The organism is Desulfobulbaceae bacterium DB1 (assembly GCA_001914235.1).
Classification (GTDB): domain Bacteria; phylum Desulfobacterota; class Desulfobulbia; order Desulfobulbales; family SURF-16; genus DB1.
Genome location: MQUF01000005.1, coordinates 1 through 115343 on the forward strand (window position 1 = coordinate 1; position 115343 = coordinate 115343).

Annotated in this window: 100 protein-coding genes, 3 tRNA genes and 1 other RNA gene (1 of these 104 running past the window's edge); 60 read left to right on the plus strand and 44 right to left on the minus strand. The window is 55.8% G+C overall.

The window, feature by feature from the left end:
• Nucleotides 1–600: 600 nt before the first annotated feature.
• Nucleotides 601–813 carry a hypothetical protein gene (locus BM485_05510; protein ID OKY75800.1) on the minus strand — a complete coding sequence of 71 codons (213 nt, stop codon included), beginning with the start codon at nt 811–813 and terminating at the stop codon, nt 601–603.
• A gap of 1 nt (nt 814) precedes the next feature.
• On the opposite strand from BM485_05510, the gene BM485_05515 reads away from it, so the two are divergent.
• The 5 genes from BM485_05515 to BM485_05535 all read left to right on the plus strand — a co-directional run bounded on the left by BM485_05515 (nt 815) and on the right by BM485_05535 (nt 5086).
• Nucleotides 815–1441, plus strand: a complete 627-nt coding sequence (locus tag BM485_05515) for a thiamine biosynthesis protein ThiF (protein OKY75801.1) — start codon at nt 815–817, stop codon at nt 1439–1441.
• Between the two features lie 53 nt (nt 1442–1494).
• Nucleotides 1495–1695, plus strand: a complete 201-nt coding sequence (locus BM485_05520; GenBank protein OKY75993.1) for a thiamine biosynthesis protein ThiS — start codon at nt 1495–1497, stop codon at nt 1693–1695.
• A 1-nt stretch (nt 1696) separates the two neighbouring features.
• The gene (locus BM485_05525; protein ID OKY75802.1) at nt 1697–2470 is read left to right on the plus strand and encodes a thiazole synthase; all 774 of its coding nucleotides are present in this window, start codon (nt 1697–1699) and stop codon (nt 2468–2470) included.
• Nucleotides 2471–2612: 142 nt separating this feature from the next.
• A complete protein-coding gene (locus tag BM485_05530; protein OKY75994.1) occupies nt 2613–3752 on the plus strand; it encodes a thiamine biosynthesis protein ThiH in 1140 nt (379 codons plus the stop codon).
• A 38-nt stretch (nt 3753–3790) separates the two neighbouring features.
• On the plus strand, nt 3791–5086 hold the full coding sequence (locus BM485_05535) for an IMP cyclohydrolase (protein ID OKY75803.1): 1296 nt from the start codon (nt 3791–3793) through the stop codon (nt 5084–5086).
• A gap of 96 nt (nt 5087–5182) precedes the next feature.
• Here BM485_05535 and BM485_05540 read toward each other — a convergent pair whose 3' ends face one another.
• The 6 genes from BM485_05540 to BM485_05565 form a co-directional block, all read right to left on the minus strand.
• A complete protein-coding gene (locus BM485_05540) occupies nt 5183–5686 on the minus strand; it encodes a hypothetical protein (protein OKY75804.1) in 504 nt (167 codons plus the stop codon).
• A gap of 38 nt (nt 5687–5724) precedes the next feature.
• Nucleotides 5725–8499 (minus strand): hypothetical protein, encoded by a 2775-nt coding sequence (locus tag BM485_05545; GenBank protein OKY75805.1) that lies wholly within the window; start codon nt 8497–8499, stop codon nt 5725–5727.
• The gene (locus BM485_05550) at nt 8496–9491 is read right to left on the minus strand and encodes a hypothetical protein (GenBank protein OKY75806.1); all 996 of its coding nucleotides are present in this window, start codon (nt 9489–9491) and stop codon (nt 8496–8498) included. The genes BM485_05545 and BM485_05550 overlap by 4 nt, the downstream gene beginning before the upstream one ends.
• 18 nt (nt 9492–9509) lie before the next feature.
• Complete coding sequence (locus BM485_05555) at nt 9510–10763, minus strand: hypothetical protein (protein ID OKY75807.1); 1254 nt, start codon at nt 10761–10763, stop codon at nt 9510–9512.
• Nucleotides 10764–10884: 121 nt separating this feature from the next.
• The gene (locus BM485_05560) at nt 10885–11652 is read right to left on the minus strand and encodes a hypothetical protein (protein OKY75808.1); all 768 of its coding nucleotides are present in this window, start codon (nt 11650–11652) and stop codon (nt 10885–10887) included.
• Entirely contained in the window at nt 11649–13139 is a 1491-nt protein-coding gene (locus tag BM485_05565) for a hypothetical protein (GenBank protein ID OKY75809.1), read from the minus strand. The genes BM485_05560 and BM485_05565 overlap by 4 nt, the downstream gene beginning before the upstream one ends.
• Nucleotides 13140–13274: 135 nt before the next feature.
• Between BM485_05565 and BM485_05570 the strand changes: the two genes are divergently transcribed.
• The 5 genes from BM485_05570 (at nt 13275) to BM485_05590 (ending at nt 18134) form a co-directional block, all read left to right on the plus strand.
• Nucleotides 13275–14930 (plus strand): CTP synthase, encoded by a 1656-nt coding sequence (locus BM485_05570; GenBank protein ID OKY75810.1) that lies wholly within the window; start codon nt 13275–13277, stop codon nt 14928–14930.
• 53 nt (nt 14931–14983) lie between these two features.
• On the plus strand, nt 14984–16042 hold the full coding sequence (locus BM485_05575; GenBank protein ID OKY75811.1) for a hypothetical protein: 1059 nt from the start codon (nt 14984–14986) through the stop codon (nt 16040–16042).
• On the plus strand, nt 16042–16866 hold the full coding sequence (locus tag BM485_05580; protein ID OKY75812.1) for a 3-deoxy-8-phosphooctulonate synthase: 825 nt from the start codon (nt 16042–16044) through the stop codon (nt 16864–16866). The genes BM485_05575 and BM485_05580 overlap by 1 nt, the downstream gene beginning before the upstream one ends.
• Nucleotides 16867–17019: 153 nt before the next feature.
• Complete coding sequence (locus tag BM485_05585) at nt 17020–17571, plus strand: hypothetical protein (protein ID OKY75995.1); 552 nt, start codon at nt 17020–17022, stop codon at nt 17569–17571.
• Nucleotides 17568–18134, plus strand: coding sequence for an LPS export ABC transporter periplasmic protein LptC (locus tag BM485_05590; GenBank protein ID OKY75813.1), 567 nt, complete (start codon nt 17568–17570; stop codon nt 18132–18134). Before BM485_05585 ends, BM485_05590 begins: the two co-directional genes overlap by 4 nt.
• Before the next feature lie 80 nt (nt 18135–18214).
• Here the strand turns inward: BM485_05590 and BM485_05595 are convergent, their stop codons facing one another.
• On the minus strand, nt 18215–19021 hold the full coding sequence (locus tag BM485_05595; GenBank protein ID OKY75814.1) for an amidohydrolase: 807 nt from the start codon (nt 19019–19021) through the stop codon (nt 18215–18217).
• 8 nt (nt 19022–19029) lie between these two features.
• Nucleotides 19030–19803: a hypothetical protein gene (locus BM485_05600; protein ID OKY75815.1), complete on the minus strand. Its 774-nt coding sequence runs from the start codon at nt 19801–19803 to the stop codon at nt 19030–19032.
• Between the two features lie 130 nt (nt 19804–19933).
• On the opposite strand from BM485_05600, the gene BM485_05605 reads away from it, so the two are divergent.
• The gene (locus BM485_05605; protein ID OKY75816.1) at nt 19934–20662 is read left to right on the plus strand and encodes an orotidine 5'-phosphate decarboxylase; all 729 of its coding nucleotides are present in this window, start codon (nt 19934–19936) and stop codon (nt 20660–20662) included.
• Nucleotides 20663–20774: 112 nt separating this feature from the next.
• Here BM485_05605 and BM485_05610 read toward each other — a convergent pair whose 3' ends face one another.
• From BM485_05610 to BM485_05620, 3 genes are all read right to left on the minus strand, one after another.
• The gene (locus tag BM485_05610) at nt 20775–22043 is read right to left on the minus strand and encodes a 3-phosphoshikimate 1-carboxyvinyltransferase (GenBank protein ID OKY75817.1); all 1269 of its coding nucleotides are present in this window, start codon (nt 22041–22043) and stop codon (nt 20775–20777) included.
• A gap of 183 nt (nt 22044–22226) precedes the next feature.
• A complete protein-coding gene (locus tag BM485_05615; protein OKY75818.1) occupies nt 22227–23045 on the minus strand; it encodes a shikimate dehydrogenase in 819 nt (272 codons plus the stop codon).
• On the minus strand, nt 23035–23751 hold the full coding sequence (locus tag BM485_05620) for a type I 3-dehydroquinate dehydratase (protein OKY75819.1): 717 nt from the start codon (nt 23749–23751) through the stop codon (nt 23035–23037). Before BM485_05620 ends, BM485_05615 begins: the two co-directional genes overlap by 11 nt.
• Before the next feature lie 656 nt (nt 23752–24407).
• Here BM485_05620 and BM485_05625 point away from each other — a divergent pair.
• The 3 genes from BM485_05625 (at nt 24408) to BM485_05635 (ending at nt 27984) form a co-directional block, all read left to right on the plus strand.
• Entirely contained in the window at nt 24408–24941 is a 534-nt protein-coding gene (locus tag BM485_05625; GenBank protein ID OKY75996.1) for a 2'-5' RNA ligase, read from the plus strand.
• 278 nt (nt 24942–25219) lie between these two features.
• A complete protein-coding gene (locus tag BM485_05630; protein OKY75997.1) occupies nt 25220–27004 on the plus strand; it encodes a citrate transporter in 1785 nt (594 codons plus the stop codon).
• A 32-nt stretch (nt 27005–27036) separates the two neighbouring features.
• Nucleotides 27037–27984, plus strand: coding sequence for a hypothetical protein (locus BM485_05635; GenBank protein OKY75820.1), 948 nt, complete (start codon nt 27037–27039; stop codon nt 27982–27984).
• 5 nt (nt 27985–27989) lie between these two features.
• On the opposite strand, the gene BM485_05640 is transcribed toward BM485_05635, so the two are convergent.
• The 6 genes from BM485_05640 to BM485_05665 all read right to left on the minus strand — a co-directional run bounded on the left by BM485_05640 (nt 27990) and on the right by BM485_05665 (nt 32225).
• Nucleotides 27990–29183 (minus strand): hypothetical protein, encoded by a 1194-nt coding sequence (locus BM485_05640; protein OKY75821.1) that lies wholly within the window; start codon nt 29181–29183, stop codon nt 27990–27992.
• A gap of 38 nt (nt 29184–29221) precedes the next feature.
• Nucleotides 29222–29585, minus strand: an RNA gene (gene rnpB, locus BM485_05645) — RNase P RNA component class A.
• A 6-nt stretch (nt 29586–29591) separates the two neighbouring features.
• Nucleotides 29592–30329 (minus strand): hypothetical protein, encoded by a 738-nt coding sequence (locus BM485_05650; protein ID OKY75822.1) that lies wholly within the window; start codon nt 30327–30329, stop codon nt 29592–29594.
• 23 nt (nt 30330–30352) lie between these two features.
• A complete protein-coding gene (locus tag BM485_05655; GenBank protein ID OKY75823.1) occupies nt 30353–31183 on the minus strand; it encodes a Nif3-like dinuclear metal center hexameric protein in 831 nt (276 codons plus the stop codon).
• A 183-nt stretch (nt 31184–31366) separates the two neighbouring features.
• Nucleotides 31367–31443 (minus strand) — tRNA-Met (locus tag BM485_05660).
• Between the two features lie 125 nt (nt 31444–31568).
• Entirely contained in the window at nt 31569–32225 is a 657-nt protein-coding gene (locus tag BM485_05665; protein ID OKY75824.1) for a sulfite reductase, read from the minus strand.
• 172 nt (nt 32226–32397) lie between these two features.
• Here BM485_05665 and BM485_05670 point away from each other — a divergent pair, with 172 nt between their 5' ends.
• The 8 genes from BM485_05670 to BM485_05705 all read left to right on the plus strand — a co-directional run bounded on the left by BM485_05670 (nt 32398) and on the right by BM485_05705 (nt 39249).
• Entirely contained in the window at nt 32398–33792 is a 1395-nt protein-coding gene (locus tag BM485_05670; GenBank protein ID OKY75825.1) for a hypothetical protein, read from the plus strand.
• Nucleotides 33776–34687, plus strand: coding sequence for a cysteine synthase A (locus BM485_05675; GenBank protein ID OKY75826.1), 912 nt, complete (start codon nt 33776–33778; stop codon nt 34685–34687). The genes BM485_05670 and BM485_05675 overlap by 17 nt, the downstream gene beginning before the upstream one ends.
• Nucleotides 34688–34878: 191 nt before the next feature.
• The gene (locus tag BM485_05680; protein OKY75827.1) at nt 34879–36087 is read left to right on the plus strand and encodes a glyceraldehyde-3-phosphate dehydrogenase; all 1209 of its coding nucleotides are present in this window, start codon (nt 34879–34881) and stop codon (nt 36085–36087) included.
• 24 nt (nt 36088–36111) lie between these two features.
• Complete coding sequence (locus tag BM485_05685; GenBank protein ID OKY75828.1) at nt 36112–36534, plus strand: ribosomal-protein-alanine N-acetyltransferase; 423 nt, start codon at nt 36112–36114, stop codon at nt 36532–36534.
• 124 nt (nt 36535–36658) lie between these two features.
• A complete protein-coding gene (locus BM485_05690) occupies nt 36659–37843 on the plus strand; it encodes a phosphoglycerate kinase (GenBank protein ID OKY75829.1) in 1185 nt (394 codons plus the stop codon).
• 11 nt (nt 37844–37854) lie between these two features.
• Nucleotides 37855–38616: a triose-phosphate isomerase gene (locus tag BM485_05695; protein OKY75830.1), complete on the plus strand. Its 762-nt coding sequence runs from the start codon at nt 37855–37857 to the stop codon at nt 38614–38616.
• Between the two features lie 61 nt (nt 38617–38677).
• A complete protein-coding gene (locus BM485_05700; GenBank protein OKY75831.1) occupies nt 38678–39157 on the plus strand; it encodes a preprotein translocase subunit SecG in 480 nt (159 codons plus the stop codon).
• Between the two features lie 6 nt (nt 39158–39163).
• Nucleotides 39164–39249, plus strand: a tRNA-Leu gene (locus BM485_05705).
• A gap of 198 nt (nt 39250–39447) precedes the next feature.
• Here BM485_05705 and BM485_05710 read toward each other — a convergent pair.
• The 4 genes from BM485_05710 to BM485_05725 form a co-directional block, all read right to left on the minus strand.
• On the minus strand, nt 39448–39969 hold the full coding sequence (locus BM485_05710; GenBank protein ID OKY75832.1) for a hypothetical protein: 522 nt from the start codon (nt 39967–39969) through the stop codon (nt 39448–39450).
• Between the two features lie 247 nt (nt 39970–40216).
• Entirely contained in the window at nt 40217–43228 is a 3012-nt protein-coding gene (locus BM485_05715) for a hypothetical protein (GenBank protein ID OKY75833.1), read from the minus strand.
• Nucleotides 43229–43246: 18 nt separating this feature from the next.
• Complete coding sequence (locus BM485_05720) at nt 43247–43624, minus strand: hypothetical protein (GenBank protein OKY75834.1); 378 nt, start codon at nt 43622–43624, stop codon at nt 43247–43249.
• Between the two features lie 531 nt (nt 43625–44155).
• Nucleotides 44156–45307, minus strand: a complete 1152-nt coding sequence (locus tag BM485_05725; GenBank protein OKY75835.1) for a hypothetical protein — start codon at nt 45305–45307, stop codon at nt 44156–44158.
• 704 nt (nt 45308–46011) lie between these two features.
• Here BM485_05725 and BM485_05730 point away from each other — a divergent pair.
• The 6 genes from BM485_05730 (at nt 46012) to BM485_05755 (ending at nt 57273) form a co-directional block, all read left to right on the plus strand.
• Complete coding sequence (locus BM485_05730; GenBank protein ID OKY75836.1) at nt 46012–47022, plus strand: hypothetical protein; 1011 nt, start codon at nt 46012–46014, stop codon at nt 47020–47022.
• Nucleotides 47023–47162: 140 nt separating this feature from the next.
• A complete protein-coding gene (locus tag BM485_05735; GenBank protein ID OKY75837.1) occupies nt 47163–47840 on the plus strand; it encodes a hypothetical protein in 678 nt (225 codons plus the stop codon).
• Nucleotides 47841–47953: 113 nt separating this feature from the next.
• Nucleotides 47954–49471 (plus strand): hypothetical protein, encoded by a 1518-nt coding sequence (locus tag BM485_05740; protein ID OKY75838.1) that lies wholly within the window; start codon nt 47954–47956, stop codon nt 49469–49471.
• Nucleotides 49441–50910, plus strand: a complete 1470-nt coding sequence (locus BM485_05745) for a hypothetical protein (GenBank protein ID OKY75839.1) — start codon at nt 49441–49443, stop codon at nt 50908–50910. The genes BM485_05740 and BM485_05745 overlap by 31 nt, the downstream gene beginning before the upstream one ends.
• Nucleotides 50911–51058: 148 nt before the next feature.
• The gene (locus BM485_05750) at nt 51059–55138 is read left to right on the plus strand and encodes a hypothetical protein (protein ID OKY75840.1); all 4080 of its coding nucleotides are present in this window, start codon (nt 51059–51061) and stop codon (nt 55136–55138) included.
• On the plus strand, nt 55138–57273 hold the full coding sequence (locus tag BM485_05755) for an outer membrane protein assembly factor BamA (GenBank protein ID OKY75841.1): 2136 nt from the start codon (nt 55138–55140) through the stop codon (nt 57271–57273). The genes BM485_05750 and BM485_05755 overlap by 1 nt, the downstream gene beginning before the upstream one ends.
• A 30-nt stretch (nt 57274–57303) precedes the next feature.
• Here BM485_05755 and BM485_05760 read toward each other — a convergent pair whose 3' ends face one another.
• From BM485_05760 to BM485_05790, 7 genes are all read right to left on the minus strand, one after another.
• Nucleotides 57304–58518 carry an anion transporter gene (locus BM485_05760; GenBank protein OKY75842.1) on the minus strand — a complete coding sequence of 405 codons (1215 nt, stop codon included), beginning with the start codon at nt 58516–58518 and terminating at the stop codon, nt 57304–57306.
• A 152-nt stretch (nt 58519–58670) separates the two neighbouring features.
• Nucleotides 58671–59192: a hypothetical protein gene (locus BM485_05765; GenBank protein OKY75843.1), complete on the minus strand. Its 522-nt coding sequence runs from the start codon at nt 59190–59192 to the stop codon at nt 58671–58673.
• 9 nt (nt 59193–59201) lie between these two features.
• Nucleotides 59202–62498 carry a cation transporter gene (locus BM485_05770; protein ID OKY75844.1) on the minus strand — a complete coding sequence of 1099 codons (3297 nt, stop codon included), beginning with the start codon at nt 62496–62498 and terminating at the stop codon, nt 59202–59204.
• Nucleotides 62495–63910 carry a hypothetical protein gene (locus tag BM485_05775; GenBank protein ID OKY75845.1) on the minus strand — a complete coding sequence of 472 codons (1416 nt, stop codon included), beginning with the start codon at nt 63908–63910 and terminating at the stop codon, nt 62495–62497. The genes BM485_05770 and BM485_05775 overlap by 4 nt, the downstream gene beginning before the upstream one ends.
• Nucleotides 63911–64041: 131 nt before the next feature.
• A complete protein-coding gene (locus BM485_05780; GenBank protein ID OKY75846.1) occupies nt 64042–65595 on the minus strand; it encodes a hypothetical protein in 1554 nt (517 codons plus the stop codon).
• Entirely contained in the window at nt 65592–66995 is a 1404-nt protein-coding gene (locus tag BM485_05785; GenBank protein OKY75847.1) for a hypothetical protein, read from the minus strand. The genes BM485_05780 and BM485_05785 overlap by 4 nt, the downstream gene beginning before the upstream one ends.
• Nucleotides 66996–67232: 237 nt before the next feature.
• The gene (locus tag BM485_05790; GenBank protein OKY75998.1) at nt 67233–68285 is read right to left on the minus strand and encodes a hypothetical protein; all 1053 of its coding nucleotides are present in this window, start codon (nt 68283–68285) and stop codon (nt 67233–67235) included.
• A 263-nt stretch (nt 68286–68548) separates the two neighbouring features.
• Here BM485_05790 and BM485_05795 point away from each other — a divergent pair, with 263 nt between their 5' ends.
• Nucleotides 68549–68992 carry a peptide-binding protein gene (locus tag BM485_05795; GenBank protein OKY75848.1) on the plus strand — a complete coding sequence of 148 codons (444 nt, stop codon included), beginning with the start codon at nt 68549–68551 and terminating at the stop codon, nt 68990–68992.
• An 82-nt stretch (nt 68993–69074) separates the two neighbouring features.
• Here the strand turns inward: BM485_05795 and BM485_05800 are convergent, their stop codons facing one another.
• Nucleotides 69075–69743: a hypothetical protein gene (locus BM485_05800; protein OKY75849.1), complete on the minus strand. Its 669-nt coding sequence runs from the start codon at nt 69741–69743 to the stop codon at nt 69075–69077.
• 314 nt (nt 69744–70057) lie between these two features.
• On the opposite strand from BM485_05800, the gene BM485_05805 reads away from it, so the two are divergent.
• From BM485_05805 to BM485_05825, 5 genes are all read left to right on the plus strand, one after another.
• A complete protein-coding gene (locus BM485_05805) occupies nt 70058–71440 on the plus strand; it encodes a hypothetical protein (protein ID OKY75850.1) in 1383 nt (460 codons plus the stop codon).
• Nucleotides 71441–71472: 32 nt separating this feature from the next.
• Complete coding sequence (locus tag BM485_05810; protein ID OKY75851.1) at nt 71473–72591, plus strand: hypothetical protein; 1119 nt, start codon at nt 71473–71475, stop codon at nt 72589–72591.
• Nucleotides 72591–75815, plus strand: coding sequence for a multidrug transporter AcrB (locus BM485_05815; protein ID OKY75852.1), 3225 nt, complete (start codon nt 72591–72593; stop codon nt 75813–75815). Before BM485_05810 ends, BM485_05815 begins: the two co-directional genes overlap by 1 nt.
• Nucleotides 75816–75989: 174 nt before the next feature.
• Complete coding sequence (locus BM485_05820; protein ID OKY75853.1) at nt 75990–76463, plus strand: hypothetical protein; 474 nt, start codon at nt 75990–75992, stop codon at nt 76461–76463.
• 50 nt (nt 76464–76513) lie between these two features.
• Nucleotides 76514–76894, plus strand: a complete 381-nt coding sequence (locus BM485_05825) for a hypothetical protein (GenBank protein OKY75854.1) — start codon at nt 76514–76516, stop codon at nt 76892–76894.
• 7 nt (nt 76895–76901) lie between these two features.
• Here the strand turns inward: BM485_05825 and BM485_05830 are convergent, their stop codons facing one another.
• Nucleotides 76902–77186, minus strand: a complete 285-nt coding sequence (locus BM485_05830; GenBank protein OKY75855.1) for a hypothetical protein — start codon at nt 77184–77186, stop codon at nt 76902–76904.
• Between BM485_05830 and BM485_05835 the strand changes: the two genes are divergently transcribed.
• Genes BM485_05835 through BM485_05850 form a run of 4 tightly spaced genes read left to right on the plus strand, consistent with a single transcriptional unit; the run spans nt 77185 to nt 80759 of the window.
• Complete coding sequence (locus BM485_05835; protein OKY75856.1) at nt 77185–77580, plus strand: hypothetical protein; 396 nt, start codon at nt 77185–77187, stop codon at nt 77578–77580. The two genes, BM485_05830 and BM485_05835, sit on opposite strands and share 2 nt — an antisense overlap.
• A 14-nt stretch (nt 77581–77594) precedes the next feature.
• Entirely contained in the window at nt 77595–78587 is a 993-nt protein-coding gene (locus BM485_05840; protein OKY75857.1) for a hypothetical protein, read from the plus strand.
• Nucleotides 78490–79788, plus strand: a complete 1299-nt coding sequence (locus tag BM485_05845) for a hypothetical protein (GenBank protein OKY75858.1) — start codon at nt 78490–78492, stop codon at nt 79786–79788. The genes BM485_05840 and BM485_05845 overlap by 98 nt, the downstream gene beginning before the upstream one ends.
• A complete protein-coding gene (locus BM485_05850; protein OKY75859.1) occupies nt 79458–80759 on the plus strand; it encodes a hypothetical protein in 1302 nt (433 codons plus the stop codon). The genes BM485_05845 and BM485_05850 overlap by 331 nt, the downstream gene beginning before the upstream one ends.
• Here the strand turns inward: BM485_05850 and BM485_05855 are convergent.
• Nucleotides 80648–82207 (minus strand): transposase, encoded by a 1560-nt coding sequence (locus BM485_05855; GenBank protein ID OKY75860.1) that lies wholly within the window; start codon nt 82205–82207, stop codon nt 80648–80650. The genes BM485_05850 and BM485_05855 overlap by 112 nt on opposite strands.
• A 57-nt stretch (nt 82208–82264) precedes the next feature.
• Nucleotides 82265–82609 carry a hypothetical protein gene (locus BM485_05860; protein ID OKY75861.1) on the minus strand — a complete coding sequence of 115 codons (345 nt, stop codon included), beginning with the start codon at nt 82607–82609 and terminating at the stop codon, nt 82265–82267.
• A 290-nt stretch (nt 82610–82899) separates the two neighbouring features.
• Between BM485_05860 and BM485_05865 the strand changes: the two genes are divergently transcribed.
• Nucleotides 82900–83760: a hypothetical protein gene (locus BM485_05865; GenBank protein ID OKY75862.1), complete on the plus strand. Its 861-nt coding sequence runs from the start codon at nt 82900–82902 to the stop codon at nt 83758–83760.
• Nucleotides 83747–84892 (plus strand): hypothetical protein, encoded by a 1146-nt coding sequence (locus tag BM485_05870; GenBank protein ID OKY75863.1) that lies wholly within the window; start codon nt 83747–83749, stop codon nt 84890–84892. Before BM485_05865 ends, BM485_05870 begins: the two co-directional genes overlap by 14 nt.
• A gap of 73 nt (nt 84893–84965) precedes the next feature.
• Here BM485_05870 and BM485_05875 read toward each other — a convergent pair whose 3' ends face one another.
• Nucleotides 84966–85535, minus strand: coding sequence for a hypothetical protein (locus BM485_05875; protein ID OKY75864.1), 570 nt, complete (start codon nt 85533–85535; stop codon nt 84966–84968).
• A 156-nt stretch (nt 85536–85691) separates the two neighbouring features.
• Here BM485_05875 and BM485_05880 point away from each other — a divergent pair, with 156 nt between their 5' ends.
• Nucleotides 85692–86444: a hypothetical protein gene (locus BM485_05880; GenBank protein ID OKY75865.1), complete on the plus strand. Its 753-nt coding sequence runs from the start codon at nt 85692–85694 to the stop codon at nt 86442–86444.
• 83 nt (nt 86445–86527) lie between these two features.
• Here BM485_05880 and BM485_05885 read toward each other — a convergent pair whose 3' ends face one another.
• Nucleotides 86528–86689 carry a proteolipid membrane potential modulator gene (locus tag BM485_05885; protein ID OKY75999.1) on the minus strand — a complete coding sequence of 54 codons (162 nt, stop codon included), beginning with the start codon at nt 86687–86689 and terminating at the stop codon, nt 86528–86530.
• A gap of 287 nt (nt 86690–86976) precedes the next feature.
• Between BM485_05885 and BM485_05890 the strand changes: the two genes are divergently transcribed.
• From BM485_05890 to BM485_05900, 3 genes are all read left to right on the plus strand, one after another.
• Complete coding sequence (locus BM485_05890) at nt 86977–87204, plus strand: hypothetical protein (protein ID OKY75866.1); 228 nt, start codon at nt 86977–86979, stop codon at nt 87202–87204.
• Between the two features lie 224 nt (nt 87205–87428).
• On the plus strand, nt 87429–88847 hold the full coding sequence (locus tag BM485_05895; protein OKY75867.1) for a hypothetical protein: 1419 nt from the start codon (nt 87429–87431) through the stop codon (nt 88845–88847).
• Nucleotides 88848–89012: 165 nt separating this feature from the next.
• Nucleotides 89013–89849, plus strand: a complete 837-nt coding sequence (locus BM485_05900) for an inositol monophosphatase (GenBank protein ID OKY75868.1) — start codon at nt 89013–89015, stop codon at nt 89847–89849.
• Here BM485_05900 and BM485_05905 read toward each other — a convergent pair.
• Together BM485_05905 and BM485_05910 are read right to left on the minus strand one after the other, a co-directional pair.
• Nucleotides 89839–90528 (minus strand): hypothetical protein, encoded by a 690-nt coding sequence (locus BM485_05905; GenBank protein OKY75869.1) that lies wholly within the window; start codon nt 90526–90528, stop codon nt 89839–89841. The two genes, BM485_05900 and BM485_05905, sit on opposite strands and share 11 nt — an antisense overlap.
• Before the next feature lie 399 nt (nt 90529–90927).
• The gene (locus BM485_05910; GenBank protein ID OKY75870.1) at nt 90928–91566 is read right to left on the minus strand and encodes a hypothetical protein; all 639 of its coding nucleotides are present in this window, start codon (nt 91564–91566) and stop codon (nt 90928–90930) included.
• 270 nt (nt 91567–91836) lie between these two features.
• On the opposite strand from BM485_05910, the gene BM485_05915 reads away from it, so the two are divergent.
• Nucleotides 91837–92580 carry a permease gene (locus BM485_05915; protein OKY75871.1) on the plus strand — a complete coding sequence of 248 codons (744 nt, stop codon included), beginning with the start codon at nt 91837–91839 and terminating at the stop codon, nt 92578–92580.
• A gap of 127 nt (nt 92581–92707) precedes the next feature.
• On the opposite strand, the gene BM485_05920 is transcribed toward BM485_05915, so the two are convergent.
• From BM485_05920 to BM485_05935, 4 genes are all read right to left on the minus strand, one after another.
• Complete coding sequence (locus BM485_05920; protein OKY75872.1) at nt 92708–93589, minus strand: hypothetical protein; 882 nt, start codon at nt 93587–93589, stop codon at nt 92708–92710.
• Nucleotides 93586–94554 carry a hypothetical protein gene (locus BM485_05925; protein OKY75873.1) on the minus strand — a complete coding sequence of 323 codons (969 nt, stop codon included), beginning with the start codon at nt 94552–94554 and terminating at the stop codon, nt 93586–93588. Before BM485_05925 ends, BM485_05920 begins: the two co-directional genes overlap by 4 nt.
• Nucleotides 94551–95150, minus strand: coding sequence for a hypothetical protein (locus tag BM485_05930; protein OKY75874.1), 600 nt, complete (start codon nt 95148–95150; stop codon nt 94551–94553). Before BM485_05930 ends, BM485_05925 begins: the two co-directional genes overlap by 4 nt.
• A gap of 233 nt (nt 95151–95383) precedes the next feature.
• Nucleotides 95384–96775, minus strand: a complete 1392-nt coding sequence (locus BM485_05935; GenBank protein ID OKY75875.1) for an asparagine--tRNA ligase — start codon at nt 96773–96775, stop codon at nt 95384–95386.
• Nucleotides 96776–96968: 193 nt separating this feature from the next.
• On the opposite strand from BM485_05935, the gene BM485_05940 reads away from it, so the two are divergent.
• From BM485_05940 to BM485_05960, 5 genes are all read left to right on the plus strand, one after another.
• Nucleotides 96969–97526: an isochorismatase gene (locus BM485_05940; protein ID OKY75876.1), complete on the plus strand. Its 558-nt coding sequence runs from the start codon at nt 96969–96971 to the stop codon at nt 97524–97526.
• 175 nt (nt 97527–97701) lie between these two features.
• Nucleotides 97702–98628 carry a hypothetical protein gene (locus BM485_05945; GenBank protein OKY75877.1) on the plus strand — a complete coding sequence of 309 codons (927 nt, stop codon included), beginning with the start codon at nt 97702–97704 and terminating at the stop codon, nt 98626–98628.
• Nucleotides 98618–99421, plus strand: coding sequence for a flagellar motor protein MotA (locus BM485_05950; protein OKY75878.1), 804 nt, complete (start codon nt 98618–98620; stop codon nt 99419–99421). The genes BM485_05945 and BM485_05950 overlap by 11 nt, the downstream gene beginning before the upstream one ends.
• 139 nt (nt 99422–99560) lie before the next feature.
• On the plus strand, nt 99561–99968 hold the full coding sequence (locus BM485_05955; protein ID OKY75879.1) for a hypothetical protein: 408 nt from the start codon (nt 99561–99563) through the stop codon (nt 99966–99968).
• A 48-nt stretch (nt 99969–100016) separates the two neighbouring features.
• Nucleotides 100017–101582, plus strand: a complete 1566-nt coding sequence (locus BM485_05960) for a hypothetical protein (GenBank protein ID OKY75880.1) — start codon at nt 100017–100019, stop codon at nt 101580–101582.
• A 113-nt stretch (nt 101583–101695) separates the two neighbouring features.
• Here BM485_05960 and BM485_05965 read toward each other — a convergent pair.
• A tRNA-Cys gene (locus tag BM485_05965) sits at nt 101696–101771 on the minus strand.
• Nucleotides 101772–101938: 167 nt separating this feature from the next.
• Between BM485_05965 and BM485_05970 the strand changes: the two genes are divergently transcribed.
• Genes BM485_05970 through BM485_05980 form a run of 3 tightly spaced genes read left to right on the plus strand, consistent with a single transcriptional unit; the run spans nt 101939 to nt 104247 of the window.
• A complete protein-coding gene (locus tag BM485_05970; protein OKY76000.1) occupies nt 101939–102670 on the plus strand; it encodes a ribonuclease III in 732 nt (243 codons plus the stop codon).
• A complete protein-coding gene (locus BM485_05975; GenBank protein ID OKY75881.1) occupies nt 102660–103775 on the plus strand; it encodes a hypothetical protein in 1116 nt (371 codons plus the stop codon). Before BM485_05970 ends, BM485_05975 begins: the two co-directional genes overlap by 11 nt.
• Nucleotides 103776–103806: 31 nt before the next feature.
• Nucleotides 103807–104247 (plus strand): hypothetical protein, encoded by a 441-nt coding sequence (locus BM485_05980; GenBank protein ID OKY75882.1) that lies wholly within the window; start codon nt 103807–103809, stop codon nt 104245–104247.
• Here BM485_05980 and BM485_05985 read toward each other — a convergent pair.
• Both BM485_05985 and BM485_05990 read right to left on the minus strand, forming a co-directional pair.
• A complete protein-coding gene (locus BM485_05985) occupies nt 104205–105170 on the minus strand; it encodes a tRNA 5-methoxyuridine(34)/uridine 5-oxyacetic acid(34) synthase CmoB (protein ID OKY75883.1) in 966 nt (321 codons plus the stop codon). The two genes, BM485_05980 and BM485_05985, sit on opposite strands and share 43 nt — an antisense overlap.
• A 3-nt stretch (nt 105171–105173) precedes the next feature.
• A complete protein-coding gene (locus BM485_05990; GenBank protein ID OKY75884.1) occupies nt 105174–105899 on the minus strand; it encodes a carboxy-S-adenosyl-L-methionine synthase CmoA in 726 nt (241 codons plus the stop codon).
• Between the two features lie 362 nt (nt 105900–106261).
• Here BM485_05990 and BM485_05995 point away from each other — a divergent pair, with 362 nt between their 5' ends.
• The 7 genes in view from BM485_05995 to BM485_06025 are tightly spaced (at most 34 nt apart) and all read left to right on the plus strand, a layout consistent with a single transcriptional unit that may run on beyond the window.
• The gene (locus BM485_05995; GenBank protein OKY76001.1) at nt 106262–109384 is read left to right on the plus strand and encodes a restriction endonuclease subunit R; all 3123 of its coding nucleotides are present in this window, start codon (nt 106262–106264) and stop codon (nt 109382–109384) included.
• On the plus strand, nt 109378–111024 hold the full coding sequence (locus tag BM485_06000; protein OKY75885.1) for an SAM-dependent methyltransferase: 1647 nt from the start codon (nt 109378–109380) through the stop codon (nt 111022–111024). The genes BM485_05995 and BM485_06000 overlap by 7 nt, the downstream gene beginning before the upstream one ends.
• Before the next feature lie 19 nt (nt 111025–111043).
• Complete coding sequence (locus tag BM485_06005; protein OKY75886.1) at nt 111044–111232, plus strand: hypothetical protein; 189 nt, start codon at nt 111044–111046, stop codon at nt 111230–111232.
• Nucleotides 111229–112260: a cell filamentation protein Fic gene (locus BM485_06010; GenBank protein ID OKY75887.1), complete on the plus strand. Its 1032-nt coding sequence runs from the start codon at nt 111229–111231 to the stop codon at nt 112258–112260. Before BM485_06005 ends, BM485_06010 begins: the two co-directional genes overlap by 4 nt.
• Nucleotides 112257–112688 carry a hypothetical protein gene (locus tag BM485_06015; protein OKY75888.1) on the plus strand — a complete coding sequence of 144 codons (432 nt, stop codon included), beginning with the start codon at nt 112257–112259 and terminating at the stop codon, nt 112686–112688. The genes BM485_06010 and BM485_06015 overlap by 4 nt, the downstream gene beginning before the upstream one ends.
• Nucleotides 112681–113958: a restriction endonuclease gene (locus BM485_06020; GenBank protein OKY75889.1), complete on the plus strand. Its 1278-nt coding sequence runs from the start codon at nt 112681–112683 to the stop codon at nt 113956–113958. Before BM485_06015 ends, BM485_06020 begins: the two co-directional genes overlap by 8 nt.
• Nucleotides 113959–113992: 34 nt before the next feature.
• A protein-coding gene (locus BM485_06025; GenBank protein ID OKY75890.1) for a hypothetical protein crosses the window boundary here: on the plus strand, nt 113993–115343 show its 5' portion. The gene runs 221 nt beyond the window's last position; only the first 1351 of its 1572 coding nucleotides appear in the window; it begins with the start codon at nt 113993–113995; its stop codon lies beyond the right edge, outside the window.

Genomic DNA, 115343 nt, shown 5'->3' on the forward strand with positions numbered 1-115343 from the left:
AGGCCAGGTAATCCATTGACCCATTCACCAACTGACATCCTGTCAGCACCAATCATTCCCTGTCCGACGATACGGCCATCTAACGTCTTGATGCAATAAGCAATCAGTTTCTTGTGAACATCCAACCCAATGTAGTAAAGTGTTCTCATGGAAACCTCCTTGTGGTCTCTTTCTGGACGAGCCCATCTCGATCCAGCCGTTTGTCTCATTACAAACATTTTGAACCACTTGGAGGTTTCTTGCAATGTGGACTGCTTATACATTCAAACAGATTTATTTTACATTGCCACATCAGGCATCTGAAAAAGTCAAACAATCCATTGGTTGAACTTGCTACTGTCTGTCACCGCCGGTGTAAAGTGAACCCAACCGCCATCGGAAAATGGGCCCACCTGGCCGTTTTTTTTGGAGTTGCACGGGCAACATTTTTTCTTTCAAATACCCTCAAGCCTTGTGTGAATGGCTTTTAAAAGAAAAAATGTTTCTTATCCTGGTGGAGTTGGGGGCTTTTTCATAGGCGAGAGGTGGGTCCACAAAAAACGGCCAAGTGGGTCCATTTTAAACCGGTAGTGCCACTACAGTCCTGGCCCAGTTCTCCTTTTACATAAAATAAGCAAAATTCCGATGGCTACTCTTTTCTTTTCCTTTAGCCAGGTCGTAGAAGAATAAAAAAATAAGAGAGTTTTTCAACCAAAGGAACATCATAATTTTTCGACCAAAAAAAGGGATTTTTAACCCTATTTTGCAAATAGCCAATTTTTTGATCTGGACAACGCTGAAATCAATTTTTGCCGGATAAGGATGGAGGGACATTATGCTGCTGCAGGAAGAGATCGAGTCGGTGCTGGCCGCGCGCCATGGCGCTGCAATCCAGGAAAAAATCAAAAAAGCGGTAGTCGGCATCATGGGACTCGGCGGCTTGGGCTCGGCGGTTGCGGTGGCGCTGGTCAGAATAGGGGTTGGCAAGTTGCTGCTTGCCGATTATGATGTGGTCGAACTCAGCAACCTCAATCGCCAGTATTATTTTGTCGATCAAATCGGTTTCCCCAAAACCAGGGCCTTGCGGGACACACTGCTGCGGATTAACCCGTATGCCTGTCTGGAGATCGTCGAAAGGCGTCTCACCGAGGAAGTCATTCCCGTTTTGTTTCGTGGTGTTGATGTGCTGGTTGAATGTTTTGATGATCCGGCGATGAAACCGGCGGCCCTGCGTGCCGCCCTGACCGGTCTGGCGGGCGTGGGCTACGTCGGCGCGTCCGGCATGGCCGGGTTCGGCGAGGGGAACCGGATTGTCACCAGAAAGCTTTCTCCCCGGGTTTATCTTGTCGGCGATGAAGAGTCCGAGGTGGGGCCGGATCAGGGACTGATGGCCCCCAGGGTCGGAATTGCCGCCCATCATCAGGCAAATCAGGCCCTGCGTCTGCTTCTTGGGGTTGATTAAGGACGGCTTCGTGCCGTTTTCGTTCCGTTGAAATCAGGTTGTGTGAGTTGGAAATGGAAATCGTTTGTAACGGTGAAAAAAAAGATATACAGCCGGGCACCACGGTCGAATCGTTTCTGCACGGGCTTGGGATCAAGCCTGATACCGTTTTTGTCGAATGCGACAGCGTTATCATCAAAAGAAGCGAGTATGAAACTTTTGTTCTTCGTGAAGGTGCCAGGTTGGAATTGATACGTTTTGTGGGAGGCGGGTGATATGTTGACCATTGCCGGGCGGGTTTTCAGGTCCCGTCTGTTTGGAGGAACGGGTAAGTTTTCTTCGCCCCGGGTGATGCGGGAGGCCCTCGACGCCTCGGGCTGCGAGATGGTCACCGTGGCCCTGCGCCGTATTGATCTGGCCAATCCCGAAGATGACATCATGAGCGTGCTTGACCGGGGCAGATATCTCTTTCTGCCCAACACATCGGGAGCGCGCGACGCCGAAGAGGCGATACGCCTTGCCCGCCTGTCCCGGGCGGCGGGGGGCGGCGACTGGCTGAAGCTTGAGGTGACGCCCGATCCGCGCACTTTGCTGCCGGACCCGGTGGAAACGCTGAAGGCCACCGAAATTCTGGTCAAGGAAGGATTTATCGTCCTACCCTACATGAATGCCGACCCGGTGCTTGCCTTGCGTCTGCAGGATGCAGGGGCGGCGGCGGTCATGCCGCTCGGCGCGCCCATCGGCACCAATCGCGGCATTCTCACCGCTTTTCAGATTGAGATCATTATCGCGCAGGCCCATGTGCCGGTGGTTGTCGACGCGGGTCTCGGTGCACCCTCTCACGCGGCCCAGGCCATGGAAATGGGGGCGGACGCAGTGCTGGTCAACACGGCCATTGCCGTGGCCGGCGATCCGGTAAAAATGGCCGGGGCCTTTGCCAAGGCGGTTGAGGCCGGGCGCGACGCTTATGAGGCGGGACTTGGTGAGCAGAGTGCCGATGCCGCCGCCTCCTCGCCGCAAACCGGGCTTGATTTTCTGAGAGAGACATGACGACGGCGGCTGTAATTATGATTATCCCGTAAAAAACGAGAAATTTACCTCAGGGGGCACAGAAGTCACGGCGCCGCCTCGCGGTAATGAAAAATATTTCTTTGTGGTCTCCGGGTACTCCGCGGTTAAAAAGAAACTTTTTATGAATTCATTCAATATGCCGGAAGAAAAATTCAGTATACCTGATTTTGACGAATTGGGATGGTTGATGGCCTCCTGTGACCGCAGCGACGTCTTTCGCGCCCTGCAGAGCGACAGAGTTGATGTCAAAGGCCTGGCCGCCCTTCTCAGCCCTCATGCCGATGAGTTTCTGCCCCAGCTCGCCGCCCGGTCCGCCCGGATCACCTCCCAGCGTTTCGGTCGGACCATCCAGCTTTATGCCCCGCTTTATCTCTCCAGTTTCTGTACCAATAACTGTCTGTATTGCGGTTTTTCCGCCCGGAATAAAATTGTCAGAAAGGTTCTTACCTTTGATGAGGCGGAGCGGGAAGCGATGATTCTCCATGACCGGGGCTTTCATCATATCCTGCTGGTTGCCGGCGAGGCCCCGGCCCGCATGGGAGTCGAGTATCTGGAGGAAATCGCTTTCCGCCTGCGGGAGCGATTTGCCGCAATCTCAATCGAGGTGCAGCCGCTGGAAACCGAGGAGTACGGGCGGCTTTTTCAGGCGGGCATCACCGGCGTCGCCGTTTACCAGGAAACCTATGACCGCAGGGTCTATGAGTACGTGCATCCCGTCGGTAAAAAACGTGATTTTGAGTATCGGCTGGCAACGCCTGCCCGGGTTGCAGCAGCCGGCATGCGCGAGGTCGGAATCGGCGCGCTGCTGGGGCTTGCCGACTGGCGGCTGGAGGGCCTGGCGCTCGGGCTGCATCTTGCCTGGCTGCGCAAGCATTACTGGCGAACGGCGCTGACCGTTTCCTTTCCGCGGCTTCGTCCGGCGGAAGGTGGTTTTCAGCCGTTGGTGCCGGTTTCCGAGAAGATGCTCACTCAGCTGATGTTTGCCCTGCGGATATTTGACCATGATGTCGGGCTGCTGCTGTCGACCCGGGAGGAGTCCCGTTTTCGGGACGGCATGGTGGGACTCGGACCCACTCGTTATTCAGCCGGATCATGCACCGCGCCGGGAGGCTATGGGGAACCGGCGCAAAGCGACGAACAGTTTGCCGTGGGCGATCACCGCTCCATGGACGAGGTGTGCGATTCCATTTTTCAAAAAGGATTTGACCCGGTTCGCAAGGATTGGGATGCAACATTTCAGAGACAGGAAAGCGTGGCCTGATCGGCTGCCGCCTGCTGGAGACCTATGAGAGGAGAGCTATGGCTGCACAAGACTTGAAAAAAATGTACACAACGATTTTAGGCGATCATTTCCCCATGGAGATGAAAATTTCCTTTGGCGATCAAACCCTGGTTTACCGGAAACGCACCTGGAAAATTCCCATGGAGGACGGCACCATAGACGAACGTGGGGTGCGCTATGGGGAAAACCCCGATCAGGAGGCGGCGCTTTACGAACTGGTGAACGGCAATCTGGTGCTGGGCGACTGCGGATTCGTCGAACCGGGCAACGGCCTGGTCAGTGGTATTACGGTGGAAGACATGCTGCAGGTGGGAAAACACCCGGGCAAGATCAATCTGACCGACATCGACAACGGCTTGAATATCCTGAAATATCTGATGGATCGCCCGGCGGCGGTCATCCTCAAACACAACAACCCTTGCGGCGCGGCCTACGGCACATCCCTGGCCGATGCCTACAACCGGGCCAACCGGGCCGACCGCATCGCCGCTTTCGGCGGGGCGGTGGTGATGAGCCGCGCCATTGACAAAGAGACGGCGGAACTGCTCAGCGGCAATTATCTGGAGGTGGTCTGCGCCCCTGAATTCGAGGAAGGCTCCCTGGAAATCCTCAAGGCGCGCAAAAATCTGCGGGTGATCAAAATGGCCCGCATCGACCGGCTGGCCGATTTTGAAAAATACCGTTTCGTTGATTTCAAAAGCCTGATCGACGGCGGCATCATTGCCCAGCAGTCGGCGGTCAACTCCATCCGCCGCAAGGAAGATCTGAAGGATGCGGTGACGACCTATAAAGGCACGGAATACCGCTGCCGGCGACAGCCGGATGCGCGGGAAATCGACGACATGCTGTTCGGCTGGGCGGTGGAGCACGGGGTGACCTCGAACTCGGTGATTTATGTCAAGGACGGATGCACCGTGGGCATCGGCACCGGCGAACAGGACCGGGTCGGCGTTGCCGAAATCGCCGTGCACAAGGCCTATGTCAAGTACGCCGATATTCTTTGTTTCGATAAATTCGGCATTCCCTATGCCGACATGGCCCTGGAGATCGAGCGCGGCAAACGCGACAAAGCGGACCAGGAAGCCATTGACCGGCAGACCAAAAAAGACCGGGCCGGTTTGCCCGGCTCAGTAATGATTTCCGACGCCTTCTTCCCTTACCGGGACGGTGCCGATGTCGGTATCCGCCAGGGAGTCAGCGCTATTTTACAGGCGGGCGGCTCCATGCGTGATTTTGAAACAATCGAGGCGTGCAACGAGGCGAAGCCTCAAGTCGCAATGAAGTACACCGGTCAGCGGTCGTTCAAGCATTAAAAGACGGGAGTCAGAATACAGGAGACAGGAGAAAGAATATCCGTTATTTTTCTCCTGACTCCTGACTCCTGACTCCTGACTCCCGGCTTTGCCGGATCAACTCATTTCATCGATGCGCAGCAGGACGGCATCCCCCACCTTTTCGGTTGAGATCAGGAATCGTATTTGGTTTTCCTTGGTGATATGGTGCAGATCGGCATAGGCTGGCACCCTGACATGGCTTTTGCCTGTTTTGTAGGTGTCCGCCACGGTGTTGCGGATGGTGCAGTACTTACAGTGCACGGTCTTGCCGCATCCCCCCGGCTGCCGTGCGTAGGTGCAGGCAATGACCTCGCCCCCCATCCGACCGCCGACCTCCTCGGCTTTCTTGTTGAGGGCGATCAGTGCCGCCCGGTTGATTGCCAGAATCCTGACGTCATTATCTACCACCATCACCGGGTGGGAAAACCGGTTGAGAAAGTCCGTCATGTCAATTGCCTCGTGGCGGAAATTTTTCCGCACACAGTCCGGGCAGATGCCGTGGGTAATCGGCTCATTGTCTTTTCCCTCGCGGCTTTCATCGTCAAGCCCTTTGCCGCACCAGGCACATATCCTTTTCATTGTTTCACCATCATGATTTTTTCTCTCCAAGAAGCGGTTCAGCCGGAATCCTTTCTCCGGTTCAACACCTGGTGGACGGTTGCGGCGAAATTTTTCAAGCTGATCGGTTTGCTGATGTATTCCTTGATGCCTATTTCCTGGGCCTTCTCAGCGGTGATCAGTTCGCTGTAGCCGGTGCAGATGATAATGGGAAAATCCGGCTTGGCGGCCAGGACGGATTTTGCCAGTTCCGTGCCGTTCATGCCGGGCATGGTCATGTCGGTGATGATGAGGTCGAATTTGTCCGGGGCGTCCAGGAAGAGTTGCAGGGCTTTGCTGCTTTCCGTGCTGGCGCTTACCTGGTAGCCGAGTCCGCGCAGTATTTTTTTCTCCAGGTTGAGCACCGTGATCTCATCATCAACCAGCAGGATGTGTTCCCGGCCGGAGAAAGTCTGGATGTTTTCAGTCGTTTTCGTGTCCGTATCCGTCGCCTTCCCGGCAACCTGCGGCAGATAGACCTGAAATGTCGTGCCCTGGCCGGGTTCGCTGGAAACCGTGATGTCGCCGCCATGGCCCTTGACGATGCCAAGAACCACGGAAAGTCCGAGTCCTGTGCCTTTTCCTTCGGCCTTGGTGGAAAAATAGGGTTCAAATATGCGGTTCAGGACATCCTGGCTCATGCCGGATCCGCTATCGCTGACCTCCAGCCGGACGTACTCGCCGGGTTGCAATGTGAATTTGCCCGGGATATCGTTTTGTTGCAGTGTAACCGGCTGCAGGGAGACGGCCAGGGTGCCGCCTTTTTCCTGCATCGCATGGTAGGCGTTGGTGCAGAGATTCATGATGATCTGGTGTATCTGGGTCGGATCGGCCAGCACGGCGCCGCAATCCGGGGCAATCCGCTGCCGGATTTCAATACTGGTGGGGATGGTCGCCCGCAGCAGTTTCAGCGTTTCCTTGAGGATTGGCTGGATGGTAACATGCTGCAGTTTATGCTCCTTGCGCCGGCTGAATGTCAGTATCTGCCCTACCAGATCGATTGCCCGTTTCGTTGCCTTGATAATCTCCTTGATATCTTTTCCCGCCACGCTGTCATCCGTGGTGGTCGCATGAATCAATTCCGCATAGCCGAGGATAGGGGTGAGGATATTGTTGAAGTCATGGGCAATTCCCCCTGCAAGGGTACCGATGGCCTCCATTTTCTGGGCCTGCCGTAACGCGCTTTCCAGTTTTTCTTTTTCCCCCATGGTTTTGTAACGGCTGACGGCAAGGGCAAAGAGCCAGGCGAGCCGTTCAATCACCGCGACATCCGCTTCCGTGTAATCCCTGTCTGCTCCGGCCAGGGTAATTTGTCCGACAGCTGCATCGGCGACAAAAACCGGCACATTGAGCACGCGGGTGAGAGGAACATGGCCTGACGGTAAATTTTTGGCGATGTGCCCCGGCTCCGGCATGTTGCGGAAAAAGACCTTTTGCCGGTTGAGGGGATGGGCGCTGAAGTTCTCCCTGTTTTGCACGGAACAGGTTCCATCCGTTATTTCGATGATGACAGGCGGTGCCTTTTGTTCACCTGGATCTTCCAGGGAAACGAATCCATGCCGACTGTCGGTGAGTTCCTTGGCTTTATCAAGAATAAGATAGGTGATTTCGCGGATGCCGGAAAGGGTCAGCAGGCGATGGGACAGAGCGGAGAGCGCGGCATTGATCCGCAGTTCTTTTTGCAGGGCGCTTTGGACATGATCCTTTTGCTTGATTTCCTGATGCAGTTCGTTGAGTGAGTTTCGTAATTGGACCGTCATGTTGTTGAAGGTTGCAGCCAGCTCACCCAGCTCGTCATCGCGCAGGACTTTCGCCTGGCTGTCGAGCTTGCCGTTCATGATATCGCGCGCAACCGCGGCAAGATGCTGCACCGGCCTGACAATGGTGCCGGTTACGACAACAATGATCAGGACGGCGGCAAGCAGGGTGAAGAAAGTGACAATGAGAAAAATTTTCATCTGGGTGTAGGCCAGCTGAAAAGCTTCATCAATCGATTGTTCGGCAATGACATCCAGATTTCTTTCCCCGAGAGGGATGCGGAAGGAAGAATAAATAACCGGTTTGCCGTTCAGGCCCAGCGGGGTGGAATTCACGGACGCGGTCTGATAAACAAGACCGGGAATGGCGGCGATGGTCTCGCGCAGGACGACTGAGGGATTGCGATGGGCAATCACCCGGCCGAGGGAATCGATGATGTATACATCCTCTCCTGGTTTGAGATCAAGAGCGGCGATAATGTCCCACGTTTTTTTCAGGCGCACCCTGGCAACCAGCACGCCGGACAGGGTGTTGCTCCTCGGATCGACGATCGGCTCGGCCAAGTCCATGAAGGGTTCGCCTGTCTGATCGGAAAAGGCGACAGGGCCATAATAGGTTTTTCTGGTGGAAGCGGGCAGCAGAAATTCGTCGCTGTTGGCGCGATCAACATGCTCTTCCGTCGTCAGCTCCGTTCTGCTTGCGGTGAAAATTTCCAGGCCTTTTTCGTCCAGATAGCTCAGGCACTCAAATTCCTGATGAAAGGCCAGCAGTTCTTCCAGGATGTCTTTCCTTTCCTGGGATGAGATGTCGGCCAGACCGCGGACATGGACAATCACCTGGATATGGGTGGCGATGACCTTGATGGAGGAGCCGACTTCCGTGCCGACCCAGCGGGCGGTTTCCTTTACCTTGTCCGTCGCATGATTGCGCTCGGTGTCAAAGGACTGCCAGCCCATGAAAAAACTGAGTCCGACAAGGGGCAGCACCGCAAGGCTGATGAAAATAATGGTTAATCTGCTTCTGATGCCGCGAATCATCGTATCACGATCGCCCGTCGGAGTATTTTGTCCGGCACATGAATGCCTATTGCCTCGGCGGTACGCAGGTTGATGGCGGTTTCGAATTCGGCGATTTCCACCGGCAGTTGCCCGGGGGAAGCACCGCGGAAAATCTGATCGGCAAGCCGGGCGGCCTGTTTGCCCAGGGTGGTCAGGCTCATGCCGTAGGAAACAAGCGCCCCTTTGCCGACCCCTTCCCTGGTGGGCGTTGTCAGCGGCAGTTTTCGCTCCAGGGCTGTGCTGATGAAATTTTTTGCTTTGGATGCCATGAGCGAGTCGGTGGGCATATAGATGGCATCAATCTCTGCCGGGAGAGCGGCGAGGAATCCGTCTATTTCCATGTCGTTTTTCAGGGGGAAAGAAATGATCGTCAGGTCGAGTTTTGCCGCAACCGCGGAAATTCGCTGCAGATTGAGCTGCGGGCTCATGTCATCCGGGTTATAGGGAAAGGCGAGACGTCTGATGGCCGGAGCGACTTCCTTGAAGATCTCCAGTCGTTTCGGCTCCTGGTAACGGAACGTGACCCCGGTGATATTGCTTTCCGGCGATTTCAGATCCGTGACAATACCGGCTTCAACAGGATTGCTCACCGGCCCGAAAACCACCGGCACCGAAGTGCCGGCGGTTATTTCCTTGGCAATGAGGGTTGCCGGAGTGGACATGGAAAAAATCAGATCCACCTTGTGATCCACAAGGCGCTGCGCCTCCTGTCGCAATTTTTCCTTGTCGACGATATAGCCCGAATAGAGATAGGTGATGTTTTTTCCTTCCCTGTAGCCCAGCTCGGCCATGCCCTGCTTGAATCCGGCAAATGCCGGTTCCGCCGCCCGGCTGTAATTCAGCACCCCGATCGTGTATTTCTTTTCTTTTTCCGTTTCGTTTCCGCAGCCGCAAAAGGCAAGAAGGAAAAAGAGCGCCAGCAGAAGAAATGGACGGCCGGGGCATTGCCTGTGTCTGCGAAAATATGTCATTTTGTCGATCCGGCCTTTTTAGAAATGATACATCAGTTCAACATGGGCGTAGTGGGCATAGTGATTGACGGCTCCGTAATAACCGTTCGGGTCCATGACCTCGAGATGGAGATTGCCGTCCCAGTTCCGGTTCAGTTTGCAGGTGAAGCGGGTGATAAGCAGCGTGCCTTTTTCTTTGCTGTTGCCGAGGCCTTTTTCCGGGGCATACACCTTGGCGAGACGCAGCCGGCAGGACACCTCGCTGCTGATTGCGGCGGAAAGCCCGATGCTCGGCATGGACAGGTTGGACCAGGAGGCGAAATCGGGCATCAAGGCACGGGGAATGATGTAGCTCATATACTGGGGACAACGGGCCCAGACCGGATGCCAGCCTTCCTCTCGGCTCGTCTCCGGATCATCGCCGGACAGATAATAATAGCTCAGGTCAGCCACCGGTTTGTGGGATTGCAGCAGCGGCAGCTTGTAGTAAAAAGATATGTCAAGCAGGCGGCCGTCGACGGCATAGCCGCTGTCGCGTTTGCCGTCCTGCAGGGCAAGCTCCAGGTTGGCGGAAAATGTTTCGCTCACTTGCGGTGAAAAGCGCGCTCCCCAGGTGTGCAGATCAAGATTGTCGGCGCGGACTTCGTGCTTGAAGATGTAATAGTATTCCTGGGGGAGCCCGGCGATTCGATTGTTGATGATGTAGATGCCGCCGCCGTTTTCCTCGCCCTCAACGAGCAGCCGGTTTTCCCGGTGGATGGCGAATTCGTCTTCATTGTCGTTGGCAATGCCGAAAACATCGACGGTCAGTTGCGGCAGTTTGCAACGGCCCTTGACGGCATTGAAATAAAAGGTGCGGGAGCTGTCAAGCGGAGTCCCCAGTTGGATGATTTTGCCCGTGCCGTAGGTCATATCCTGCCGGCCGATGCGCAGGTCCAGTCCGTCGTTGAAAAGATTGTTTATATCCAGGAAAAAATTGTCAATGATGAATTCATCCATGGCCGCGTAATCGTTGCTGCCCTTGCCGCCGTCATACTCCCGCCATTCGTTGGTGAGACGGGCCTGCAGGCTGATGTCAGGGGTAAAGGCATAGGCGGCCCGGATGCGGCTGCGAAAACGAAAAAATCGATTTTCCGGCATCAGCATTCCCTTTTCGATGGGAATGCGGTTGAAATCAACAAGCCGGGCGCGAAGATCCCCTCCCCAGGTAAAGGGCTGCCGATCGGCCAAGGCTGTGCACGGCAGCAGTGTAATACCCAGAAAAATGAAAAAAAGGATCTGTCGTCTTCTCACTGTTTCTCGTGTCGATGGATGGGAAAAACTTTACTGGCAGGCAGGTATTTCTGACAGTGCTGCTGCTGATGAAAAGTATATCATCAGCAGGGGACAAAAGTAAAAAAATAATCACCGGAACTTACCTGGCAAAGACAAAGGCATCGGGAAAGCCGCCGGCGTTCAGGGTCTGTTCCCGCCGGCGTGCGGCGGAAAGCGTAGTGCCGGCATGAATCTGTACCCGGTAGAACTGTTTGCCGCCGTGGCGGAAGGGGAGGATTCTGGCCTGTTCCCCCTGTTCCGCCATCCGGCTCCGTAACCTGTCGGCGTTCTTTTTGTCGGCAAAGGAGCCCAGCTGGACAAAGAAATCTCCTTTGCTGAGATCCTCATGGGGAAGAAAACGCTCCACCGTCCGGGTGCCTTCGGTGAATTTCTTGGCCTCGCCGAGTGCGGTGACTCGCACCCGGGCCGTTCCCTTGTCGGCCATGCGCAGTTGCTTGGCGGCATTGAAGCTCAGATCAATGATGCGTCCTTTGACAAAGGGTCCGCGGTCATTGATGCGCAGGACGATTTCGCTGCCGTTGTCCAGGTTCTCCACCAGCACCATGGTGTTCATGGGCAGCGTTTTGTGGGCGGCGCTGACCTCGTGCATGTCATAGGTTTCACCGTTGGATGTTTTGCGGCCGTGAAATTTGCCGCCGTACCAGGAGGCAGTGCCGGTTTCCTCGTAACCCTGGGAGCTCGGCAGGGGATAGTACGTTTTGCCCATGACCCGGTAGGGGCGCTGGGTCGGAGGGACGGCGGTTGTTGCGCCGGGAACGGGAACGGCTGGCGGTTCCGGCGGTCTTTTTTCGGCGCAGCCGGCGAAGAAAAAAATGAGCGGGATGAGAAAGAGAAGGGCGCGTTTCATGGGCTTTGTTGACTTGTTTCGTTTGTCGGCATGTTGAGCGGCGGGCGGAGAAGAAAGGTGTTTTCCCGCAGCCGGTTTTTGTAGAATGGCCCGGCTTTCCCGATGGTGTGCGGGGCATAGGGCAGAAGCCCCTGGGAGGGGGCATTGCCGGGCGTCATTGCGTCAAAGATCACCTCTTCCTCCTCGTTGACATAGCTCAGGTGCAGGTCAAGCAGCGGGCGGCAGATGTGCAGCACCTCGTTTTCATCGGCGCAGACAATGGGGAATTCCCAGCGCCGCAGTTCATAGCCTTTCAGCCACAGGCCGGAAAAAAGTTCGCCGGTGATGGTGTCGGTCATGAAGATGTAAGGAAGTGATTCGTCGCCGTAGAGCGAGGTGACGATCTGGCTTTCCACCTCCTTGCTGCCCTGAACGTACAATGCACCCCACGGGTCGAACTCTTCGGCGTCAAGCCGGAGGAGATGCGTTCCTTTGTCGGTGAAGGCCCATCCGGCGTGGCAGACGGCGCAAGCGGCCTTCTTTGTCCAGACGGCATGGGCAGGATGGCGGGCGGCAGGCACCGGCAGTTTCCTGCCGTCCAGGCGGGTGGTGAGAACAAGGGCCTTGTCTGTTGCCTCGAGATTGACGCCCGGCAGGGGCTGACCGGGTTGCCAGAAATGACAGGACTCGCAGCGTAATCCGCTGCCGCTTGCCATCAGTTCCGCGCCCCCGTGGCAGTCGATGCAGGACATGCCGGCCCGCTGGTGCACATCAGGGGCAAGCTGATGGTATTCAACCCCGTAAGGTCGCGGGCTCTCGCCGTCTTCCGGATAGGGGGTGCGGTAGTCCCAGTGCAAATCATGTTCAAAGCGGCCGTGATAGTCGGCGCCGACAAAATTGCCGTAATGGCAGTGCAGGCACTGGTTGTCATCAGGGGTGGCGGTAAAGGCATGGGATACAGCCCGGCCCCCGGCAAATTGCAGGTGGCAGGCGGCGCAGCCGGTACCACGGGTGGTTTCCGCATAGCGGTCGCCGGGGGAGTAAAGATGGCAGCGCAGGCAGCGGCGGCGCAGCATGTCATCGGCCAGATCCTGGATGGTAACGATTTCCTCCTGCTGGGGGACAACGACCAGGGATTCAAGCTCCTCACTTGCTCCGAAGGCGCGACGGACGATGTTGATTTCGTTTTTCAGGGTGAAATGGAGCGAATGCCTCGCCGTGTTCACCTGCCGCGGATGACAGGGGCCGCAGCTTTGCGCCATGTGGGCGGGGTGGGCCGGATAGCGGATCAGGCCTGCATGCGCCCTGTCGGCGGACAGGGCCGGTGCCTTGCCGTTGTGGCAATTCGTGCAGGCGATATCCCGATGTGCATCATCCAGGGCTGTTTCATGGCAGTCGATGCAGCCCATTTCCCTGGCCGGCGGCGGGTGATCCGGTTTATTTTCCGTTTCCTCCGGACCGCAGCCGGCGAGAAAAAAAAGTATGGAAAAAAGAAAGGGGAAAATCATGCATGACAGATAACCCGAAATCCTCGGAGAGTGCAAAATAATTTACTTTCCGCTGTGGTGAATTTGTTCCGGGCGCCTTCTTTTTCTCAACTTTTTTACTTGGAAAATCAACGGTAATTGCTATATAGTGCCTACATGAAAACGAAAAAACAAAACCACCAGACGAAGTTTATTTTCATTACCGGCGGCGTCCTTTCCTCATTGGGGAAAGGCCTTGCCGCCGCTGCCATCGGCGCCCTGCTTGAAAGCCGCGGACTCTCCATCACCATGCAGAAGCTCGATCCGTATATCAACGTTGATCCGGGCACGATGAATCCCTTCCAGCATGGCGAGGTGTATGTCACCGACGACGGGGCGGAAACCGATCTCGATCTCGGCCATTATGAGCGCTACACCTCGGCCAAGCTCGGACAGCGGAACAATTACACCTCCGGCCGCATTTACCATTCGGTGATCACCAAGGAGCGCCAGGGGAAATATCTGGGCGGCACGGTGCAGGTCATTCCGCATATCACCGACGAGATAAAGACTGCGATACGGCAGCTTGAAGGTGACGCGGATGTGGCCATTGTCGAAATCGGCGGCACCATCGGTGATATCGAGAGTTTGCCTTTTCTTGAGGCCATTCGCCAGTTCCGGCTTGATGCGGGCAAGGAAAATACCGTTTATATTCACGTCACCTGGGTGCCCTATCTGAAAACAGCGGGCGAGGTGAAAACCAAGCCTACCCAGCACAGCGTCAAGGAATTGCGGGCCATCGGTATCCAGCCGGATATTCTTCTGTGCCGCACCGAAACCCAGCTGTCCCGGGAGCTGAAGGCAAAAATTTCACTTTTCTGCAACGTGCCCACCGATGCGGTCATCACCGCCCAGGACGTGGAAAGCATCTACGAGGTGCCGCTTTGCTTTCATGGCGAGGGGCTGGACAACAAGATCCTTGAGCTGTTGAATATCTGGACCGGCGCGCCGCGCATCGAGCCCTGGCAGGAGCTGGTGCGCAAGATTAAAAATCCGTCCCATCGGGTGCTGATCGGCATTATCGGCAAATATGTCGACTTGAAGGAGTCCTATAAAAGTCTGCATGAGGCCCTGGTTCATGGCGGGGTTGCCAATGACTGTCAGGTGGAGCTGCGCTATGTCAATGCCGAAGAGCTGGAAAGCAAACAGGCAAAGGATCTGCTCGCCGGCTGTCACGGCATTCTGGTGCCGGGAGGATTCGGCAGCAGGGGCGTGGACGGTAAGATCCGGGCCATTACCTATGCCCGTGAAAACAAGATTCCCTATTTCGGCATCTGTCTCGGCATGCAGCTGGCGGTTATCGAATTCGCCCGCATGGCGGGCATGAAAGACGCCAACAGCAACGAATTTACCGCCGACACCAAACATCCGGTCATTTACCTGATGAAGGAGTGGTATGATCACCGCACCCAGCAAACCCAGGTGCGGGATGAGTCTTCCGACATGGGCGGCACCCTGCGGCTCGGCAGTTATCCGTGCACGCTGGTGAAGGGCAGTCTTGCCCATGCCGCGTATCAGGCTGAATCAATAGAGGAAAGGCATCGCCACCGGTATGAGTTCAACAATGCCTTTCGCGGACGTCTGGAGGAAAAAGGCCTGGTCATCAGCGGCGCATCTCCTGATGATACATTGGTGGAAATTGTCGAGCTGTCCGATCATCCCTGGTTTCTCGGCTGTCAGTTTCACCCCGAGTTTCAGTCCAAGCCGATGGCCCCCCACCCCCTGTTCCGGGATTTCATTAAGGCATCCCTGGATTTCTCCCGAAAAAAATAGGATTTTTCCTGATTTCAAGACAAAAGGGCGGCGTTGCCATGAAGGATCGAGGCATGGATATGGTTGAAAAATTTTTTCAAGTGGCGATCAGTCATAATGCCAATGATATCCATCTGTCCGTGGGGGCTCCGCCGACCCTCAGGGTGGGTGGGCGGCTGCTCCGTCTGGAGCTTGATCCGCTCACCGCCAAAGATATCGATCAGGTGATGCGGGCATTGACCCCGCCGCGCTGCATGGTGGAGCTTTCCAAAGCCGGCAACACCGATTTTGCCTTCAGCTGCAACGGCCATCGTTTCCGTATCGCCCTCTTTCGCCAGTGCGGCACCATTTCCATGGTCATGCGTCATTTCCGCAACGTCTTGTTCTCCCTTGATGAACTCAATGTCCCGGAACAGGTACGGAAGATGATGCTCACCAGCCGGGGGATCTTTCTTATTACCGGTCCCACCGGCAGCGGCAAAACCACCACCCTGGCAAGCCTTGTCGATTACATCAACAGCAACAGCGACAAGCACATCATCACCATTGAGGATCCGGTGGAGATCCTGCACCAGCATAAAAAATCTCTGGTTTCCCATCGGGAGATCGGCACGGATGTCAATTCCTTCACGGAGGGGGTGCGCTGCTCCATGCGCCATGATCCCGATGTTATCGTAATCGGCGAAATGCGCGATCTGGAGACGGTAAGAATTGCCTTGAATGCCGCGGAAACAGGCCATCTGGTGCTTGCCACCCTGCATGCCCGCTCGGCCTCTTTTGTTATCACCCGGATCATTGCCGAGTTTCCTTCGCTGGAGCAGGAGTTTATCCGCATGCAGCTTTCTTCCGCCCTGCGGGGGGTCATCAATCAGGTGCTGGTGCCAAATCTCGGCGGAGACGACATGACTTCGGTGATGGAGGTTCTGGTCAACACCCACACGGTGTCGAGTCTCATCCGCCAGAACAAGGAGACCCTGATCAACGACGAGATCCGCAAGGGCCGAGCCCTTGGCATGATCCATTTTGATGATGCCCTGCGGGATCGCTGCGTGCAGAAGAAGATCGACTGGCGCGATGCCGCCGCCTATTCCCGTGAACCTGATGCCTTTAAAACCAGGATGGAGAAAAAATAATGGAGAGCGTTCCTGTTCAGGATTTTTTTTCCGTCGGCCCGGGACATCCTTTGCTGCTTGTTGCCGGCCCCTGTGTGCTCGAGTCGGAGGAGACCGCCCGGCAGATAGCCGGCCGGGTCAGGGAGATCGCGGCGCGGGTCGGCGTCTCGTTTGTTTTCAAGGCCTCTTTTGATAAGGCAAACCGCACCTCGCTTTCTTCCTACCGCGGTCCCGGGCTTGAAGAGGGCCTGGCGATTCTTTCCCGTATCCGGGAGGAGTTTCAGGTGCCGGTGGTTTCCGATATTCATGAGGTTGCCCAGGTGGCGGCGGCGGCCTCGGTGCTTGATATCCTGCAGATTCCCGCCTTTCTCTGCCGCCAGACCGATCTGCTGGTCGCCGCCGGCCGCAGCGGCAAGGTGGTCAATGTTAAGAAGGGACAGTTTCTCGCGCCCTGGGACATGGAGCATGCGGTGGCCAAGCTGCGGGGCAGCGGCTGCCGCCATATCCTGCTGACTGAACGGGGGGTCACCCATGGTTATAATAACCTGGTGGTCGATATGCGTTCCTTTCCCATCATGCGCGGCCTGGGGTGTCCGGTGATCTATGACGCCACCCACAGTGTGCAGCTGCCGGGCGGCGCGGGCGGCAGTTCGGGCGGTCAGCGCCAGTTCATTGCGCCGCTGGTCAGAGCCGCGGCGGCGGTCGGGGTGGACGGAATCTTTATGGAAGTGCATCCCGATCCGGACCGGGCCCTGTGTGACGGCCCGAACTCCCTGCCTTTGGACCAGCTTGAACCCCTGTTGAAAAAGGTGCTGGCCATTCATGAACTTGCCGGGGTTGCATAACCTCGTTTGTTTCTGCTGGTTTCAGCAAATCTGCTTTCATATCACGACGGACATTGTATGCATGACAAGGATTCCTGTGTTCCAGGCCAGGAAGGGGTGTATCCCGGAGATTGCGAATTTACCAGGAGCCTGTTGCAAAAGGCGGCATCGCGCATGGAAAATCAAGAAAAAGGCTACGTGTGGCGCAGTTGTTTTCCCAAGGCCCGGGAGGTCAAGCTGCTGCTGCTTGACGTGGACGGGGTGCTGACCGATGGGTCCATCTCCTATAACGATCAGGGGGTCGAAATAAAGACCTTCCATGTCCGCGACGGCTTCGGTATGAATCTGCTGCGCAAAACCGGGGTGGAGATCGGCCTGATCACGGCCCGCAGTTCCGAGGCCTTGACCCGCAGGGTGAAAGACCTCAACCTGACCCATGTCTTTCAGGGCAAACGGAAAAAGGTCGAGGTGTATGAATATCTGCTCGAGCACCTGCAGCTTGCCCCGAGGGAAGTGGCGTACATGGGCGATGACTGGCTGGATCTGGCCCTGCTCAGCCGGGTTGGCTTTTCCGCCACCGTTGCCGATGGGGCAAGCGAGGTGAAGGAGGTTGTTGATTATGTCACGCGGCGACCCGGCGGCAAAGGCGCCGTGCGGGAGGTCTGTGATCTGATCATCGATGCCAAGGGGCTTCATGAAGAATTACTGGATGAGTATCTGCTGTGATTTCCGGAACCCGCAACCTGCTTTGGATCATTCCTCTTTTCCTGTTGCTGACAAGTCCCTTCTGGAAGGGGCCGTTTGCCCGTTTTCTCATACCGGGAGCGGACCGGCAGATAGAGGCGTCGTCGACCGCGGTGCGGGACAGAAGCATTTCCCTGAACTCGGTCACGCTCAGCCGTTTTGACAACGGCCTGCTGGAAATGCTGCTCACCGCCGAGCGGGTGCAAAGCGAACGGAGCGGCATGAATCTCTTGTACCTGGAGGGAGTCGATTTGCTGCTGTTCGGGCAGGGGGAAAAAAAGGCGCACATCACCGGCGGCGAGGGCTCATACGATACGACGCACAATATTATCACCATGGTGGAAGATGTGGCGGTGAAAACCAGCGATAATCTTGAATTGAGCACCGATGCACTCCGCTATCTGATTACCTATAAGACCATGAAAACGGCGAGCGAGATCTTTTTTACGAGCAGACGGGCCACGGTGCGCGGCACCGGCATGATGTATGATTTTGAAAGCGGGGAATATCGGGTCGGCGGCCGGGTGATAGGGGACATGAAATAAAAGCTGTCGAAATTCATCCAGGTTGCACACTGTTTTGTGCGCGTTTTTGTTGCAACTCGGATGAGTTTGCCGTTGACGGGTTACCGTTTCCGGCTGCCTGTTCCCAATAACCTTTTCCCGTTGGCGCCGAGAATCTTTTGTTCATGCTCGCTGTCCAGTTCAAGGCTTTTGAGCAGGTTGATTGTCTCCTGCTGGGATGCCCAGGGTGAGTCGGAGCCGAAAAGGACCCGGTCCGGCGAGTGGGACAGAATGATGGTGCGCGCCATTTCCCGGGGGAGAAATTCCAGCGAAAAGGCGATGTCGAAATAAACATCCTTGCCCGCCAGTTCCTCATGCACCTCCTGCCATTGCTGCCAGGCGCCGAGATGGGTGGCAATGAACCGGAGATCGGGAAACCGGTTGATCAGGGCGGCTATTTTCGCCGGGTCGGCCCGGCGTTCCCTGGGAAAGCCGATGTCGTAGCCGGTATGCATGACCACGATCAGCCCGAGGTCGGACAGTTTCGCAAAGAAAGGCCGCAGCCGTTCTTCATCCAAAAAAAAATCCTGATAAAAGGGGTGCAGCTTCACGCCGACAAAGCCCTGTCGGTGTATTTCCGCTATTTCCGCAAGCGCCTGCGGTGATTCCGGGTGAAAGGAAGGGAATGGGATGATCCGTTCACTGCGGATGGCGTTGCACCAGTCGAGTATGGGGCGAAACTGGGCGGGACGGGTGGCGATGGAGCACAGCACGGAGGTGTCGATCCCGGATTCATCCATTGAATTCAGGAGGTTGTTGACGGTGCCGTCGCCGGCCGCCCTGACATTGCCTTTTTTTTCCAGGGCGGGTATGGTGGTACGGGCCAGGGAGTCGGGAAAGGCGTGGGCGTGAAAATCGATACAGGTCATGGCGTGTCTCAGCGGATCGGGTAATTTTGTTTTTTTACTTCCTTGATGATCTTGATGCCGATGTCGAGATGCTGCGCCGTGTACATTTCAAACACCTCCGAGGCGCTGTCCTTGCTTTTAATGCCGCCCTTGCGCAACGGCAGGTCGGAAACCAGCATCAGGGCGGACGTGGGGACATTCAGGGCATAGCCGACTGAAAAAATTGTGGCGATTTCCATGTCGATTGCGATAATCCGGTGCTTGAGGATGTAATCGATGAATTCATGGTCGAATTCCCACATGCGATAATCCGTGGTATGCATGATGCCGGACCTGGGAACCTTGTTGAGCTCCTTGATGATGACCTCCTCGGCGACCCGGTTCATGCCGAAAGTCGGCAGGGCGGGCACATCCTTGGGCAGATAGTGGGCGCTGGTTCCTTCGTCGCGGATGCTGGCCGTGGGCAGCAGCAGGTCGCCGACTTTCAACGAATCGTCAATGCCGCCGCACATGCCGAGCATCAGCACGCACTTCAGCTCGTCGAGAAAAGAAAGGCAATGCATGACGATACCGGCGGAAGGCGATCCCACTCCATAATTTATCATGCTGATATCGGTATCGTGGTCATGCACCACGCTCCAGTTGTTGGATAGAATTTCTTTGCCGGTGATCTCGGCAAAGGCCTTGATGTAGCGGTGGAAATTGCAGATGATGATGTGGGAACAGAAGTCCGTTACCGATGATCCGGTGTATCGTTCAAGGGTGTGGCGAGCATAGTTGTCAGGTCGCAGAAGCGAGCTCATGGCATTGTGTCCTTCTTGTCTCGGGGAAAGCGGTTCCCTTTATTGATTGTCGATTTCCGGGTTACGGGGTTGGGCTATTATAACCGTCAATTATCAATTATCAATTATCAATTGTTTATATGGGTGAGAAATGAAAGGCAAGAATATCCCGATTGAAGAGCGTATTATTCTGGCCCTTGATGTTCCGGAGCCGGCGACGGCCAGGGAATGGGTCAAGAAAACCGAGCAAAAGATTCGCTTTTACAAGGTGGGGCTGCAGCTTTTCATGGCAGGCTGGTTCGATATCATCGACTGGATCGTTGACCGCGGCCACAAGGTGATGGTGGACCTCAAGTTTTTTGACATTCCGGAAACGGTCAAGCTGGCCATGATGCAATTGCGGGACAGGGGAGTGACCTTTGCCACGGTGCACGGCAATGATCCCATTATCCGCGCCTCGCTTGAGGCGACCGGTCAGGGAGATGACGGGCTGAAGATTCTCGCGGTGACGGTGCTGACCAGTTTCGGCGAAGAGGATATGCGGGCCATGGGCATGACCGGCACCATCGAGGATCTCGTCTACTTCCGGGCAAAAAGGGCGCTGGAGCTCGGCTGTCACGGTGTTGTTTCCTCGGGCCTTGAGGCGGCCCGCCTGCGTCGGGGGCTGGGCGATAAACTGCTCATCGTCACCCCCGGTATCCGGCCGGGTGCCAATATCAGCGACGGCAGCGATGACCAAACCCGCATCATGACCGCCGGCCGTGCCATCGGCAATGGCGCCGATTACGTGGTGGTGGGACGGCCCATCACCAGGGCAGGGGACCCGCTCGGGGTCATCGGCGGGCTGCAGGAAGAGATTGGCCGGGCAATTGATTATTGAAAAAGAAGGCCTGCGGGATTAACTCTCCGCTTTTTTTTACATCCGGTTGCGAGCCCTGCAAGAAAACCGAGAAAGGGTGATCCGTTTCAGTTTCGATTCTTCGTTTTGTCCCTTAGTACAGCAGGGCGAAACGTTGCCAGAAGTCGGGGAATGATTTGGCCACGCAGTGTTCATTGGTGATTTTTACTCCGGGCACCACCAGACCGGCCACGGCGAAACACATGGCAATGCGGTGATCATTGTAGGTTTCGATTTCCGCGCCGTGCATCGGCGTGTCGTCCCTCAGGCCTTCGATGATGAGCGCGTCTTCCTTTTCCTCTACCCTTGCCCCCATTTTTGCGAGTTCCGTGGCCACGGCGTTGATGCGGTCGCATTCCTTGATGCGCAGGTGGGCGATGTTTTTGATCACTGTGCGGCCCGTGGCCCGCGCCGCCACCACTGCCAGGGTGGGGGCCACATCCGGACAATCGCCCATGTCCACCTCGATGCCGCGCAATTTTTTGGGACCGGTCAGGGTGATGCCCTGTTTGTAAGCCACGCTGCAGCCCATCTGTTCCAGCATCGCGACCAGGGCGGTGTCGCCCTGCAGGGAAACCTCTGGCACATTGGCCACGGTAACGGTGCCGCCGGTCACTGCCGCGGCCGCGAAAAAATAGGAGGCACTGGAGGCATCGCCCTCCACCTGATAGGTTTGCGGCTGGTAGCTGCCCTGGGTGATCGCAAAATGGTTGAGGCTGCTCGTTGCCGCAACGTCAATGCCGAAGGAGCGCATGACGGCAAGCGTCATGGTAACGTAAGGTTTGGATGGGACTTCACCCTCCACATCAAGAACTGCCTGTTTGCGCGCATAGGGAGCAACCAGCAGCAGCGATGAAAGGTACTGGCTGCTTTTGCCTTCCGGCAGCACCGTTTGGCCGCCCATGATACCCTTTGCCTTGATTTCCAGGGGCGGGCAGCCGGTTCCTTTTATGCTTCTGATGTCAACACCCCAGCCGGAGAGGGCGGTCATCAGGGGGCCGATGGGCCGTTCTTCCATTCTTTTTTCACCGACGATGGTGAAAATGCCGTTCCCCAGGGCGGCGACCGAGGTGAGAAAGCGGGTGGCCGTGCCGTTGTTGCCGAGGAAGATCGGTTCCGGCGGGGCGGCGATTCTGCCGCCGGTTCCTTTCACTGTCCAGGTTTCGGTGTTCACCGTAACCTCGATGCCCATGGATTTCAGGGCCGCGGAGGTGTAGGCGGTATCTTCGCTGGCCAGAGGGGTCAGCAGGGTGGTGGTGCCGTCGGCCAGGGCCGCGGCGATGAGCGCCCGCTGGGTGATGCTTTTTGAGCCGGGAACCGTGACAATGGCATTGATATCTGAAAGGGGTTTGATTTCTATCATGTTGTTTGGCTTTTGTTATGATTTGTATTGTTGATGAAATCGAAAAAAGTCTTTTTTTTACCACTGAGAGCGCAGAGGGCACAGAGAAAATATTTTGAATTACAGTCAGTTATCTCCGTGTGCTCCGTGGTCTCTGTGGTTGTTTTTTAGTTTTTACGAGACCATCATTGTTAGGATAAGAAATTATCTTTTGTCCAGGGCATCCAGCAGACTTTGACGCATGACGTTCACCGGCGCCTGCTTTCCGGTCCACAGTTCAAACTGGGCGACGCCCTGATAAAGCAGCATTGCCGTGCCGTTCACCACCCGGCAGCCCGCTTCCTTGGCTTCCCGCAGGAGTCTCGTTTCAAGCGGGGCATAAACGATGTCCATCACCACCGGAAAGCGCGGGAGAAGTTCCTTGGGAACAAGGGTTGCCTCCGCATTGGGATTCATGCCCACCGAGGTGGCATTGATCAGGATGTCTGCCGCGAGATTGTCCAGCTCGGTAAAAGGATGCCACGGGCAACCAAGAGTTGCGGCCAGTGCTTTGCCGCTTGACGGAGTCCGGCTGGCAAGCTGAATTTCGGCGCCTGCCTCAAGAAGGCCGAAACCGATGGCCCGGGCCGATCCGCCTGCGCCAAGCACCAGCACCTTGCGGCCCGCCAGGGAGATTTTTTCTTCAAGTGCGCGGTTGGCGCCGATCCAGTCGGTATTGGAGCCGGTAATGGCATTGTCGCGGATGAGCAGGGTGTTGACCGCGCCGATTTTTTTTGCCACCGGGTCAATGTGGTCGAGCAACGGGATCACCGCTTGTTTGTGGGGAATGGTAACGCTGACCCCTCTGACGCCCAGCGCCTTGAAACCGATCAGGGCACCGGCAACGTCGGTTACCGGAAAGGGGACGTAGGCGCTGTTCAGCCCGAGGGCGGCAAAGGCGCTGTTGTGCATGGCTGGGCTCAGGCTGTGGCTTACCGGGTTGCCCATGATGCCGTGCAGGATGGTGTTGCCGTTAATCTCCATGGGTGAAATTCCGTAAACATGTGACGAGTTCCGCCACGGCGAGCTGGCCCGGCGCGGTCGCCTCGGCCGCGATCGGCGCGGCATAGGTCATGAAGCCTCCCAGTTCCAGGGTAGCCAGCCTGCTGATCATGCCGGCCCGGCCCATGCAAAAGGCGATCAGGGGAAATCCCATTTTGTGTGCGGTTTCCTGCAGTTGCAGCACCCGCAGCACATCGGTGAAGCCATGGGCCATGGTGACCATTTTGCCGATGTGAGCCCCTGATGCCTGCTGCCTGGCCAGGATATCGCCAAGTTCCGGGGATGAAGGAGTGCCGGAAAAATCATGCCAGGAGACGATTATCTCGGTTTTTCCTTTTCGTGCTGCCCGGCACAGGGAACTGACGGCCGCGGCACCGCCGGCAAGTTCAATGTCCACATAGGAGACATTGAGCTGAACCGCCTGGTGGAGCAGGGCGAGTCGGGCTTCTTCCGGTCCCTCAAAGAGTCCGCCTTCCCAAAGCGGCCGGTTGGTGATAAGCAGCGGGGTGGTGATCCCTTGCAAAAAAGGCTCGATGGCCGGATCGGCCAGGCTGTCGAGGCGGACCTCAATCACGTCGGCATTGCCGTCGGCGTCTGCTTGTCGAACCGCGTTCAACGCCTTTTCCATATCGGGCCGGGCAATGGAAACGCAAATCCCGCCCTTGGTCTGTTTCTCTTTTTGGCGCATGTGTGTCGTTCTCCGTGGGTAAAAAAGCGAGGAAGCTGCAAAACTATTCTATCCCCTGTTTCTTGTCAACCTGCTTCATGTGGCTATTCTTTTCCGCGCATGCCGCCCCGATGAAAAAATCCCTGTTTTGCCGAAAGGGCAACAGTCCGCAGCGGCAAACTTTCACCGTGCGGATCGGTTGAGTGTTTTGCCTCTGCATTGGGTTGATTGACGCAATTTTTGCGCCATGTGGGGCATATGGCCCGATCGGGCGGCGGAAGAATTGCTGCCGAGGAACGGGTTTCGACAAAGAGGAGGGGGGAGGGGATTGTCCTGTCTGGATTTTGAAAAAAAATATAAAAATATTTCAGTGTGGAACGCTTATTGTATATTAGAATATTAAAAGCCGTGATTGGCTTGGCACCTCTCCTTTGGTGTAGGACTCTCCTCCTAAGAGTCAGTGATTCCTCCAAAAAGTCCTAGTGCTGGGGTCTACCGCAAGGTATCAGGACTAGGCAATGTTGAACCTCAACCCTTCAGGCCCCGGGAGCAATCCCGGGGCCGCCTCCTTTTTCGCCCCTTGCGTTTCGCCTCTTTCTTCTTTGCATTCCCGCCCCTGCTTGTTACAATTGAAGCAACTTTCATGTTTGAATTTCCCGGAGCGCGGATTGCCTATGATACGACTCTTTATTGCGGTTGATTTGCCTGAACCCGTCAAGAAGGAGCTTGGCCGTATCTGTTTCGGGTTGCCCGGGGCCAGATGGGTGGATCAGGAGCAGATTCATCTGACCCTGCGTTTTATCGGCGAAGTTGACGGCGGGCTATTTCGTGAAATCCGTGCCGGACTCGAAAATGTCGTAGCCTCCCCCTTTCCTCTTCTGCTCAAGGGATTGGGCTGTTTCCCGCCCAGAAAGGAACCGCATGTGCTCTGGGTCGGTGTGGAAAAATCAGAGCCTCTTTTCCAGTTGCGGAAAAAGGTGGATGCCCTTCTTGCCGATTTGGAAATCCCTCCTGAAAAACGGAAGTTTTCCCCCCACATCACCTTGGCCCGTCTCAAGGAGACCCCGCTGATCCGACTGACCAATTTTCTTTCCGGCAACGCCCTTTTTTCCTTGCCGGAGTTTCAGGTAACGGACTTTCATCTCTATTCCAGCATATTGACGGCCAAGGGGGCGTTTCACCAGCTTGAAGCCTCCTACCCCCTGGAGTAATCCCGTTTTTGTGCCCGGCAACCATGTTTATCCGGTCAAAAAGGTGAAATGTGCCCCAGAAGCACGGGGGCCGTCGGTCTCTCCCTGTTGCTTTGTTGTTTTTCCTTTGCTGGGTGACGGCACCCGGAAATTTTTCAATTCCGCAAAAATATCCTCTTTACAGGAGAAATAAGCAGTGAGATACTGGCCTTATCTCAATGGACGTTTTTTCCGCCGGACCCAAACTGCCTGGCGGCCGGTGGATCACAAGATGTTTTCTGCGGGGAGCGGAAATTATAATGAAAAGGTTCAGGGTGCGGGGTTGGTTGACTTTTGTTTTCGTTTGTTTTGTCGCCGGGTATCTCGGGGTTTTTCCCGGCGGGCATCTGCCGATTGTCGCGGCAGCGGAGGAGGCGCCGGCTGCTGAGTACGATCTTCTTGATATTTACGGGAAAATCGTCAATTCACATGGGGTTGGGGTGGCCGATGCCCGGATCGAGGCATTGGTCAACGGCAAAGCGGTGGAGCCGGTGCAACACGGCAATGGACACGGCGGTGCCCTCAAAACCGGGCCGGACGGCACCTTCCAGGCCCGGTTCAAGGTTGTCCCCGGCGCCATGGAAGACGCGTCGGCCGCTATAGCGGTCAAGGCCCGCAAAACAAGTTATTCCGCCGAAAGCCTGACCATATCGCACGATGCCGTTACCCGAACGAACAACGGCTATGCGGTCAAGGCCGACCTCACCATCAAAAGGGCGACAAGTCCCGCCTTCTGGATCGCGACCGCTGTTTTTGTTCTGGCCTATATCCTCATCTCCTTTGAGCTGCTGCATCGGACCCTGGCGGCCATGCTGGGCGCGTCGATCATGCTGGTGGTGAGTTATACCCTGGGCACCATCAATCCGGACTATCATATCCTTTCCTATGAAAGCGCCATTGACGCCATTGACATGAATGTCATTTTTCTCCTCATGGGGATGATGATCATCATCGGCATTCTCAAACATACCGGGATCTTTCAATGGTGTGCCTATAAAAGTTATCAGCTGGCCCGCGGCAATGTCATTGTCCTGGCCATGGTGCTCATGCTTTTCACCGCCGTGACCTCCGCCTTTCTCGACAATGTCACCACCATGCTTTTGTTGACGCCGGTTTCCATTGAAATTGCCCTGTCCCTGGGGATTTCTCCCCTGGCTTTGCTCATTCCGGAGATTCTGGCTTCCAACATCGGCGGCACGGCGACCTTGATCGGCGACCCACCGAATATCATGATCGGCTCCTATGCCGGACTTACCTTTATGGATTTTGTCGTCAATCTCGCGCCGGTCTGCGTCGTGAGCATGGTCTTTCTTTTTGTCTATACCCGGTTTGTCTACGGCCGGGAGTACGGCAAGGCAAAGATCGATGATGTGCCGCGTTTTCTCGCCCGGCTGCGGGAAGAGTACAGGATCACCGACGCCACCCTGCTGGTGGTCGGTCTTCTGGTTATGGCCATTGTCGTTGCCCTCTTTCTGTCCCACGGCTACTGGCACATGGAGGTGAGCATCGCCGCCCTGTTCGGCGCGTCCCTGCTTTTTACCTACGGGCTGGTAACGAAAAAGATCGATCTGCTGGAGTTGATTGAAAAGGACATCGAGTGGACGACGCTTCTTTTTTTCATGTTTCTTTTCATGCTGGTCGGCGGGGTGGAGGAAACCGGGTTGCTTGATATCATCGCCGACGCCGTTCTCCGCCTGTCCGGCGGGGATCTGACCAAATCGATATGTCTCATCCTCTGGGTGGCGGCCATCATGAGCGCCTTTGTTGATAATATTCCTTTTACGGCAACCATGCTGCCCATCGTCGCCTATCTGACCGAGGTCATTCCGGGGGCCCAGTCCAATGTTCTCTGGTGGGCCCTGGCCTTTGGCGCCTGTTTCGGCGGCAACGGCACGATGATCGGCGCCAGCGCCAACGTGGTCACCCTGGGTATCGCCGAGTCGGCCGGCTATCCCATCAGGTTTGTCGCCTACATGAAGGTGTGCTTTCTTTATATGCTGATCAGCGTTGCCCTGGCTAACGTGTGGCTGCTGCTGTTTTATTGATATCCTTACCGCTCTTGGAGCAGGAGTTAGTTATGACAACTTTTCCACAACCACTGACCCGTTTCCTGCTGCCCATGGATATCCCTTCTTCCTTTGCACGCACGTCCTGGCTGATGGGAACCATGACCGCCGCCCTGGGGGAGCGAATTGAAAAAATTTCCATTCTGCATGTGCTGGCCGGCCGTTATCTCAGCAGCCACATGGCAAATGTCGATGTGCGCACCCGCCATGTCGTCAATTCGGAGCTGTTCCGGAAATTGAAAGAACAGCATATCAGCAACGATATTGCGCCGAAGCTGGAGGAGGTGAGAGCTCTTCTGGGAGAGGCGGGAGTCACGGCGCCGGTTGATATCCTCATCGAGGATGGCGAACCGGTGCAACGCATCAGCGAGGTGGCCGGACAGGGATATTCAACCATCATCATGGAGCGGCGGGGGCTTTCCCCCATCAAGGGAATCATGGTGGGCAGCGTGGCTGCGGGACTGCTGTACCGGGGGATTCGGACAACGGTTTATCTGGTCGGCCAGACCAAAAAAGGCAAGGCGTGTCCGGCGTCGTGCTGTCTGATTCCGGTCGACGGCTCGGTTCATGCGGATGAGGCGGTACGGGAGGCGGCAATTCTGGCAAGTCACTGCAGGGAAGTGGTGAAAGAAGTCGTGTTGGTCCATGTGCTGAATCTTGCCCGCTATGGGCAAGAGGAACAGGCGGCGGTCGGAGTCGCCGCCGGGGAGGAAATCGTGGAGAACGCCTGCCGAATACTCAGGGAAGGAGGAGTTGCCGCGGATATAATTTCCCGGGTAGTTCGTTATGGTGATCCGGGAGACGTCATCTCCGAGGAGATTGATAAAAGAGCCGCCTGCATGGTTTTCATGGGAAGGCGGGGCCGCAATATGCTGGGCGAGCTGTTCATGGGCAGCGTCAGCCGCAAGGTCATCCACCGCTATCCGGATAACTTCGTCGCCCTGGTCTCGGCGAAATAGTTTTTTTACAGGGATTGCAGGAGCACAACGGCGTGTGCCGCGATTCCTTCCTTTCTGCCGGTAAATCCCATCTTTTCCGTGGTCGTGCCTTTCAGGTTGATCCGGTTTTCCTCCACCCGGCAGACGGCAGCCAGCTTCTGTCGCATGGCGGGGAAATGAGGGGCCAGTTTCGGTTCCTGGGCAATGACGGTGACATCGGCGTTGGCCAGGGTGAATCCCTGTTGCCGGGCTGTTTCAATGACCTTTGCCAGAAGTTTCAGGCTTTCGATATTTTCATAGGCCGGGTCGTGGTCCGGAAAGTGTCTGCCCAGGTCGCCTGCCCCCAGGGCCCCGAGGACGGCGTCGCAAAGGGCATGGGTGAGAACGTCCGCGTCGGAATGGCCGAGGAGGCCGACGGGGTGGGCAATTTTGATGCCGCCGAGGATCAGGGGCCTTTCTTTCACGAGACAATGGGCGTCATAGCCGTGGCCGATACGCATGACGGGGAGGCAAACCGGGATGCTTTGTTCTTTTTTCATGAGAAGGGCCTCGGCTATCAGCAGGTCATCCGGTCGGGTAATCTTGATATTCTTTTCCGATCCCGGCACAACCGTCATTTTTTGATGAATCAGTTCCAGAAAGGAGGCTTCGTCGGTGCCGATGAACCCCTGTTTTCGTCCTTCGGCAAAGGCCCTCCTGAGAACGTCGGTGGCCACCACCTGCGGGGTCTGCGCCTGCCAGAGGTTTTCCCGGTCCACCGTGCGGAGGATCGTGCCGTCTCCGTCAACCTCTTTCATGGTGTCCTTGACCGGAAGGGCTGCCATGGCGGCCCCGTTTTTACGCGCGGCTTCCAGGCAACGACGGATGAGATCCGCGTCGATCAGGGGGCGGGCGCCGTCGTGAACCGCGACAAAATCACAGTCAGCCGGCACATGGGCAAGCCCGGCCTGGACGGAATCCTGGCGAAGTTTGCCGCCGGCCACCACCGTGATTTTGGTGAGCCGGTGCTTTTTCGCCATCAAGCGGACCTGGTTGACGGCGTCAATCGGCGCGGCAACGATGGTCGCCGTTATCTCGTCAATATCTTCAAAGGCGCGAAGGGTGTGAACGAGCAGCGGAACACCGGCAAGATCCTGGAACTGCTTGGGTCTGCCAAGACCCATGCGTTTGCCGATGCCGCCGGCCGGTATGATGGCAGCTGTTTTGTGGGAAGACACGATTTCCGGTTTCAGATTTTGAATCTGGATACGTCGTTAAAAAAAAGGAGCGGGCTATAAGCCGGATTCTGTACCCCCTGAAGGAGGCCATGATCATTTCTCTGGGATGCCGATCACCCGGCACCTCTTGCAACCTACCCGAAAGCGTCGGACGGGCAGTCCTCGAATGCTTTCCTATTTGGTCTTGCTCCGGATGGGGTTTACCCTGCCCTTCATGTCGCCAGGAAGGCGGTGAGCTCTTACCTCGCCTTTTCACCCTTACCCCGGCGGGAAAGCCGAGGCGGTATGTTTTCTGTGGCACTTTCCCGGGGTTGCCCCCGGTTCGTGTTACGAACCATCCTGCCCTGTGGAGTCCGGACTTTCCTCACAGGCCGTTTCTGCCTGCGCGATCATGCGCCCGCTCCTTAAAAATCATGCTTTTTCGGTTTCGGTTTCGGTTTCCGATTCCGGAAGGTGAAACATGAGGCGCTGGCAGGTGGGGCAGGAGAGAAGCTGCTCGCCTTTCAGCACTTCATTGAACTGCTGGGGTGGAATGTTCATGAAGCAGCCTTGGCAGACACCGGCTGTAACACCGGTTATGGCCAGGCCGTTTCTCTTTTCCAGCAGCTGGTTATAGCGGCGACGGAGGTTGTCGGGGATCTTGACGGCCTGCTGTTCGCGCGCTTTTTCAAATTTTGCCCGTTTCGTCTGGATTTGGTCGGCGAGTTTGGCTGCTTTTTCTTCAGCCTCGACCAGCAGTTCCTCTTCACTTTTGGTGACGTTGACGAGGTCGCTGATTTTTTTCTGCAAGGTTTCCATCTGTTCCATCAGCAGGACGATTTCATCTTCCCGGCGTTTGTTGTTTTTTTTGTTTTCTTCAATTTCCTTCAACAGGGACTGGTATTCCCGGTTGGTCTGGACGCCCATCAATTTGGTCTGACGGTCTTTGATGTGGGCCAGGCTGTCTTCGATTTCCCCTTCGAGTTCCCGGCGGCGCTGCGCTGCGTTTTCCGTGGTGGAGTTGTGCTTGGCAAGCTTGAGCTTTTTTTCTTCAATGGACGCCTGGCGTTTTGCGATGTCAGCCTGGTTGGCGACCATTTCGTCATCAAGCTTTTTGATCTGGAGATCGATTTCCTGTAATGCGATAAGTCGTGAGAGATCCTCTTTCAATTTCTGCTCCTCGCGTGTTGATGTTAACGGGTTACATTTTCATAAAAATAATGATGCAGCGGGTTGCCTTGGCGCTGTGAGGCCATGACGGGCACTGCACTGTTGGTCTGTTGGAAAAAGGTTGTCAACTTGGCAACCAGCATGGGGATGACGATGTTTTCCGTGGCAAAGTGACTGCCGTCGATGATGCAGAAGGCGTTTTCTTCCGCCCAGCGGGCGACGGAATGTTTCAGCTCTGCTGTAATATAGATATCCGCGCCGGCTGCGCGGGCCGTTTCGGCAAATTCGGCGCCGCTGCCGCCGCAGACCGCCACCCTGCCGATGACCGGCGGCACAGGGCCTGCCAGGGTAATTGACCGGAGATTGAGCTGCTCGGCGACAAGGCGCAGGAAATGATCCCGATCCATGGGGGAAGGGAGATCCCCGATCTTGCCGAATCCCTGACCGGGTTTGTTACCGGCGGGAGCGAGGGGCAGAGTTTGCCGGAGGTCAATGGTCTTTGCCAGGCCGTCGCTTACCCCGTTTTCAATGAGGTCGAGGTTGGTATGGCAGCTGATGATGGCGATGTCGTGATTCAGGGCTTTTTTGAGGAGTTTGCCGGACGATGTGGCGGTGTTGATTGATTTGATCGGGTGGAAGATGAGGGGGTGGTGCGTGAGGATAATGTCGGCTTGCTGTTCGAGAGCTTCGTCGATGACCGGCATGGTTGGGTCAAGTGCGACAAGGACTCCTCGTGCCTCCTGCTCCGGATTGCCGATCATGAGTCCCACATTGTCCCATGATTCCGCCAGATCCCAGGGCGCCAAGCGCCCTAAAAAATCGAGAATGTCTTTCAGTTTTGGTGGTGATGCCATGTTACGGGATTATTGTCGCCGGTTGTTTCCGGCTCCTCATTAAAAAAGGTGCAGCCTGGTGAGGCTGCACCTTTTCGACGTATCCGGTGGTATGCTATCCTGCCGGAATATTTCCAAAATAGAGAATGTGTCAGAAAGGGACGGTGAAACAAAGTACGCCGCTTTTCCTTGTCTCGAGTTATTTGGTGGGCCTACCTGGACTCGAACCAGGGACCGACCGGTTATGAGCCGGTGGCTCTAGCCAACTGAGCTATAGGCCCGAAAGCTAGTCAGATAAATCTCGTTATAATAGCAGCTGTTTTGATATTGTCAATATCTGTTTGATGGGCATTTCTTCTTTTCCCGGCCGATTTGCCGTCATGACGTCAATTTGCCGGTTGTAAAACTATAAAACAGCTTCCTTGAAAGAATCAAAACCGATGCGGTCGATGAATCTGCCGACTCGTTCCCCTTTTTTTCCCTCTTTTTCAAAAAGTTTGATGATTCGGTCGCAGACAGCCAATGCCTGTTCGTCGGTCAATCCCTCCGCCAGTTCAACGGCCAGCTGCGGCCGTGATGCAGCGTTGCCGCCGACCATAACCGTCCATCCTTTCGGCTTGCCGACAAAACCGATATCCTTCACCGGGGTTTCGGCACAGTTGTTGACACAGCCCGATACGCCCATTTTGCACTTGTTGGGCAGCTGGTAGCCGTGATAGCGTTTATCCAGTTCCTTGCCGAGGCTCAGGGCGTCCTGCTTGCCCAGGCGGCAGAGGGTGGTGCCGGGGCAGGCTTTGATGCTGCGGACGCAGAGGCCGATGGCATGACCGGGATCAATGCCCAGATCCCGCCAGGCCGCATCGATATCCTCTTCCTTGAATCCGACCATGGCAATGCGCGCCGCACTGGTTATTTTCATGGCCGGCAGTTTGTATTTGTCCGCCACATCGGCTATCTTGCGTAAATCATCGGCATTGACCAGTCCCAACGGAAAGTGGGGAACGATCGCGTAGCTTTCCTTGTCTTTTTGTAATACCGCGCCTTTTTCGCCGTCTTTCAGCATTGTTGTCTCCTTTGTTTTTGAAATTATATAAAATAGTTGAATGTGAAATCGGATGGAAATGAAAACATATATACATTAAGATGTCAGCTGTCGCACCAAAGATTGACAGATGAGTTTATTTTAGTAATAATTATCACAAAGTCAAGAAAACTTCGATATTGTGTCCAATTTTATGATCCAAGGTGGTTTTTTTTCATTTGCAATAACCAGTATGGTGTCGGCTTTGCTGGGTGCGGGTTTGGGCGGCCTTGTGCTGGCCCTGGTTCGGCGTCATGCCGTTTCCCGCCTGCGCCGGGAAAACCAGGAGCTGGTGACCGAGCAGGCCGTTCTTCAGGAACGATTACAGGGGCGGCTGGAACAGATTGCCGACCTGGAGGAGAAGTTTACCATGCTTTCCGCGGAAAATAAAGGACTGGCCGCGGTGAACAATGAGCTTGCGGCAGGGAAAAAATATGCCGAGCGCCAGGTGGATTTTCTGCGGCAGGCGCGGGAAGAGCTCACCGATTCGTTTAAGGCGGTATCGTCCGATATTCACAAAAGTAACAGCGAATCCTTTCTGAAGATGGCCCGTTCGACCCTTTCTTTTTATAACGAACAGGCCAGGCAGGAAATGGGTGAAAAAAAGACGGCAATTCATGAACTGATCAAACCGCTGCAGGAGTCGCTTGAAAAGGTTGATTCCCATGTCCGCCACCTGGAAAGGGAAAGGGCCGGGGCTTATGCCACCCTGGCAGAGCAGGTGAAGCAGATGGCGGCCGGACAGCTTCGCCTGCAGGGCGAGACCGCCAATCTTGTCCGTGCCCTGCGCACCCCCGTGGCCAAGGGACGCTGGGGTGAGATGCAGTTGCGCCGCGTGGTGGAAATGGCCGGAATGATCGAGTACTGCGATTTTATCGAGCAGCCTGCCGTTGCAACGGCTGAGGGGCTGCAGCGGCCTGATGTGGTCATTAAATTACCCAGCGGCAAAACAATTGTGGTGGACTCCAAGGCCTCGCTGCAGGCCTATCTGGAGGCGCATGAGCTGGAAGATGAAGGTGAGCGCATGGAAAAGATGAAGGTGCATGCCCGGCAGGTCCGCACCCATCTCGTTCAGCTCGGCAGTAAGGGATATTGGCGTCAGTTTCCGGACTCGCCGGAGTTTGTCGTTATGTTTGTGCCGGGTGAGAATTTTTTCAGCGCGGCCCTGTCCCATGACCCGGAACTCATTGAATTCGGCGTTGCCCAGCGGGTGATCCTGGCAACCCCCACCACGCTTATCGCCCTGTTGCGGGCTGTGGCCTACGGCTGGCGGCAGGAGCAGATCACCGAGCATGCGGCACGAATCGGCGAACTGGGACGCACCCTTTTTCAACGGCTGCAGACCATGACCTGCCATTTTGAGGAGTTGCGGAAAAATATTGATCGCACCGTCCAGTCGTATAATAAAGCGGCAGGGTCATTTGAAAGCAGGGTCATGGTTACCGCCCGCCGGTTTGGCGAGATCGATCATTCCCTGGAAGGTTCTCTGTCGGAAATAAAATTGATTGACAGAACAGCCCGGGAGGTCGTCCATGAAGATTTATCGTGATATAACCGAAACCGTCGGTGCCACGCCGCTGGTTGCCCTGAAACGGATAACAGCCGGTTGTGCGGCCGATGTCGTGGTCAAGCTTGAGTCGTTCAATCCCTGCGGCAGCGTCAAGGACAGGATAAGCGTCAATATGATCCGTCGGGCGGAAGAGGAGGGGAAACTCGTGCCTTCTTCCGTCATCATCGAGCCGACTTCCGGCAATACCGGCATCGGCCTTGCCATGACGGCGGCGGCCAGGGGGTATCGTCTTATCCTTACCATGCCGGAGACCATGAGCGTTGAGCGACGCAAGCTGCTTGCCTTGCTCGGCGCGGAGATTGTGCTGACGCCGGGGGCCGAGGGAATGAAGGGCGCCATTGCCAGGGCTGCGGCGCTTGCCGCTGAGATCACGGGTGCGTTCATGCCGCAGCAGTTTGAAAATCCGGCCAACCCTGAAACGCATCGCCTGACCACGGCGGAGGAGATATGGCGGGACACGGCGGGCGGGATTGATATCCTGGTGGCCGGGGTGGGCACCGGCGGCACCATCACCGGCATCAGCGAGGTGATCCGGGCCCGCAAGCCGGGCCTGCGGGTTTGCGCGGTGGAGCCGGCCGAATCGCCGGTGCTGTCCGGCGGTACTGCAGGCCCTCACCGGATTCAGGGCATAGGCGCCGGTTTTGTCCCACGGGTGTTGCAGCGGGAACTGCTTGATGAAATCATCACGGTGGAATCGGAGAAGGCGCTTGAGATGGCGCGCCGGCTTGCCCGCGAGGAAGGGATACTCGCCGGTATTTCTTCGGGTGCCGCAGTATCCGCGGCCGTCACCGTGGGCAGCCGACCGGAAAATGCGGGCAAGCTTGTCGTGGTAATTCTGCCTGATAGCGGGGAGCGGTATTTGTCAATGCTGTAGGCATATTTACGTGCTTCAATGATTAAATTATTCTTTCACCCTATAGTTTTACTTGCGTTGGCCGCGTCCCTTTGTTTTACTTGTGGCGCATCTTCATGAAAAAATGGAGCAGGTGACGGTGCGGATGAAGACGTGTGCGCGACAAGCGCTGAGAAGTTTGTATTAAAATCCATAAAGGAGAAGAAAGGAAGATGAAGTTAGGCATTAATGCTCTTGGTCGGATCGGTAAGCTGACATTGTGGCACCATGTCGGCAGGAAATATTTTTCAGAGATCGTGGTCAATACCGGACGTCAAATCGGCCAGGGACTGGAAGATCTTGCCGCTTCCATTGAGCGGGACAGCACATACGGCCGCCTCGGCAATTATCTGCATGGATATAAAGGCGGGCGCGTGGTGGAGAATCTGAATGAGGCCGAGGGCACCATGACCATTAACGGGGTGCCGGTCAGAATTCTGCGGGAATCAAGAAACCCGAGGGATATCAAGTGGAAGGAAAACGGAGTGCGCCTGGTGGTGGACACCACCGGCGTGTTTAACGATCCCACCGCTGATGCCGATTCCCCGAAAGGCGCGTTTCGCGGCCACCTTGCCGCCGGGGCGGAGAAGGTTATTCTTTCCGCTCCGTTTAAGATTAAGGAGAAGGGGCTGGATATGCCGGATGATGCGGTGACCACCGTCATGGGCATTAATGATGACGATTATATTCCCGGCAGGCATAATCTCATATCCGCCGCCTCCTGTACCACCACATGCCTGTCCTATATGATAAAACCGCTGATTGATCAGATCGGCGCGGCCAATTTCCTGAGCGCCTCCATGGTCACCGTCCATGCCGCCACCGGCAGTCAGAAGGTGCTCGACAGTCTGCCGAAAACAGGGGCCGGGGATCTGCGCAAGAACCGCAGTATCATGAATAATATCATCCTGACCACCACCGGGGCGGCCAAGGCCCTGGCCCTGGTTATCCCTGAGATGAAGGATATCGGTTTCATCGCCGAGTCGGTGCGTATTCCCACCTCTACCGGATCGCTTATTGTCCTGGTGGTGAATCTTCAGGATGATCTGGAAAATCCGATCAAGCGGGACAGGATCAACGGCATTTATCGGGATTTCGCCAAAACGTCGCCCTACCTGGTTTATTCGGAAGAGCAGAACGTTTCAAGCGACATCATCGGCACTCCTTTTGCCGCCGCCATTATCGAGGGAACCGAGACCCACACCCGCACGGCGACCATCCGGGTCAATCTTGACAAGATCAAGGGATGCGCGGCCTCGGATCCGGTGATCAACGTTCCCGTTACCCAGGCCGTCATTTACGGCTGGTATGATAATGAACTGGGCAGCTATACCAATATGCTGGCCGACCGCACGGTTTCCATCGCCGAACAGATGGTGTGACCCATCGAACTTGTGATTGCCCCCATGGCGGAGGCCGACCTGGCTGATGCCGTGCGGGCGGAACAGGAAAGCCCTGCCTGGACCGCGGCCCAGTTCGCCGGAGAGATGCTCCAGCCCTGCGGCCGGCAACTGGTGGCCCGTTTGCGCGGCTCCGGTCTTTTTGCCGGTTATATCTGTTGCCGCGTCGTGGCCGGCGAGGCGGAGATTATCAAGTTTGCCGTGACAGGTGACTTGCGGAGGCGGGGAGTGGGCGGTGCGCTGCTGGTTGCCGCCTTGAAGCTCATGGCGGCTGAAGGGGTTGGTCGTTGTTTTCTTGAGGTGCGGGAATCAAATGACAGTGCCTGTCGCCTGTATGAAAAATATGGCTTCCAGCGTATCGGGGTGCGCCGAAAATACTACTGTTCGCCGGAGGAAGATGCCTTGCTGTATCAGCGGCTGCCGGCGTAAGTCCGGTTGAGCCTTTGTTGCCCGGAGTTTGTTATCTCGTTTGACTTTCCTTCATAGGGTGCGGTACGGTGAAGAACAGGCTGATTTTCTTCATGGGTGAATTCCTAACTAAAGGTAGCTTATTGTGAAAAATATTCGAGATATTGATATCAAAGGCAAAAGGGTGCTGATTCGGGTTGATTTTAATGTGCCGCTCGATGACGCCGGTCGCATTACCGACGATACGCGTATTCGCGGGGCATTGCCCACCATAAATCATGCGTTGGCGGAAAATGCCAAGGTCATTGTCTGTTCTCATCTGGGCCGTCCCAAGGGGCAGCGGAAACCGGAATTTTCCCTGGCTCCCGCCGCCGCAAGGCTGGCCGAGCTTACCGGCCGCATGGTCAAACTTCTGCCCGATTGCGTGGGGGATGATGTTGAATCCATGGTCACGGCAATGCGGCCCGGCGACGTGGTGATGCTGGAAAATCTTCGTTTTCATGGCGAGGAACAGAAGAATGACCCTGAGTTTTCTCGAAAACTCGCCGCCCTGGCCGAGGTCTATATCAGTGATGCCTTTGCCGTTGCCCACCGGACCGATGCATCGGTGGTGGGGGTAACCCACTATTGCGACCAGTGCGCCGCGGGCTTTCTGCTGCAAAAAGAAATGGATTTCTTTCACCGTTCCGTCAGCCAGCCGGTTCGTCCCCTGGCGGCGATTATCGGCGGGGCCAAGGTTTCCGGGAAATTGACCGCGCTCGTCAACCTGATGGACAAAGTCGATATCATGATCATCGGCGGGGCCATGGCCAATACCTTCCTGAAAAGTCAGGGGCATGAGGTGGGCAAGTCACTGGTGGAGGATGATCTGCTGGAAACGGCGCGCACGCTGCTGGCGGATGCCGCCAAAAAAGGGGTGAAACTTTACCTGCCGGTTGATTGCGTTGCGGCGGCGGAATTTACCCCGAACAGCGTCTCCAAGGTGGTGTCCCTGCAGGAGATGCCGAAGGACTGGATGGCGCTTGATATCGGTCCGGCCACCACAACCCTGTTCGGCGAGGCCCTGGCCGACGCCAAAACCATCTTGTGGAACGGTCCCATGGGGGTGTTCGAGATGGATGCCTATAGCCGGGGCACCATGGCTCTGGTGCAGAAGGTGGCAACTTCCCACGCACTCAGCATCGTCGGCGGCGGCGACACCAACGCCGCGGTGCATAAGGCCGGCTGGGCGGATGATGTCTCCTACATGTCCACCGGCGGCGGCGCTTTCCTGATGCTGATGGAGGGCAAGGTGCTGCCGGGTGTTGCCGCCCTTGATGCGAAAGAATAAAAGGAGAGTCCATGGAACGGAAGCCCTTGCTTGCTGGAAACTGGAAGATGCATACCACCGTGGCGGAGGCGGAAAGTCTCGCCCTGTCGATTGTGCAGACTCCCGCTGCCCCCGACCGTGACGTCATGCTTGCCCCGCCTTTTACCGCTCTGGCCGCGGTGGGGAAGATTGTCGCCGGTTCATCCGTCCTGCTCGGCGGCCAGAATGTCTGTTGGGAGGAAAAGGGCGCCTTTACCGGAGAAATTTCGCCGGTCATGTTGCGGGATGTGGGCTGCAGCCTGGTGATAATCGGTCACTCCGAGCGCCGTCACATTTTCGGCGAGAGCGACGCCCTGATCAATAAACGCCTGGTCGGGGCGCTGAAGTACGGCCTTGTCCCCATCCTCTGTGTGGGCGAGACCCTGGAGGAAAGGGAGGCGGGACAGACATTTACCGTTCTGGAAAGACAGATGCGGGGAGGTCTTGCCGCAGTCTCCTTGTCTTCCGGAGCGGAGGTGGTCGTTGCCTATGAACCTGTCTGGGCAATCGGTACCGGCAAAACAGCCTCGGTTGAGCAGGCCCGGGAGGCGCACGTTTTTATTCGTAATCTTCTCGCCGGAATCTATGAGAAAAAGGTTGCCGGGCAAATCAGAATATTGTATGGTGGCTCGGTTAATCCTGAGAATGTTGATGCACTTATGGCCCAGGACAATGTTGATGGGGCTCTGGTCGGCGGCGCAGCCCTGAAGGTGGAATCCTTTCTTCGGATAATAAATTTTAAGAAATCGGCCTGATCCCCGCCCGCGCAGATTTTGTCTGCATCTTGGGGAAAAGGCGGATCAATCATAGCTTATAATGACAACTCTTCTGACGATTATACATATTGCAGTCTGCTTTTTTCTGGTCGTGATCGTCCTGCTTCAGCAGGGCAAAGGCGCCAGCATGGGAGCGACGTTCGGTGGCTCGAGTCAGACCGTTTTCGGAACGGAAGGGCCGCTGCCTTTACTCAATAAAGTAACGACATTTGCCGCTGTTACCTTTATGGTAACCTCCATCGGTTTGGCTTATTTTTCCGCGCATAAAAGCACAAGTTCGGTAATGCAAGATTTTAGTGTGCAAAAACCGCAGGAAAATGCTATAGAAAGAGCCCCGGAAACGCTTCCGCAACCGGCGCCTGATATGCCGTTGGCTCCCGCCGAGCCGGTTCAGGCTGAAACCCCGGCGCCGGTGACTGATTCCGGACAGCCTCAAGGTGTTCCGCCGGCTGTTGAAGCACCTGCTGCCGAGACTGCACCCGGCAGCGCGAGCGAGAAAGCGGAAAAAAAGAAAGATTAAGTTTTTGCCGAAGTGGTGGAATTGGTAGACACACTATCTTGAGGGGGTAGCGGCCAACGGTCGTGCGAGTTCGAGTCTCGCCTTCGGCACCATATATCAAAAAAAGGATTGAACCCGATAGGGATCAATCCTTTTTTTTTGTACTTTTTTCAGCGGAGTTGACAGTTGCCGGGCTTTCTTGCGAAAGAGAATATGGGCTCACCGTCAACTGGTGACCGTCGGCAGAGGCCGCGATCCGCCCAAAAAACACGACCGGGCAATTGGTTGAAAATCAGTGGAAATCACGAAAATTAATACACGGTGATTTTATACAGAAGATGGTGGTGATACTCCGGCCATTCTCCCTCGTTTTTATCTTTGGATCCTTCCACATAACGGGCCTCGGCGGCAATCAGCGCCTGGGGATAGTTTCCCTGCAGCAAGGCCTTCTTTTCATCTTCAGTGGCCGGCGCCCGGACAAGAAGGCAGTCGGCATTTTCGTTGAACATGCTTTGTACCGCGGAGGCCATCAGGCTGATGGTCTGCCACCGGGAAGCCGCGTCAAGCTTTCCGGCTTTTTCTTCCTCGCTGATAAATATATACCATTTCTTGTTGACCTTGCGTGCCGTGAAGTTTTTCAAAATTTCAAGAGCCTTTTCCTGGCTCATGATGGTTGGTGTACATTCGGAACCGGTGCCCGGCGCGGTCATGTTGGCGGCAATATCGTCATGGCAACTGGGAATGGATGATCCGCTGGGAAAGGCGGAAACGGAAGCGGTGGCGCAGAGGTGAAAAAGCAGGCCGCAGGCCAGGGAACGCGAGAGTTTTTTCATGGGAATTCCTTTGTTGAAAGCGTGAAATAATGGTCATGCTGAAATCATCGGTACAAATGATTTCCAAGGTAAGAACTACCCGATGCCCGGGATAAAGTCAAACAAGAAGAAGGGTCGGTGCAGCTGATTGCAGAGGGAAAAGCAAGGACGCTGATTTGTTATGGTTGCGACTTGGTATAAAAAAAGGAGCAGGCGGGTTGCCCCGCCTGCTCCTGGTTGTTTCCGAGGAATTGAACTCGGGATGTTTTTACGGAAGGACTACGCGCAGGTCGCCATCTTCTGCTTGGGTGTAGACGGTCTGATTGTAAGAAGCGTCATAAACCTTGACAATGATGTCGTACGTGCGTCCGCCATACAGGTAGGTGTGCGCAATGCCGGTTGCCAGAGAAGCCATGTCGGAAACCGTGGTTGTCTTTCTGTCACCCCAGTAGATGTAGGCGCGGACGATGGAAGGATCGAAATTCAGACCATTCAAAGTTGCCGTCTTGCCTTCAATTGCGGTGGTGAAGTTAACTGCGAGCACTTCGGGCTCAACGATCTGAGCCGTTGCAGTGGCCTCTGCCTGGCGGCATTCATCCGTCACCTGATCGCAGGCGATGACGCTTGCGTTGTAGGTGCCTGCCGCCGAGTAGGTAACAGTGGCGACAGCGCCGTTGACCGACATCGCTGCTCCCGCATCACCGGAATCAAAGGTGAAGTCGCAGCCGTTCGGGCAGTTGGTGTTGCCGGCGTTCAGTTCAACTTCCAGGTTGGTGTCCATGCTGGACAGGGCGCTCAGGTACGGGGTAAACGAAGGTCTTACCCACGGGTTTTCCTCGGAGAAGCCCCAGCTGGCATGACAGGAGTTGGCTGAACAGCTGCCCGGGTTGCCGAGCGGATCCGGGGTATAGGTGAAGGTTGCGACAACGCCGTTTTTGTCAAGCGGTTGACCGACATCGGAAACAGAATTGAAATCGATGACGCCCGAGCCGTTGTCGTGGCAGTTGGTGCACTTGCCGTGTCCGGCCGCCACGTGGCGGTTGTGGACCGAGTCGACGCGGGTGTTGAGGTAGTCAACGTAGTCCGCGCGGGTTGCGACAACGCCGGCCTGGGTGGTCTGGATCGGCACTCGCAGAGTGCTTTCCCACAGGGCTTCGGAGAGGTCGATGTCACGCAGGCGGTCCGCACCCCTGATGACAAGGGGGATGGAACGATTGTCGCCCTGGGAAGCCTTGGCGTACAGGGTTGGGTGGAAGTCACTCGGCTGGTTGCCGTTGACCATGGTCAGCGGTACAACATCAGTGGCCGCGTAAGTGAAGTTCAGATCGCGCGGGTTGATCGCGTAGGTGCCGTTGTAGAAGCCCTTGTCCGCGCCGTGGCAGTCTGTACATCCGCCCTTGCCCCAGGCCACGGAGGCCGGGTTGACGTTGTGGTTGACCTTGAACATAACGCCCATGAAATTGAGCTTCAGGGCCGCGCCGGTGGGGTCGATACCGACGTTCGGCAGATACGCCATGATCGCGGCGCGCTGGGCGGCGATCTCGGTTGTGTCGACCACGCCGTCCGCGGTCAGGGCGTGCAGTCCGGCCGCCTTGTTGGCGTCACGGAGATGGGACGGGTTGACTGCGTCCATGCCGCCGGTTTGCCCGTCGGCGTTGATGTCCAGGGTGGTGTCGTTCTTGTCACGCCAGAACATGGTGTTCAGGGCGTTGGTACGGATCAATTTGCCGCCCTGCCAGGCCAAGGCCATGTTGTTTTCCATGGTGCGTTCGACATAGAGGTTCTCGTGATCAGTCAAGCGTCCTGCCTCGTCGGCGCCGGTGGCGTCAACCATGGCGCCGCCGGTGCCCCACTCGTAGAGGGAACCGTGGGTTTCGCCGCCTTCAGCCGCGGTCGGACCATGGCCCAGTTTGCGCACGTGGCAGGTTGAGCACTCCAGGATGTCGAGATGGCTCTTGTCTTTCACGCCGTCAACGCCATCCTGCAGGATCAGGGAGGTTAAGCCCAGGGCCTCGTGCTTTGCCGTCGGGTCAACCGCGCCGTAATTCTCCACGGTGGCGTTGGCCTTATGGCAATCACCGCAGTTTTTCATGGTGTTGTCGGTGTTGTTCCACAGCGAGCTGTACGGAGCAAGTCCCTTGGCCGGATCGTGGCCGAGCAGGTTGCTTGAGCCGATGCCGGTCATTTTGGTGAGGTCGTTATAGGTGCGCCATGCACCGGTATAATATGTTTCGTCCTTGCGATCATGGCAGCCCATGCAGCCCAAGGAACCGTGGACGTCGGCCTCATAGGGCACGCCCCAGAAGTCGCCGCGTTTCTTCCAGTCAACCTGGTGCATATCCGCATGGCAGGTTGCGCAGTTTTCCGATACGGTGGGATGGACATTGAAACCGGCCGCGCCGAGCTTCAATGCGTTCATCGACGTGCTCGATGTGCTGATGCCGACCACGGTCGGGTCATAGGCCACGTTGGTGCCGTTGATGGCGGTGCCGAGGCTCGCGCCGGTGACGCGGGAGGCGTCGAATTCACCCTTGCGCAGGGATTCCGTTCTCGCTTCCCAGGAAAAGCCTTCCATGTGGCACATGAGGCAGTCCATCTCCAGAACGCCGGTCTGGCTGTAGTCCTGCATCAGGACCTCGCCGGTTTCGCCGTCATTGTCCTCGTCATACTGATCGATAAAGGCGTTCCATGCGTTGTAGCCGGAAAGGGCTGCGCTGCGTAGTTCGGTTCTCTGGTTGGCCGGATTGGGAACGCAGATGAAGTTTCTCATGCCGCGGCTGCTGTTGTACATACCGCACTGGGAAAAAGCGGGATCATACTGCTCGGCCTCGGTGAAGGCGCCGGTAGTGGTGCTGCAGGGGTCTCCGCCGTTTGATGTATAGGTCACACCGCCGTAAATAACCTCCGCGGTCTCGCAGGTACCGGCGGACAGATCGGTGGAGCCCGGTTTGGGCAGATACTCCAGGGCGCCGCCGCCCACATGGCACTCGGCGCAGTCGCGCATCATGCCGGCCACGGAGAGGTCGACCGAGGTTTGGAAGGCTGCTTCAGTGCCGTAATCAAAAGGCGCGGCGAAATTAACCGGGTTGGTGGCCTGGGCCCTGACGGTGCCGGTGGCCTTGATGTAGAGGTTGGTGGTGCCGTCGGTCAGGCTCAGGCGGTTGCCGGCATCATTGACCAGATAGTCGACGCCGGCGTCATAAACGCTGTTGCTGTTGGTGTCTTCATAATAGCCGGGGGTGGCAGGGGTGGTTCCGGTGTTCGGGAAAAGTCTCGCCAACTGACGAGAGGAAGGGGGTCACCACTTGCCCGTATGGCCCGGGGACTGCACCCAGGGTTTGCCGTTGGCTGCCTCGGAATTCCATGTGCCGTTTTTGTAGGGGTTCCAGCCCATGTGCTGGTTGGCGCCGAGCTGGGCATGATAGGAATGACGTTCGATGGCTTTGTAGTCATGGCAGCCGGCGGCGCCGCAGGTTTTCTGGGCGCTGTATGCCGGCGCTGATGCGGGGATGCCTCGGGTGCCGTCGCCGTTGTCAACCGACATGATGAGGTCGCCGTCGGCGTCGCGCAGGGCGACGCCGTCATGGGTAAAGGACAGGGCCTGGGAGCTGGCAACCAGCAGGGCTGCCGCGGTCAGTGATGTGACCAGCAATCCACTTTGATACCTTTTTTTCATTTTTCACTCCTTTCGTTAACGTTTGGTTAACTTCTTCATTGTTTCTTTTTTTTGCGGGAAGCCCGAACGACTTGGGGGAGCCGTCAATCTCAACCTGGACCATCCGGCAAAATTCACTACCTGCAACACGCGTCAAAAATATTGGGGATATTTTGATTTGTTACGTTTTGCAAGCGTCGTTCCATGAAATGGCAATTGGGTTCATTACCCCAAAAAAAATGCAAGGGGTGGTGGTTTTGGTTTAAAATTCAACCTGTTGGATAAGTTGTTTTTTTCAGGTGTTTTTGCTTGGGAAAAGCTATGGCCACAGGGTGGTAACAGTGCCAAAGGGAGAAAGGGTGAAATTTCTCAGCGGGATAGGGTGAATTGCCTAATTGGGTTATTTGCCGTAATTTGTGTGCGGGGAGGGGGAATGATGTTCCGGCGGCAGGCGCTGATGGGAAAGAAAAATGGTGAAGAAGGAATGAACTCCTTCACCATTTTTCGGTCGTCCCGGTCATTCAGGTGGTCATGGTGTTTATCGGCAACGGCTTATCGCTGGGTGCGGCCGTGGCGGCCCATGTAAAGGTTCATCCGGTACCGTTTGCCTTCGGCAAGAAAACGTGAGTAGTCCTGGAGGAGGTGTCGTCGTTTTTCTTTTTTTGTGGTGCTGTCTATTTTCTCTTTAAAATCAGCAAGTTGTGGCTCGACAATTTCTTTCTGGTATCGCGCCAGTTCCTTGTCGGCGTTGAGGAAAAAACGGTCGATCATTGCCGGGGCATGGCACTGGTTGCAGGCGGCCTTCATATTGTTTCGCAAGTTTTCGGAGCGGTTGGCCAGGGGGACACCGGGCGAAGTGAGGTTCCTGGGAAGATTCCAGGCCGGGTTGTGGCGGGTGGTCTGGCCCTGACCTGAGCCGCTCAGGTGGCAGAAGGCGCAAGTGGGGGCGCCCATGTGTTTCCCTTCAAAGTAAACACCGGTCCGGTCAAGGTTTTTCTTGTCCACCGTGGTTTCATAGGCGACCCCATGCACCGAGGAGCGGTAAATTTCCCCTTCCGGATAGTTGGCGCCGTCGTGGCAACGCAGGCAGGTTTCGGGCCGGCGGGCGGCGGCGGCGGAAAAACCGTGTCCCAGATGGCATGTCCGACAGTTTCCGTTGCCGTTGTCAGGGTTGCGTCGCCCTGCTCCGCTGTTAGGCCAGGTGGCCGGATCAGGGATATTCATGTCGTCAAGGGTGACCGTGACCCCATGGCAGCCGCCGCACTGCTGAAAATTGTCGTCTTTATATAATGATACAACCGGGTAACGCGGGTTGTCCTCTGTCATTTTTTGCAGCAGTTCAAGGGAAAGGGCATGGCCGCTGGATATGTAATCCAGATACTGGCCTTTGTGGCAGTTGGCGCAGTCAACCGGGGTGACAACGGTGCTGATGTAGAACTTTTCGGCGTGGAGAAAAGCGCCTTTTTCGCCCTTGTTCGCTTTGTGGCATTCATTGCAGCCCACCCCGACCCTGGCGTGGGTGCTCTTCAGCCATTCTTCGAAAATAGCCGGGGTGTCATCCCGATGGCATTCAATGCAATGGGCACTGTTATTGATGAGTTTGGCCGGATCCTTGTGTTTGATGGCTGCCTGCGCATTTGAGAGGAGTCCCGCTGCGCCGAAAAAAGCTGCGGCGATAGAGACGGTTCGGGCAAAATGCTTCATGGGTGTTCTCTCCTGTTTCTCCTGAAGTTGTCCATTGGTTGATTGGAAGTAATCATGTGTAAGAATATGTAAGGTATGAAAAAAACAATAACAGTCAGAAGTTCGGTGTTTGCAACAAGTGGACCCGCAACCACCTGTTTGCCCCTTTTTTTTATGAATGCCATGGGATATCGAGAAACAGGACATGCGAGCGGCAGGGGGTCTCTGATGTGATTATGATCATAACTCATTTGCTGCTTTTTCAATAGGTCAAATGGCCCAATTGGGTTATTTGACCCGGATGGATTTTGCGGCGACTGTATTTATTGGGTGATTTTGCCCACGCGAACCAAAGGCCTGCCTGCAAGCGATATGACCGGTCAGCCGGAATCTAAAATTTTGATAAAATGGCTCGTCATTTGCAAGCCGAGATTCTTCGGTTGGAGCCGGGTGTTTTTCGTGTTGTGAACACGGGGACAATAACGTTCCGGTTTTCGCGGGAACTCCCGCAAAAATGAGTTGTCTTTGCATCATGCTGCAACACTGGAAATGCAAGAAGTCGCAATGCCCATCTTTGGGCGGTGATTTTGCGAGCCGGGAAAAAAACAGAGTGCAAATAAAGAAAACAGAGGATAGGTTATCCGCAAGGCAGAAGAAACGGGATGCCGGGCTGACGGTTGTCTGACGGGCCGGATCTCATTCATTACGAAACAAGGGGACAATTCATGGAAATTTTTCGCAGTCGCAGTCATCTGGCACAAATCGCATTGGTTCTTTTCTTTTTTATCTTTACCTCCTTTTCCTGGGCCGCTGAAGCGCCCAAGAAAGAGGATGTTGTCGCCAAAGTCAATGGGCAGAATGTTTTGCGCAAGGATTTTGATGCGGCGGTGGAATCGGCAAAGCAGCAGTTCGGCGGTATCGGCTGGCAGGAGGGGGATGCCGCTCAATTGGAGAAACTGCAGAACATGGCTCTGGACCGTCTGATAGATTTTGAGCTGCTGTTTCAGGCAAGCAAGAAAGAGGGAATAAAAGTTGACTCGGCCGCAGTGGATGAAAAACTGGCCGACTTCAAAAAACAGTTCCCCTCCGACGAGGAATTCACCAAGTTCATGCAGGCCAATGAGCTGACCGAAACAATCATGAAGGAACAGCTTTCCCGCCGAATGGCGCTGGAGGGACTGCAGAAAAAACTGCAGGAGGATTTTACCGGGAAAGCCACGGTGAGCGATGAGGAGGTTCGTAAGTTTTATGACGGCAACATGGATAAAATGAAGGAACCGGAAAAGGTCCGGGCAAGCCATATTCTCGTTACGGTTGCGGAAACAGCGGATGATGCCGCCAAGGCAGCCGCCATGACCAAGATCAAGGATATTCAGAAGAAATTGAAGGAAGGTGGTGACTTTGCCGCGCTGGCCAAGGAAAATTCCGACTGTCCAAGCAAGGCCCAGGGCGGAGATCTGGACTTTTTTGTCCGCGAACAGATGGTGCAGCCTTTCTCCGATGTCGCGTTTGCAACCCCGGTGGGACAAACGAGCGATATCGTCACCACCAATTTCGGCTATCATCTCATAAAAGTGACCGACAAGAAGCCGGAAAGCACATTGGCGTTCGACGATGTCAAGGAGAAGATTAAAACTTTCCTTGCCCAGCAGGAACTTGACGGCATGTTTGAAACGTATATAAAGAATTTACGCGATAAGGCGGAAATTGTCAGGATGCCGGCGGAAAAGAAATAGGTTTGTAGTGCCGGATTGGCATTCAGCCTGCGGGAATGGGAATGTCAATCCGGGTAATTGGCAGGGTAATTTCGATCCCTCAGCGGCGGATCCTGTTGATGTCCGAGATCTGAATATGGAAAAACAAAGGGAATTTTCCGATGGATAAAATCAGAGTGATGCTGGTTGATGACCATGATGTGGTCAGATCCGGTTTGAAATCTCTTCTGGGGATGGATGAGGAACTGGAAATAATCGGCGAGGCGGCCAACGGTGCCGAGGCAATTCAAAGGGTGCCGGAACTCAACCCCGATGTCGTGGTCATGGATATCTCCATGCCGGTGATGGACGGGATGGAAGCGACTCGGCGTATTCGCGGTCTGTACCCGGATTGCAAAATCCTCACCTTGACCGTTCATGAAGACAAGCAGTATTTTTTTGAAATGCTGGCCGCCGGCGCCAAAGGGTATATTACCAAGCAGGCTGCGGCCGAGGATCTGGTTGCGGCCATCAAGGCGGTGGCCACCGGCAATGTCTATCTGCAGCCGGCTCTGGCCCGATGGCTGCTGGAGGATTATCAGCGGATCAATAAAAACGGTGTCGGACCTGGCGAGCAGGATATGCAGTCCGCTGATCTTGATTCTCTCAGCAAGCGTGAACTGCAGATTCTTGAATTGGTGGCGGAGGGATTAACCTCCCCGGAAATAGCCCAGAAGCTTGATCTCAGTCCGAAGACCGTTTCCCGTCACCGGGAACGCATCATGAATAAACTTAATCTTCATTCCACCACGGAGCTGGTTAAATTCGCCATTCGCACCGGCCTGATCGGGGTGGATTGATGGAGTTGGCGGTTGCCGGTTTTCCGTCAGTGCATTGCCGCATTGGGACAGGGGAAAGAGGGTGAAACCGTCAGTTGCCAACCGTCAATATTTTATTCCCCTGGAGTTTCGTGATGCAGGATGAGAAAATAAACCGTTGTGGCGTCTTTCCTTCCACTTTTTTTCGCAGCCTGGTTTTTTTTTCGCTTATCGCCGTTTTGTTGCTGCCTCTGTACACTATCTTTTATCTGTCGCCCTCTTTTGTTGATTTCATCATCAAATCCCACAAGGAACTGGCGGTTGATGTGGCTGTTCACATGGAGTCCCATCTGATTCCCGACGAAACCAAGAATTTGACTCACGATATTCTCACCCCCATTGTCCTGCGGCGAATTTCCACTACCGCGGATGATTTCAATCTGTTGAAAGTGCGCATCATGTTTCCTGACGGAGAGATATTTTTTTCAAGTCTGCCCGATGAAGTCGGGGACTTTGTCGAATTCGGCGAATTCAAACAGACGGTTTCTTCAGGGAAACCAATGGTGCAGATGATAAAAAAAGGCGAAAAGTCATCGGAAGGCCGGAAGATGCCCGGCGATGTTGTTGAGACGTATGTGCCGATTCTGCGGGAGGGGAAAACCATCGGTGTTTTTGAAATTTATTATGATGTCACCCGAAAAAAAGAAGAGCTCAACAGTTTGCTCCGCAATCTGTACTTGACGTTGTTTCCCATTGCCGTTGTCCTGTTTTGCGCGGTTATTCTCAGTTGCCGGCGGGCCAATAAAAATATTGCCGGCCGAGTTGCAGCGGAAAAAGAGTTGATGCAGCAACGTGAGGAATTGAAAGAGAAAAACGATGAGCTGATCGAGGTGGTTGCCGTCTGCCGGGAGAGGCAAAAACGGCTGGAGGAGGCGCAACAGGCCCATCAGGAAGCCCAGGACCAGATAAAGCGGGAAATGCACAAGAGGGAAAAGATGCGCATCGACCTGTTGCGGCACATGGTGCGGGCGCAGGAAGAAGAAAGGGCGCGTATTGCCCGGGAACTGCATGATGAAACAGCCCAGACCCTGACCGCGGCCTCGCTTAATTTCGCCACCTTGAAAAACCTGCTTGCGGCCAGCCCCGAGATGGCTGAACTGGTCGGCAACCTCCAGTTTCTTTGCAAACAGATGCATAATGATCTCTACCGGATGGTGCATGATCTGCGTCCGGCCCAGCTGGATGACCTGGGACTGGTGCCGGCCCTGCGCTATCTCGCCGATGAGGGGCAGAAGGCCACCGGGCTGAAGGTAAGGCTGACGATCAGCGGCAGCCAGAAAAAAATCGAACCCTTTATCGAGACCATCATCTATCGGTTTGTCCAGGAAGGCTTGACGAATGTGACTCGCTACGCCGGAACCGATCAGGCCTATGTTTCCCTCATGTATGACGAGAATCAGGTCGTCGCCAGGGTGGAAGACCACGGCAAGGGCTTTGACCCCGAACAGCAGCAAAGCGGCGGCGGCTGGGGACTGGTCGGCATTTCCGAGCGGGCCCAGTCCCTGAAAGGAACCTTCCGCATCGTGTCCGCTCCCGGCAAAGGAACAATGATCGAGATTGTCATTCCCCTGGAAATCGCCTCATGCCCTTTGAACGGTTTGGCCGCCATATGAAGGCGAAAAAAGGATTTCTTTATTACACAACCTGCTTTATCACCGGGTTTGCCATCCTTGTTTTCGAGCTTCTTTCCTTCCGGATGCTGGCGCCCTATTTCGGCAATTCAAGCATCGTTATCGGCACCATCATCAACAGTATCCTGCTGGCTCTTGCCATCGGTTACTATCTGGGGGGCTCGATCGCCGATCGGAAGAAGTCGCACGACCTGATTTATCAGGTGATTCTTGTTTCCGCCGTTTACATTTTTCTGGTGTACCTGACCTATCCCCTGTTTTTGAAAAGTATTGCCGGCATGCCGGTGATTGCCGGCTCCCTGCTGGCCATTGTTGTCCTCTTTTTCCCGCCCATGATTCTTCTTTCCTTTGTTCCGCCCTATCTGATCAAGCTGATTTCATCGAAAGACGACATCGGCATCAGCTCCGGCAAGATCTTTTCCCTGTCCACGTTGGGGTCGATCATGGGTGGTGTCTTTACCACCTTTTTCCTCATTCCTTTTATCGGCACCAAGATCAGCGTGCTGGTCAGCGCCATCATTCTTTTGCTCCTCGGGGTTGCGGGGTTGCACAGCGGGCGGCTTCTTTCATTGGCCGTGGCGTTTGCCTTGCTCTCGCCCTTTGCCTTCTCGGCGCGCAGCGAATCGAAAATCATTTATCAGGATGAATCCGTTTACAATATTATAGCCGTGGAGCAGGATGAGGATATTTTTTACCTCAAATTAAACGACAACATCGGCCATCATTCCGTCACCATTAATGACAAGACCCTGCTGACCGGCACGTACACCGACATGCATCTGTTGCCGTATCTCTTTGTTGACGCAAAAAAAGTACTGGTGCTGGGGAACGGCGCCGGTAATATCATGATGCAGGTCGCCGCTTTTTCCCAGGCTGCAATTGACGGGGTGGAAATCGACAGTGAAATAACCAGGGTTGGGGAGGCGTATTTCGGTCTTGCATTGGATGAGACACACAGGGTTCATCATGAAGATGCCAGGGTATTCCTGCAAAAAAGCAAAGAAAAGTATGACGTGATCCACGTTGATCTCTTTGCCGGCAATCCCTACATTCCTTTCCACCTTGCCACCATCGAGTTTTTCCAACTGATGTATGATCGTCTGGCGGATGATGGCGCCCTGGTGGTCAATTACCCCCGCTTTATTGAAAATGACGAACAGCTTTCAGGGTACTATCTGGGAACCGTCAAAAAAGTTTTTCCGTCGGTTATTGCCTCGGATGAGGCATTGTATGTCTTTAAGAAAGAAATTTCCGCTGCCGAATTAAGGAAGGTGATAGGTGCCGAAAAACCGATCGGCACCATGTTTATCGTGGCCCGCGATGCCCTGAGAAAATTTCGTGACGTTGAACCGATTCCGCTCTCTTTCTCCGACGACCTGGCCCCGGTTGAAATGCTGACGTATCAGGCACTGAAGCGCTAGTACGGCGCCGGTGCCGGAGAAAACCCGGCACAAGGGAGGGCTTCACGTTTCCAGTTTCCAGTTGGCGGTTTCCGGTTTAAGAATGCCTTTTGGGGCAGGGTTCTGAAATCCGCTGATCTCTCACTGTAAACTTTGGTTTTGCCCGCCTATGAAGCTGTTTTCTTTGAAAAAAAGTATTCTTCTGCTTTCATCCGCCCTTGCGGTTTTTTTTGTACTGCTGCTTTCGGTGCCCTCCGTGCAGAAGCATGTTGTCGAACAGATCGGCAGCCAGGCCGGTTTTGATCTGCTGGTTGAAGATATGGACGGCAATATTTTTACCCATCTCACCTGCGCCGGGATAAACGGCACCCGACGGCACACCTCACATCCCTTGTCCGGCTTTGCTGTGCGGAACCTGCGCATAGCCTATTCCCTGCCGCATCTCGTATATGGCATTGATTCCTTTCTTTCCACCATGCGGATTGAGGCCGAGCGGGTTCAGGTCGTTGTCGATTCGGCATCGGCAGGGGAAATATCCGCGCCGAAAGCGGCGGGCAGCGGCGCCATCGTCTTGCCGCGGGTGTTGCCTGGTCTCAGGGTGAATGATGTTACCTTGGAGATTCTTGCCCCTGATTATACCCTGACCCTTGCGAATGCGTTTCTCGCTGTCGCCGCGCCCGCCGGATCCTCCGGTCAGGCTGTGCGTCTCGATATTCCGCTTCTGCGGCTTGACAGGGGAGGACGGGAACATGTGACAACCGATTCGACCTTCAGGCTGCATTACCGCGAGGATGGTCTCCGCATTGAAAATGTAACCATGCCGGGCACGATTGCCTCCCTGCAGGGGGAGCTGCACTGGGAAAATGGCGATCAGACCGTGGTGTGGGATCTGCGGGCTGAACTCGGCGGCGGCAATCTGCAAAGCTCCGGCTCTGTTACCGGCAATCGGACTGACCTGCGGCTGCTGCTGGAGAACCTTGATGTGGCAGCCCTCTCCGGCCTGCTTTCTCCTGCTGATTTTCCCCTGAGCGGCAAGGTATCCGGCAGCGCTTCCCTGGGGATTGATGCCGGGTCTGCTGATTCTCTTGCCGCTGATGTGGATCTTGCCCTGACGGAAGGGGAACTTCTCGGCGAGAAAATATCTTTTCTCCTGCAGGGCGGCATTCGGGACAACATCGTTTCCGTGCGAAAGGTTGCCGGAAATTTTGGCGCAAATGAGGTGACAATGGAGGCGGGGAGAGTGCCTCTGTCTTTGTTCAGCGCATGGGACATCGGCCTTCTCGGCAGTGGTGATATGCAATCCGTCCGGCTTCAGCTGCGGGATATTCCCGCCCTCCTCGGGGCAATCGGCCAGGATGTTCCTCTGGAGGCTGTGCCGGAGCATACCCTGGAGCTGCAGGGCAGCCTGGGCGCGGGGACGGTGCACATTGCCGCGGCGAACTTCACAACCGCGAAAAATTCCCTGCTGCTCACCGAGGCGGAGCTGCGGATGCCTGCCGCCGGCCGGTCATTTCTCGATTCACCTTTTGCCGGAGTCCTGCGGTTCCATCTTACGGACATGAGCGAATTGTCGGCACTTGCCGGCCTGCCGCAAATTGCCGGCAGCGGACGGGGAGATGCGGTTGTCGGCGGTACCTTGGCGAAACCGCTCGGCACCGTTACCCTGGAAGGGGCAAACTTGTCCTATGGCGCCTGCCGACTGGGGGATGCCGTTCTTCGTGCCCGGGCAGACAGCACCACCGTGCAAATTCTTTCCCTGGTGCTGCGTAACGGTGATGACATCCTGGAGGCGGCAGGGAATTATCTGTTTGATTCCGGCACATTTACCGATGTCAAGGGCGCGATTGCGGTCAAGGATGTTGGTCGTTACACCGGGTCCTGTCTGGCAATGGAGGAGGCGGTTGCCGGAGATCTCCAGGCCGTCTTTTCAACCACCGGCGCCGGAGAGCTGCAGGTGGATCTGGCCCTGAATGATGCGGTTTTTCCCGGTATCGGCTTATTTTCGGCCGAGGGCGTGATGACAACCGACCGGCAGCGGTACCGCATCGAGGATGGCGAAATTGCCGCGGAGTTCGGAACGCTTCGTTTCTCCTCCCTGGTTGTGCCGGAGCCGGGGCAGCGAAAGGTGCGGGCCGAACTTGACGGTCTGACTTTTTCCTTTAACGGCGCGGATTTTTCCCTGGAGAAACCGGCTGCATTCATTCTTTCGTATGGCGCGGGGATGGACCTTGAGGTCGGCGAAACAATTCTTTCCAGTGCGGTGGGGCATATCGTCATGCAGGGCACGCTTTCCCTGGAAGGGGAGAGTGCCCTGCGGATTGAAGCGAAAGACCTGACAAGCAGCGGCTGGCTGGATGAATTTACCGGCACCGAGTACCGGGTCGGCGGCGCGGACATCCTGTTCACGCTGCACGGTCCGCTTGTTGCACCAAAGGCGTCGCTGGTCTCGCATATCGCAACCATCACCTGTCCGCAGCTGTTGGAGCCGTTATGGGGCGAGATAAATTTTGCATATGCTGCCGGGGCGGGATTTTCCCTTCGTAAATTTGAGCTGGCAACCGCCCAAGGCCGGTATGTCTCCCTGTCAGGTTTCATTCCCTTTGATCCGCTGGCGGAAAATCAGTTTCTCCCGCCCCCGATCTCCTTGACGGGCAGTGTCACGCTGCCCGGTTTGCAGGGGCCGGCCGCGGCTAACCCGGTTAACGGCATGATGGAGGGGGAGCTTTCCGGCGCATTTCATCTCTCCGGTTCCTGGGAAAATCCGGCGGGAGAAATGAGTTTCACGGGGAGCAATCTCTTTTTGCACCATTTTTTCAAGGATGCGCCGCAAGAGCCGTTCACGGTTGACTGCCTGCTTCGCTACCATGCCCGGGAAATTCTTCTGGACCACCTCACGGTGCAGGCCAAACCTTTTTTCGTCAAGGCACAGGGGAAGTGGACGGACATTCCCACCCTGGCCGCCCTTATCCGCCGGCCTCCGGCCGGCCTTCCCGGCAGGCTGGCCTTCCTCGCCCGGCTCGACATGCCTGATGTGGGTTGGCTTTCACCTCATATCGGCGGGCTTCGTCGTCTCTCCGGTCGCCTGGAAACCATCTTGCGGGCTGATGGACCCGCGGAGCAACCGAAATTTACCGGCACCATGACGCTCGAACAGGGCGGCGTCCGCCTGCAAAGCGCTGCCTGGCCGGCCCTTGACCGTTTGACCATGGTCGCCTCCCTTGACGGCGGAGTGGTTCACCTGGACAAGATGAGCGGCCGTTTCGGCGGTGCGCCGGTGGCATTGGCCGGCGACATCGCCCTAACCGGCGACGGGGCCCCGCTGTTTGACTTGCGGCTGACGGGCAGCAATCTGCTTTTTTATCGCGATGAAACGATGAAGATTCGTGGGGATGCCGACCTGCGACTGCAGGGACCACAGGCGCGCCTCCGCCTGGGGGGGAAGATCCTGCTGACCGACTGCCGTTATGGGAAAAATGTTGATTTTCTTTCCATGTTCAGGAGCTCAGCCAAGGTAAAGGCGGACACCGGCATGCAGTTTTTTTCCTTCAGCGAGCCGCCCTTGCGTGATATGGTTTTTGATATTGAAGCGGCCACGGGCGAAAAGCCGTTTCTCATTGCCAATAACATGGCCCGCGGAGCGGCCCGTCCTGCCCTGCGATTGATCGGAACCGGGGAAATACCGGTGCTTGTCGGCCGTATTTATGTGGAGCCGACAAACATCAGTGTGCCGGCCGGAAAAATTGTCGTTGAATCGGGGATCATCACCTTTCCGGAAAATGACCCTGATCGTCCCACCTTTGATATCAGAGCCGTTTCCCGTCTGGCAGGCTATGATATCACCCTGCACCTGCAGGGAACGTCGGACGAGCCGGTTATCACCCTTTCCTCCGACCCGCCGCTGCCCGAGGATGAACTGCTGCTTCTGGTGCTGACCGGCAGCCTTCCGCAAACCGCCCAGGATGGTGGCGGAAGCGGGATTGCCAATATGAAGATGGCGGTCTATCTGGGTAAGGGACTGCTGTCCCGCTGGTTCGGCGGCAGTGCTGCGGAAGATGATGAATCGGTGCTGCAGCGGTTTGATCTTGAATTCGGCCGGCAGGTTTCCAAAACCGGCCAGGAAACGGTGGAGGCCCAGTTCCGCCTGATCGAAGGGCTGCTCCTGCCCGGAGACCGACTCTATATCACCAGTGAAAAGGATGTCTATGACAACGTCAACGTCGGCGTCAAAATTGTCTTCCGCTTTCAGTAATGAGATTCTGTAACGTTTCTCCGAGTCGACGCACCCGTCTGCTCTGCGTTGTTCTGTTTGTCCTGCTGTTGATGGGCGGAACGGCCGATGGCGGGGCTGCTGACGGAAACGGGGATGTCGTGCTGCGTCTGGTCTTCAGCGGCAACGACAAGGTGGCGGACAGTGCGCTTGAAGCGGCTGTGGCCGACGAGCTTGATGAGTTTTTCGATTCGGATTTTCCCGAAGCCAAGGCTGACGATGCTGCTTTTGTCATCGAAACCGTGTACAAACGGCAGGGCTATTATTTTGCCCGGGTCGGGTATCTCCTCACGGTGGAACCAGGGGCCACGGTTCTGACATTTTCCATTGATGAAGGACCCCGGGTTTTTGTCCGCAACATCATTGTGACCGGCAACAGCGCCTACTCAAGCAAAGAACTTCTTTCTTTTTTTGAGGAAAAAAAGGGAACTCTTCTCGGGATGGGCGGCTTGTTGTTTGTTGAAGGCGAGATCCTGGACGCGGTCTCCTCCATTCGTGCTCTGTACGCGAGTGAAGGTTTTCTGCAGGCACGGATCGACCCTCCTGAGTATCTGTTTTCCGAAGACCGCGGCCGCGTCGATATCCGACTGGCAATCAGTGAAGGGGAAAAAACGGTTGTCGGTGACGTTATCTTCGCTGGAGAGATGCTGCCCGAGGCCCGGAGCGATCTGGAGAAGCTGGCTGGTGATCTGGCTGGAAAGCCATATCTCGGCAGGCGCAAGCTTATGCTGCGCAGCGGAGTGCAGGAGACCTATGCCAATCTCGGCTATCCCGAGGCGCTCGTGGAGATTGCGGAGAAAAGAGATGCGCCGTTGCGGGTGGATCTGCTTTGCCGCATCACAAGCGGGCCACGGGTCACGGTCTCCGATATCCGCGTGGCGGGAAATAACCGGACTGACCGTGAATTTATTTTAAAGCGCATGACCGTGCAGCCGGGTGATTTGTACAGCGGCCGAAAAAAGCGGGAAAGTTTCCAGCGGCTTTACCAAACCGGTCTTTTTTCCCGGGTCACCATTTCCCTGGCCGAGGGACAAGGTTCGGAAGAACGCGAACTCCTGGTGCGGGTCGAAGAGGCCTTGTCCCGGGAATTGTTTTTCACCGCCGGTTGGGGTTCCTATGAGCTGCTGCGCGGCGGCGCCGGTTTTCTTGATCGCAATATCTTCGGTTACGGCCGGAGTTTCCGCTTTGAGGCCGGAGGGTCGGTCAAGAGCGCTGCTGTCGATGCCGCGGTCAGGGATTCACGAATTTTCGGCAGCGATATTTCCGCCGATCTGCCGGTTTTTTTTCATCGCCGGGAAGAACCCTCCTTTACCGGTGAAGAGCTGGGCGCTTCGCTTCTGCTCTCCAGAAATCTGCGCAAGGATCTTTCTGTTTCGCTTCGTTATCTTTACAGCAGCACGCAAACCACGGATATCGTCGCGCGTGACATCCCGGAGCAGGAAAACAATTACACTATTGCCGGATTTAAACTGCAGGCAACTCTGGACAACCGCAATGACATCTTCTTTCCCACCGGCGGACACCGGATTTTCGGGTCCGCCGAGGTTGCCGAACCGTCCCTGGGCAGCGGTCTTTCCTTTTATCGCTGCAATTTCGGGGCGCGCACATTTTTACCGCTTGACGTTAAACATACCGTGGCCCTGCGTTATGACACCGGCGTCATTGTGCCCGGACGCAATCAGATTACGATTCCCATCGGCGAAAGATACTTTAACGGCGGCGAGAATACGGTGCGCAGTTTCCATCAGTCCGAGCTCGGTCCCAGAGATGCTTCCGGCGACCCTTTGGGCGGCATGGCCTTTAATATTCTTTCCATTGAGCTGCGCCGCCTGCTGATGGATAATCTCGCGGTTACGCTTTTTGTTGATTACGGTAATATTTCACCCAATCTTTCCCCGGAAGAGGAGGGGGGAGTTCCGTTCGCCGACCGGCAGGACGTTATCGACGAAACGTTCAGCGACTATTTCAGTGATTTCAGACCGGCGCTGGGAATGGGGCTGCAGTACCTGCTGCCGGTTGGACCGGCGCGGCTCGATTTCGCCTGGAATCCCGACCGGGATGCGGAACGGGAGGAGGACAGCTTCACGGTCCATTTCAGTATCGGCATGGCTTTCTGATGGCGGATCGGCACGTGGCGACGTTTCCCGTCAAAGAAAAAAAAGCAGGGTGCACAGGGAAAAGATGGTGACCGGAATACCGGTTCGGGCATGCTCGGCAAATGATATTTCGATGCCGAATTTTTTTGCCTGTTCGATGACAATCAGGTTGGCGATGCTGCCGATGACAATCAGGTTGCCGGCAAAGGTGCTGGATACGGCAAGGGTATACCATTGCTCGGGTTGAGCCGGATCAAGAAAGCGGATGAGCAGCATGGCGGCAGGCACATTGCTGACCAGATTGCTTAAAAGCGCCGACACCCCGGTCAGGGTGGCCGGGTCGGTGAGGATGACCCCGGTGCGGTTCAACATGTCGATGATGCGGCTGGGAGCATTTATCGACTCGATGCCCTGCACCACGATAAAAAGGGCGCAGAACAGGGTGAGCAGGTGCCAGTCGATCAGCTCCATCATCTGCCGGGAACGCATCTTTCTGCTGCAAAGCAGGATGCCGGCCGTTGTAATGGCCGTCAGTTCACGGGGGATGTCGGTGAAGAAGAAGACCACCAGCAGCAAGGTCGCGGCAATGCCTTTTGTGCTCTGGAGAAGGTTGAACTCCGGCCAATGTCCCGCTGCAAGGGGTTGCCGCGCCGCAAATGCCAGCGTGAAGCGGTTGCGGTATAAAAAACAGATGATCATGTAGGAGCCGGCAAGGGAAATGAGTGTCGGCGGGGAGCACCAGAAGAGAAAATCGGCAAAATCCAACCTGCCCACCTGACCGATGAGCATATTCTGCGGGTTGCCGATGATGGTGGCTGCCGAACCGATGTTGCTTGCCGCGGCAAGTCCAAGCAGAAAGGGAAGGGGATTGAGTCCTGTCCGCAGCAGGGCCATGGCCAGCACCGGGGTAAAGGCAAGGCAGATGATATCGTTTGCCAGCAAAGCGGACAAGAGGGCGGCGAGCAGCATGATGACCAGCAGGAACAAGCGCGGCTGATGGAGCAGCCCGGTGCTGCGGGAGGCAATCCAGGTGTAGAATCCGCCCAGTCGCAGCTGGGCGGAGAGTATCATCAGGCCGTAGAGCAGGACAATAGTCGGCAGATCGATGGCCCCCATGGCCGTTTCGAGCGGCACGGCGCCGCTGACCACCATGGCAATGGCGCCCAGCAGGGCGATGCCTGTCCGGTCAAGGGCCAGGCCGGGAATGCGCCCCAGGGCGACCCCGGCATAGGTCAGGATGAAGATGGTCGTGGCAATGGTCGGCATGGGCGTTACTATAGCAGACGCCCGGAGTTGTGGGCCAGCGGAAAACGTTCACATGAAAAAATGGTGGGTGCCGGTTGCCGGTCAACGGTTTGCGGATGGTTGTATGCGGAAGGTTCGCAATCCGCAATCCGTAAACCGGCGATGACTTTGGGTTATTTGCTGGTGTAGGTAAACTGGTCGAGCAGTTTTTTCCCGTCCAGGGCCGCCTTGCTTTTGATGGTGTAGCTGCCTGGGGTTCTGAGCTCGATATCGGCGCCGTAGCCCCCTGACATGGGCATAGTCATCACCGTCTGCTCCACGCCGTCCGGACCCTTGACAAGAAAACCGACTGTGCCGTCTGCCGCCTGAGCCCCGTCCGGTGCGGTGATGTGCAGCATGAGATGGTGGGATTTGACCTTGGCGAGGTCGATATTTGCCGCCTTGCCCGCCTGCTGGGCCGCTGCCAGATTTGCCAGATTGTCGATCAGCTGATAGGACAAATGATAGCCTTCCACCGTGGATTCTTGGATCTTCTCGCCCATTTGGGCCGAGTGATCCATTGTTCCCATGTCATGCCCTCCCATGTCGTGGCCGCTCATGTCGTGGGGGGCGCCGCCATGTCCGTCAGCCGCGGAACCCGGTTGGGCGATGGCGAGGGTAATGATAAAGGCAAATAACAGATTTCGCGTTTTCATGGTAACTCCTTATGCTTGATGATTGTCGGTTTTCCCCGGGGCAGCCTTTTCGGCTCCGGGGAGTGAACGGAGATCAGTGTTTTTCTTCCATAATTTGTAGATCGGCGGATAAACCAGCAATTCCATGAGAAAAGAGGTGACGAGTCCGCCGATCATCGGTGCCGCGATCCGTTTCATCACGTCCGCCCCGGCCGAAGTGGACCACATGATGGGCAGCAGTCCCATGAAGGCGGCGGCCACGGTCATGATCTTCGGCCGGGCCCGTTTGACCGCGCCGTGGATAATCGCCTCGTCCAGGCCCAGCATATCCTTTATCCTGCCCTGTCGCCGGGCTTCATGGTAGGAAAGGTCGAGAAAGAGAAGCATGAATACCCCTGTCTCGGCGTCAAGGCCAAGCAGCGCGATCATGCCCACCCAGGCGGCAATGGAGACATTATAGTCCAGGATGTAAAAGAGCCAGACCGCGCCTACCGCCGAAAAGGGCACGGCGAGCATGACCAGCCCGGCCTTGAAGGAGCTTCTGGTGTTCAGGTAAAGCAGCAGGAAAATGAGAAAGAGGGTGACCGGCACCACCAGTTTGAGACGTTCCCGCACCCGCAGCATGTTTTCATACTGGCCGCTCCACTGGAGAACATAGCCCTGGGCCGGCGTCAGCTCATCAGCCACCGCCCGTTTGGCCTCCTCCACATAGCCGCCCACATCCCGATTGGCGATGTCCACATAGACGTACCCGGCGAGAAAGCCGTTTTCGTCGCGCACCATGGCCGGCCCCTGCAGGAGCTGGATGTCGGCGAGCTGAGCGAGAGGTACCTGGATGCCGTCGCCTGCCGGAACAAGGACGCGGCCCAGCTGATCGACGTTTTCCCGCAGCTCCCGCGGATAGCGGATATTCACCGGGTAGCGCTCACGGCCTTCGACGGTGGTGGTGATGTTTTCTCCGCCCACCGCGGCCAGAATCACCCTTTGCACGTCATCAATGGTGAGGCCATAGCGGGCAAGCTGGTCGCGGCGCGGGACGAAATCGAGGAAAAAACCGCTGCCCACCCGTTCGGCAAAGACGCTTCTGGTGCCGGGGACCTGGCGCAAAATGCCTTCCAGCTCTTCGCCGATGCGTTGAATCTCGGCAAGATCGTCGCCGAAGATCTTGATGCCCACCGGCGTACGGATACCCGTGCTGAGCATGTCGATGCGGGCCTTGATCGGCATGGTCCAGGCATTGGTCACTCCGGGAAAGCGGACCACCTTGTCCATTTCAGCGATCAGTTCCTCATAGGAGATGTGGTCGGGCCAGATGGGCCGCACCAGAAAACCAAGAAAATCAGGCAGCCAACCGGAGTACCAGCGCTCCTTGGCACGCCACTGGCTTTCCGGTTTCAGTATCACCACGGTCTCCATCATGGAGAAAGGGGCCGGATCGGTGGAGGTGTCGGCCCGACCGGCCTTGCCCATGACGCGCTCCACCTCGGGAAAGGATTTCAGCAGCTTGTCCTGGGCGGTCATCAGCTCCTGGGCCAGCCCCACCGACAGTCCCGGCATGGTGGTGGGCATATAGAGGATGGAGCCCTCGTTGAGCGGCGGCATGAATTCGGAACCAAGTTTGAAGTAAACCGGGATACTCAAGGCGACAATCGCCGCTGCCGTGGCGATTGTCGCCTTGGGATGGCGCAGGGTGAAACGGCAGGTCGGTTCGTAGACCCGGCTGATGGCCCGGCTGATGGGATGCTGCTCCTCGGCGTAATAGGTGCCCACCAGGGCCGTGGTGGCAAGTCGAGCCAGGAAGCGCGGCTGAAAGGTAAAGGGGTCGATGCGGGCAAAAAGCATGCGCAGGGCCGGGTCAAGGGTAATGGCCAGGATCGCCGCCAGGCCCATGGCCAGGTTCTTGGACAGGGCCAGCGGCTTGAACAACCGGCCTTCCTGGTCCACCAGGGCAAAGATGGGGATAAAGGCCACGGCGATGACCAGCAGGGAAAAGAAGACCGAAGGCCCCACCTCTTTCAGGGCATTGAGCCGCACCTGATAAAAATCACCCTGCCTGCCGTTCTCCTGCCACTGGTGGATGCGGTTATAGGCGTTTTCCACCTCGACGATGGCCCCGTCCACCAGCACACCGATGGAGATGGCGATGCCGGCCAGGCTCATGATGTTGACCGTCACCCCGAGGTAGTAAAGGGGGATGAAGGCCAGCAGCACCGAAATGGGGATGGTGATGATGGGTACGATGGCGGACGGAATGTGCCAGAGGAAGAGAAGGATGACGGCGGAGACTATGATCATCTCCAGGATCAGTTCATGTTTTAAGGTGTCGATGGCCCGGGTGATGAGATCGGAACGGTCGTAGGCGGTGACGATGCGCACCCCCTTGGGCAGGGACGGCGCAATTTCCTGCAGACGCTCCTTGACTCGCTTGATGACGTTCAAGGCATTTTCTCCATGGCGCATGACGACGATGCCGCTGACATGGTCGCCCAGGCCGTCGAGATCGGCGACGCCGCGCCGGATCTCCGGACCAAGCTCAACCTGGGCCACATCCCGCAGCAATACCGGCACGCCCCCTGGTCCCACCTTGAGTGCGATACCGGCAAAATCCTCGATGCTCCGGGCATAACCGCGGCCGCGCACCATGTACTCGCTGCCGGCGAACTCCAGCACCCGGCCCCCCACCTCGTTGTTAGAGCGTCGCACCGCATCCACCACCGCATCTAAGGGCAGGCCGTACACCTCCAGCCGGTTCGGGTCAACGGTGATCTGGTACTGGCGCTGAAAACCGCCGACGGTCGCCACTTCAGCCACGCCCGGCACCGACTGAATCGCGTAGCGCAGGGTCCAGTCCTGGTAGGAACGGAGTTCGTCGAGCGAATGGGTGCCGGAATCATCCACCAGGGTATACTGATAGACCCAGCCGACGCCGGTGGCATCGGGGCCGAGCTCGGTGCGCACCTCCGGCGGCAGGCGCGAGGTAATCTTGGAAAGGTACTCAATGACCCGGGAACGGGCCCAGTAAATGTCGGTTCCGTCCTGGAAAATCACGTAGACAAAGGAATAGCCGAAATCGGAAAAGCCGCGGATGGCCTTGACGCCGGGTGCGCCCAGCAGGGAAGTGACAATGGGGTAGGTGACCTGATCCTCAATGATATCAGGCGACCGCTCCCAGCGCGAGTAAATGATGACCTGGGTGTCGGAGAGATCGGGCAGGGCGTCAAGCCGGATCTGTTTCAGGATATAGACGGCGACCAGGCAGCTGAAGCCCGCGCAGAAGAGGGTGATCAAACGGTTGCGGCCGCAGAAGTCAATGATGCGAGCGATCATTTCTTCTCTCCCTCGCCTTGTTTGTCCGTGCCTTTTTTGATGAGGCGAGAGGTGGTGGCCCGCAGCCGCGATTCCGAATCAAGGAGGAAATTGGCCTTCACCACCACCTTTTCACCGGCGCGGATGCCGGAGATGATCTGCACCTTGCCGTTGCCGCGCACTCCGGTTTCAATCTCCCGGGGCTCGAAGGTTCCCGCCTCGATTTCGACAAAGGCCAGCTTGCGCGTGCCGGTGTCCATGACCGCTGAATCAGGGATCACCACCCCTTCCGTCGAGGTCAGGTCAATGGCGACGTCGGCGTACATGGCGGGCTTGAGAAGGAATTCCTGGTTGGCGAATTCAAAGCGCACCTTCAGCGTCCGGCTCTCGGGGTTCAGAAAGGGATAGATGTAGGTGGCCTTGCCCTGCAATCTGATCCCCGGCGCATGAGGCAGGGTCAGCGTGGCTTCCTGACCGACGGCAATCCGGCCGGCCTCGTACTCATAGAGGTTCGCCTCAATCCAGACCCTGGACAGATCGGTGATGGTGAAGAGTTCCTGGCCGGGAACGATCTGCTGGCCCTCAAAGATGGATTTGGCGGTAACGAAACCGGCCACCGGCGCGTTCAGTGTAACGGCGCGGCTCGTCTTCCCTTCCCGTTCAAGATCATTGATAAATGCACTCGGCACGTCGAAAAGCTCAAGCCGGCGCCGGGCCGAGTCGAACAGTTGCTGTCCGAGTTTGCGAAGCGCCAGGTCCTGGTTGCTGCTGAATTTGGCCGCGGTTTCCCTGGCCTGGAGAAACTCTTCCTGGCTGGTGAGGAGCGTCGGCGAATAGAGACTGAGGATGGGCTGACCTGCGGTGACCAGCTGGCCGTTGAAATTGACGGACAGGGATTCGACCCAGCCGTCGACCTTGGTGTGGACGTGACGGATGCGGGTTTCATCAGCGGTGATGAGACCCGCGGCGCGGACAGTGCGGCTGAGGCGTTCCCGCGTCGCGGGCGCCGTCTGCATCCCGGACGCTTTCATTGCTTCCGGACCGACATGGATTGTCACCCTGTCATCCGGCACGACGATTTTACCGGCCCGGCCCGGCTCCTGGAGATCGCTGAAAAAATTCTCCTCTTCCGCCGATGGGGAGGCAGGTCCGGCGGCCTGCTGCGGCACGGCCTCGATCTTGACCAGATCCATGCCGCAGATCGGGCATTGACCTGGTTCATCGGTGATGATCTCCGGATGCATGGGACAGGTGTATTGCTGCTGCTCCGCGGCCGTGTTCTTCTCCGCGTCGTGATCGTGGGCAGGAGAGCCGCCCAGACGCAGCATGAGCCCTGTTCCGACGGCTACGGCAAGGACAAGGATGACGACGACCATGAGCAATCGGTTCCGCTTCCCTGTGGTCTGCCCGGTCTTGGCCATGTTATCCGCCATGGTGCCTCCTTTATGCGTTCCAGCGGTTGAGCGTTCCATCGTTCCAGCGTTTGAACGTTTCAGCGTTTCAGCGTTTCAGCGTTTCAGCGTTTCAGTGGTTGAGCGTTTGAGCGTTTCAGCGTTTGAACGTTTCAGCGTTGAAACGCTTCCTCTCCGCCAATCTGTGCTCCGACACTTTCCTCCAGACCCGCCCAGGCCACACCGAGATCAGCCTGGGCCCGATGCCAGGCAAGGGTTGCGGCAAACCAGCGGGAATAGACATCAAGCATCCCGGCAAATGTGATCCTGCCAGCCTCGTAGGCTGAGGTGGTGGTATCGAGATCAGTCCGGGCCAGGGGGACCACCTTGTCCCGGTAGAGTCTTTCTTCACGGTGCGCCTTGGCAAGCTGATACCATGCGCCCTGGACCAGGCTTCTGGTGTTCGCCTCCTCGGCCGCCAGGCGGTAACGCAGGCCGGCCAATGTCCGGCGCGTTTCGCGCAGATACCCTTCATTCAAACCATAAAAGGCGTTGCGCGGCGTGCCGACCCCGTCAGCCGCCGGAACAGTGGTGGGGAAACTGTCCGGACGTTCTTCGCCGGGCAGTATCCGGGCCGCATCTTTTGCCGGAAAAGTTGAGAAATTCAGGGAATAGCCGGGGTGAGTCTCTGCCTCCGCCATGGCGATCAGTACTTCCGTCTTGGTGATCCGCGCCCGTAAGAGGCGAAGCTCTTGCCGGGCAGTTAGGGCGGTTTTTTCCAGCTCCGCCGGTGTCGGCAGCTCGCGCCCCGGAACGGACCGGGCAAGATCGCCGATTGTTACCGGCAAGGGCAGATCAAGCAGAGCGCGCATCGCCGTTTCCCTGAGCCGCACTTCTTCCAGTTGGATCGGAATCGCCTCCTTCATCAGGCCATGTTCCATATCCACCCGCACCAGATCCACAAAAGAACCGGTGCCGGCCGCATAGCCGGCCGCACTGGTATTCTTCAGGCTGTCCACCACATCGTAGTTGCGGATGGCAATGGCATGGGCCTGCCGCGTGTAGAAAAGTTCCCAGAACGCACGACGGGCGGCGGCGAGAACCTCGCGCCGGGTAATGGCGCGCAACTCGTGCGCCGCCGCCACTTCCTGCCCCACGATGTCGCCTCGCAGACTGATGAGCCCGGGGAAGGGGTAGAGCCCGGCATTGTCGGTGCCGGGGGCCATTGCGCCGACGCCTGTTTCCAGCCCCCTGGTCAGGGCGGCGTAGCGGCTCAACAGATTATTCAAGGATTCGGTTTGACTGTAGCGTTCAACAACAGCCTGGAATTCTTCCTCCGCGGCGCGCAGATCCGGGTTGCGAAGCAGAACAAGGGCCTCAAAATCCGCCAGGGTTAAACCCTTTGCCAGCCGGGCAGCGGCAAAATCGGCATCAATGGCGGCAGGAGCCAGTTCCTTCAACAGTGCCGGATCCGGCGAGAAAAAAGAAAGATCCGGACCTGGTTCGGCAGGCGGTTCCGGCACGGGCCGTGTTTTTGGAGGCGGCAAAGGAGTTGGAAGTGGAGGCGGCGAGGCAAGATCGGCCGGGCTGTTTTGTCGCAGATAGGCAGGCGGCTCCGCCTTTTCCCATTCCGCCAGCAAAGCCGGATAACGGGAGCAGCCGGTGGTCAAAAGCATTGACATGATCAGGGCTGCGGTAACGAATCGGAGGGAACGCCGGGAAATCACGGGTTTTCCTCCTGAGCCGCTGCCGGAACAGTCGAACTTGGTGCCTCGGACTGCGTCAGGGTTCTGCCGACGAGTCCTTCAAGAGCGGCAAGGTTCTGGCCGTAGTCCGCGGTGGCCCGGGCCAGGGCGAGTTGAAAATTGTACCACACGGTCCGTGTCTCGGTGAAGTCGGACAGGCTCCCTCTGCCTTCCCTGAACCAGGTTTCCGCCGTCTCCACCGACTTGGCCGCCTGGGGGATCAGTTCATCCCGGTACAGGCGGACCAGCCGTTCAGCATTGCGCAGGCGAAAGAACAGGCGGCTCACTTCAGCCCGCGCTTCGTAGGTCCGGGCCTGCACCTCGGCCCGAGACTGCTCAACCCTGGCCTTGGCTTCGGCCATCCGTCCCTGATTTTTGCCGATCCAGATGGGCATGGAAAGGGAAACCGTCACGCCCACCGCCTTGACTCCGGTGCGTCCGTTGCCGCCTGGTTGGTCGGACTCATTGATATTGTTGACAAAAAGACCGGCATCAAATTCGGGGAGGGTTTTGTAACGGGCCAGCGTGACATTTTTTTCAGATTTTTCCAGGGCGGCCCTGGCGAGAAGAATATCGGACCCGTTTTTCTCGACAAAAAGATAGATGTCGTCCAGGGAATGGTTCACGGAATGCAAAGCGGGTGGGATCAGTGGTCCGACGACCGCGTCCGGCGCCCGGCCCAACAGGCCGTTCAGTCGCGTTTTTTCGGTTGCCGCCGTTTCCGCCAGCAGATGCGCATCATAGCCGAGTTGCCCCGACTGTGCCGCAGCCCTGGACAGATCAATCAGGGAGGTCCGGTCCCGGGCGTAGGCGGCGGTACCTGAGGCCAGCAGTTGATTGAGAAGATCCCGGTTGCCGGCCGCAATTTTTCCGGCTTCCTGCAGATAGATGAGTTCGTGGGCCGATTGCCGGACTTCGGCGGCAAGGTCGCGGATTGCTTTTTCATAGGTGAGGTGTGCGATGCGGATATCGGCCGAGGCGGCGTTTTCCTCGGCAGTGAGCCGGCCGGGCAGGGGAACGGTCTGGGAGAGGGCGATTTGCCACTCCTCATCGCCGATTCTGGTCTCGGTCGGGTAGGAGGCGGAGATTTTTGGATCCGGGTAGGCTCCCGCCACCCGGTATCCTTCGACATTGGCACGCCAGCCTTGCCGCGCCGAGGCAATGGACGGGTTGGCACGCAGGGCGAGATTGATGAGATCTGAGAGGGCAGGGCCTGCGGCGAGGCGCTCGATTTCCTCCTGGCCGGGGAGTTCGTCCGCTGCTGCGATGACGAGAGGGAAGGAGAAAACGGCGAAAGTTAAAAAAAACGCGATAAGGACCGTATGATGGCTTTTGCTGCCCATGGAGCTGGCCGGATCCGGTTTCTTTATTTTCACCGCCATGGAGGCTCTCCTCGCCTGGATGGTCGTCACCGCAGGCTATGCCGGCGTGTCTTTGGGAAAATAGGCGCGGCTAAGAAATTGTTCACGCCGGGGCAGCGGAATTTCCTCGCCGAAGAATGATCTTATTGTTGCGCCCGGACCCCATGGCCAAGGCAGAGCTCCTTTCTCTACGACAACGTGGTATATTTTCTGTTCCGAAAAATCCGCGCACCGCAAAAAAGGCCTGAACAGGGTCTCCTACAGCCAGTCGGTAAGCAGGAATCCGAAACCGATCCGGTTGGCGGAGCTGTTGTAATCGATGAGCGATTCGCCGTAGCCGTTAAAATACTGGAGGTAGCCCTTGAGCGGCATTTCATCGCTCAAGGGAAAGCTCCAGCCGAGCTCCACCGCGCCCCGGTTGCCGTGGCGGAGCAGGTTGTTGCGGAGCAGGACGCTTACCGTGTGCCCCCCCTTGGCCCAGGCGCCGGTTATTTCCCCGTATCCCAGATATTCCTCAATGTCCGGATTGTCGTCGCCGCTGGGATCTCCCAGGTATGTTTTGTCGCTTTCCGGCAACCGGTACCAGGGTTTGATGCTCAGGGCAAAATCTCCCTTTTCCAGGATAAAGTCCAGGTACAGCCGGTTCCAGCTGCGGGACTCGTCCCCCCTGCGGCCGTTTGACTGGTGGGAAAACCCGGCCAGGATGTACGGATTGTTCCAGCCGAGAAATTTTTTATTGCTGCGCAGGGCGAAAAAAAGTTCCGGTTCATGATTTGTTTCCCGGAAGGGGCTCGATATATCGTTGTTATAAGCCTGCCAGAATGATTTCATGGTGTAGGCTGCATAAAGGTGGCCGTTGTCATCACCGAGAAGATCCCGGACCAGGGGGACCTTGAAGCTCACCTGGAATTTGACTTCCGTATTGTCTATTTCACTGTCGTCAAGGTTCAGGGCGTCGCCGTTGGGATTGTTGTTGTAGCTGCCGAGAAGAATGTAGTTCGGTCTATGGGGAAGAATGGAAAAGAGATTCTGGTGGCTCTTGGCTTCCTGACTGACCCTGCGGCTTACCGCCGCGTTTTCGGGGCCGGCAGAGGCGGTCTGCTCTTCCGGCTGGTCCGTCTCTCCCGTATCGGCATTTTGCTGAACCGGAAAGGCGCGGCAGGCCTCTTTCAGCTGACGGACCGTCATGGTGTCGGCCGATGTCGCGAGCCTTTCCAGCAGGCATTCCTCGTAGCCGGCAAATTTTTCAGCGGCAGCGGGGGGCGAAAAAACGGTGCAGCAGAAGAGGACAAGCATTGTGAGTGATTTCATTCGGGTCATGTATTTCATCGGCTTGTAGAAATTTTTCGTAAGACCAGGCAATGATATTGATTTCTCATGAATATCCGGGTGCAGCTATCTTACCATTTTTTTCAATGCGTGTGCGTATTAAAGAAACGCTCCGGCGCTTATCCTCCTTGCGCGGACTGTTCCAGGCCGGAGCCCCGCGGGATTCGGACAGACAGGGTTGCAATGTTTGGCCAATGTGTTAAGGTGGGTCAAAATTAAAGGAAAAATGCAGCGGACTTGAAACAATGTCAAAGAAAATTATTTTATTTTTCTCCTTTCTTCTTCTCTTTGTTCCCTCCCTCACCGCGGCAAAGATGGTTACCGTCGCCGGCAATGAGTTGAACATGCGAACAGGGCCTTCCGATACGAATGAGGTGAAATGGGTGCTCGGCAAGGGGTTTCCCCTCCAGGTTCTCGGTTCTCAGGGCAAGTGGCTGAAGGTCAAAGATTTTGAAAATGATGTGGGCTGGGTTTACGGACCGCTCACTTCCGCCACCCCGCATGCAGTGGTAAAGATCAAAATCGTCAACATCCGCAGTGGCCCGGGAAAAAAATATAAACTCATCGGCCAGGCAAAATACGGAGTGGTTTTCCGGGTGCTGAAGAAAACCCCGCAATGGGTCCAGGTCAGGCATGATGAAAGCGGCAAAAGCGGCTGGATTTCCCGTAACCTGCTCTGGGGACTGTAATACGGTTGCCCGGTTCCCGGTTACGGTGCGCCGGGTTGGGTAATTGCGGTGAAACGGAACTCAACCACCCCTCGGTCTTTCATTAAAGCGGCATGTCCGGGATCAGCCTGCCGACACCATAGGCGGCCAGTTCTTCGGCGGTCAGCCATTTCATCCCTTTTCTGAAAAACATCGGCGCGTCGAAAAGATTTTCGGACAAAGAAGTCTGGGTCTTGTCGAAAGTGGCCTTCCAGCTAAGTGCGCCGTTCTCAACCTTGACGAGAAAAAGGGAAAAGGCCACTGAAGCCGGTGATTCAACGCCCGCCCCACTTCCCCTCCTTTCCTGATAACGCCAGACCAGGCCCACCATCACGTAATCCGCGTCGAGATCCTTGCCCAGTTCCACGGCCAGGTCGCGCGGGGTCTTTTCCTCTCCTCGGTAGAGAAGGCTATAGGCGGACTCGACCTGGGGCCGCGGCACGACTTTTTCGTTGAAATGCTTTTTCAGTTCCGTTTGGACGAGACCGGTCAGGGTTTGTTCCGCCCCGGGCTGCAGGGCTTCTTCCAGATAACAGAGACCGCGCAGTTGACAGTCGAGGGTCTTTTCCAGGGCTTTCTCCTGCCGGCTGTTACTGCCGCCAAGCAGAAAAGGCATTACGGCCACATTCCGTAGAGTGCTTTGTCCTGGGAGTTTTCGGTCCGCCGTGTGGCCGAGCGCGGGGCAAAGCAGCAGGAACAGGCTGCAGGCCAGGAAAATGAAGTGCTTTTTCATCGGTGTTCTCCTGTGATCTTGGCGGGACAGGCGGTGTGCGGCGACTCATGCAACCGTGTTCGACAACGGCAACAAAAAGCAGAGGTGAAAAGGATGTTATTTGTTTTTGATGTTCGCATTTTCTTGTTATTATCAAATTGTGCTTTCCGGTTTATTATCGTGCCATCGCGATGAGGGGAAGAAGGGCTTTGGGTTTCGTCTTCCGATTGTTTCGACTGCAACATATGTATAATTATACACAATCATCTCATCTTTACAAACAGCCAGGGGGTATTGCCGGTAAAAATAACGATAGAGCGGCTGGTCGTTGATGAATGGTTTTTTTGCAAATGGGGATGAAACAAACAATGAAGGCTGTTTTTTTTCTCATGATGATCTGGTGGATTTCCTTTGCCGTGCCGAGCGCGGCAGGCGGGGAGAAACAGGTGGTGGATCTGCGGGAGGCCGTTCTGGCCGCCTTGCAGGGAAATCATCAGTTGCTGGCCCGAATGAGCGAGGTCCAGGCGAGCAAGGCGGACATCGGTATTGCCGCCGGCAATATGCGGCCTTCGGTAATGATCGAGGAGCGCTATCTGCGCACCGCCAATCCCACCTATGCATTTATGGCAAAGCTCAATCAGGAGCGCTTTGCCGCCACTGATTTCGCCGTCGACTCCCTCAATAATCCCGATCCGGTCAATGATTTTCAGACGGCGTTTTCCCTTGAACAGCCCATTTTCGTCAGAGAGGCGCGCATCGGTGAGGAAATGGCCGGAAAACAGGCGGAGGCAATGGAACTGCAGTACCGGCGAACCAGGGAGGAGATCGCCCTGGAGGTGGTGAAGGCCTACCTGGGCGTGCGAACCAGCAGGGAATTTGTCGCGGTGGCGGAAAAGGGGGTGGAGGATGCGAAAGAGCATGCCCGGATCGCCGAGCTGCGGCATGCGAATGGACTTGGCCTTTACTCCGACATCCTGCGGGCCAAAACCGCCCTGGCCGAGGCGGAACAACGGCTGGTGAGCGCCGTAAAAAATCATGCTGTGGCCCGGAAGGGGTTGGGATTGCTGCTTGGGGTGAGCGAGCCGCTTGATGCCGGGCCGGAAAATATTGATCTCCCTTTGCGGGAACTTGGCTATTACAGTGAGGCGGCGAGCAGGAGGCATGACGTCCAGGCCATGGAGGCGCGCCATGACAACGCCCAAAAAAGTCTTGAGCTGGCCGGGGCGGGATTTTTGCCCACCCTCGCCGTGGGAGGGACCTATCAGTTGAATGACCATGACGATCTCTTTGGCGCCGAGGGTGAAAGCTGGCAGGTGGCGGCAGTTGCCCGATGGCGGCTTTACGACGGCGGCAAGCGTCAATATGAAAAAGTCAAGGCCCGGCATCGCATCGCCGAAAGCAGGGAACATCTCGAGGGGCTGAAAAAAATGGTGGATTTCAAGGTGTACGAGGCCTACCTGGGAGTTGAGGAGGCGGGAAAAAATCTTGAACTTGCCGAGGCCTCTCTTGCCATGGCTGAGGAGGGGCAGCGGCTGGTACGGGTCCGTTTCGAAAATTCCCTGTCCCAGCTCGTTGACCTGCTTGACGTACAGGCCGTCCTGGATAACAGCCGGGCGGTGGTTGTTTCCCGGGAAAATAATTATCTGTTTTCCAAAGTGGTGCTCAGTTGTGAAAGCGGCACGATTTTGCGGGATTTGGGCGTGGACGGGGGAAAATGATGGCAAGGAAGAGTTCAGGGCCCAGAGGGGCTATGAAGAAAAATGGCGTTTCATTGCTTATGGCCGTGTTGCTGTTGTTTTTCAGCGGCTGCGGTGACGGGAAAGAACCGGGGGAAACACGGATGGAACGCCCCGTCGTCTCCGGGGTTGAAATCAGTGAGGTCGCGCTGGCCGAAATTGATGATTTTTACGAGACGTCCGGCACGCTTTCCGCGCAAACCACCAGCCGGGTGGCGGCCAGGATGATGGGGGAAATCACGGCTGTGCCGGTGCGGGAAGGGGAGCTGGTGACCGCCGGTCAGCTTCTTGCCGTACTTGATGATCGGGATGTGCGGCAGAAGCTGGCCGCGGCTGATGCGGCCCTGGCTGAAGCGGAAAACGGTCTGGCCGCGTCCGGCAAGCAGAAGGAGCTTGCCGATATCACCTGGCAGCGCTATGCCAAGCTTTTTGAGGGCAAGGCCCTGACCGGGCAGGAGCTTGATCAGGCCCGGACCGCGCGCGACGTCGCCGCCCTGGAATACGCACGTCTGGAAAAGATGATTGACCGGACCAGGGCCGGTCGGGATGAGGCCCGCGTCTCCCTGGAGTTTACCCGGATCACCTCGCCGGTGACCGGCGTGGTGATTGCCAAGGAGGCGGAACTCGGGACAATGGCCATGCCGGGAATGGTGCTTTTCACCGTCGAAGACAATGCATCGTTCACCCTTGATCTCTGGGTCAGTGAAAGTCTGGCCGGGCGGGTGGAAAAAGCTGGTCCGGTGCGGGTCACCATGGCGGCATCGGTCACTGAGCTGGAGGGCGAAATCCTTGACGTGGTCCCCGGCGTGGACCCGCGCACCCGCACTTTTCCGGTGAAAGTCGGGGTGCGCGGCACGGGCCTGCAAAGCGGCCGGCACGCCACCGTGCGGATCGGTGTGGGCCGGAAATCCGTGCTGCTTTTGCCGAACAGCGCCATTGTCCGCAAGGGTCAGCTCTCCGGGGTCTATGTGGTCAATGAGGCACGGATTCTTTCCTACCGGCTGGTGCGGCTCGGGCGTGATGACCAGGGCATGACGGAGATCCTGACCGGGCTTGTGCCCGGGGAGAAGGTGGTTACGGCCGGGGTGGACAGGGCAAAGGACGGCGGCATCCTGGCCGGGGAAAAAAAATAATGAAAGGAATCGGTATTTCCGGCATCATCGCCAAGGCCTTTATCAGGTCGAAACTGACTCCGCTGATTGTGCTGGCCTCGCTGCTGCTCGGTCTTTTTGCCGTGCTGGTCACCCCCCGGGAGGAGGAGCCGCAGATTGTCGTGCCGATGATCGACGTCATGGTGAGTTATCCCGGCGCCACCGCCAAGGAGGTGGAGGAGCGGGTCACCAAGCCCATGGAGAAATTCCTCTGGGAGATCAAGGGCGTCGAGTATATTTATTCCATCGCCCAGCCCGGCATGAATCTGACCATTGTCCGTTTTTATGTCGGTGAGGACATGGAAAAGAGCCTGGTCAATCTCCACACCAAGCTGATGTCCCACTATGACCAGATCCCCGCCGGTGTTTCCCAGCCGATGGTCCGGCCCAAATCCATTGACGATGTGCCGATTCTCACCCTGACCTTGTGGGGCGGCGATGCGGGCTATTCCGGCTACGAACTGCGGCGCATTGCGGTTGAGCTGGCCGATGAGTTGAAAAAGGACCAGCAGGTTTCGGAATTCTCCGTTATCGGCGGTCAGAAAAGGCAGGTGCTGGTTACTCTCGATCCGGTGCGGCTCAGGGCCTATGGCATTGCCGTTTCCCAGATCACCGACACGCTGCAGCAGTCCAACGTTCGCCTGCAGTCGGGCTCCTTTCCCGGCAACGACCGGGAATTTCTCGTTGACACGGGAGGCTTTCTGCAGAGCATTGATGATATCGGCCGACTGGTTCTGGCGGTCCGTGACGGTCGGCCGGTTTATTTTCGGGATGTCGCGCAGTTGACCGACGGCCCGGCGGAGCCCCGTGATTATGTCTTCATGGGTGCGGGCCCGGCCGCGGACAATCCCATGCTGCAATCGTTGTCCGGATCGACCGAGGCCGTGACCATCGCGGTATCAAAGAAAAAGGGCGCCAACGTCAGCCTGGTGGCCGACGAGGCGCTGGCCAAGGTGGAGGCCCTGCGCGGCTCACTGCTGCCCCATGATGTCCAGGTGACGATCACCCGCAACTACGGGGATTCGGCCCGGGAAAAATCCAACGAGCTGCTTGACCACATGCTGATCGCCACCGTCTCGGTCATCATTCTCATGGCGCTCACCCTGGGCTGGCGGGAGGCCGCCGTGGTGGCCGTTGCCGTGCCCGTCACCCTGGCCCTCACCCTGCTTGTCAACTATCTTTACGGATACACCCTGAACCGGGTTACCCTTTTTGCCCTGATTTTTTCCATCGGTATTCTGGTGGATGACGCCATTGTGGTGGTGGAAAACATCCATCGCCATTTCAAACTGCATGGGGCAGGGGTGATGACCGCGATCAGGGCGGTGGACGAGGTGGGCAGTCCCACGATTCTCGCCACCTTTGCGGTCATCTTCGCCCTGCTGCCCATGGCGTTCGTCCGGGGCTTGATGGGGCCCTACATGCGGCCCATTCCGATCGGTGCGTCCGCTGCCATGCTTTTTTCCCTGCTGGTTGCCTTTATCGTCAGTCCCTGGCTCAGCTCCATGGTGTTGAAGAATGTCAAGGGAGGCAAGGGAAACGAAGAGGATGGCGGTCGTCTGCACGCCCTGTATGACAAACTGCTCGGCCCTTTGCTGGATAGCCGCCTGCTGCGGCTTGGGGTGCTGGCGGTGGTTTCCTGTCTGCTGGTGTTGTCCCTGCTGCTGGTGCCTTTTAAGGGGGTGACCGTTAAAATGCTTCCCTTTGACAACAAAAGCGAACTCCAGGTGATTATCGACATGCCGGAGGGAAGCAGCCTGGAAAGAACGGCGGCCGTTACCCGGGAACTTGCCGACTATCTCGGCGGCGTGCCGGAGGTTACCAATTATCAGACGTATATCGGCACCTCCGCTCCCTATAATTTCAACGGACTGGTTCGTCATTATTTTTTGCGCAGCAGCCCGCATATGGCGGACATCCAGGTCAATTTCATCGACAAGGGGGAACGCACGACGCAAAGCCATGGTCTGGCAACCCGTCTGCGTCCGCCGCTCAAAGAAATCGGCGATAAATACGGCGCCCGAATCAAACTGGCGGAAATTCCCCCCGGACCTCCGGTACTCAGTACCCTGGTGGCCGAAATATACGGTCCGGACGACATGCGCCGGATCGAGATTGCCCGCCTGGTGCGCGATGTTTTTGAATCAACCGAAGGGGTGGTGGATGTCGATTGGTTCGTGGAGGATGATGCGCCGAAGATAACCTACACGGTTGACCGGGAAAAAGCGGCCGGCCACGGCATCAGCACCGCCATGATCGCCCGGACCGTCAGCATGGCCCTGCAGGGGGCCTCGGCCGGGCTGCTTCATGACGAGCGGGAAAAAGAACCGGTGGAACTTCTGCTGCGTGCCGCCCTGCCGGACAGGGCGAATTCCTCCGCCCTGCAGGAATTGACGCTGACCGCGACCGACGGTTCGCAGGTGCCGCTTGCCGGCCTGGTGCGGCTGGAGCAGGGCAACGAAAACAAAACCATTTATCATAAGAATCTCAAGCGGGTCACCTATGTCACCGGCGATGTGGCAGGCGCCGTTGAAAGCCCGGTGTACGCCATCCTGTCCATGAAGGAAAAAATAAAAGAGCTGCAACTCCCCGAAGGGTATGAGTTGAAACAGTATTCCGCGGTGCAGCCCTGGCTCGAAGATCGTTACAGCATGAAATGGGACGGCGAATGGCACATCACCTATGAGGTGTTCCGCGATCTGGGCATGGCCTTTGCCGCGGTGATGGTGCTGATCTATGTGCTGGTGGTTTCCTGGTTCCGCAGTTTTGTCACGCCCCTGGTCATCATGGCCCCCATTCCCCTGACCCTGGTGGGCATTTTGCCGGGGCACTGGCTGTTCGGCGCCTTTTTTACCGCCACCTCCATGATCGGCTTTATCGCTCTCTCCGGCATTATTGTCCGCAATTCCATTCTGCTGGTGGATTTCGTGGAAATGGAATGGCAAAGTTCGGGGGATCTGAGGCAAGCGGTGATGAATGCGGGCGCCGTCCGTTTCCGGCCCATCGTGCTGACTGCGGCGGCCGTTGTCGTCGGCTCGTTTGTCATGCTGTTTGATCCGATTTTTCAGGGGCTGGCCATTGCCATGATGTTCGGCGCAGTGGCCGCCACCGCCCTGACCCTGGTGGCCGTGCCGCTGCTTTATTTCGAGTTTTTCCGGAACAGGCTGGGGCCGGGCGGCGGAGCGGAGGGGCAGGAGGGACACTAGCATTTTCTTGCAACCGCTGATCTGTTCAGCTGATAATGAGAATTATGACCATGCCGTTGAAAATCCGAGGGCAACAGATAAATGATCAGGAGGAGAGGGAATGTTCATCCATAAGGCCGGGCGGTTCGCTGTTCTGCTTGTTTTTTTCTTTTTTTCGGGCTGTTTCCGCACCATGTGCTGGCGCAGCGTTGTCTCTATGTTTCGTCCTATCATGCCGGCTATGTGTGGAATGACGACATCGAACGGGGTATTGCCGATGTTTTGCGGGACAAATGCGAGATTCGCAACTTTTACATGGACGGCAAGCGGAACCTCGGCGCTGAATTTGCCGGGCAGAAGGCGCTCGAGGCCAAGGCGCTGATTGATTCCTGGCAACCGGATGTGGTTATTGCCGCCGATGACAATGCCTCGAAGTATCTGGTCATGCCGCATCTGAAGGAGGCCAAGGTGCCGGTGGTTTTTTGCGGCATCAACTGGACGGTGGAGCCCTATGGCTATCCCTATTCCAACGTTACCGGCATGATTGAGATCGGTCCCATCGATCCGCTTGTCGGGCAGGTGGTGTCGGTGGTTCCGGATGCCCGTCATGGTGTTTTTCTTTCCGCCGACGAATTGACCCAGACCAAGGAGGTGGCTCTCAGCAAGTAGGCCTACGGCAAGCACAATATTACCGTAAGCCATATGCCGGTGTCAGTACCATGGCGGACTGGGAAAAAGGCTACGTCACCGCCCAGGAGCAGGCGGACTTTGTCATTCTCGGCAATAATTCCGGCATCCGCGACTGGGATGACAAGCGAGCCAGGGCGTGGGTGCTGAAGACCGCGAAAAAATTCACCGTCAGCTATCTCGACTGGATGGCCCCTTACGCCATGTTGACCATGGCCAAGATCGCCTACGAGCAGGGCGAATGGGCCGCCAAGGTGGCATTGCTCATTCTGGAAGGGGCAAAGCCGTCCGATATCCCCATTGTTGCCAACCGTCGCTGGAACATGTTCGTCCATCCTGCCCTGCTGGGAAAAGCTGGGTATGTCCTGCCCTCGGAACTCATGAAAAAAGCGGTTAAGGTCAATAATGAGTGATCGTTTTTCATGGCGGCCATGGGCCTTGCCCTTGGGGTTGTTCCTGCTGGGGCTGGCCTTTGCCGCCGGGCTGGTCTTTTTTGCCTGGCATTATTCGCTGGCAAGTCTGCAGCAGGATATTGCGAAGCAAGCCGATCTGGTGCGGGACGATTTCAACCGGCGCATCAGCGCCATTGATGAAGTCAGCGCCAATAGCGCCATCTTTGTTAATTCCACTCTGTTGCTGGACGGTGACGAGTTCCGCATCTTTGCCGAACACATCTTCAACCGCTACTCTTTTTTTTGTTTCCATGGGATACTTCCCCCGGGTCTTTGCCGGGGAGCGCGCTTTCTTCGAACAGGAAATGCGGGACAAGGGGTTTCCTCTTTTTTCGATCAGCAGCCGTTCCGGGCGGCTTCTCCAGCCGGCGCCGGCCTCGGCGAGCCATTTTCCCCTTCTCTATTATGAACCTTTTGAGCCGACAAACGCCGCCTTGATCGGCTATGACCTTGCCGGCGATACTGCTTTTTCCGGCGTGGTTGACAAGACCGTCGTGAAAAACGAAGCGGTTTTCGTTTATGATTCCCTGGTTAGTCTGCCTGGCTCCCTGTGGTGCTTCAAGGCGGTGTATGCCGGGAAAAATGTTCCCGAGGCGCCTGAGGCGCGCCGGAATGCCGCCTGCGGGGTCATCGCCTTGCGGATATAGATCCCCTGAAATTGGTGGAAAGCCTGGAAGGGGTCGACACCTTCGTGCTCAATCTGCAAATTGAATCCGAAAGCGGTGTTCAGGAAGTAAAAAGTCCGCGGATCAACGAAGAGAATCCGGGGATGCTGCGGCGGATTTTCTTTCCCCTATTTTCCCGGGATTATTTCATCCAATTCCATGGTCAGCGATACACCCTGCAACTTAAACGCCCACTGCGGCCGAAGGAGGTTGACTATGCCGTGACGGTGCTCGCCCTGTGCGCCGGACTGATCATAATTCTTCTCCTCGGCCTGACCGGGATCGTCGCTTCCCGGCGGGCGTTGGAGGCACGGCAGCGAAACGAGCTGATTCACAAGGAGGTTGCCGAGAAAACGGCCGAGCTGTCGGTTAAAAACATGCAGCTGCGGCGCGAGGTTGAAGAACGGCTGGAGGTGGAGCAGGCTCTTGCCGCCAGCGAATACAGATTTCGTGAACTGTTTGACCGGATGAGCAACGGTGTTGCCGTGTATCAGGCCGATGGCCCGGAGGGCAAGGACTTTGTAGGCATTGATTTCAACCGCGCCGCCCGGGAAATTGACCGCAAAGGAAAAGATGAGCTTGTCGGGCGAACGGTGCGGGAAATTTTTCCCGTGTTTGGTGAAAATGTCCTGCTGCCGGTGATCCGGCGGGTATGGGCAACGGGCGTGGCGGAAGAAATCCCGGAAACCATCTTTAACTGCAATGGAATGAACTGTTGGCGAAAATATAATGTTTACCGGCTGCCCGTCGGGGAGGTGGTCGTTCTTTGCAGTGATATCACGGAGCAAGTACGGATCGAGGAAGAGCTGCGCCAGGCTCATATGCCTCCCGCAAATATTCGGGCACCACGGATCGTTTCCATGTTCGTGCCGTCAGGGAGGAGAAATAGCCATGCTTTCCAGGAAAAAAACATACATTCGCATCACGGTTTATTCTTTCTTCGTTTCCCTGGGACTTGCCGCTCCGGTCGAAGCGGAACTCTTCAATAACAGCGCAAATACCGTTTATGACACCAAGACCGGGCTTACCTGGCTGAAGCAGGATGACGGGGTAGCGAGAAATCATCCGGGAAGTTTGACGTATGCCCAGGGTCTTGATGCCGACGGGCTTGGCTGTACATGGCGTCTGCCCAACATGACCGAACTGCTGGGCATTGTCGATACAACCAGGACAAACCCGGCAATAGATCCCATTTTTTTGAGTACAAAATCGGCAGGTTACTGGTCAGCCACGGCGGACGGGGCCAGCAGCAACTGGCGGGGGGTGAACTTTCTCGACGGCAGCTCGATGAATGCCATCAAGGATACGGAACTCCACTATTCGCGGCCCGTGGCGGACAACTGCCTGCAGCAGATGCTGTACTGCTGTGACGGTGACAGCGACGGGGTTTACAGCGCCCAGGTTTCCGGGACCTGTTCCGGGACGGGATGCGAACCTGCCGGCTGCAGCGCTGATGTTGATCTGGCCCTTGACTGCAATGACGGCAACCCGAATATCAATCCGGGCGTGGCGGAAATTTGCGGTGACGGGATTGATAATGACTGTGACGGCTTTGTTGATGATGACGGCGCCGGTTCAACCAGCTGGTATGCCGATTTTGACGGCGACAACTACGGCAATCCGGCTATTGCGCAAGCGGCCTGCAGCAAATCAACCGGATGGGTGGCAAACAATACCGACTGCAATGATAACGATGCCGCCATGTTCCCGAACAACCCGGAGATCTGCGACGGCAAGGACAATAACTGTAACTCCGTTGTTGATGAGGGAGTTGACGGGGATGGTGACGGGGTCTGTGATGTGACGGATAACTGCGGGGGGGCGCCAACCCCGGGCAACTCGATGCGGACGGCGACGGCATGGGCGATGCCTGTGATCCCTGCGTCAATGACGCCGCCAATGATAGTGACAATGACGCCATCTGCGGCAGTGTCGATAATTGTCCGACTGCGGCCAACCCCGGGCAGGAGGATGGCGACAACGACGGCATGGGCGACGCCTGCGATATTTGCCCTGGTGATCCACTCAATGACGCCGACAACGACGGTTTTTGCGCCGGCACGGACCTCTGCCCGAATGACCCCGACAAGGCAACTGACGTCGGTATCTGCGGCTGCGGAGTGTCCGAGGTTGATTCGGACGGGGACGGCACGGCCGATTGTCATGATCTTTGTCCCTCCGACCCGTTGAAAACCGAACCCGGCATCTGCGGCTGCGGCACTGAAGATGCGGATACGGACGGCGATGGAACGAAAGACTGTGTTGATCTCTGCGTGGCTGATGCGGCTAAGATCGATCCGGGGCAGTGCGGGTGCGGTGAGGTGGAGACCGACGGTGACGGAGATGGCACGGCGGACTGCAACGATGAATGCCCGGCTGATCCGTTGAAAATCGAGCCCGGATTGTGTGGTTGCGGCATCGTCGATTCCGACGGTGACGGTATTTGTGACGATGTTGACGGCTGCCCGGCCGACAGGAATAAAAGCGAATCCGGCATCTGCGGTTGCAATGTGTCGGATGTGGATACCGATCTGGATGGGAATGTCGATTGCCTGGACAACTGTCCGCTTGTCGGCAATCCTGATCAGGCGGATTGCGATAATGACCATATCGGCGATCTGTGCGATACCAATTCCCCCTGCTCCAGTGACAGTGATCTGGACGGGGTGATGAATAATGAGGACAACTGCCCGGCCGTTGCCAACCCTGATCAGGCGGATGCTGACAACGACCTGGCAGGCGACGCCTGCGACAGTTGCGTAAATGATCCGGATAATGACGTCGACGGCGACGGCATGTGCGCTGATGCCGACAACTGCCCGGCTGTGGCCAACAGCGGGCAGCAGGATGGCGACCACGATTCTCTCGGTGATGTCTGTGACCTCTGCCCCAATGATCCTGCCAATGATGCGGATGGGGACGGGGTGTGCGGCGACGTGGATGAATGTCCCGCTGATCCGGGGAAGAGCATTGCCGGTCAATGCGGTTGCGGCGTGCCGGATACGGATAATGACAACGACGGCATCGCCGACTGCAATGTAAGCGGTAATCAAACCCCACTTGGCACTTCCGGCAAGACCAGATCCGCCGACTTGAGGCGGTTCGGAAGTAGCTGGCCGATTTCAGCAGGCGGCGTCACCGGTAATTTTTCGAAGAGGTAACGCAGATAGCTGTATGGCTCCAGTTTATTGGCTTTGGCCGTCTCGATGAGGCTGAACAGCAGAGCGCTCGCCCGAGCCCCTTCCGGGGTGCCTGAAAATAACCAGTTCTTCCGTCCCAACGCAAAAGGCCTGATGGCGTTTTCAACCACATTATTGTCAATGCCGGCATGACCGTCATTTATATAATTCGCCAACCGGCGCCATTGCCCAAGGCAGTAATTAACAGCAACTCCAAGCAGGCTCTTCGGTGGAACCTGGTCTTTTCTTTTGTCCAACCACTTCTTGAATTGCGCAAGAATTGGCTTTGCCTGGCTCTGGCGCATCTCATGTATCGCCACTGGATCCAACTCCTGGTGGCGGGCCACCTTCTCAAGAGCGTAAAGCCGCTGGATCATACCCAAAGCCTTATCTGCACTGCCGGTCTTGTTTTTGGACCCAGCTTTCTTGGCATCCACAAACTTCCGCCTGGCGTGTGCCCAGCAGCCCACATGGACAATATCAAACCGGGTATCCAGAAAATCATAAGCCTTGTAGCCGTCTGTCTGCACAATACCCTGATAGCCCTCAAGAAACAGTTTGGCGACGTCGCCGGACCTGGTCTGATGATATTGATAAATGACAACCGGCTTTTCAGGTGCCCCGCCTCTGAAAACCCACATGTATGATTTTTGTGTTGGTGAACGCCCCGGCTCATCAAGAACCTGCACCGTGGTTTCATCCGCGTTGATCAGCGGCCCGACCCGGATGTCATCATGAAGCAAATCCAGCACGGGTTGACAGGCCTCGGCAGCCTTCATGGCCCAATTGCACATAGTTTGCCGGCCAATATCAATGCCAAGCCGGATAAATTGCTTCTCCTGGCGGTAAAACGGTAAGGCATCACAAAATTTTGCGGTTAATACATAGGCAAGCAGCCCCGCCGTGGCTAAACCCTTGGGGATGATCTGAGCCGGGGGAGGGGCAATCTTTACAGCGCCACCTTCGTCTTCCACGCCTTCACAATTTTTACAAGCGTATTTGGGGCGAATATGACGTATTACCCGGACCTTTGCCGGCACAATATCAAGCTTCTCGGAAACATCCTCGCCAATCCGGCTCAGTCTGCAGCCACAAGCGCAAACTTTTTCTTCTTCGGCAAGATCATGAACAATCTCAATCCGGGGCAACTCATCAGGCAGTTCTTTGCGTCCTTTTTTCCGGCGGGTGTGTTCAGGAATAACAATCTCCCTCGCATCCTCGTCATTTTCCGCAGGAGGGTTTTCCGGCATGTCAAAAAGGCATAACTGCGATGATGGCACCGCAGGCTGTTTTTCTGATTTTGGTGCAAAAAGGGCCTGCCGCAGGAGGCGATTTTCTTCCTCAAGTCGTGATAACATTTCGCCGAGAGAAGCAATAATTCCCTTCAGTTCAACAGTGTTATCCGGCAGTGTCTGCAGATCGTGTTTCATGGCGACATGATAACACAACCTGCTGATTTTTCAATGTTTTGTGTGCGAAAAAAACCGTCAAATCAGGTTGTAAGACAGCTGTTTGTGCGCCTTGTCAATATCAAGACCGGCCAGAAGCCATGACAACTGCCGCGAGTCGATATCTACCACCTCAGATTCTGATTCAGGCCAATGAAACCGATCTTTTTCCAGCCGCTTCAGCCAGAGACAGAAACCATTCCGATCCCAGAACAAGATTTTTATGATATTCCGGCGCCGGTTACAGAAAGCGAACAAATGGCCGGAAAAAACGTCAATGGCAAAATCCTCTGCAACCAACTGACTCAGGCCATTAATGGATTTCCGCAAATCAGTGTCGCCGATGGCGACATAAATCCGGGCTTGACTCGGCAAAAGCTTCATGCCCTTGCCCCCAGAGCAGTCATGACCCTGTTCAGGGCAGAGGAGTCGAATTCACTGTCCAGCTTTATCCGGATATTCCCAAGAAAAATAGTCAAACCGGAATCGCCACCTCCTTTTGATCGCTCAACGACTGACACCGGCACAGGTACAAAATTGACCGATGGGACCGTCTCCTTTGCAAATTTAAAATGGAGGCATCATGACTTGTTCTCATCAGTTTGAAAAGATGGGGTTTAATGACCGCTTACACTGCAATGACGGCTGCCCTGATGACGCGGCCAACGACGCGGATGGTGACGGTATCTGCGGCAACCTTGATAAACTGTCCGGCAGCGGCCAACGCGAATCAGGCCAATGGGGATAATGACCTGTTCGGCGATGTCTGCGATCCCTGCCCCGGGGATCTCGCCAATGATGGTGACGGTGACGGGATCTGCGCCGGCAGCGGCTTTGCCCTGCCGAAAACAGGCGATGGCGATAACTGTATAACCATTGCCAATAGCGGTCAGCTGGATGGTGACGCTGACGGCATGGGAGATGTCTGCGATGCGTGTCCGGCTGACCCGGCCAATGACGCGGACAACGACGGGGTCTGCGCTGATGCGGACAATTGCCCGGTTGCCGTCAACAGCAATCAGGCCGACGCGGATAACGACGGGCAAGGTGATGCCTGTGATGCCTGTGATGCCTGTCCTTTTGATCCTTTCAACGATGCCGACAATGACGCCGCCTGTGGTGATGTTGACGGCTGCCCGGATGACCATGACAAGGTTGAAGCGGGAATCTGCGGTTGCGGCGTGGCCGATACCGATACGGATGGCGACGGTACCATGGATTGTAACGATTCATGTCCCGATGATGTCTACCAGGTTGATCCGGGCATCAGGGGCTGCGGACTCATCGATGATACCGTCGTGCCGGTGGGAATCAATGTTGAGGTCAGTCCCATTCCGGAATTGAAGCTTGTTGTCGATCAGGTTGACAGTGAATGCCTGTTGCGGCTCTCCGTTGAATCGCAGTCGTTCGCCTCATCGGTGTATCTGCAGGTGGGAGAAAAGATATACACTCTTGATTTGCAATGTCCGCAATCGACGTTGTCCGGCGCGGTGTGTCTGTCTGCAGTACGAGGAAACGGACGTGACAACCAATGAGCGGGATGTGCGCATGCTGCGCAATGATCAGCTCGGGCTGAAGGATATCACCCGCAGTCTTGATGTCGACAATGACTGGGTCTGCGGCGGCACCACGTCATTTACCTCCTTTGCCGCCGGTGAACCGTTCAACAGTGCCGGGGCGGATCCTGATCTTATCCCGGTTCCTTCGGGTGCGAACGTCGCGGTTACGATTCCGCTGGCGAGTGCCGAGATGAGCTTTGCCGCGGTTGATGACGGCGGTTGCACGATGTCGGCTTTTGTTATGAGCAAGCCCGTGCCGCCCCCGGATTACAGACTGCTCGGTGACCGGGCTCTTGATATTGATCTGGAATGCAGCGATGACGGCCATATCTGTCTTGCGTATGATGAGGCCGATGTTATCGGCGCTGAGGCCGATCTTGTCCTCTGGCACCGGGGAGTAAGCGGCTGGGAGGACATCACGGACTCCATAGATCCGGTAAATAATGTCATCTGTGGTTTTGCCGCATCTTTTTCTCCCTTTGCGGTGGGAGAACTGAGCGACTACACCGGTCTCCACCTCATCCCCTATCCCAGTGCCCTTTCGTCGCAGGAATTTGATCGGGTGGTGGAGTTTAACGCCTCCAGATCCTCCTGCTATGAAGAGGCCTATGATCATCTGGGAATCGTTTACCCGGTAAATCTGAACTGCACTTTTACCTGGGATTTCGGCGGGCCGGGAACAGTGATCGGCGGGAACGGCAATGATACCATTGAGTTTGAGTATGACGATTTCGGTTCATACACGGCAACGGTCATCATGACGGAAGATATCAGCGGATTGACGGTGAGTGATACGGTCACGGCCGAGGCCGCCAAGGTTGAACCTCCACCGAGGAGCATGGATTTCTCCGTCTCGGTGAACGGCAATCAGCTTACCTTGAGCGCCGCGTCGATTCCCACGGATATTGCTCGCATCTATGTTTACTGGGGGGATCGCAAACAAACGACCATTGCCGACAGTCCGGGAACCATACTGGCAAACGGCGTGGTTCATCGGTATCTTCGGGGCGGCGGCTATAATATCAGGGTTGTGACCATTGACGCAGCCTACAACTCCCTTGAATATACATTTGCCGAGGACAGCGATCTGGCAGTCATCCTGCCCTGAAATACAGGACTGGGAAAGCGGTCAGGAAAAACGCCTGTTTCCAGAGCCGGAAATGGGCGTTTTAATTTTTCCGTTATTTGACGGAAAGGTATTTGTTATCAATATGGACGACATATTGCGCGTATTTCTTATCGGATGTGAGGATATGATCCAGCAGCCATTTCTTGAGAAATTCTCCGATGCGAGGTAACGACTCCGCTCGGTAGCTGCTCCAGTTTTCCGTGTGCTGGAAAATTTCCTCGGTCAGTTTTTCATGCTCCTTGATGTGTCTGTCCAGCTCGTCGGTCGGATAACGGGCCATGCGCATCAATTTTTCTTCATCCCGAAAATGTTCCTCGGCATATTGGACCAAGCGGTTGAGCAGGGAATATGCGATCTTTTCCCCTTTCCCCGCTGCGAGCGCCTCATTGAAATCATTGACGATCCCCAGGAGCTTCTGGTGCTGGTGGTCGATGTATTGGGAGTTGACGCTGTAGTCGCTTTTCCAGAAAATTTTTGTCACCGGAATCCTCTCTTTTTTTGTTGGAACTGCTGTTTCGATTGTACGTTTTTCTTCCGGTAACGTGAAGTTTAATGTTTCTTGCCGTTGGGAAAAATATTTTCCGTCGGCCGCGACAAATTGCCATATTCCCCCCTGTGGCACTCTGTGGTACTGATTTTGTTATGGCAGTGCGAGACGGGGTGCATATGCTTTCGTGCGGCACCTCGTGTGAAGGTGCCGATGAAGACGTGATGTGGCTGCAGAGTCGTTTGGGTAATTGCCGCCATGGAAAACAGACGGGAAAGAGGAGAAAATGCCATGTGGGGACAAGGGCGGGGGAAAAAGAAGGATGTTGCCGGCAGGGGTGTGGTGGTCGACATGGCCAAGACCGCGGCAGGGGCGGCAATTCTGCCTGTGGGTTCGGTCCGGCCTGCCCTCCGTGTCGGGGCCTTGACCACGCCGCCGCCGATTCCGTGGGGATACAGGAAGTTGGATCCGGCAAAGACGGCACGAATAGCTTACGAAAACTGGTACAAAAAATATTGCTGTTACGCGGTGGCCAGCGCCATTCTCGACCAGTTGCGTGATGAAATCGGTGGACCTTATAATAATCTGCCGGTCGAGGCCTTTGCTTTCGGGCAGGGCGGCATGGCCGGCTGGGGCGCCATGTGTGGAACCCTCACGGGGGCGGGACTTGCCATGAGTTTTGTCGCCGGCAAAGAAGGGGAGGAGATGGTCAACGACCTTATCGTTTGGTACGGAAACGCCGAGCTGCCTGTTTTTCGGCCGGCCACCCCCAAGGCGATTATCTGTCAGGTTAATGCCGCTGGTTCTCCCCTGTGTCATATTTCAGTAGGAAAGTGGATGAAAAAGGAAGAAGTAGGCATGGAAAGCGCCGAGCGCAAAGAAAGGTGCGCCCGGGTGGCGGCGGATGTGGCCTTTCAGGCTGTTATCCTGTTGAATAAGTGGGCGGATGGCGATTATGAAATGAGGCAAGATTCGCGGTCGCAAGCACATGGCATAGCCGGGCGGAGGGGTTGCATGCAATGTGACGGCAGCGGCGTTTCATAACCGATGATATGATTGAAGTTGAATCATTTTAAAAAAAGCTGCGGTGTCTCGCAAGAAACACCGCGGCTTTTTTTTTGTTCCCATTATTTTTTTTTAGCAATCACCCAGACGGCATGCACAATGCCGGGAATATAGCCGAGCAGGGTGAGAATAATATTGATCCAGAAATGTTTGCCGATGCCGACCTGCAGAAAGACACCCACCGGCGGCAGAAGGATGGCGCAGATGATTTTGATAAGTTCCATGCCGTCACCTTGCTTTGTGTATTCTTGGTGGAAGAAAAAAATCAGACGAATTGACTGGGGATATTTTACCGAGGGAGGCAGGAAAAAACAACCACGGAAAAAGCCTGTCGGGACAAACAGGGAAGACATCCGGCAAAGACCGATCAAACGGCCGTTTTTGTAATTTTTGCGGTGCATTTGCGGAGGAACGAAGTGGCAGGTTCATCAGAAACTGGTTATCGCATTCGTCAGAAATTGACGTGCGGGATGAGGCAAGGGTCTCAGGAGAGGGCCTGTCGTGGAAATTCGTGAGGGGCAGTCGGCTTTCAAAGAAATTTTCTCCCGGTGTTTTTTTAGTGAAAAACGTGGCAAATCAGGATGTTACTTTTTGCTTTTGTCTTCTTTTCGTTGTGCAACACCTTGCCTTTCGGCAAGTGCGGCGAAATTTTCAACAGCTGGTAAAGATCTTGCTGTCTTCAAAGATGCTCGTGCCCGGTTTTGCGATCGTTCACCTGAAAACAACAGCTGCCGCATGACATCCGCGGACACCTTTCTCGAAGTGACACTGCATCTGGTTTCCAATTTGTCGGTGGGCGGGGATAGATGCGGGAATAGTGCAGTTCGGAATAGGTGCGGACATGCGGGGAGTGCTTTGGGCAATAGCCGGGGAAATCCGAAAAAAAGGATGGCCTGCCGCAACCGGGTTTTGCAGGCAGGGGGAATGATTTGCGGCTCTTGCCCGGAGTAAATTGAGAATATTATGAAATTGAAAAGTTTATTGAGGAATGTTCAGGCAGGATTGCCCGCGACTACGGATGCTGATTCCTCAATTGGGGTGATCTCTTTCCCTTGGTTGATCCATTTCCGCTGGGTAACCGCGATAAGCCTTTTTTTTCTCGTCAATGTTGCCAGGGAAATTTTCGAGGTTAACTTTTCGCTGGTCCTTGTTGTTTTGTTGGTTTGTCTCCTTGCCGCAAGCAATGCTGTCCTGTTTTACCGATTGAAGCGGGGGCAAATCACTCGCTTCCGGTGTCTTGCCGCCGGTATGATATTTTTTGATGTGGCGTTGCTGACGATTCTTTTTTGCCGCATTTCCTGTGTCCTTAATCCCTTCGTCGTTCTTTATATTATTTATATATTTTTCGGGTCCCTTTTGCTCAAGCCGCGGTGGGCGCTTGTTCTGGTATGTTTTACCCTGACCTGCTATGTGGTTTTTTTTGTTGCCGCCGATCCCATGGTGATGGACGAAAAGGCCTTTGGCAGGCTGCAAAAGGCCGGATTGTTGCCGATGCGGGAGCATATGGCCGCCTTCACTCTTTTTGCCGGGTTTATCAAGGCCGATCTCGTTGCCTATTCAAGGGTGCTTTTCACCGTGCTCTTTGCCGCACTGATCATCATGAGTTTTCTGGTCAGCAAGGTGCGGACGTCCATTGAACGCCAACAGAAAACCATTAATGACCTGGAAAGAATCAAAAGCAGAACGGATAAGCTGGCGGCCCTGGCAACCTTTGCCGCGGGAGCGGCCCACGAATTCTCCACCCCGCTTTCAACCATTGCAGTGGCCTCGGGTGAAATGTTATACAATATGAAGGAACAGGGGGGCAGCAGCCCGGATCTGCTTGCGGACTGTCGGCTTATTCGTGACCAGGTGACCAGGTGCAAAGAGATTTTGTATCAAATGTCGGCCGATGCCGGGGAGCATCTCGGTGAAAATGTGGAAACCTTTGCCGTCAGGGATCTCATCGACAATGTTCTCCGGTCGTTTGCCCCGCAAGTTCAGGAACATCTGGTATTTGCCAATAATGTTGAGGCCATGCAGCTCAGTTTGCCCATTCGCACCCTGGTGCGCACCCTGCGCAATGTTTTGAAGAATGCCATGGACGCCTCGGAGCCGGGAACACCGATATTCCTTGCCTGCAACATGGATCAAAACCACATTTTTTTTAGTGTGCAGGATTACGGCAGCGGCATGGATGAGGAAACCGCACGACGGGCATTGGACCCTTTCTTTACCACCAAGGAACCCGGCAGGGGTATGGGACTCGGGCTTTATCTTGCCCAGAGCATGGTACAGAGGTATGGCGGCGATGTCTTCATCGAAAGTGAACCTGGGATGGGAACCACTGTCACCCTGACGTTTGCCCGGGAGCAGGTTCATGCGGTTCTGGCGGCGAATTAAGATGGATGAACGGATAGAAAGTCTGTTTTTTTTACCGCAGAGCACGCGGAGATCACGGAGAAACGGTTTTTGTAATAATTTGTTAGCGCGGTGGCCTCTGCGGGCTCCGTGGTAAGTTTTTTGTTTTTGTCAAACCATCAATAAAGGCTATTGAGAGTTACGGACATGAAAAGAGTCGAGGCGGTTCGTGCTGAATGCGGGGTGTCGCCGCTGCGGGATATCGTCACGGCAGCGGCCGAGGCGGCACTTGCCGCGGGCGGGATTCTCGCTGATTTGTACCATCAGCCCCATCAGGTTCATTACAAGGGGGAAAGGGATCTGGTGACCGAGGCTGATGTGGCGGCGGAAAAGAGAATTCTTGATATGTTGCGGCAAGGGCAGCCGCAAATCGCCGTTCTTTCCGAAGAGTCATTTGCCTCCTATGGCGACATCCCCCTGGAGCCGGTGTGGGTGATCGATCCGTTGGACGGCACCACCAATTTCGCCCATGGATTTCCCTGGTTTGCGGTTTCCATCGGCTATATGGAAAATGGAAAAACCATGGCAGGCGTGATTTATGCGCCCATGCTTGATGAACTTTTCCTGGCCTGTCGCGGGTTCGGCGCCTGGTTGAACGGCAGGCGGATTGTGGTTTCCCGTTGCACTGAACTGAAAAAATCGCTCCTGGCCACTGGTTTTCCTTATGACCTGGAGCATCGTGCCGTTGAGGTTGTCGGCGCCTTGCAGAAATTGCTGCCCTCCTGCCAGGGGGTGCGGCGTGCCGGGGCGGCGGCCCTTGACCTGGCCTATGTTGCCTGCGGCAGGCTGGAAGGGTTCTGGGAAATAGAGCTGAAACCCTGGGACACGGCAGCCGGGCTCCTGCTGGTGCAGGAGGCCGGAGGCATGGTCACGGATTTCAAAGGCGGAGCATACACCCCTTTTGTCCGGGAGCTTGTCGGCTCAAACGGTCTGCTCCATGACGAACTGGTTGCCCGGCTGGGGCAATTTTCTTCTATGCCCTGATCACTTTTCGGCGCAGGACTCCCGCCAGTCCGGCAAGTCCACTGCCGAAGAGCAGCATGGAAGCCGGTTCGGGCACGGGAGCAGCGTCTTCAAAGCAGCCGCTCAGGTTGGTCCAGTCAACGGTGAATGATCCATCGACGGCGGTAAGTTTGATTGTGAGGTAGTGGTCGTCTTCAAGGTACGACCAGACGTTGATGCGGTTTGCGCCATCGCCGATGAGTTCATCCGAGATGGACACCCCGTCCCAGGTGAAGAAACTCGTGTCGCCATCCACCGGTTCCTTGAAGTTGGCGTCAAGCTCCAGCATGGAATCAAGATCAAAGAGGATGGTTATTTCATCTTCCGCGCCTTGATCCCCCAGAACTCCGGTAAAGTGAAATGTCAGGTAGGCATAGTGGAGAATGTCTTCCGCGTCCATGCTGCCTGTGCCAAGGTAGGATGAGTCTGTGGTGAAATAATCCGCTCCCAGATTATGCACCTCCGAGTCGGCAAGCAGCCAAAGCGCCATCGGGTCATTATTGAGATCAAAGGTCCATGTCGTGGATGAAATGGCGCCGGTTGCGGACAAAGCGACATCCGTGCCGTAAAAATCTTCAAAGTGGATGTGGTCGGCATGGGCCAAGGCAGAGGTGCCAGCCCAGAAAAGAAAGGCGATTGGTAGTGTGTATTTTTTCCTCATCGTTGTTCCTCAATTTTGTGAAACCCGAGCTATTCCCCCAAACAGCCGGTTTCCTCTTCGCTCCCGCGGCTCATCCGAAACATCCGGATGTTCCCTCCCGAAACGCCGCGATGGATAACGGAATAGTTTGCAGATTTAGCGCCAGTGGTTCGGTAAAAATGTTTGTTTTTTGAAAATGTTGTAATACTGGGATGTTATGTCGAATGTAACTGGAGAGGGTAGCAGGGGTTGCTGTTGCTGGAAAGGATAGTCATTCATTGTCCGGGAAAAATTCCGTTTTCCCGGAAAGATGAGTGGGGGGGGAGGACACTGACGAAAAAACGGGAAAACCTTGTGGTTCTCCCGTTTTGAAAAATTCCCAAAAAAGGGGATATAGCGGAGCTTTTTTTGCCCCACCTGTCAGGCTTTTTTAATTTTCCTGCGCGCGGCCCCGGCAAGACCTGCGAGACCGGTGCCGAACAGCAGCATGGTGGCCGGTTCCGGAACGGGGGTGTTTACATAACTTTCGCTTTCATCATCCGGCAGGCCCTGAACATGGAGGCCAATTCGTAAATCGCCACTGTTCAATGCGGCTAAAATTGAGTTAAAACTGGCACCGAAGAAAGCTATCGTCAAGCTATCCTGTGTTCCGCTGCCGGTCCAGTTGTCTATGCCGTCTTTGTCAGAGCCTGGAGAGTCGGCATCGGCATCCCAATCAGATGTAAAAGAAATATCTGTTCCACCTGAAAGATCACCTGGGGATGCGCCCACCGAAAAAACGACCTCGCCTGTCGAGCTAAAGTCAGAAAATGTTAAAGGTGTTGATCCCCAATCAAAATAAATATCCGCGATAAATGAATCAATTGTTCCGGCATTGGTAAACAGAAAATTGGTTGTTCCTGAGCCGGCATCCGTCACATCAACAAATAACTGACCTGACAGGTCATAAGCCGTTGAGTTGTTTTCTAGAACCGTAAACCCATATGGTATCGCTTGGGCGTTTCCTGCAAAGGCTAAAAGCAGTGATGTTGCAAGAGCGCAGAATGTTTTTCTCTTCATTGTTTTGTCCCTTTTTCCCTCGTGTCACTTTATGGAAAGGAAAGCTTTTAGAAAAAAATGATATAAATCTATGTGTATTTGTTAGCAAAATAAGTGCCGATTTTTTTGTTGATGTTCATGTTTTTTTAATTAACAATGATTACCTGTTGTTAACGTAAGAGGCTGAGAGGCGGAAGTGTGAAAAAAGATGGTTTTTAATGATTGTGCAGTCCAGTTTTTTGGAAAAAATCCGGTTTTTCGGAAAAATAATAGCTTGGGGGATTCTTCGGTATGGATTTTGTCGTATTGTTAGGGAATGAATTTTTTTTCATCTTTATCATCTTCCTGGCCGCAGGATTCACCCAGGGCTTGTCCGGCTTCGGTTCCGCCCTGGTGGCCCTGCCGCTGCTCAGCCTTTTTCTTGATATGAAAACCGCGGTGCCGCTCTGCATGCTGAACGGGCTGATCATCACCGCTTATCTTTCCCTGCAGCTGCGCCGCCACGCCGACTGGAAGAAGATCATTCCGCTGCTCATCGGCGGCATGCCGGGCATCTATGTGGGGGCGAGTTTTCTCAAGGAGGCGGACAGCAATCTGATCAAGCTCTTGCTGGGTGTCATGATTATCAGCTATGCCCTTTACAACCTGCTCCTGACCCCTCGGCCGCGTATGGTCAAGCCCTTCTGGGCCTATGCGGCCGGTTTCTTCACCGGGGTGATCGGCAGCGCTTTCAGTGCCGGAGGTCCACCGGTCATCATTTATACGACGCTCACCGGCTGGAGCAAGGACGACATCAAGGCCACCCTGTCCGTTTTTTTCTTCATCACCGGCATTGCCGCGGCCGGCGCCCATGCCGTCAGCGGACTCACCACCATGACGGTGCTCCGTTATCACGCCCTGTCGGCGGCATTCGTCTTGCTGGGGGTGTGGATCGGCTCGCGCTGCTACGGCAGAATCAGACGGGAGAGCTATCTGCGGCTCATGCTGTATCTGCTGGTGGTGATGGGCGGCATGATGATTTTTTCGGCGATATGAGAAGGAGTTGGGATTGGGGATTGCGGATTGGGGATTGCGGATTGCGGGGTGCGGATTATAAACGACTGACAGGATCTATCCCAAATCCCAAACCCGCAATCCCCAATCCGAAATCAGAAATACCCAATCACCTCTGTACCACCGGATATCCCTTGCGGCGCAGCAGATCCACCACGCTGCCCGGTCCCACCAGGTGTCCCGCCCCCACCACCACCAGGGTCACCTGTTCCTGTTTGATCATTTTTTCCAGGGCGGGCAACCAGTTTCTGTTGCGGTCGAGCACCAGGCGTTTGTAAAGCGGCGCATAGCCGGCAAAACTTTGGGCGACCATGCCGGCAAGCATCGCCTCATTGCCGGTCTTCCAGGCCGTTTCCAGGTCATCCGCCATCTCTTTTGACATCTGCAAATCGTCCAGGGTCTGCAGGAGAAAATCCTCCTGTTCCTTTTTTGATTGGCTGTAAAAAAGGCTCAGCTGGAAGTCCACCGATTCCAGGGGGATGATCTTTTTCCCGTCCTTTTGTGCCCTGCGGTAAAAATATTCATCGAGCCCATACTGGGGGAGGAAGCCCAACCGTTCAAGATCGGTGACGGTCAGGGTCAGGGCACAGAGCCAGGGGCGGAGCGGCTGGATTGATTCCGTCTTGATGTTGAGTGAAAGCGTTTTGGCCGTGAGGCGCTGCCAGGTTTCCGGTGAAAGCTGCTGCTGCAGGGTCTGACCAGCCGGCAGTTTGCCGTAGGAAAGAATTTTCTGCTGCATGGGCGGGGTGTCCATTTCGTCCAGGTCCGCCTCAAAAACCACTGCCCCGGATGCGGCGTAAACCTCTTCAATAAAAGGCGGCAGGGGATAGGACTCTTTTTTCAGGACATGGAGGGAGCCGAGCAGATACAGGGTGTGGTCCGCCGCCCGCACCTGCCACAAGCTGTTTTTCGCCTGGCAGGCGCTTGTCCAGAGGAGCAGGGTGATCAGGCCGGACAGGAAAAAAAGTCGGTGCAAGGCGCGGTTTTTCATGAGAAGCCTCCGGTTTGGGGTGGTTGCCAGCAATGGGTGTTGAAGACGGTTCCCATTAATTCACCGTATCCCTCGATGCTGTGGGTTTTCTGGATTTTTTTCAGTAACTTCCCGCCATCGCTGAAAGACCCGGCAAGATAAAGCCAGATGCCTTTCATGTGGCCGAGAATGTGGCCCGGGCCCGACTGTTTTTCGTTGAAATGTGCAAAAAGTGCGTCATGGTAGGCAATAATACGGGCCAGGGGATCATCCGGCAGTGCAATTCCCTTGATCCGGGCCGGGAGAAAGGGGTTGGCCAGGGCGCCGCGACCGATCATCCAGGCCGAGATCCGGGGAAAGCGCTCGGTCAGGCCTTGAAAATCGGCCAGGCAGGTGATGTCGCCGTTATAAACCACCGGATGGCGGCACTGTTCCAGGCAACGGCCAAAGGTGTCGAGATCAACCGTGCCTCGGTACATCTGAGTGCCGGTGCGCGGGTGAATAATCACCTCGCGTAAGGGGTAGCGGTTGAAAACCGGCAGCAGATCGAAAATTTCGTTCGGATCCCTGCGGCCGAGCCGGGTTTTGATGGAAATTGCCGCCGGCAGGCAGTGCACTTTTTCCAGAAAGGCATCGATTTTGTCCGGATAGGGGAGCAGGCCGGAGCCCCGCATCTTGTTTGCCACCATGGGCCAGGGGCAGCCCAGGTTCCAGTTCAGCGTGGTGTAGCCGAGATCGCAAAGGATGCGGGCCACGGAAATAAAGTTGTCCGGATTTTTGGAGAGAATCTGCGGCACCACAGGCAGTGCCTGGTTGTTTTCCGGCAGGAGGTCGCGCAGATGGGTTGGTTTGATTTTGTTGCCCTGGTAGGTGTTGATAAAGGGGGCCACCGCCAGGTCAAAACCTGAGAAAAAACGGGTGAACAGGGTGCGGAAGGGCGCCTCGGTAATGCCCCGCAGGGGAGCGAGAAGAAGGGTCGGGGTCATGGCGTCTGCTGCTGCGGCAAGGCGGCCTGCCGGTCGTATTCGCTGATAATGTCGGCGGTGATGTTGAAACTGCCGTCATGGTAGAATATGCTGCCGGCATTTTTGTTGATGACGTGGGTAAAGCCGTGCTTGCGGGCATAGGCCTCCACCACTGCCCGGATTTCAACAATGACGGCGCTGATGATTGTCTCTTCCGCCTGGTTCATGTTTTCCCGGCCGGATCGGCGCAGATCCTCGTATTTTTGCCGGGCCGCCCGGCCCCGCTGTGACTCGTTGATCACCTGCTGGATATCGATAACCGCGACAAGCTGCCTGGGGCGTACCTGGTCGACCGTTTTTTTTGCAGGCAGTTTGCTTTCTTTCATCGGCACGGGGGCAATGGTTTTTGCCGGGACCGGCGGCAAGGATGGTTCCGGGGGCGGATCTTCGGCCGGGGGCAGATGGATCCAGCCGCTCTGTCCGCTGTTGGGAAGCTCAACCCTGGTCCATTCCCCCACCTGGTAGATGATCCTGACCTTTGTTCCTTTGCGCAGGGCGTTCATGATTGCAAAGGAAGCGCCGGGACCCTTGCGCAGATTGGCGTCCTCGGTGAGCACCAGTTCTTCTTGAGCGGAGATAGTCTCCTGTTCCGCATGGAGAAAGCCGGGCGGGAATATAAATAAAAGGAAGAAAAATACGAGTATCAGTGAGCGCATGGGAGTGAAAAGTAATGTTTGCGATGTATGTGTCATGTTTTTAGCGAGGGAGGAATCGGGAGCCGGAAGAGAGAATCTGGAAGAGCTGCTTTTTCGCTGTTCGTCCGGATTCTGACTTCTGTCTTCCCAGGTTTTTACAATGCCGCCGACCCCGGGGTGCGGGGAAAGGCGATGACGTCGCGGATGTTGCTCATGCCGGTGACGAACTGCACGAGCCGCTCGAAGCCAAGTCCGAAACCGGCATGGGGCACCGTGCCGTAGCGGCGGAGATCAAGATACCACTGGTAGTTGCCGGGATCGACGCCGCTCGCTTCCATGCGCTGCAATAGCCGGTCGAAGCGCTCTTCGCGCTGGCTGCCGCCGATGATCTCGCCGATGCCGGGAAAAAGGATGTCCATGGCGGCAACGGTTCTGTTGTCGTCGTTTTCCCGCATGTAAAACGGTTTAATGGTTTTCGGGTAATCAATGACGATAACCGGCCTTTGGAAGAGTTTTTCCGCCAGGTAGCGTTCATGTTCCGATTGCAGGTCAACGCCCCAGCGCACCGGAAAGGAGAAGGTCTCGCCGGATTTTTCCAGGGCGTGGACCGCGTCGGTGTAGGTGATGCGGCTAAAGTCGTTTTTGAGCACAGCATCAAGGCGGTTGTTCAGATCCTTGTCGACAAAGCGGGCAAAGAGATCAAGGTCATCGGCGCAGTTTTCCCGGCAGTCCCGGATGAGAAATTTCAGCATCTGCTCGGCCAGATCCATGTCGCCGTGCAGGTCGCAGAAGGCCATTTCCGGTTCCACCATCCAGAATTCGGCGAGATGACGGCTGGTGTTGGAGTTTTCCGCGCGAAAGGTGGGGCCGAAGGTATAGACATTGCCGAGCGCCAGGGCATAGGCCTCCGCCTCAAGCTGGCCGCTTACCGTCAGGCCGGCGGGCCGGCCGAAAAAATCCCGGCTGTAATCAACCGCACTGCCGCTTCGGGCCAGGGTGTCCAGGTCAAGGGCGGTGACGGTGAACATCTCGCCCGCCCCTTCGCAGTCACTGGTGGTGATGACCGGGGTATGGATCTGGAAAAAGCCGCGTTCCTGGAAAAAATGGTGAATGGCCCAGGACAGCCTGCTGCGGACCCGGGCAACGGCTCCCAGGCTGTTGGTGCGGCCGCGCAGGTGGGCGATGGAACGCAGGAATTCGAAGCTGTGGCGTTTTTTCTGGAGTGGATAGTCCTCCGGCGGCGCCCAGCCGAGCACCGTTATCTCCCCGGCATGCAGTTCGATTTCCTGCCCCTTGGCGGGCGATGGGACCAGTTCACCCCGCGCCCTGATGGAGCAGCCGGTGGTAAGCCGGGCAATATCGGTGCCGTAGTTGGCCAGGGAGTCGGCTGCCAGCACCTGGAGTCCGGCCAGGCATGAGCCGTCCGTCACGTCGAGAAATGAGAGGCCTTTGGAGTCCCGGCGAGATTTTATCCAGCCCTGCACCGTGATTTCACGGTTGACCGGTTTTTCAGCAAGCAGTGTTTTGATGCGGTAGGTGGTTTCCATTTTTTGCAATACCAAGATTTTCCATGTAAACTAAGCCGGTGTAAAAAATATCTGGAACATTACGGGAGTGTGAGCGGCATAAAGGGCCGTGTCCGGAATTGCCGGAGATGCAATGGGTTTTCGCAACGGACCTTGCCTGGCTTTGTCTCCCTACTTTACTCATTTTTGATGGTTTTTCACAGGAGAATAGCAAATGGAGAAGTTGAAAAGACTTGCGCCCGAGCGCACCGGCCTGCTTGTTGTTGATATTCAGGAGAGAATGATGCGGGTGATTCCCGCCAAAGACGAGGTGGTGAGAAACAGCGTCCTCTTGCTGAAGGCTGCGCATATCATGAAAATGCCGGTTATCGCCACCACCCAGTATGCCGCCCGCATCGGTGAGCTGCTGCCGGAGATCACGGCGGAAACCGGCGGAATTGAGCCGCTCGACAAGCTTGAGTTCGGTTGTTTCGGCAATGAGACGATTCGTGAGCGGATCAGGGCCCATGCGCAGATTGACACATGGATCGCCTGCGGGGTGGAAACCCATATCTGCATGTACCAGACAGTGCTGGGTGGCCTGCGGGATGGATACACCATGTGGATTGCCGCGGACGCGGTGAATTCGCGGACCGAAAAAAACTACCTGACCGGACTTGAGCGGATCAGGCAAATCGGCGGGGTGGTGGGCAATACGGAAATGATTATTTACGAACTGCTCGGCAAGGCCGGTACCCCGGCATTTAAGGAAATTCTGCCGTTTATCAAGTAATTGTGATGGACAAACTCGTAAGTGTCTTTTTTTGCGTTTACTTCAATTAATGCGCTGCGGGAAATCTTTGCCCTTCTGTTATTCTTGCCTTTTTTTCGGATCGGGAAAATTTTATTTGAGAAAAGCAAATGATTTCCGATAGGTGAGGTTGAAACCACACATTTATGGAAAATCAATGGCAGACATCGGCAAAACAGTCTCCCCTGAGCAATCGTCAATCAAGCGGCAGCAGGCCGCTGCCGTTGACACGGCCGGGGGCGGGCAGGGGGCGGCGGCAAAGTCCCCACGACGGAAAAGGTCGAAAAGGGCGGCGCGGAGAATTCCGGTTTTTTCCCGGGAAGTAAGCTGGGAAAGCGGTATGCGGGTCTATGATGAACAGTCGTTTGAGCGGCTGCGCATGCCCCGTTCCCCCCACTGGTCGGTTGTCTGGTCCGACCTGATGATGACCATGTTCATCCTCTTTGCCGTCCTTTACATTTATCAATCCGCCCACAAGGAGATTCTCCTGGGTGAAGGTCAAGGATTTGATTTCGGGGCAAACGTCGGTTCGGGTGTCATGGGCACGGGAGGCGGCGGCAGTATTGATCCCTTTGGCCGGGGTGGTGACGACGGTCTGACCCGGATCTATGATGTCAGCCGAAAAGCGCTGACCGAGGAGAATCTCGGGGAGTTTGCCAGGGTGGATCTGGCACCGGACAGGACGGTGCGGATCATCCTCACCGGCGACCTGCTTTTTGACAGCGGCAGTGCCGAGATCAGGACCGACGCCTTTGACTCCCTCGACAAGATTGTTCCCCTGGTGGCCCAGACCCCTTACCTGATCAATGTAATCGGCCATACCGATGACATGCCGATTCATACCCCCCTGTTTCCCTCGAATTGGGAGCTTTCCTTGAGCCGGGCAAGCAGGGTTGCCCGTTTTCTCATGGAAAAAACCGGCATTGGCCAGGAGAGGTTTTCCGTAACCGGCCATGCTTCATTTGCGCCGATTGCACCCAATGACAATCCGGTGAACCGGGCGGCCAACCGGCGGGTGGAAATCGTCTTGAGTCGCGAGAAGCCGGGCACGGCGGGAATTGCGGGACAGGTTGATGAAAAATAAGAATATCATCGGCCTCATCTGTTGTGTTTTTGTTTTTCTGTCCGGGTTTCTCTTCCACGGCAACCTGGCCCTTTATTTCAATCTATCCGGCGCCCTGGTGGTTTTGGGCGGCACATTCGGTGCCACCCTGCTGACATATCGCCTGGAAAGGCTGAGGATTGTGTATAAGGTTCTCCTGTCTTCCTACACGGCCCGAAGCAAAACACCGGAAGATATCGTCGAAATTCTGGTCGATCTGTCGGTGAAATCGAAATTCAAGGGCATTCTCTCCTTGCAGGAGGATGAGGAGGAAACCACTCTCCTTTTTCTGCGGCGCGCCCTGGGGCTCCTGGTTGACGGCTATCAAGGCAAGGTGATCCGGGATATCCTGAACACGGAAATGTATTTTTTCAAACTGCGCCGGGAAGACTGCGAACGGGTGATTCGTACCATGGCAGAGCTGTTTCCCTCTTTCGGACTGGTGGGCAGCGTGGTGGGTTTGATCAGCATGCTGGCCGGAGTCGGCGACAGCAAGGTTATCATGGCCACCGTGCCCATTGCCCTTACCTCCACCCTCTATGGGGTGGTGCTCGCCAATTTTTTCTGCGTGCCCTTTGCCGGCAATCTCCGGGAGCGAACCGATCATGAACTGCTGCTGCAAAAGATCATCATGGAAGGAGTGATCGCCATTGAAAGTGAAATGGACCCCCGCAGTCTGGAGAGGAAACTGCATTCGTTTGTCACTCCTTCATCCCGCAATGTGCAGCTTGTTTCCTTGAAAAGGATCCAGGATCGCTTCAATATTCGCTCATAATTACATTCACTTCATGAGCAATATCAATATGTTATTTGGTTTCGCCGGCTCGGCTGTTTTGCCTTTGACCGGGCGGGGCGCGGTCCCGGTAAGAAATTTATCGGTAATTGCTTGATTTTTTAAATGAAATTTTCGTAACATGATGATGACTGTCTCTCTGGAAATGAAAGCTGGAGGATATGTGGACGAGCATGCTGCGGTTGCCGAACGGCGCAAATACGACAGGCTGGAAAAGGAGATTATTTTCCGCTACACCGTTTTTGAGGATCTGGTCAATGCGAGGCTTGATGAGCAGGGACTGATTCTAGATATCGGCGGGGGCGGCATCCGTTTTCTTTCCTCGCGCCAATGGAACAAGGGTGAACAGCTGCTGATGCAGCTTGATTTCAGCGGCTGGCGGATTGACGGCGATGAATGTGTCGCAACATTCGCCGCCGAAGACCGCGGCCGCATGCTGGCGGTCGGCATCGTCATGTGGGCGGCCGAAACGGTTCATGAGGACCAGTTTGAGATCGGCGCCAGGTTTACGGCCAGGGTGCAGCGGTAATTTTACATTTCTTGGGTGAGTCAATCATGGGGTCAAGGATACGAGAAAATGGCGACGAGCAATAAACCGGAAATCTACCTTGAAATTGGCGCCGGGTTTTTCAGAATTCCCACTGCCGAGGCAAATTTCAATATCACCGTCCTGAGCAGCCCGGAAACCTCCGTTACCCGGGTTGTTGAAAAGATTGTTGAAAAGGAAAAAGAACGGGATGCCGGTTTTACGAAAACGGCCATGGAGGCGGTTTCCCAGGGGCTGGCTTCCGGCGGCGGCGAGGATTTCTACCGGGAAATATCAAGCGATATCTACCACGATATCGGCAAACTTGCCAAGAGCCTGAGTTCCACCCTCATGGATATCCCGGCGGAAGACCGTTTGAAGAAGCGCGTCGAGCTTGATGAGGCGGGCGACAAGATCGAAGACGCCAAGAACCAGCTCAAGGATGTGGTGGAAATGACCGAAAGGGCGGCCATGAAGATCATGGACAAGGTTGAGGATGTCCAAAGCCGCACCAATGATGTCAAGGAACTGCTGTTTTCCCTGCGGGATCATCCCGCCTTTGTTATTGACTCGTTGGGGGAGCCGGACGGCGCTGGTGACGAACCATGTTCGATTGGTTCGGATATTGAAGCGCTGCAGGCACGGATCGGTCAGGCCCTTGATCTGGTTGCCGGCATGAAGAGCACCGGCGGAGAGATGCCCCTTCCTCCACCCGAGGCAAAAAAAGAAAAGAAAATCCGCTACCTGTTTGATCTTGATGTGATCTTTCAGACCTTGTACGAGCTCTGTACCAATGAGACCGTCAAGGAGCATATCACCGGCGCCCGGCAGAAGGCGGGGGAGATCTTTGCCCTCGATACCTTCCATGACATAATCTCCGTCAAGGCGGCGAAATACCAGGCGGACAGTGATAATTTTTACACGGTCCCCATGTCTGATGTGTTCTTGGCGCTTTTCAAGGCATGCAAGGACAAAGGGGTCGCCAATCTGCTGAAAAAGATGGATGCCGGCCAGAGCTCGATTTTTCTCGATCAGACGATCCCCCTTGAGGTGCCTCCCACTGAGGAGATCGAGGTTGAGGTGGAAGCCGGTCGGCAGGAACCGCCTGCATCTTCCCCTTCGCCTGCGCCTGATCCCCGCCTGGATGAAATGGAGGAGCTGCTGGCAAAATCCCTGGAGCAGCTGCTGGCATTGCCGGACAAGGCCCGGGGCGGGCAGATGCGTCCAGGTTCAGGTTGCAGCTCCATGACCCTGGAAGATCAGAAGGAAATATTTCAGCGCATAGAAGATGCCTTCGCCATAGCCGCCACCATCAGCGGCGATGTCTCCAAGATTACCGAGGCGCTCAGTTTTCAGGATCTTTCCGGTCAGCAGATCATGAAGATTATCAAGCTGCTCAGCGATTTCCAAGTGCAGTTGCTGGCCTTGGTGGTATCCTTCGGTTCCCAATTGAAACACAAGGAAAAGAACAGGAATATCACGCTGGAAGAGAGCAAAAAGCTTGCCCAGGGCGATGTGGACAATTATATTAACCGCCTGGCAGGCAGCGGAGACGAGGTGAGCGGCGTGCTGGATCAGGATACCGTCAACAGGATGTTGGAAGAAATGGGATTTTAGACAGTGTCTGCGGGTGCATCGTAACGAAAATCCGGCTAAAGAGCCGGATTTTTTATTGGACTATGATAAAAGGACAAAAAAAAAAGACAGCACGAATGCTGCCTTGAAAAGAATGGAGGCGGCGAGCGGATTTGAACCGCTGAATAATGGTTTTGCAGACCACTGCCTTAGCCACTTGGCTACGCCGCCTTTCTTTGTAGCGTTGAGCACCCGATAATAAACAGAGAACATTTTTTTGACAAGTAAAATGTGATCGATTCGTAAAAAGTTATAAGGCGGAGGCGGAAGGAAACAGGGTGCGGGCTGAATGTCTCAACATCTGTTTCCTGCCGCCTTTCTCCCGGTTTTTGGAAAACATGACAACTCTTGAAGCATTACTGAAAAGAAATAAGAACCAGCTTGAACAGTTTGAAGAGCGGTTGACCTATCGTTTCAAGGATGCTGCTTTGCTGCAGCGCGCCTTTGTCCACAGCTCCTATGCCTTTGAACAGGGGCAGGATCTGCCCTGCGATAACGAAACCCTTGAGTTTCTCGGCGATGCGGTGCTGGATCTGGCCGTGGGCTATGGGTTGATTCGCCATTATCCCGCCATGAAAGAGGGGGAGTTGACCCGGCTGCGAGCCGCACTTGTTCAGGAAAGCCATCTGGCCGAAATGGCCAGATCCCTGGCAATGGGAGACCATCTGCTGCTTGGCAAAGGGGAAAACGCCTCGCGGGGCAGGGAAAAACCCTCCATTCTTTCATCCGCCCTTGAAGCGGTGATGGGCGCTGTTTTCCTTGACGGCGGCTATGATGCGTCCATGGAGGTGGTGGAAAAACTTTTTGTTCCCTGTTTTCAAGGAAAGAAGGGGGACATGTATCTGGCGGATTCCAAGAGCAGGCTGCAGGAGATGATCCAGGCCACATATAATGAAGGTCCGGTTTATGTGCTGGAAAAGGCGGAGGGGCCCGACCATGCCAAGCTTTTTCATGTCTCGGTCCGCTTTCAGGAAAGGGTTCTGGCCACGGGATCCGCCCGCAGCAAAAAGGAGGCCGAGCAGTTGGCCGCGGCAGAGGCGGTCAGAAATTTTGACACCCTTGGTCTGTGATTCATTGCTGAAAGGGAAATGCCGGGTGCGGAAAAAAGAAGACAAAGAAGCAAGGGGATCAAGCGGAACTCAGATCCTGACCCCCTATGTCGTTCCATTTTTTATTTCCCATCAGGGGTGCCCGCATCAGTGCCTGTTCTGTAACCAGCATGCCATAACCGGGGGGGCCGGTCAGGTCGGGCTGAATGGAGCGCAGGTTGCGGCCGGCATCAGCCGCATTCTTGCGCGACCCCGGGATAGGCGGCGGCCGGTGCAGGTCGCTTTTTACGGAGGCAGCTTTACCGGCCTTGAGCGGGGTCGGCAGGCGGAGTTGCTGGACGCGGTGCGACCCTTTCGGCAAAGCGGCGCGGTGGATTTCATCAGGCTTTCCACCCGGCCGGATTACGTTGATGAGGGGACAGCCTTTTTTTTAAAGGAGCGGGGCGTCGGGCTGGTGGAGCTCGGCATTCAGTCGTTTGATCCCCTTGTCTTGGAGAAATGCCGGCGCGGTCACGGCACGGATCATGTTGTTGCGGCCTTTCACCATCTGCGCCGGGCCGGGATTGGGGTGGGCGGCCAGCTCATGGTGGGGCTGCCCGGGGAACGAACCGGCCGGGTGCTTGCCGGGGCGCGTCTTCTGGCAGCTTTGCGGCCCGACCTGGTGCGTCTTTATCCAACCCTGGTGTTGCAGGGCAGTCCCTTGGCCGCACTGCATGGCAGCGGGCAATTTCGTCCCCTGTCAGTGTCCCGGGCGGTTGTGCTCTGCGGCCGCATGAAAGAAATTTTTGATCAGGCGGGTATTCCGGTCATCCGCATGGGGTTGCAACCGACTCAGTCACTGGAAAGGGAGCTGCTGGCCGGACCCTATCATCCGGCATTCGGTGAGCTGGTGCTGGCCCGCATCTATTTCAAACGACTGCGCCAGCGTCTTGCCGTCTTGCAAAAGGAAAGGGGCGACGTTACAATAAGGCTTCTGCTGTCTGAGTCCGACCGCTCCTTGCTCTACGGCAGAAAGCGCTATTATCTTGACCGCCTGAATGGGCTGCGGCTCCTGCAGGGCGTTGAAATGGTTTTTGTCCCCGGAAAAACCCGGATGGCAATAGAGCAGGAGATGCGTTTGCCCTGAGCAGTCATCTTCCCCCAAGCAGGAAAAAAACATGAACCCCTTGACCCGCATCGCTGAAAGAAGGATCAGCCAGGCCATTGAGGATGGCTCGCTTTCCTTTGAGAAATGGAAAAACAAGCCCTTGCCCGAGGATGACGATCCGCTGGTGCCGGATGACCTGAAAATGGCCTATAAGATCTTAAAAAACGCCGGGTATCTGCCGCCGGAAATCGAGATGAAAAAGGAGATCCGGCAGATGGAGGAGCTCATTGCCGCAACCGAGGACGAGCATGTGCGGCTCAGGCAGATGAAAAAGCTCAATCTGCTGCTCATCAAGATGGACGCCATGCGCAAGGGCGCGAGCAATATCGCCGCTCAAGACGACTACTACCGCAAAATCGTCGAGCGTATTTCCGTCAAAAGCGGCAAAAACGAGCGCCAGCAAACGTGTCAGGCGACGGCCTTGAGGAAGACCCTGAGCGGCGCCGGATAGCCTTCCACGGTAAGCATGGGGTTGTTCGGGTCGATAAAATCATCAAAGGACTCAAAGGTCATCCAGTCGGTCCGCCGCTGTTCCTCCCTGCTCATGGGATGGCTGCAGAAAATTTCCACATCCTGAAAACCTGTCCGGGTCAGCCAGTTTTTCACGCAGGCCGCGGTGGGCACGAAATAGGTTCCCGGCACCTTGGCGTAACGTTCGGCCGGAAACAGCGCCACCGGGTCATCACCCGGGATGGCCTGTGATTCGAGGATGAGCGTGCCCCCCGGTTTCATGCTTTTCCATACATCCTTGAGCATCTCCACCGGCGAGATCCGGTGGTAGATGACCCCCATGAGAAAGACCACGTCAAAACTCTCGGTGAAAAGCGGCATATGTTCGACGCCGAGCAGTTCGAGATGGAGGTTGGTGAGCCCCGCGAAGCTGTTTACGGTGCGGAAGGTGAAGTAGTGGTGGTGGTAGGGTTCAAAGCCGATGACCGCAAGCGGTTTGTGATGGGCCATGCGGAACATGTAATAGCCGTTGTTGCAACCGACGTCGGCGATGATTTTGCCGCTCAGATCCGGCAGCACGGACTGTAGTCTGTCCCATTTGCGGAAGCTTTGCCATTCCGCGTCAATATCAATACCGAAAACCTGGAAAGGCCCTTTGCGCCAGGGCATGAAACCCCGCAGCACCTGATAGACCCGTTGCCGTTCCTCGGGGGTGATGTCTTGTTCCACGCCGATGCGCACGACATCCCCGTCCAGATCGAGGGAAGAGGCCCGCAATCCGCGGACCGATTCGCAGGCGGTGCGATAGGAAAGGAATCCTTTTTTGCGGCTCGCGAGCTTTTTGTGGTTTTCCCGCCGCAGGGCGAGAATTTCTTCCCGGGCTGCCCGCGGCATGAGGTGGAGATATTCCTGGTCGGTTTCCATCCGTCAGTCCTTCAGGGCAATGTAGGAGGCGAAATTAAACCACTGGAAAAAGGGTTCCACATGGGGAAATCCGGCATCACGCATGAGCTGCAGGTTTTCCCCGGTGGAAAAGGGGATCAGCACGTTTTCCAGGGCCTCCCGCTTTCTGGCGATTTCCGTTTCCGTGTAGCCCCGGCTTTTTTTGAAGTCATGATAGAAGTCGATGAAGGCGCGGTTGAGCAAGGGGTCATGGGAGATGATCTTTTCGCTGATGATGACCACCCCGCCCGGCAGAAGCGCGTGATAAAGCCGGCTGAGGAATTTTTTTCTGATGATGGGCCGGATGAACTGCAGGGTGTAGTTGACGATAAAGGCCCGGCAAGGGGGCAAATCGATCTCGGCAATATCGCCGTGGATAAAGTGCACCCGGTCGGTGCGGGACAGCATCCTGGCCTTGAGCTCGGCCTTGTCGATCATGGGGGCGGAGTTGTCGATGCCGACAAAGTTCAGGTCAAAGGAGGCAAGCAACCGGGAAAGTTCCATCAGGGTGGTGCCGGTGGAACAGCCGAGATCGCAGATCGTTTCCCCCTGGTTGACGAATCTGGCCAGCAGCGCGGCAACCATGTCGATGACCTGGCGGTAACAGGGAACCGAGCGCTGCAGCATATCGTCAAAAACATCGGCCACCCCGGCATTGAAGGTGAAATCGGCTGAAGGGGTGATGTTCTGGTAAATGGTATCTTTTGTCATGATATTTCTGTTTTGCCTGTTAAAAACCTGTCAATATGCCATAAAATTTGAGGATTGCATCTAAAAATTTTCTATACGGGCAGAAGCTGTTTTTGCTGAGACATCTTTGATGCGGCTGGAACTGTGATGTCTTCTGCAACCCTATTCACGAAGAATAGACCATTCCTTAATATGCCACGCTTTCAGATGTGTTTTTTCTATTGAGATTTCGAAAGAAAAAAGTATCCTGCCAACGGTAGTTGTTTTAATTGTGCCGACTTACCCGCCCATTGAACCTTGCATGTCATTTCTGTTCGTTCGCTCATAGCGTCAACATAGGGAATATAGGATAGGGGAAAATACGTGAGGATGAGAGGATGCAAATGATTTTCAGCGAAGACTCACGGGTGAAAATCCCCTGCATCCTCCACCTGGTGCGGCTCGGCTACCGCTACCTTTCCCTCAAAAATGAGGTATGGGATGAAGAGGCCAATATCTTCCCGGACCTGTTTCGTGCCGCCATGGCCCGGATCAATCCCGGCCTGGATGCTGACGACATCCATCGACTGCTGGTTGACGTTAAACTTTCGCTGGAAAACGAGGACCTCGGCAAGGCTTTCTACGAAAAGCTCACGGAGCGTTCCGGCACCCGTCTGATCGACTTCGCCGATTTCTCGAACAACAGCTTTCATGTGGTCACGGAACTGACCTGCAAGAACGGCGATGATGAGTTCCGGCCCGACATCACCCTGCTCATCAACGGCATGCCGCTGGTCTTCATCGAGGTCAAGAAGCCCAACAACCGGGAAGGCGTGCTGGCCGAACGTAACCGCATCATCACCCGCTGCCGCAATCCCCGCTTCCGCCGCTTTCTCAACATCACCCAGCTGATGGTGTTCTCCAACAACATGGAGTACGACGACGGCTCGCCGCAGCCCATCGAGGGGGCCTTCTACGCCAGCCCGTCTTACGATGCGCCGATTTTTAACTATTTCCGGGAAGAGGAAGAGCTGCATCTCCCTGAATTGCCGGCCGACGAGGACGACACGGTTGAAAACGAGGTACTCAAAGACAATAACCTCAGCGTCATCAAACACAGCCCGGAATTTGTCAGCAACAAATCGCCCGACACCCCGACCAACCGCATCTGCACCTCCCTGTTCAGCCGCGACCGCCTCAAGTTTCTGCTGCAATACGCTTTTGTGTATGTGAGCGAGACCGACGGCCTGCACAAGCACGTCATGCGCTATCCGCAGCTCTTCGCCACCAAGGCGATTGAACGTAAGCTCGATGCCGGGGTGCGCAAGGGGATCATCTGGCACACCCAGGGAAGCGGCAAGACCGCGCTGGCCTATTACAACACCCGCTTTCTGACCGACTACTTCCAGAAACGCGGCATCATCCCCAAGTTCTATTTCATCGTCGATCGAATCGATCTGCTCATTCAGGCGCAGCGGGAATTTTCCGGTCGTGGGCTGACCGTGCACACCATCGACAGCCGTGAGGCCTTCACCCGCGACATCAAGGCGACCAAGGCGATCCACAACGATTCCGGCAGGCCGGAGATCACCGTGGTCAACATCCAGAAGTTTCAGGATGACCCGGACGTGGTCCGCACCGAGGATTACGACATCAGCATCCAGCGCGTCTACTTCCTCGACGAGGTGCACCGCAGCTACAACCCCAGGGGCAGTTTTCTCGCCAATCTGAGCCAGTCCGACCAGAACGCCATCAAGATCGGCCTCACCGGCACGCCGCTGCTGGGCGACGACACCAACTCCCGCGCCCTGTTCGGCGACTACATCCACAAATACTACTACAACGCCTCCATTGCCGACGGCTACACCCTGCGCCTGATCCGTGAAGAGATCGCCACCAACTACCAGCTCGCCCTGCGAGAGGCCCTGGCCGCCGTTAAACTCCAGCAGGGCGACATTGATCGCAAGCAGATCTACGCCCACCCGCGCTTTGTCGAGCCGATGCTCGACTACATCATCGACGATTTCGAAAAGAGCCGGGGCGCGCTGAACGACGCCGGCATCGGCGGCATGGTGATCTGCGACAGCGCCGAGCAGGCGAAAAAGATGTTCGAAATCTTTCAAGCCCGCCAGAACCCCAAATCGGTTCCGCTCGCTGGGGCCATTAGTACCAGTGTCGACGGCCTTCTTCTTGTGGCTGCTGATTCCGCGCGTCCCCGCTACGCCACCCTGCAAAAGCAGGCCAACAAGGTCAAAAGCGGCGCCCTGATCCTGCACGACATCGGCAGCAAGCAGGAGCGCAAGGAGTGGGTGGAGGATTTCAAGGCGGGCAAAATCGACCTGCTGTTTGTTTACAATATGCTGCTCACCGGCTTTGACGCCCACCGGCTGAAAAAGCTCTACCTGGGCCGGGTGATCCGTAAGCACAATCTGCTCCAGGCCCTGACCCGGGTCAACCGCCCCTATGGGGATTTCCGCTATGGCTATGTGGTCGATTTCGCCGACATCAGCAAGGAGTTCGAGGAAACGAACCAGCGTTATTTGCAAGAGTTGAACGACGAGCTGGGCGACGAACTGGAACACTACTCCCATCTGTTCAAATCCGCCGAGGAAATCCAGAGCGAGATCGAGCAGGTCAAGAACATCCTGTTTCAGTTCAACACCGAGAACGCCGAGGAATTCTCCCGGCAGATCAGCCGGACCCAGGACCGCGCCACGGTGCTGGCCCTCAAAAAGGCCCTGCTTGACGCCCGCAGTCTCTACAACTTGATCCGCCTGCAAGGCGAGTACTCCTTCCTCGACCAGCTCGATTTCCAGAAGCTGGGCCAGCTCTACCGCGAGACCTGCAACCACCTCGACCTGCTGAACCTGAAAGAAAGCATTGAGTCGAGCGCCGACACCACGGGCCTGCTCAACGTCGCCCTCGAAGAGGTGCTCTTCCTGTTCACCAAGGTCGGGGAAGAAGAGCTGGTGCTGGCCGACAAGCTGAAGAACACCCTGCGCCGGACCCGCGAGGATATGTCCGACAACTTCGACCAGCAGGACCCCAAATTCATCACCCTCAAGGAAGAGCTGGAGCGGCTGTTCAAGAAGAAAAAACTGAGCGAAGTCACCCAGGAAGAAATGACCGCCAACATCGGGGCGCTGAACGCCATTCATGAAAAGGTCAAGGAGCTGAACCGGCAGAACAACCAGCTCCGCGCCAAGTACCAGGGCGACGCCAAATACACCCGCATCCACAAGCGCTTAATGGAACGCGGCACGCTGTCGGAAACCGAGCGGAGCCTCTTCGAGGCCCTTACCGGCGTGAAAAGGCAGGCCGACGACCAGGTGTTGCAGAACACCCAGCTGCTGGCCAATGAAGCCTTCTTTGAACAGATGATGATGCCGCTGGTTATCGGCGAGTTCCAGACTCGCCAAAAGATCAAACTCAACCCGGAGGCCTGCCGCGCCATCAACCGGCTGGTGGTCACCGAATACAGGAATGAATTTGCCTCCGGCAACAGAACAGGAGTACAGGCGTGGTAACGCAGGATTTCACCAACAGCACCCGGCAACTGATCGACAGCCTCAAGAACATCTGCGCCGCCTACGGCCTCGGCAACGATGGCAACGAGTTCAAGATCATCACCCAGGTCTTTCTCTACAAGTTCCTCAACGATAAGTTCGCCTTTGAGGCCAAGAAGATCAAACCGGAGCTGGCCCAATATCAAAATGGCACCGAGAACTGGAAACAGGCGATCAGCTCCCTGAGCAGTGACGAGCTGGAGATGCTGCAATACCAGATGGGGCCGGACACCGCCCGCCTCAAACCCGAGCACTTCATCACCCATCTGTGGAATCGCCAGAACGAGCCCGATTTCGCCAAGCTCTTTGACGACACCCTGCGCGACATCGCCATCAGCAACAACGACATATTCGCGGTCAAGACCGACGGCGGGGCAAAGGTCACCCTGTTTGACCGGGTGAGCGAATACATCAGCGATGTCGGCAGGCGCGACGCCTTCTGCCGCGCCATCATCAACAAGATTGGATTTTCCAGCTTCGAGCGCATCTTCACCCAGAAGTTCGATTTCTACGCCACCATTTTCGAATACCTGATCAAGGACTACAACAGCAACAGCGGCGGCAAGTATGCCGAATACTACACGCCCCATGCCGTGGCCCGGATCATGGCCGCCATCCTGGTGCCGCAGGAACAGCAGGGCAAGGTGCACAACGTCAGCTGCTACGACCCCTCGGCCGGGTCCGGCACCCTCTTGATGAACGTGGCCCACGCCATCGGCGAAAACCGCTGCAGCATCTACACCCAGGATATTTCCCAGAAATCCTCCAACCTGCTGCGGTTGAACCTGATTTTGAACAATCTGGTCCACTCCATCCCCAACATCATCCAGGGCAACACCCTGCTGCACCCCTACCACCGGGACGGCAAGGCGCTGAAGAAATTCGACTACATCGTCAGTAATCCGCCTTTCAAGATGGATTTCTCCGACTTTCGCAACGAGCTGGAGACCAGGGAGAACAAGGAGCGCTTCTTTGCCGGGGTGCCGAACATCCCCAAGCAGGCCGTGGACAAAATGGCCATCTACCAGCTCTTTCTCCAGCACATCGTCCATTCGCTGAAACCCGGCGGCAAGGCTGCGGTGGTGGTGCCCACCGGCTTCATCACCGCGCAATCCGGCATCGACAAGAAGATCCGCCAGCACCTGGTCGATAACCGGATGCTGGCCGGGGTGGTCTCCATGCCGAGCAACATCTTCGCCACCACCGGCACCAACGTCTCCATCCTCTTCATTGACGACAGCAACAAGAACGGTGTGGTGCTGATCGACGCCTCCAACCTCGGCACCAAGGTCAAGGATGGCAAAAACCAGAAAACCCTGCTTGCAGCGGCAGAGGAAGACCGGATTATTGCGGTGTTCAACGGCAAGGAGGCGGTGGAAGATTTTTCGGTGGTGGTGAGCTACGACGAGATCGCCGCCAAAAACTATTCCCTCAGCGCCGGGCAGTATTTCGAGGTAAAGATTGAGTTTGTGGATCTGACGCCTGCTGAGTTCACTGCCAAGATGCAGGGCTTTAGCGACAATCTGGATCGGCTGTTCAAGGAGTCGGCCGGGTTGGAGCAGGAGATTCGGAAACAGTTGACGGGGTTGCGCTATGAGTAGATTCGGCACGAATAGCGATATGAAACAATTCGACCGCCTGTCCCAAATCGCCCTTGGAGAAGATTCCCCCCGCCGGTTCAAGGCGGATGTGAAGAATGTCGAATCGTTGGCCTCGGAGATGGCGGCCTTTGCCGACACGGGCGGCATGGTTTTATCCGGTCTCCATGACCTGATAAATGACCTTTCAGACATGAGGCCGGCGAGATGAATCATTCGGAAATTATCATCTACCAGGCCGCTGACGGCAAAATCAAAATCGATGTCCGGTTGGAAGACGAGACGGTTTGGCTGACTCAGGAGCACATGGCTGGGTTGTTCGGCAAAAGCAAGAAGACGATTTCCGAGCACATCCGCAATATTTTCAGTGAAGGCGAACTGGACGAGCAAGTGGTTGTCCGGAATTTCCGGACAACCACTCGCCATGGCGCCATGCCGGATAAAACCCAGTCCAGAGACGTTCAATTTTACAACCTGGACGTGATCATCTCCGTCGGCTACCGGGTCAGGTCCCACCAGGGCACTCAGTTTCGCATCTGGGCCACCCAGCGGTTGAAGGAATACATCGTCAAGGGGTTTGCCCTGAACGATGAGCGCTTCAAAACGGGCAACTCGATGGCCTATTTCACGGAGCTACAGGAACGCATCCGTGAAATCCGCCTTTCCGAGCGCTTCTTCTATCAGAAAATCAAGGATATCTATACAACCAGCATCGACTACGACCCCAGGGACGAAAAGACCGTCGAGTTTTTCAAGGTGGTTCAGAACAAACTCCTCTGGGCCATCAGCCGGCAAACAGCGGCGGAACTGGTGTATCGCCGGGCGGACGCCACGCGGCCCCTGATGGGTATGCAATCGTTCGACAAGAAAGGTGAGCCGGCGGTGCGTAAAAGCGATGTGAGCATCGCCAAGAACTACCTCGCCGAGGATGAAATGAAGCTGCTCGGCCTGCTGGTGGAACAATACCTGGCCTTCGCCGAAACCATGGCCCAGCAGAGAACCCCCATGCACATGTCCGACTGGATTCAACGGCTGGATGCCATTATTCAGCTCAATGGCCGGGAGCTGCTCACCCATGCGGGCAAGATCAGCCACCAGATGGCCCAGGAAAAAGCCGCCCTGGAGTATGACAAGTTCCAGGAATCGCAGCGACGCATCCAGCGTGAAGAGAGCCTCAAGGAGTTGGAAGAGGACATCAAAAAGCTGAAGTCGCCCCGGAAGAAGGGAGGCAAATCATGAGCGGCATGCATGCAAAAGACCTCCGTGCCCAACTCGCCCTCAACGAAGATTCCACCCGCCGGTTCAAGGCGGATGTAAAAAATGCTGCGTCGCTGGCCTCGGAGATGGCTGTCTATACCAACAACAATGGCGGCAAGACCGTCATCGGCGTGACCGATGACGGTTCAGGCCTCAAGCAGGTGCCGGAACACTGGTCGACCATTGATTTTAGCGGCGGCCATGACGGCTGCCTGTTCACCGCCACGGTGCGGCGGAAACCGGCGGAAGAGGAAATCGCTCTCATCCATCGGAAGGGAACAAGCATGATTGATTCCCGGCGATTCACAACGATGCTGGGTTTTAGCGACAACCTGGACAGGCTGTTCCAGGAGTCGGTCGGGCTGGAGCTGGGGATTCGGCAGCAGTTGGTTGGGGTGCGGTATGAGTAAGTGGCAGACAAGGAAGCTCGGTGAAATCTCCGAGATGTGCCTTGGGAAAATGCTTGATGGAAAAAAGAACAAGGGGGAATTTCAGCCATACCTTGCGAACATCAACGTCAGGTGGGGCGGATTCGATCTTTCCAGCCTGAACAAAATGCGCTTCGAAGACACCGAACAAGAGCGGTACGGATTGAAATTCGGTGATCTTGTTGTCTGTGAAGGCGGTGAGCCTGGGCGCTGTGCGATCTGGAAAGACCAAGTGCAGGGAATGAAGATACAGAAGGCTCTTCATCGAGTTCGCATCAATAGCGGCCACAGCAATGAGTTCGTTTATTACCGATTGCTTCTCGCGAACAAAAATAGAGAACTTGCCAAGCACTTCATCGGCTCAACCATCAAGCACCTAACCGGCATCGGGCTGAAACAAGTTGAGTTTTCATTTCCGATCTTCGAAGAACAACAAAAAATCGCCGCCGTCCTCTCCGCCCTCGACGCCAAAATCGACTGCAACAACCGCATCAACGCCGAACTTGAGTCCATGGCCAAGACCCTGTACGACTACTGGTTCGTGCAGTTCGACTTCCCCTTCGACTTCGCTTCAGGCAAGCCCGCCCCAAACGGCAAGCCCTACAAATCCTCCGGCGGCAAGATGGTCTACAACTCCACCCTGAAACGGGAGATCCCGGCGGGGTGGAAGGGCGGCACCTTGGATGATCTGGGGCAGATTGTCGGCGGCAGTACGCCTTCAACAAAGAATCCGGAAAACTTCACCGCCGACGGCACGTCGTGGATTACCCCGAACGATCTGTCCGACAACCAAGGCAACAAATTCATCTCCCGTGGCGCACAGGATGTCTCCGCCGAGGGTCTCAAGGATGCCGCCCTGAAAAAGTATCCCGCCGGAACGGTCTTGCTCAGTTCCCGCGCACCCATCGGCTACATGGCCATTGCCCGGAACGAACTGACCACCAATCAGGGCTTCAAGTCCTTCATTCCGACCAACGGCTATTCAACGGCGTTCATTTACTACACTGTCAAAAATTCCTTGAAGGCCATCACCCAGTATGCCTCCGGCTCGACCTTCAAGGAGGTCTCCGCCACGGTCCTGAAGACCGTAAAAATCTCCTTACCCGACTCGAAAGTCGTCGGTCAGTTCAGCAAATCAGTGGAGCCGATCTTCAAACGCCAGGATTTGCTTGAACAAGAAAACCAACACCTCACCCAACTCCGCGACTGGCTGCTGCCCATGCTGATGAACGGCCAAGTGACGGTGAAATGATTCAGCGGGAAAACGAATTGTATCCGGAGTGTCTATGAAAAGCGCCATCCTGAAACGCCTGAAGAGGACAGACCACCTGCCGATGCTTTTTGTCGGCTCCGGGATGTCGATCCGTTATCTTAGTCTTGACAACTGGAAAGAGCTGCTGCGTCGCTTTGCCCGAATGGCGACTGACAGTGAGTATGCCTACGAGTTGTACGAACAACAGGCAAAGGGGCTGGAGTGCAAGGAAGGTTTGCTGCCGAAGGTGGCGGAGCTGATTGAACGTGACTTCAACCTGCGCTGGTTCAAGGATGAACGGTTCAGGGAGAGCCGGGAACAGTCGGCTGACGAGATTGCCCGCTCCATTTCGCCCTTCAAGATCGAAATCGCCCGCTATACGAATGATAGAAGCAGGGAACACATAGATGAATATGCCGCTGAAATCGAGCTGTTCCGGAAACTTGAAATGCGCAGCATCGGCGGGGTGCTGACCACCAACTACGACTGTTTCATCGAGGAGATGTTCCCCAGTTACATAAAATATATTGGTCAGGAAGAACTGCTTTTTTCCACCCTGCAAGGCATTTCCGAAATCTATAAGATTCATGGTTGTTGCACGAAACCCGAATCCATAGTCGTTACTGAGGCCGACTATGCCAGTTTTTCGGAGAAGAATGCCTATCTGGCGGCGAAAATTCTGACGATTTTCCTTGAACACCCCATCGTTTTCATCGGCTATTCCATCACGGACACCAACATCGAAAACATCCTGAAATCCATCGTCAAATGCCTTTCGGCCGACAACCTCGACAAGATCAAGGAACGGTTGATGTTTGTCGTGCGGGCCAAGGCAGGCGAGTCTGAAGAGGTTTCCACCTACAGCAAGTCATTTGAAGGTGGCAAGTCCATAGAAATGACACGCATCCGCCTGAAAAGCTACGAGCCGTTGTATCAGGCGATGCTGGAAAACCAGGCCAAGTATAATGCGCCGATGCTGCGGCGCCTGAAACAGGATATTTACGATCTGGTGTTGACGAACAAGCCAACGGGCAAGATCAGAACCGTCAATCTGGAGGATGATAAGCTGGAGGATGTCGAGATCGTGATCGGGGTCGGCATTCTCAATGATTTCGGGCGAAAGGGGTATACAGGGGTTTCAGCGGATGAGCTGTACGCCGATGTTGTCCTCGACAACCGTGATTTCGATGCGGAGTGTATTGTCTGGGATGCTTTGCCGAAACTGTTACCCCACAACAGCAACAGCCTCCCAATATTCAAATATCTTTCGCAATATTCCGGTGAGTTGCCTGAGAAGGTTATGTCTGCGGTAGAAAACAAACAAAAGTACGATGACTTGCTTTCCAATACGATCAAGAAAAATCGTGAAAGGCACCCGTGCCGTC

Coding starts and splice junctions, on each gene's coding strand:
- BM485_05510 (OKY75800.1), bottom strand. CDS start 813: ATGTCCCTCCATCCTTATCCGGCAAAAATTGATTTCAGCGTTGTCCAG.
- BM485_05515 (OKY75801.1), top strand. CDS start 815: ATGCTGCTGCAGGAAGAGATCGAGTCGGTGCTGGCCGCGCGCCATGGC.
- BM485_05520 (OKY75993.1), top strand. CDS start 1,495: ATGGAAATCGTTTGTAACGGTGAAAAAAAAGATATACAGCCGGGCACC.
- BM485_05525 (OKY75802.1), top strand. CDS start 1,697: ATGTTGACCATTGCCGGGCGGGTTTTCAGGTCCCGTCTGTTTGGAGGA.
- BM485_05530 (OKY75994.1), top strand. CDS start 2,613: ATGAATTCATTCAATATGCCGGAAGAAAAATTCAGTATACCTGATTTT.
- BM485_05535 (OKY75803.1), top strand. CDS start 3,791: ATGGCTGCACAAGACTTGAAAAAAATGTACACAACGATTTTAGGCGAT.
- BM485_05540 (OKY75804.1), bottom strand. CDS start 5,686: ATGAAAAGGATATGTGCCTGGTGCGGCAAAGGGCTTGACGATGAAAGC.
- BM485_05545 (OKY75805.1), bottom strand. CDS start 8,499: ATGATTCGCGGCATCAGAAGCAGATTAACCATTATTTTCATCAGCCTT.
- BM485_05550 (OKY75806.1), bottom strand. CDS start 9,491: ATGACATATTTTCGCAGACACAGGCAATGCCCCGGCCGTCCATTTCTT.
- BM485_05560 (OKY75808.1), bottom strand. CDS start 11,652: ATGAAACGCGCCCTTCTCTTTCTCATCCCGCTCATTTTTTTCTTCGCC.
- BM485_05565 (OKY75809.1), bottom strand. CDS start 13,139: ATGATTTTCCCCTTTCTTTTTTCCATACTTTTTTTTCTCGCCGGCTGC.
- BM485_05570 (OKY75810.1), top strand. CDS start 13,275: ATGAAAACGAAAAAACAAAACCACCAGACGAAGTTTATTTTCATTACC.
- BM485_05575 (OKY75811.1), top strand. CDS start 14,984: ATGGATATGGTTGAAAAATTTTTTCAAGTGGCGATCAGTCATAATGCC.
- BM485_05580 (OKY75812.1), top strand. CDS start 16,042: ATGGAGAGCGTTCCTGTTCAGGATTTTTTTTCCGTCGGCCCGGGACAT.
- BM485_05585 (OKY75995.1), top strand. CDS start 17,020: ATGGAAAATCAAGAAAAAGGCTACGTGTGGCGCAGTTGTTTTCCCAAG.
- BM485_05595 (OKY75814.1), bottom strand. CDS start 19,021: ATGACCTGTATCGATTTTCACGCCCACGCCTTTCCCGACTCCCTGGCC.
- BM485_05600 (OKY75815.1), bottom strand. CDS start 19,803: ATGAGCTCGCTTCTGCGACCTGACAACTATGCTCGCCACACCCTTGAA.
- BM485_05605 (OKY75816.1), top strand. CDS start 19,934: ATGAAAGGCAAGAATATCCCGATTGAAGAGCGTATTATTCTGGCCCTT.
- BM485_05610 (OKY75817.1), bottom strand. CDS start 22,043: ATGATAGAAATCAAACCCCTTTCAGATATCAATGCCATTGTCACGGTT.
- BM485_05615 (OKY75818.1), bottom strand. CDS start 23,045: ATGGAGATTAACGGCAACACCATCCTGCACGGCATCATGGGCAACCCG.
- BM485_05620 (OKY75819.1), bottom strand. CDS start 23,751: ATGCGCCAAAAAGAGAAACAGACCAAGGGCGGGATTTGCGTTTCCATT.
- BM485_05630 (OKY75997.1), top strand. CDS start 25,220: ATGAAAAGGTTCAGGGTGCGGGGTTGGTTGACTTTTGTTTTCGTTTGT.
- BM485_05635 (OKY75820.1), top strand. CDS start 27,037: ATGACAACTTTTCCACAACCACTGACCCGTTTCCTGCTGCCCATGGAT.
- BM485_05655 (OKY75823.1), bottom strand. CDS start 31,183: ATGGCATCACCACCAAAACTGAAAGACATTCTCGATTTTTTAGGGCGC.
- BM485_05665 (OKY75824.1), bottom strand. CDS start 32,225: ATGCTGAAAGACGGCGAAAAAGGCGCGGTATTACAAAAAGACAAGGAA.
- BM485_05670 (OKY75825.1), top strand. CDS start 32,398: ATGATCCAAGGTGGTTTTTTTTCATTTGCAATAACCAGTATGGTGTCG.
- BM485_05675 (OKY75826.1), top strand. CDS start 33,776: ATGAAGATTTATCGTGATATAACCGAAACCGTCGGTGCCACGCCGCTG.
- BM485_05680 (OKY75827.1), top strand. CDS start 34,879: ATGAAGTTAGGCATTAATGCTCTTGGTCGGATCGGTAAGCTGACATTG.
- BM485_05685 (OKY75828.1), top strand. CDS start 36,112: ATGGCGGAGGCCGACCTGGCTGATGCCGTGCGGGCGGAACAGGAAAGC.
- BM485_05695 (OKY75830.1), top strand. CDS start 37,855: ATGGAACGGAAGCCCTTGCTTGCTGGAAACTGGAAGATGCATACCACC.
- BM485_05700 (OKY75831.1), top strand. CDS start 38,678: ATGACAACTCTTCTGACGATTATACATATTGCAGTCTGCTTTTTTCTG.
- BM485_05710 (OKY75832.1), bottom strand. CDS start 39,969: ATGAAAAAACTCTCGCGTTCCCTGGCCTGCGGCCTGCTTTTTCACCTC.
- BM485_05720 (OKY75834.1), bottom strand. CDS start 43,624: ATGAAAAAAAGGTATCAAAGTGGATTGCTGGTCACATCACTGACCGCG.
- BM485_05725 (OKY75835.1), bottom strand. CDS start 45,307: ATGAAGCATTTTGCCCGAACCGTCTCTATCGCCGCAGCTTTTTTCGGC.
- BM485_05730 (OKY75836.1), top strand. CDS start 46,012: ATGGAAATTTTTCGCAGTCGCAGTCATCTGGCACAAATCGCATTGGTT.
- BM485_05735 (OKY75837.1), top strand. CDS start 47,163: ATGGATAAAATCAGAGTGATGCTGGTTGATGACCATGATGTGGTCAGA.
- BM485_05740 (OKY75838.1), top strand. CDS start 47,954: ATGCAGGATGAGAAAATAAACCGTTGTGGCGTCTTTCCTTCCACTTTT.
- BM485_05745 (OKY75839.1), top strand. CDS start 49,441: ATGCCCTTTGAACGGTTTGGCCGCCATATGAAGGCGAAAAAAGGATTT.
- BM485_05750 (OKY75840.1), top strand. CDS start 51,059: ATGAAGCTGTTTTCTTTGAAAAAAAGTATTCTTCTGCTTTCATCCGCC.
- BM485_05755 (OKY75841.1), top strand. CDS start 55,138: ATGAGATTCTGTAACGTTTCTCCGAGTCGACGCACCCGTCTGCTCTGC.
- BM485_05760 (OKY75842.1), bottom strand. CDS start 58,518: ATGCCGACCATTGCCACGACCATCTTCATCCTGACCTATGCCGGGGTC.
- BM485_05765 (OKY75843.1), bottom strand. CDS start 59,192: ATGAAAACGCGAAATCTGTTATTTGCCTTTATCATTACCCTCGCCATC.
- BM485_05770 (OKY75844.1), bottom strand. CDS start 62,498: ATGATCGCTCGCATCATTGACTTCTGCGGCCGCAACCGTTTGATCACC.
- BM485_05775 (OKY75845.1), bottom strand. CDS start 63,910: ATGGCGGATAACATGGCCAAGACCGGGCAGACCACAGGGAAGCGGAAC.
- BM485_05785 (OKY75847.1), bottom strand. CDS start 66,995: ATGGCGGTGAAAATAAAGAAACCGGATCCGGCCAGCTCCATGGGCAGC.
- BM485_05790 (OKY75998.1), bottom strand. CDS start 68,285: ATGAAATCACTCACAATGCTTGTCCTCTTCTGCTGCACCGTTTTTTCG.
- BM485_05795 (OKY75848.1), top strand. CDS start 68,549: ATGTCAAAGAAAATTATTTTATTTTTCTCCTTTCTTCTTCTCTTTGTT.
- BM485_05800 (OKY75849.1), bottom strand. CDS start 69,743: ATGAAAAAGCACTTCATTTTCCTGGCCTGCAGCCTGTTCCTGCTGCTT.
- BM485_05805 (OKY75850.1), top strand. CDS start 70,058: ATGGTTTTTTTGCAAATGGGGATGAAACAAACAATGAAGGCTGTTTTT.
- BM485_05810 (OKY75851.1), top strand. CDS start 71,473: ATGAAGAAAAATGGCGTTTCATTGCTTATGGCCGTGTTGCTGTTGTTT.
- BM485_05815 (OKY75852.1), top strand. CDS start 72,591: ATGAAAGGAATCGGTATTTCCGGCATCATCGCCAAGGCCTTTATCAGG.
- BM485_05825 (OKY75854.1), top strand. CDS start 76,514: ATGGCGGACTGGGAAAAAGGCTACGTCACCGCCCAGGAGCAGGCGGAC.
- BM485_05835 (OKY75856.1), top strand. CDS start 77,185: ATGGGATACTTCCCCCGGGTCTTTGCCGGGGAGCGCGCTTTCTTCGAA.
- BM485_05830 (OKY75855.1), bottom strand. CDS start 77,186: ATGGAAACAAAAAAAAGAGTAGCGGTTGAAGATGTGTTCGGCAAAGAT.
- BM485_05845 (OKY75858.1), top strand. CDS start 78,490: ATGCTTTCCAGGAAAAAAACATACATTCGCATCACGGTTTATTCTTTC.
- BM485_05850 (OKY75859.1), top strand. CDS start 79,458: ATGGGCGATGCCTGTGATCCCTGCGTCAATGACGCCGCCAATGATAGT.
- BM485_05855 (OKY75860.1), bottom strand. CDS start 82,207: ATGAAACACGATCTGCAGACACTGCCGGATAACACTGTTGAACTGAAG.
- BM485_05860 (OKY75861.1), bottom strand. CDS start 82,609: ATGAAGCTTTTGCCGAGTCAAGCCCGGATTTATGTCGCCATCGGCGAC.
- BM485_05865 (OKY75862.1), top strand. CDS start 82,900: ATGGTGACGGTATCTGCGGCAACCTTGATAAACTGTCCGGCAGCGGCC.
- BM485_05880 (OKY75865.1), top strand. CDS start 85,692: ATGTGGGGACAAGGGCGGGGGAAAAAGAAGGATGTTGCCGGCAGGGGT.
- BM485_05885 (OKY75999.1), bottom strand. CDS start 86,689: ATGGAACTTATCAAAATCATCTGCGCCATCCTTCTGCCGCCGGTGGGT.
- BM485_05895 (OKY75867.1), top strand. CDS start 87,429: ATGAAATTGAAAAGTTTATTGAGGAATGTTCAGGCAGGATTGCCCGCG.
- BM485_05900 (OKY75868.1), top strand. CDS start 89,013: ATGAAAAGAGTCGAGGCGGTTCGTGCTGAATGCGGGGTGTCGCCGCTG.
- BM485_05905 (OKY75869.1), bottom strand. CDS start 90,528: ATGAGGAAAAAATACACACTACCAATCGCCTTTCTTTTCTGGGCTGGC.
- BM485_05910 (OKY75870.1), bottom strand. CDS start 91,566: ATGAAGAGAAAAACATTCTGCGCTCTTGCAACATCACTGCTTTTAGCC.
- BM485_05915 (OKY75871.1), top strand. CDS start 91,837: ATGGATTTTGTCGTATTGTTAGGGAATGAATTTTTTTTCATCTTTATC.
- BM485_05920 (OKY75872.1), bottom strand. CDS start 93,589: ATGAAAAACCGCGCCTTGCACCGACTTTTTTTCCTGTCCGGCCTGATC.
- BM485_05925 (OKY75873.1), bottom strand. CDS start 94,554: ATGACCCCGACCCTTCTTCTCGCTCCCCTGCGGGGCATTACCGAGGCG.
- BM485_05935 (OKY75875.1), bottom strand. CDS start 96,775: ATGGAAACCACCTACCGCATCAAAACACTGCTTGCTGAAAAACCGGTC.
- BM485_05940 (OKY75876.1), top strand. CDS start 96,969: ATGGAGAAGTTGAAAAGACTTGCGCCCGAGCGCACCGGCCTGCTTGTT.
- BM485_05945 (OKY75877.1), top strand. CDS start 97,702: ATGGCAGACATCGGCAAAACAGTCTCCCCTGAGCAATCGTCAATCAAG.
- BM485_05950 (OKY75878.1), top strand. CDS start 98,618: ATGAAAAATAAGAATATCATCGGCCTCATCTGTTGTGTTTTTGTTTTT.
- BM485_05955 (OKY75879.1), top strand. CDS start 99,561: ATGATGATGACTGTCTCTCTGGAAATGAAAGCTGGAGGATATGTGGAC.
- BM485_05960 (OKY75880.1), top strand. CDS start 100,017: ATGGCGACGAGCAATAAACCGGAAATCTACCTTGAAATTGGCGCCGGG.
- BM485_05970 (OKY76000.1), top strand. CDS start 101,939: ATGACAACTCTTGAAGCATTACTGAAAAGAAATAAGAACCAGCTTGAA.
- BM485_05980 (OKY75882.1), top strand. CDS start 103,807: ATGAACCCCTTGACCCGCATCGCTGAAAGAAGGATCAGCCAGGCCATT.
- BM485_05985 (OKY75883.1), bottom strand. CDS start 105,170: ATGGAAACCGACCAGGAATATCTCCACCTCATGCCGCGGGCAGCCCGG.
- BM485_05990 (OKY75884.1), bottom strand. CDS start 105,899: ATGACAAAAGATACCATTTACCAGAACATCACCCCTTCAGCCGATTTC.
- BM485_05995 (OKY76001.1), top strand. CDS start 106,262: ATGATTTTCAGCGAAGACTCACGGGTGAAAATCCCCTGCATCCTCCAC.
- BM485_06005 (OKY75886.1), top strand. CDS start 111,044: ATGAAACAATTCGACCGCCTGTCCCAAATCGCCCTTGGAGAAGATTCC.
- BM485_06010 (OKY75887.1), top strand. CDS start 111,229: ATGAATCATTCGGAAATTATCATCTACCAGGCCGCTGACGGCAAAATC.
- BM485_06015 (OKY75888.1), top strand. CDS start 112,257: ATGAGCGGCATGCATGCAAAAGACCTCCGTGCCCAACTCGCCCTCAAC.
- BM485_06020 (OKY75889.1), top strand. CDS start 112,681: ATGAGTAAGTGGCAGACAAGGAAGCTCGGTGAAATCTCCGAGATGTGC.